Source organism: Brevibacterium aurantiacum (assembly GCF_900169065.1).
Taxonomy (GTDB): Bacteria; Actinomycetota; Actinomycetes; order Actinomycetales; family Brevibacteriaceae; genus Brevibacterium; species Brevibacterium aurantiacum.
The window spans coordinates 55,779-166,174 of record NZ_FXZB01000006.1 but is presented as its reverse complement, the minus strand read 5'-3'; the positions used below and the strand labels follow the sequence as shown (position 1 = coordinate 166,174).

Annotated in this window: 101 protein-coding genes (1 of these 101 only partly in view); 18 read left to right on the top strand and 83 right to left on the bottom strand. The window is 63.4% G+C overall.

The genetic code is table 11. From position 1 onward, the window contains the following. Positions 1–379: 379 nt before the first annotated feature. The 5 genes from BAUR9175_RS05940 to pheS form a co-directional block, all read right to left on the bottom strand. A complete protein-coding gene (locus BAUR9175_RS05940) occupies positions 380–1,207 on the bottom strand; it encodes a hypothetical protein (protein WP_101583212.1) in 828 nt (275 codons plus the stop codon). A gap of 173 nt (positions 1,208–1,380) precedes the next feature. Continuing rightward, on the bottom strand, positions 1,381–1,755 hold the full coding sequence (locus BAUR9175_RS05935; RefSeq protein ID WP_240520318.1) for a glutamine amidotransferase-related protein: 375 nt from the start codon (positions 1,753–1,755) through the stop codon (positions 1,381–1,383). A gap of 1 nt (position 1,756) precedes the next feature. After that, positions 1,757–2,638 (bottom strand): SDR family oxidoreductase, encoded by an 882-nt coding sequence (locus tag BAUR9175_RS05930; protein ID WP_009884148.1) that lies wholly within the window; start codon positions 2,636–2,638, stop codon positions 1,757–1,759. Between the two features lie 178 nt (positions 2,639–2,816). Beyond that, entirely contained in the window at positions 2,817–5,390 is a 2,574-nt protein-coding gene (gene pheT, locus BAUR9175_RS05925; protein ID WP_101583211.1) for a phenylalanine--tRNA ligase subunit beta, read from the bottom strand. Position 5,391: 1 nt separating this feature from the next. Beyond that, positions 5,392–6,435, bottom strand: a complete 1,044-nt coding sequence (gene pheS / locus BAUR9175_RS05920) for a phenylalanine--tRNA ligase subunit alpha (RefSeq protein ID WP_009884150.1) — start codon at positions 6,433–6,435, stop codon at positions 5,392–5,394. A gap of 234 nt (positions 6,436–6,669) precedes the next feature. Here pheS and BAUR9175_RS05915 point away from each other — a divergent pair, with 234 nt between their 5' ends. Next, positions 6,670–8,325, top strand: a complete 1,656-nt coding sequence (locus tag BAUR9175_RS05915; RefSeq protein ID WP_101583210.1) for an acetolactate synthase large subunit — start codon at positions 6,670–6,672, stop codon at positions 8,323–8,325. A 41-nt stretch (positions 8,326–8,366) separates the two neighbouring features. Here BAUR9175_RS05915 and BAUR9175_RS05910 read toward each other — a convergent pair whose 3' ends face one another. From BAUR9175_RS05910 to infC, 7 genes are all read right to left on the bottom strand, one after another. After that, positions 8,367–8,717, bottom strand: coding sequence for an SdpI family protein (locus tag BAUR9175_RS05910; protein ID WP_009885047.1), 351 nt, complete (start codon positions 8,715–8,717; stop codon positions 8,367–8,369). 58 nt (positions 8,718–8,775) lie between these two features. After that, positions 8,776–9,435 (bottom strand): pentapeptide repeat-containing protein, encoded by a 660-nt coding sequence (locus BAUR9175_RS05905; protein ID WP_035279612.1) that lies wholly within the window; start codon positions 9,433–9,435, stop codon positions 8,776–8,778. Between the two features lie 55 nt (positions 9,436–9,490). Further along, entirely contained in the window at positions 9,491–9,748 is a 258-nt protein-coding gene (locus tag BAUR9175_RS05900; RefSeq protein WP_009885049.1) for a hypothetical protein, read from the bottom strand. Positions 9,749–10,263: 515 nt separating this feature from the next. Further along, entirely contained in the window at positions 10,264–11,154 is an 891-nt protein-coding gene (locus BAUR9175_RS05890; protein ID WP_009885051.1) for a TrmH family RNA methyltransferase, read from the bottom strand. A 124-nt stretch (positions 11,155–11,278) separates the two neighbouring features. Continuing rightward, positions 11,279–11,668 carry a 50S ribosomal protein L20 gene (gene rplT / locus BAUR9175_RS05885; RefSeq protein WP_009885052.1) on the bottom strand — a complete coding sequence of 130 codons (390 nt, stop codon included), beginning with the start codon at positions 11,666–11,668 and terminating at the stop codon, positions 11,279–11,281. Between the two features lie 102 nt (positions 11,669–11,770). Further along, positions 11,771–11,977 (bottom strand): 50S ribosomal protein L35, encoded by a 207-nt coding sequence (rpmI, locus tag BAUR9175_RS05880; RefSeq protein WP_009885053.1) that lies wholly within the window; start codon positions 11,975–11,977, stop codon positions 11,771–11,773. 98 nt (positions 11,978–12,075) lie between these two features. Further along, a complete protein-coding gene (gene infC, locus BAUR9175_RS05875) occupies positions 12,076–12,756 on the bottom strand; it encodes a translation initiation factor IF-3 (protein ID WP_081448649.1) in 681 nt (226 codons plus the stop codon). 271 nt (positions 12,757–13,027) lie between these two features. Between infC and BAUR9175_RS05870 the strand changes: the two genes are divergently transcribed. Both BAUR9175_RS05870 and BAUR9175_RS05865 read left to right on the top strand, forming a co-directional pair. Then, complete coding sequence (locus tag BAUR9175_RS05870; protein WP_009885055.1) at positions 13,028–13,399, top strand: DUF1844 domain-containing protein; 372 nt, start codon at positions 13,028–13,030, stop codon at positions 13,397–13,399. Positions 13,400–13,547: 148 nt separating this feature from the next. Next, entirely contained in the window at positions 13,548–16,946 is a 3,399-nt protein-coding gene (locus tag BAUR9175_RS05865) for a DEAD/DEAH box helicase (protein ID WP_180959209.1), read from the top strand. A 49-nt stretch (positions 16,947–16,995) separates the two neighbouring features. On the opposite strand, the gene BAUR9175_RS05860 is transcribed toward BAUR9175_RS05865, so the two are convergent. Continuing rightward, positions 16,996–17,649: a TetR/AcrR family transcriptional regulator gene (locus BAUR9175_RS05860; protein WP_009885057.1), complete on the bottom strand. Its 654-nt coding sequence runs from the start codon at positions 17,647–17,649 to the stop codon at positions 16,996–16,998. 158 nt (positions 17,650–17,807) lie between these two features. On the opposite strand from BAUR9175_RS05860, the gene BAUR9175_RS05855 reads away from it, so the two are divergent. Beyond that, positions 17,808–18,767 (top strand): NmrA family NAD(P)-binding protein, encoded by a 960-nt coding sequence (locus BAUR9175_RS05855; protein ID WP_180959208.1) that lies wholly within the window; start codon positions 17,808–17,810, stop codon positions 18,765–18,767. A gap of 64 nt (positions 18,768–18,831) precedes the next feature. On the opposite strand, the gene BAUR9175_RS05850 is transcribed toward BAUR9175_RS05855, so the two are convergent. From BAUR9175_RS05850 to BAUR9175_RS05810, 9 genes are all read right to left on the bottom strand, one after another. After that, on the bottom strand, positions 18,832–20,469 hold the full coding sequence (locus tag BAUR9175_RS05850; RefSeq protein ID WP_009885059.1) for an AbgT family transporter: 1,638 nt from the start codon (positions 20,467–20,469) through the stop codon (positions 18,832–18,834). 47 nt (positions 20,470–20,516) lie between these two features. Continuing rightward, the gene (locus BAUR9175_RS05845; protein ID WP_101583205.1) at positions 20,517–21,863 is read right to left on the bottom strand and encodes a M20 family metallopeptidase; all 1,347 of its coding nucleotides are present in this window, start codon (positions 21,861–21,863) and stop codon (positions 20,517–20,519) included. 96 nt (positions 21,864–21,959) lie between these two features. Further along, a complete protein-coding gene (locus BAUR9175_RS05840; RefSeq protein WP_009885061.1) occupies positions 21,960–22,724 on the bottom strand; it encodes an SseB family protein in 765 nt (254 codons plus the stop codon). Positions 22,725–22,728: 4 nt separating this feature from the next. After that, positions 22,729–23,466, bottom strand: coding sequence for a bifunctional 1-(5-phosphoribosyl)-5-((5-phosphoribosylamino)methylideneamino)imidazole-4-carboxamide isomerase/phosphoribosylanthranilate isomerase PriA (gene priA, locus BAUR9175_RS05835; RefSeq protein ID WP_009885062.1), 738 nt, complete (start codon positions 23,464–23,466; stop codon positions 22,729–22,731). A gap of 76 nt (positions 23,467–23,542) precedes the next feature. Then, a complete protein-coding gene (gene hisH / locus BAUR9175_RS05830) occupies positions 23,543–24,172 on the bottom strand; it encodes an imidazole glycerol phosphate synthase subunit HisH (RefSeq protein WP_101583203.1) in 630 nt (209 codons plus the stop codon). Next, positions 24,169–24,771, bottom strand: coding sequence for a hypothetical protein (locus tag BAUR9175_RS05825; RefSeq protein WP_096160569.1), 603 nt, complete (start codon positions 24,769–24,771; stop codon positions 24,169–24,171). Before BAUR9175_RS05825 ends, hisH begins: the two co-directional genes overlap by 4 nt. Beyond that, on the bottom strand, positions 24,768–25,364 hold the full coding sequence (gene hisB, locus BAUR9175_RS05820; RefSeq protein WP_009885065.1) for an imidazoleglycerol-phosphate dehydratase HisB: 597 nt from the start codon (positions 25,362–25,364) through the stop codon (positions 24,768–24,770). The genes BAUR9175_RS05825 and hisB overlap by 4 nt, the downstream gene beginning before the upstream one ends. Before the next feature lie 101 nt (positions 25,365–25,465). Beyond that, positions 25,466–26,599: a histidinol-phosphate transaminase gene (locus BAUR9175_RS05815; protein ID WP_069600398.1), complete on the bottom strand. Its 1,134-nt coding sequence runs from the start codon at positions 26,597–26,599 to the stop codon at positions 25,466–25,468. Between the two features lie 9 nt (positions 26,600–26,608). Then, the gene (locus BAUR9175_RS05810) at positions 26,609–26,941 is read right to left on the bottom strand and encodes a LysM peptidoglycan-binding domain-containing protein (protein WP_009885067.1); all 333 of its coding nucleotides are present in this window, start codon (positions 26,939–26,941) and stop codon (positions 26,609–26,611) included. 234 nt (positions 26,942–27,175) lie between these two features. Here BAUR9175_RS05810 and lexA point away from each other — a divergent pair, with 234 nt between their 5' ends. Then, a complete protein-coding gene (gene lexA, locus BAUR9175_RS05805; RefSeq protein ID WP_009885068.1) occupies positions 27,176–27,931 on the top strand; it encodes a transcriptional repressor LexA in 756 nt (251 codons plus the stop codon). Between the two features lie 90 nt (positions 27,932–28,021). Here the strand turns inward: lexA and BAUR9175_RS05800 are convergent, their stop codons facing one another. Both BAUR9175_RS05800 and hflX read right to left on the bottom strand, forming a co-directional pair. Further along, a complete protein-coding gene (locus BAUR9175_RS05800) occupies positions 28,022–29,989 on the bottom strand; it encodes an ATP-dependent DNA helicase (RefSeq protein ID WP_096145819.1) in 1,968 nt (655 codons plus the stop codon). Further along, a complete protein-coding gene (hflX, locus tag BAUR9175_RS05795) occupies positions 29,986–31,461 on the bottom strand; it encodes a GTPase HflX (RefSeq protein ID WP_101583201.1) in 1,476 nt (491 codons plus the stop codon). Before hflX ends, BAUR9175_RS05800 begins: the two co-directional genes overlap by 4 nt. 111 nt (positions 31,462–31,572) lie before the next feature. Between hflX and BAUR9175_RS05790 the strand changes: the two genes are divergently transcribed. Continuing rightward, on the top strand, positions 31,573–32,187 hold the full coding sequence (locus tag BAUR9175_RS05790) for a class I SAM-dependent methyltransferase (RefSeq protein ID WP_101583200.1): 615 nt from the start codon (positions 31,573–31,575) through the stop codon (positions 32,185–32,187). 21 nt (positions 32,188–32,208) lie between these two features. Here BAUR9175_RS05790 and dapF read toward each other — a convergent pair whose 3' ends face one another. The 13 genes from dapF to BAUR9175_RS05725 form a co-directional block, all read right to left on the bottom strand. Beyond that, positions 32,209–33,198 carry a diaminopimelate epimerase gene (gene dapF, locus BAUR9175_RS05785; protein ID WP_096145820.1) on the bottom strand — a complete coding sequence of 330 codons (990 nt, stop codon included), beginning with the start codon at positions 33,196–33,198 and terminating at the stop codon, positions 32,209–32,211. Positions 33,199–33,244: 46 nt separating this feature from the next. Next, positions 33,245–34,171, bottom strand: a complete 927-nt coding sequence (miaA, locus tag BAUR9175_RS05780) for a tRNA (adenosine(37)-N6)-dimethylallyltransferase MiaA (RefSeq protein WP_101583198.1) — start codon at positions 34,169–34,171, stop codon at positions 33,245–33,247. Between the two features lie 12 nt (positions 34,172–34,183). Continuing rightward, positions 34,184–34,873, bottom strand: coding sequence for a hypothetical protein (locus tag BAUR9175_RS05775; RefSeq protein ID WP_029417700.1), 690 nt, complete (start codon positions 34,871–34,873; stop codon positions 34,184–34,186). 1 nt (position 34,874) lies between these two features. After that, positions 34,875–36,371 (bottom strand): tRNA (N6-isopentenyl adenosine(37)-C2)-methylthiotransferase MiaB, encoded by a 1,497-nt coding sequence (miaB, locus tag BAUR9175_RS05770; RefSeq protein ID WP_101583197.1) that lies wholly within the window; start codon positions 36,369–36,371, stop codon positions 34,875–34,877. 42 nt (positions 36,372–36,413) lie between these two features. Next, positions 36,414–37,187 carry a regulatory protein RecX gene (locus BAUR9175_RS05765; RefSeq protein WP_101583195.1) on the bottom strand — a complete coding sequence of 258 codons (774 nt, stop codon included), beginning with the start codon at positions 37,185–37,187 and terminating at the stop codon, positions 36,414–36,416. Next, positions 37,168–38,280 (bottom strand): recombinase RecA, encoded by a 1,113-nt coding sequence (gene recA, locus BAUR9175_RS05760; RefSeq protein WP_101583193.1) that lies wholly within the window; start codon positions 38,278–38,280, stop codon positions 37,168–37,170. The genes BAUR9175_RS05765 and recA overlap by 20 nt, the downstream gene beginning before the upstream one ends. Before the next feature lie 305 nt (positions 38,281–38,585). Further along, positions 38,586–38,813, bottom strand: a complete 228-nt coding sequence (locus BAUR9175_RS05755) for a DUF3046 domain-containing protein (protein ID WP_009885078.1) — start codon at positions 38,811–38,813, stop codon at positions 38,586–38,588. Next, entirely contained in the window at positions 38,813–39,142 is a 330-nt protein-coding gene (locus BAUR9175_RS05750; protein WP_029417702.1) for a helix-turn-helix domain-containing protein, read from the bottom strand. Before BAUR9175_RS05750 ends, BAUR9175_RS05755 begins: the two co-directional genes overlap by 1 nt. 196 nt (positions 39,143–39,338) lie before the next feature. After that, positions 39,339–39,914 (bottom strand): CinA family protein, encoded by a 576-nt coding sequence (locus BAUR9175_RS05745; protein WP_101583192.1) that lies wholly within the window; start codon positions 39,912–39,914, stop codon positions 39,339–39,341. Continuing rightward, a complete protein-coding gene (gene pgsA, locus BAUR9175_RS05740) occupies positions 39,868–40,572 on the bottom strand; it encodes a CDP-diacylglycerol--glycerol-3-phosphate 3-phosphatidyltransferase (protein WP_101583190.1) in 705 nt (234 codons plus the stop codon). The genes BAUR9175_RS05745 and pgsA overlap by 47 nt, the downstream gene beginning before the upstream one ends. A gap of 144 nt (positions 40,573–40,716) precedes the next feature. Continuing rightward, positions 40,717–43,494 carry a DNA translocase FtsK gene (locus BAUR9175_RS05735; protein ID WP_101583188.1) on the bottom strand — a complete coding sequence of 926 codons (2,778 nt, stop codon included), beginning with the start codon at positions 43,492–43,494 and terminating at the stop codon, positions 40,717–40,719. A 261-nt stretch (positions 43,495–43,755) separates the two neighbouring features. After that, entirely contained in the window at positions 43,756–44,511 is a 756-nt protein-coding gene (locus tag BAUR9175_RS05730; RefSeq protein WP_257944281.1) for a class I SAM-dependent methyltransferase, read from the bottom strand. Continuing rightward, a complete protein-coding gene (locus BAUR9175_RS05725; protein ID WP_009882953.1) occupies positions 44,508–45,071 on the bottom strand; it encodes an ArsR/SmtB family transcription factor in 564 nt (187 codons plus the stop codon). The genes BAUR9175_RS05730 and BAUR9175_RS05725 overlap by 4 nt, the downstream gene beginning before the upstream one ends. Positions 45,072–45,204: 133 nt before the next feature. Between BAUR9175_RS05725 and BAUR9175_RS05720 the strand changes: the two genes are divergently transcribed. Beyond that, on the top strand, positions 45,205–46,563 hold the full coding sequence (locus BAUR9175_RS05720) for an MFS transporter (RefSeq protein WP_101583186.1): 1,359 nt from the start codon (positions 45,205–45,207) through the stop codon (positions 46,561–46,563). A gap of 398 nt (positions 46,564–46,961) precedes the next feature. On the opposite strand, the gene BAUR9175_RS05715 is transcribed toward BAUR9175_RS05720, so the two are convergent. Both BAUR9175_RS05715 and BAUR9175_RS05710 read right to left on the bottom strand, forming a co-directional pair. Then, positions 46,962–47,621, bottom strand: a complete 660-nt coding sequence (locus BAUR9175_RS05715; protein ID WP_029416965.1) for a response regulator — start codon at positions 47,619–47,621, stop codon at positions 46,962–46,964. Further along, a complete protein-coding gene (locus tag BAUR9175_RS05710; protein ID WP_257944280.1) occupies positions 47,618–49,345 on the bottom strand; it encodes a sensor histidine kinase in 1,728 nt (575 codons plus the stop codon). Before BAUR9175_RS05710 ends, BAUR9175_RS05715 begins: the two co-directional genes overlap by 4 nt. A gap of 142 nt (positions 49,346–49,487) precedes the next feature. Here BAUR9175_RS05710 and BAUR9175_RS05705 point away from each other — a divergent pair, with 142 nt between their 5' ends. Both BAUR9175_RS05705 and BAUR9175_RS05700 read left to right on the top strand, forming a co-directional pair. Continuing rightward, positions 49,488–50,996: a CitMHS family transporter gene (locus tag BAUR9175_RS05705; protein ID WP_101583183.1), complete on the top strand. Its 1,509-nt coding sequence runs from the start codon at positions 49,488–49,490 to the stop codon at positions 50,994–50,996. Between the two features lie 13 nt (positions 50,997–51,009). Then, on the top strand, positions 51,010–51,471 hold the full coding sequence (locus BAUR9175_RS05700) for a universal stress protein (protein WP_101583181.1): 462 nt from the start codon (positions 51,010–51,012) through the stop codon (positions 51,469–51,471). A 56-nt stretch (positions 51,472–51,527) separates the two neighbouring features. Here BAUR9175_RS05700 and BAUR9175_RS05695 read toward each other — a convergent pair whose 3' ends face one another. From BAUR9175_RS05695 to aceB, 4 genes are all read right to left on the bottom strand, one after another. After that, positions 51,528–53,000 (bottom strand): heterodisulfide reductase-related iron-sulfur binding cluster, encoded by a 1,473-nt coding sequence (locus BAUR9175_RS05695; protein WP_180959207.1) that lies wholly within the window; start codon positions 52,998–53,000, stop codon positions 51,528–51,530. After that, complete coding sequence (locus BAUR9175_RS05690) at positions 53,000–54,151, bottom strand: FAD-binding oxidoreductase (RefSeq protein ID WP_029416970.1); 1,152 nt, start codon at positions 54,149–54,151, stop codon at positions 53,000–53,002. Before BAUR9175_RS05690 ends, BAUR9175_RS05695 begins: the two co-directional genes overlap by 1 nt. Further along, complete coding sequence (locus tag BAUR9175_RS05685) at positions 54,148–55,608, bottom strand: FAD-linked oxidase C-terminal domain-containing protein (RefSeq protein ID WP_180959206.1); 1,461 nt, start codon at positions 55,606–55,608, stop codon at positions 54,148–54,150. Before BAUR9175_RS05685 ends, BAUR9175_RS05690 begins: the two co-directional genes overlap by 4 nt. 136 nt (positions 55,609–55,744) lie before the next feature. Then, positions 55,745–57,349, bottom strand: coding sequence for a malate synthase A (gene aceB, locus BAUR9175_RS05680; protein ID WP_009882965.1), 1,605 nt, complete (start codon positions 57,347–57,349; stop codon positions 55,745–55,747). Positions 57,350–57,547: 198 nt separating this feature from the next. Between aceB and BAUR9175_RS05675 the strand changes: the two genes are divergently transcribed. Continuing rightward, a complete protein-coding gene (locus tag BAUR9175_RS05675) occupies positions 57,548–59,497 on the top strand; it encodes an L-lactate permease (RefSeq protein WP_096162778.1) in 1,950 nt (649 codons plus the stop codon). Between the two features lie 100 nt (positions 59,498–59,597). On the opposite strand, the gene BAUR9175_RS05670 is transcribed toward BAUR9175_RS05675, so the two are convergent. From BAUR9175_RS05670 to BAUR9175_RS05655, 4 genes are all read right to left on the bottom strand, one after another. After that, positions 59,598–61,244 (bottom strand): ribonuclease J, encoded by a 1,647-nt coding sequence (locus BAUR9175_RS05670; RefSeq protein ID WP_009882967.1) that lies wholly within the window; start codon positions 61,242–61,244, stop codon positions 59,598–59,600. 34 nt (positions 61,245–61,278) lie between these two features. Further along, positions 61,279–62,202: a 4-hydroxy-tetrahydrodipicolinate synthase gene (gene dapA, locus BAUR9175_RS05665; protein ID WP_069600418.1), complete on the bottom strand. Its 924-nt coding sequence runs from the start codon at positions 62,200–62,202 to the stop codon at positions 61,279–61,281. A gap of 166 nt (positions 62,203–62,368) precedes the next feature. Then, entirely contained in the window at positions 62,369–63,073 is a 705-nt protein-coding gene (locus BAUR9175_RS05660; protein WP_096157235.1) for a TetR/AcrR family transcriptional regulator, read from the bottom strand. Between the two features lie 22 nt (positions 63,074–63,095). After that, a complete protein-coding gene (locus BAUR9175_RS05655) occupies positions 63,096–65,063 on the bottom strand; it encodes an oxidoreductase (RefSeq protein ID WP_101583218.1) in 1,968 nt (655 codons plus the stop codon). Positions 65,064–65,270: 207 nt separating this feature from the next. Between BAUR9175_RS05655 and BAUR9175_RS05650 the strand changes: the two genes are divergently transcribed. Then, positions 65,271–65,843 carry a hypothetical protein gene (locus tag BAUR9175_RS05650; RefSeq protein ID WP_101583179.1) on the top strand — a complete coding sequence of 191 codons (573 nt, stop codon included), beginning with the start codon at positions 65,271–65,273 and terminating at the stop codon, positions 65,841–65,843. 8 nt (positions 65,844–65,851) lie between these two features. Here the strand turns inward: BAUR9175_RS05650 and BAUR9175_RS05645 are convergent, their stop codons facing one another. Continuing rightward, positions 65,852–66,235 (bottom strand): cupin domain-containing protein, encoded by a 384-nt coding sequence (locus tag BAUR9175_RS05645; RefSeq protein ID WP_141322631.1) that lies wholly within the window; start codon positions 66,233–66,235, stop codon positions 65,852–65,854. 147 nt (positions 66,236–66,382) lie between these two features. Beyond that, a complete protein-coding gene (gene ypfJ, locus BAUR9175_RS05640; RefSeq protein ID WP_101583176.1) occupies positions 66,383–67,261 on the bottom strand; it encodes a KPN_02809 family neutral zinc metallopeptidase in 879 nt (292 codons plus the stop codon). A 48-nt stretch (positions 67,262–67,309) separates the two neighbouring features. On the opposite strand from ypfJ, the gene BAUR9175_RS05635 reads away from it, so the two are divergent. After that, on the top strand, positions 67,310–68,677 hold the full coding sequence (locus BAUR9175_RS05635; RefSeq protein WP_101583175.1) for a heparan-alpha-glucosaminide N-acetyltransferase domain-containing protein: 1,368 nt from the start codon (positions 67,310–67,312) through the stop codon (positions 68,675–68,677). Here the strand turns inward: BAUR9175_RS05635 and BAUR9175_RS05630 are convergent. The 20 genes from BAUR9175_RS05630 to rimP all read right to left on the bottom strand — a co-directional run bounded on the left by BAUR9175_RS05630 (position 68,640) and on the right by rimP (position 89,333). After that, on the bottom strand, positions 68,640–69,098 hold the full coding sequence (locus tag BAUR9175_RS05630) for a tetratricopeptide repeat protein (protein ID WP_069600426.1): 459 nt from the start codon (positions 69,096–69,098) through the stop codon (positions 68,640–68,642). The genes BAUR9175_RS05635 and BAUR9175_RS05630 overlap by 38 nt on opposite strands. Continuing rightward, on the bottom strand, positions 69,098–69,847 hold the full coding sequence (gene dapB, locus BAUR9175_RS05625; protein ID WP_096157237.1) for a 4-hydroxy-tetrahydrodipicolinate reductase: 750 nt from the start codon (positions 69,845–69,847) through the stop codon (positions 69,098–69,100). Before dapB ends, BAUR9175_RS05630 begins: the two co-directional genes overlap by 1 nt. A gap of 81 nt (positions 69,848–69,928) precedes the next feature. After that, positions 69,929–70,474 carry a GNAT family N-acetyltransferase gene (locus tag BAUR9175_RS05620; RefSeq protein WP_096167174.1) on the bottom strand — a complete coding sequence of 182 codons (546 nt, stop codon included), beginning with the start codon at positions 70,472–70,474 and terminating at the stop codon, positions 69,929–69,931. A gap of 124 nt (positions 70,475–70,598) precedes the next feature. Beyond that, on the bottom strand, positions 70,599–71,225 hold the full coding sequence (locus tag BAUR9175_RS05615; protein ID WP_069600429.1) for a superoxide dismutase: 627 nt from the start codon (positions 71,223–71,225) through the stop codon (positions 70,599–70,601). A 157-nt stretch (positions 71,226–71,382) separates the two neighbouring features. Next, complete coding sequence (locus BAUR9175_RS05610) at positions 71,383–73,041, bottom strand: thiamine pyrophosphate-binding protein (RefSeq protein WP_101583174.1); 1,659 nt, start codon at positions 73,039–73,041, stop codon at positions 71,383–71,385. Between the two features lie 70 nt (positions 73,042–73,111). Next, complete coding sequence (locus BAUR9175_RS05605; RefSeq protein WP_101583172.1) at positions 73,112–74,290, bottom strand: glutamate dehydrogenase; 1,179 nt, start codon at positions 74,288–74,290, stop codon at positions 73,112–73,114. 107 nt (positions 74,291–74,397) lie between these two features. After that, the gene (locus BAUR9175_RS05600; RefSeq protein ID WP_096162794.1) at positions 74,398–75,015 is read right to left on the bottom strand and encodes a TetR/AcrR family transcriptional regulator; all 618 of its coding nucleotides are present in this window, start codon (positions 75,013–75,015) and stop codon (positions 74,398–74,400) included. A gap of 119 nt (positions 75,016–75,134) precedes the next feature. Beyond that, positions 75,135–76,406: a M16 family metallopeptidase gene (locus tag BAUR9175_RS05595; RefSeq protein WP_101583170.1), complete on the bottom strand. Its 1,272-nt coding sequence runs from the start codon at positions 76,404–76,406 to the stop codon at positions 75,135–75,137. Between the two features lie 68 nt (positions 76,407–76,474). Further along, complete coding sequence (locus tag BAUR9175_RS05590; RefSeq protein WP_069600434.1) at positions 76,475–78,694, bottom strand: polyribonucleotide nucleotidyltransferase; 2,220 nt, start codon at positions 78,692–78,694, stop codon at positions 76,475–76,477. Positions 78,695–79,112: 418 nt separating this feature from the next. Next, on the bottom strand, positions 79,113–79,382 hold the full coding sequence (rpsO, locus tag BAUR9175_RS05585; RefSeq protein WP_009882989.1) for a 30S ribosomal protein S15: 270 nt from the start codon (positions 79,380–79,382) through the stop codon (positions 79,113–79,115). Positions 79,383–79,475: 93 nt separating this feature from the next. Continuing rightward, a complete protein-coding gene (locus tag BAUR9175_RS05580; RefSeq protein WP_069600435.1) occupies positions 79,476–80,414 on the bottom strand; it encodes a bifunctional riboflavin kinase/FAD synthetase in 939 nt (312 codons plus the stop codon). A 73-nt stretch (positions 80,415–80,487) separates the two neighbouring features. Further along, on the bottom strand, positions 80,488–80,859 hold the full coding sequence (locus tag BAUR9175_RS05575) for a hypothetical protein (RefSeq protein ID WP_069600436.1): 372 nt from the start codon (positions 80,857–80,859) through the stop codon (positions 80,488–80,490). Then, complete coding sequence (locus BAUR9175_RS05570; RefSeq protein ID WP_101583169.1) at positions 80,849–81,499, bottom strand: hypothetical protein; 651 nt, start codon at positions 81,497–81,499, stop codon at positions 80,849–80,851. The genes BAUR9175_RS05575 and BAUR9175_RS05570 overlap by 11 nt, the downstream gene beginning before the upstream one ends. Positions 81,500–81,596: 97 nt before the next feature. Beyond that, positions 81,597–82,514, bottom strand: a complete 918-nt coding sequence (gene truB / locus BAUR9175_RS05565; RefSeq protein ID WP_069600438.1) for a tRNA pseudouridine(55) synthase TruB — start codon at positions 82,512–82,514, stop codon at positions 81,597–81,599. 13 nt (positions 82,515–82,527) lie between these two features. Beyond that, positions 82,528–83,445, bottom strand: coding sequence for a VldE C-terminal domain-containing protein (locus tag BAUR9175_RS05560; protein WP_096160598.1), 918 nt, complete (start codon positions 83,443–83,445; stop codon positions 82,528–82,530). A 151-nt stretch (positions 83,446–83,596) separates the two neighbouring features. Then, on the bottom strand, positions 83,597–84,025 hold the full coding sequence (rbfA, locus tag BAUR9175_RS05555; protein ID WP_069600440.1) for a 30S ribosome-binding factor RbfA: 429 nt from the start codon (positions 84,023–84,025) through the stop codon (positions 83,597–83,599). A 306-nt stretch (positions 84,026–84,331) separates the two neighbouring features. Then, positions 84,332–87,343: a translation initiation factor IF-2 gene (gene infB, locus BAUR9175_RS05550; RefSeq protein ID WP_101583167.1), complete on the bottom strand. Its 3,012-nt coding sequence runs from the start codon at positions 87,341–87,343 to the stop codon at positions 84,332–84,334. A 132-nt stretch (positions 87,344–87,475) separates the two neighbouring features. Continuing rightward, entirely contained in the window at positions 87,476–87,751 is a 276-nt protein-coding gene (locus BAUR9175_RS05545; RefSeq protein ID WP_009882997.1) for a YlxR family protein, read from the bottom strand. Between the two features lie 71 nt (positions 87,752–87,822). Further along, positions 87,823–88,785, bottom strand: a complete 963-nt coding sequence (gene nusA, locus BAUR9175_RS05540; protein ID WP_009882998.1) for a transcription termination factor NusA — start codon at positions 88,783–88,785, stop codon at positions 87,823–87,825. 83 nt (positions 88,786–88,868) lie between these two features. Beyond that, complete coding sequence (rimP, locus tag BAUR9175_RS05535; protein ID WP_009882999.1) at positions 88,869–89,333, bottom strand: ribosome maturation factor RimP; 465 nt, start codon at positions 89,331–89,333, stop codon at positions 88,869–88,871. 131 nt (positions 89,334–89,464) lie between these two features. On the opposite strand from rimP, the gene BAUR9175_RS05530 reads away from it, so the two are divergent. Beyond that, positions 89,465–90,442, top strand: coding sequence for a hypothetical protein (locus BAUR9175_RS05530; RefSeq protein WP_009883000.1), 978 nt, complete (start codon positions 89,465–89,467; stop codon positions 90,440–90,442). Next, on the top strand, positions 90,439–91,458 hold the full coding sequence (locus tag BAUR9175_RS05525) for an aminoglycoside phosphotransferase family protein (protein ID WP_009883001.1): 1,020 nt from the start codon (positions 90,439–90,441) through the stop codon (positions 91,456–91,458). The genes BAUR9175_RS05530 and BAUR9175_RS05525 overlap by 4 nt, the downstream gene beginning before the upstream one ends. 26 nt (positions 91,459–91,484) lie before the next feature. On the opposite strand, the gene BAUR9175_RS05520 is transcribed toward BAUR9175_RS05525, so the two are convergent. Both BAUR9175_RS05520 and BAUR9175_RS05515 read right to left on the bottom strand, forming a co-directional pair. After that, positions 91,485–92,291: a TSUP family transporter gene (locus tag BAUR9175_RS05520; RefSeq protein ID WP_101583165.1), complete on the bottom strand. Its 807-nt coding sequence runs from the start codon at positions 92,289–92,291 to the stop codon at positions 91,485–91,487. Between the two features lie 13 nt (positions 92,292–92,304). Next, positions 92,305–94,152 (bottom strand): proline--tRNA ligase, encoded by a 1,848-nt coding sequence (locus BAUR9175_RS05515; protein WP_009883003.1) that lies wholly within the window; start codon positions 94,150–94,152, stop codon positions 92,305–92,307. A gap of 255 nt (positions 94,153–94,407) precedes the next feature. On the opposite strand from BAUR9175_RS05515, the gene BAUR9175_RS05510 reads away from it, so the two are divergent. Together BAUR9175_RS05510 and BAUR9175_RS05505 are read left to right on the top strand one after the other, a co-directional pair. Continuing rightward, entirely contained in the window at positions 94,408–95,160 is a 753-nt protein-coding gene (locus BAUR9175_RS05510; protein ID WP_009883004.1) for an NUDIX hydrolase, read from the top strand. Positions 95,161–95,178: 18 nt separating this feature from the next. Further along, positions 95,179–95,595 carry an RNA-binding S4 domain-containing protein gene (locus tag BAUR9175_RS05505; RefSeq protein WP_069600448.1) on the top strand — a complete coding sequence of 139 codons (417 nt, stop codon included), beginning with the start codon at positions 95,179–95,181 and terminating at the stop codon, positions 95,593–95,595. A 225-nt stretch (positions 95,596–95,820) separates the two neighbouring features. Here the strand turns inward: BAUR9175_RS05505 and BAUR9175_RS05500 are convergent, their stop codons facing one another. Beyond that, positions 95,821–96,699 carry a GNAT family N-acetyltransferase gene (locus BAUR9175_RS05500; protein WP_101583164.1) on the bottom strand — a complete coding sequence of 293 codons (879 nt, stop codon included), beginning with the start codon at positions 96,697–96,699 and terminating at the stop codon, positions 95,821–95,823. A gap of 60 nt (positions 96,700–96,759) precedes the next feature. Beyond that, positions 96,760–97,908, bottom strand: a complete 1,149-nt coding sequence (gene ispG, locus BAUR9175_RS05495; RefSeq protein WP_009883009.1) for a flavodoxin-dependent (E)-4-hydroxy-3-methylbut-2-enyl-diphosphate synthase — start codon at positions 97,906–97,908, stop codon at positions 96,760–96,762. Positions 97,909–98,096: 188 nt separating this feature from the next. Between ispG and BAUR9175_RS05485 the strand changes: the two genes are divergently transcribed. Beyond that, positions 98,097–99,497, top strand: coding sequence for a serine hydrolase domain-containing protein (locus tag BAUR9175_RS05485; RefSeq protein ID WP_069600450.1), 1,401 nt, complete (start codon positions 98,097–98,099; stop codon positions 99,495–99,497). Between the two features lie 66 nt (positions 99,498–99,563). Here the strand turns inward: BAUR9175_RS05485 and BAUR9175_RS05480 are convergent, their stop codons facing one another. Both BAUR9175_RS05480 and dxr read right to left on the bottom strand, forming a co-directional pair. Then, a complete protein-coding gene (locus BAUR9175_RS05480; RefSeq protein ID WP_069600451.1) occupies positions 99,564–101,030 on the bottom strand; it encodes a M50 family metallopeptidase in 1,467 nt (488 codons plus the stop codon). Position 101,031: 1 nt separating this feature from the next. Continuing rightward, positions 101,032–102,285, bottom strand: a complete 1,254-nt coding sequence (dxr, locus tag BAUR9175_RS05475) for a 1-deoxy-D-xylulose-5-phosphate reductoisomerase (protein ID WP_009883014.1) — start codon at positions 102,283–102,285, stop codon at positions 101,032–101,034. A 99-nt stretch (positions 102,286–102,384) separates the two neighbouring features. Here dxr and BAUR9175_RS05470 point away from each other — a divergent pair, with 99 nt between their 5' ends. After that, complete coding sequence (locus tag BAUR9175_RS05470) at positions 102,385–103,584, top strand: acyl-CoA dehydrogenase family protein (RefSeq protein WP_069600452.1); 1,200 nt, start codon at positions 102,385–102,387, stop codon at positions 103,582–103,584. A 179-nt stretch (positions 103,585–103,763) separates the two neighbouring features. Here the strand turns inward: BAUR9175_RS05470 and BAUR9175_RS05465 are convergent, their stop codons facing one another. From BAUR9175_RS05465 to tsf, 8 genes are all read right to left on the bottom strand, one after another. Further along, positions 103,764–104,567, bottom strand: a complete 804-nt coding sequence (locus BAUR9175_RS05465) for a N5-glutamine methyltransferase family protein (RefSeq protein ID WP_101583161.1) — start codon at positions 104,565–104,567, stop codon at positions 103,764–103,766. Positions 104,568–104,595: 28 nt separating this feature from the next. Continuing rightward, positions 104,596–105,324 (bottom strand): hypothetical protein, encoded by a 729-nt coding sequence (locus tag BAUR9175_RS05460; protein WP_009883020.1) that lies wholly within the window; start codon positions 105,322–105,324, stop codon positions 104,596–104,598. Beyond that, on the bottom strand, positions 105,317–105,877 hold the full coding sequence (locus BAUR9175_RS05455) for a DivIVA domain-containing protein (protein WP_029416982.1): 561 nt from the start codon (positions 105,875–105,877) through the stop codon (positions 105,317–105,319). The genes BAUR9175_RS05460 and BAUR9175_RS05455 overlap by 8 nt, the downstream gene beginning before the upstream one ends. 82 nt (positions 105,878–105,959) lie before the next feature. Continuing rightward, the gene (gene rlmN, locus BAUR9175_RS05450) at positions 105,960–107,267 is read right to left on the bottom strand and encodes a 23S rRNA (adenine(2503)-C(2))-methyltransferase RlmN (protein WP_101583159.1); all 1,308 of its coding nucleotides are present in this window, start codon (positions 107,265–107,267) and stop codon (positions 105,960–105,962) included. Positions 107,268–107,335: 68 nt separating this feature from the next. Continuing rightward, the gene (locus tag BAUR9175_RS05445) at positions 107,336–108,358 is read right to left on the bottom strand and encodes a phosphatidate cytidylyltransferase (RefSeq protein WP_009883024.1); all 1,023 of its coding nucleotides are present in this window, start codon (positions 108,356–108,358) and stop codon (positions 107,336–107,338) included. Next, positions 108,358–108,915 carry a ribosome recycling factor gene (frr, locus tag BAUR9175_RS05440; protein WP_009883025.1) on the bottom strand — a complete coding sequence of 186 codons (558 nt, stop codon included), beginning with the start codon at positions 108,913–108,915 and terminating at the stop codon, positions 108,358–108,360. Before frr ends, BAUR9175_RS05445 begins: the two co-directional genes overlap by 1 nt. A 150-nt stretch (positions 108,916–109,065) precedes the next feature. Further along, entirely contained in the window at positions 109,066–109,818 is a 753-nt protein-coding gene (pyrH, locus tag BAUR9175_RS05435) for a UMP kinase (protein WP_009885084.1), read from the bottom strand. 174 nt (positions 109,819–109,992) lie between these two features. Continuing rightward, positions 109,993–110,396, bottom strand: partial view of a translation elongation factor Ts gene (tsf, locus tag BAUR9175_RS05430; RefSeq protein ID WP_009885085.1) — the 3' end only. Its footprint extends 424 nt past the window's final position; 404 of the gene's 828 nt are visible here — the last part of the coding sequence; its start codon lies off the right edge, out of view — the gene reads right to left on this strand; its stop codon occupies positions 109,993–109,995.

Below are 110,396 nucleotides of genomic sequence, written 5' to 3'. Positions count from 1 at the left end.
ATGGGCAGACCGAGGTCGACCCGGTCGGGGTGGTGATGCCGCTGACCGCGTGATTCGTAGCCCGACCCCGCTGCTTAATACCAAGTTAAAGGAACTACCGAAGAACACCACGAAAAGGGACTTGACCTCCTGATTCGCTTCCGGACGGCCAATGCGCGGGGTTAGGTTTCGGCTGCGTTCTCACACCACAGGACAACATCCAATTCATGGCATTGCTCTTCGGAGTCCCGGCCATCATCGCATGGTTCAGCGTGGGTGCTATTGCGACTACTCTGCTCGGAAGATTCAGCAACTTGAAATGGTGGTGGATCGGACTCCTGTCACTGGGGATCTGCCTACTCGTCGTAGCGGCGACCCTCAAGGCAGTGGAAAGAATGATTTAGGACTGCTGTCGCTGGCGATCATCCTGGCGCTGTTCGCCTTCGCTCTCGGGTGCTGTCTCGCCGGTGCTGTCCGCCTGCGATTCTTCGAGTTTCTTCTGGCGGCGCTTGAGGTTGCTGCGACTGGCGAAATAGGCGAGCAGGACAAGCATCCCAATGCGGAACGTGGTCGTCACCCAGTCTGGGACTCCCAGGGATATGTCCGGGATCCACCCGAACAGCAGATTGAACAGCCACTCGAGGAACTGGCCCACCGGGGCGAAAACTGCTTGCAGCCATTGAGTAAACGGCTCGAACAACGGCAACACGATTTCTGTCATCCACCGCATGATCGGGTCGAACAGCCAAGCGAACAAGGTGCCCAGGCCTAACAGCGGAAGCAACAAGCGGATCAGCATCGTCAGCCCTGAGACCAGGGCGTATCTCTCCGGATGTGCCGCCCGTCGACGCTCCCGCGCTTCTGAACGACTCCCGTCCTCGGGCAGCAACGGCACAACATCGAGGTCTTTCCGCACCTCGACCTCACCGGCACCTCCGGCGACGGCACTGGTCACATAGACCTCTTCTTGAGCCTCCATCGATCCGTCGGCACTGCGCCGACGCACTTTGAGCCGGGCCATCAACCACCCGGAAGCACGGATCTCCACTTCGGGTGCATCCTCACCGTCTGATGTGGTCCGTCGGCCGATCGGATACTCGACATCGTCGATAGAGACCGCCGTGACTGTCGTCTTCCAAGGAGTATGTTTCGCCGTGACCGAATACTCACGTTCGAACGCGCTACCAGAGTAGCTGGTGGTTGCGACAACCCGTGAACTTTCGGTCACAGAACTCCCTTAAAAAGCAAACAAGTCTGTCAGACTTAACCACAGACAGACTTGTCAGTATTCACATGCCGGGAGGAACACTAACTGCTTCCAGCCACTCACGCCAAAGTCGAAGTCGCTCCGCTTTCTCACCGTTTCCGTCGTCAGGCGCCGTTTGAACTAGCGGCGCCTCTTCACCGAGAACCACTCTGTCGTGGGCCGTGCCGAGGTTCCGGCGCATGTGCCACAACTCCCCCGTGCACATGCGCGATCCCTTGGTGACCAAGACATACGCCAAGGACAGGAATCGGCGAGTGCTTGATGACTTCGGCGCAGATTCCGAAATCGGCCGGCCTCTCCGGTGTTCCTGGCCCAGGCGAGATAACGACATTGTCGAACTCCTCGAGCACGCTGATCTCGAACTCGGCCCAGTCATTGGGCACGAGCGTCGGAGCACACCCGTTCACTTCGGCGAGGAGATGAAAGAGATTGAGCGTGAACGAATCGGCATTGTCGATGAGCAGAGTCCGCAGCGGCCGCGTCGCTCCCGACGGCCCGTCCGGAACCATCTCAGCCAAGCACCATCCGACGGTTCGCATCCGACAGTCCGCCATCCGCCTCGGCGAGCAACGACTCTTCTGAATCCGCACCGGCGCGAACATACCGCCCGGTGAACGCATCCAGCGTTCCCGACGCCAGAGCCACGGCGAGATCCGTGACCTTCTCGGGTGAGGTCCAGTCGTCGCCCTGACGGAAATCGTGGACAGGCATCGACTTCGTCATGGTCGTCTCGACGACGCCGGGGGCCATCTCGAAGATTCGCAAACCCTTGTCGTGGCCGAAGTGAACGACCGAATCAGCAATACGGAACAGTGACGCCTTCGACGCCGAGTACACTGCATACGCCGGCGTGCCCTTCGCCCCCGATCCCGAGTTGAGGTCGATGATGCGGCTGGGACGGCCGGTCGCCTGGGCGCCCGCCATCAATACGGGTGCAAAGACGTTAATCATGAGCGCAACCCCGGTGACGTTCGCGTCGACGACGCCCTTGAGGCTCTCCGGATCGGCATCCCACAGTGGCCCCTCGGTCGACTCGATGCGCCCGGCATTATTGATGAGCACCTGCAGACGCTTCCCCGTCGATTTCTCGAGTTTAGCGACAGAGTCACGCAGCTGGTTCACCACCGTGATGTCATCAGTGCGCAGACCGACACCGGTCACCGCTCCCCCGGTCGCCTCAGCGATCTCTTCAGCCGCAGCTTCCGCCTTCTCCGCCGAGGTGGCCGTGACGATCACGTCATACCCGGCTTTCGCGAACGCCTCCGACAGGTGGCGTCCGATTCCGCGGGCGCCGCCGGTGATGAGCGCGATCGTCTCGGACGGGACCGCAGTCGCTTCAGATGCGGTGTCGCCGGTGGGCAGGTTCGTTCCGTAAGGCAGCTTCTCGGACATGTCAGAACTCCTCGGTAGTGATCTGGTGCGGGTAGTCAGGTGTCGTGATGTGAACGACAAGTGCTCACGGCCGCGTGTTCGGTCATTCTTGTGCGCTCTGCCGCGATGCGCTGAGCAGATACGACAGAGCCCGGTCGAACCACTCTAGCGGTCGACCGGGCACTGTTACGCACTGTTCTCAGCTGCGGACTTCGGCGCCGTGACGTTCGGCGGCCAACTTCGTTGCCGCCTCACGCATCGCCGAGGCCTCATCGGCCTTGAGCGTGCGATCTGGGGCGCGGAAGGTCAGGCGGAACGCCAGCGACTTCTTGCCCTCGGGCAGCTGGTCCCCGGTGTAAAGGTCAAAAGTCTCGAGCAGTTCGAGCTCCTCCCCTGCACCTTCGCGCAGCGTCGCGGCCAAAGTCTGCGTCGGCAGTTCCGCATCGACGATGAGCGCCACATCCTGACGCGACACCGGATAGGTTGACAGCGCACCGTCCCAGGCACGCAGATCCTCCTGAGCCAGCAATGCGTCAAGATCGATCTCGAATCCGACCGTCCGTGCCGGCAGGCCAAGGTTCTCGCACACCTTCGGGTGCAGCTCGCCGGCATGACCGAGCACCTGACCGTCGGCGAGGACAAACTTCGCCGCACGGCCCGGATGCCACGGGGCGATCTGATCGGCCTCGACGGTGACCTCGAGGCCATTGACCGCAACGATCCGGCGCACGGTGTCGATGACGTCGGTGGCCTCGGCCTTGCGGCCCTTGCCCCAGACTCCGGGCATCTCGGCGTTTCCGGAGATGATGCCCGCGTAGTGGTAGGGCTGATGAGGCACCGAGGCGTAGATCTTATCGAGTTCCGCCTCGGTGGGGTGATATCCGGGCAGGTGACGCGGCCCGGGACCCTCAGGAAGACCTGCCGAGGTGGACACCAGTCCCGCCTCGAACAGCGCAACGTCCTTCGCTCCGCGGCCCTGGTTACGAACCACGAGGTCGACCAGCGTCGAGAGCAGGTTGGTGCGCATGAGCGGCAGGTCTTCGGACATCGGGTTGGCCAGGCGCACGTGCTTCCGACGCACATCATCGGCCTCGAGCCGCAGCTGATCGTCCCGCTTGTCGTTCGTGAACGGGTACGACAGCACCTCGGTGAACCCGTCGGCGGCCAACAGGTTCGAGATCCGACGCCGCGCTTTCTGCGCCACCGTCAGTCCCTTGCCTGCCCTGGCGGCAGGCTGGATGGATGGGATGCGGTCGTAGCCGCCGGTACGGGCGACTTCCTCGATGAGGTCGACAGCGTCGGTGATGTCCGTGCGCCAACTGGGCACGGTCACGGCCAGACGGTCCTTGCCGATGACATCGATGGTCGCGCCGATGCCTTCGAGCAGTCCGGTCACCTCGGCGGTTGTGTACTGGACTCCGACGAGCGAGGCGACGCGCTCGACCGGGAGTTCGATGACAGTCGGCTCGGGAGCTTGCCCGACCTGCGTGGTCGCCGGGCTGAGCGTGCCGCCGGCGAGTTCGACGAGCAGATCGGCACAGCGGCGTGCGGCCACGGGCCCGAGCTTCGGGTCGACTCCGCGTTCGAAGCGACGGGAAGCCTCGGAGGAGAGTCGGTGCCGACGTGAGCTGCGTGCGATCGAAATCGGGTCGAAGTGTGCGGCCTCGATGACCACATCGGTGGTTCCGGGGTGGACCTCGACATCGGCTCCGCCCATGACTCCGGCCAGACCGATGATCTTCCCGCCGGTGCCACCGCGGTCGGTGATGAGGAGGTCCTCGACATCGAGCGTGCGTTCAACGTCGTCGAGAGTCGTGAACTTCTCCCCCGCCTCGGCGCGGCGCACGAAGATCTCTTCGCCGAGCAGCGAGGTGTCATAGGCGTGCAGAGGCTGGCCGAGTTCGAGCATGACGTAGTTCGTGATGTCGACGGTCAGGCTGATAGGGCGCATGCCGGCGGCAGTGAGCCGGCGCTGCATCCAGAACGGGGTTGTCGCCTGCGGGTCGAGGCCGGTGACCTGCAGCGCGGTGAACTGGCCGCATCCGACAACATCGTTGATGGGGTTGGAGTCCTCGATGACGACAGGGAACCCGTCATCGGTGGGGGCGTTCACCTCGGCGACGGCAGAGCTGCCGATATCGGTGAAGGCCTGGCCCTTCATCTGCGCGTACTCGCGGGCGATGCCGCGCATGGACAGCTGGTAGCCGCGATCGGGGGTGACGTTGACGTCGAGGGTGACCTGGTCGAGGCCCAGGAGTGCGATCGCATCGTCGCCGGGCTCACCGCTCAGGCCCAGGTCGGTCAGGACGATGATGCCGTCGTGGTCCTCGCCGAGGCCGAGCTCCTTGGCCGAGCAGATCATGCCATCGGACTTGTGGCCATAGGTCTTGCGCGCCGCGATCTGGAAGTCGCCGGGCAGGACGGCTCCGGGCAGGCAGGCGACGATGAGGTCACCCACGACGAAGTTGTGGGCTCCGCAGATGATGCCGCGGCTCGGGCGCTCTTCACCGGGCTGCGGATCCTTAGGATCGTCGAGGTCCTCGTTGTGCTCAGGCCCGACATCGACGCGACACCAGTTGATGGTCTTGCCGTTCGAGTGCTCTTCCTTGACGAGTTCAAGGACGCGGCCGACGACGAGAGGACCGGTGATTTCGGGGCCGAAGAAGTCCTCTTCTTCGAGTCCGATCGAAGCGAACTCCGCTGCCAGGGCATGGGGATCCGTATCGGCCGGGAGATCGACATAGTCGGCCAGCCAGTTCAGTGGGACGCGCATATCAAGCCTTCATTCCGAAACGAGCCGAGAAGCGCACGTCGCCCTCGACCATGTCATGCATATCGTTGATTCCTTCGCGCAGCATCAGGGTGCGCTCGATGCCCATGCCGAAGGCGAAGCCCTGGTAGACCTCGGGGTCGATGCCCGCTGCCTTGAGCACATTGGGGTGGACCATGCCGCAGCCGCCCCATTCGATCCAGCCGGGCCCGCCGACCTTGTTGGGGAACCAGAAGTCCATTTCCGCGCTCGGTTCGGTGAACGGGAAGAAGCTGGGGCGCAGGCGGGTCTTCGACTCCGGGCCGAACATCTCACGGGCGAAGCCGTCGAGGGTGCCCTGCAGGTTGGCCATGGTCAGGCCCTTGTCGATGGCGATGCCCTCGATCTGGTGGAAGACCGGGGTATGGGTGGCATCGAGTTCATCGGTGCGGAAGGTCTTGCCCGGGCACACGATGTAGAGCGGGACACCGCGCTGCAGGAGTGAGCGGGACTGAACAGGGGACGTGTGGGTGCGCAGCACGAGGCCGGCCTCAGGAGGGTCGACGAAGAAGGTGTCCTGCATCTGGCGAGCAGGATGGTCGGGTCCGAAGTTGAGGGAATCGAAGTTCAGCCACTCGGATTCGATCTCGGGGCCTTCGGCAACTTCCCAGCCGAGGCCGATGAAGTAGTCGGAAGCCTGTTCCTGGATGAGGCTGAGCGGATGGCGAGCGCCGAGGCGGTTGCGGTCTGTGGGCAGAGTGACGTCGATGGACTCTTCGATGAGAACGGCTGCGTCGCGCTCGGCTTCGAGTTCGGCCTGACGGGCGTCGAGGGCCTTCTTGACCTGACCTCGGGACTTGCCGACGATCTTGCCGGCGGCGGCCTTATCGGCCTTGTCGAGTCCGCCGATGGCTCGGTTGGCCAGCGCCAGCGGGGCCTTGTCGCCCGTGAACTCGATCTTCGCGGCCTTGAGATCGTCGAGCGTGCGTGCGTCCGCGAATGCCCTCAGTGCCGCGTCAACGGCCGCATTCACGGCCGACTCGTCCAATGGGTCGAGCTGGTCAGTCATCAATGTCCTTCATCTGATCTGCGTAATCTGCTTCTTCTGCGTACTTCAATGCCGTTTGTCTGCTGCGCTCAAGTCTATCGCCTGTGATTCTGTGCTCGACCACTCGTCCGGATCGTGTCCCGCCGCTCCTGTGACTCCCACCCTCGCCGAGGCGGCTCCACCGGATCCCGGTCCGTTCCCACATCTGTGAGCTGAGTCATCGAGGCCCCACTCCAAAAGATGTAGTGTCGAAACATGACGACTCAGCGAGCTTCCGATGTCATGGTCAAGGCCCTGGAGAACGAGGGAGTCGAACGCATCTTCGGCATCCCCGGTGAGGAGAACATCGATTTCATCGATTCTCTTCGCCAGTCCTCGATCGAATTCGTCCTCACCCGCCACGAACAGGCTGCCGCCTTCATGGCCGCAACCTATGGGCGACTGACAGGCAAGCCCGGAGTGTGTCTGACCACGCTCGGTCCCGGCGCGCTCAACTTAGCGACCGGTGCGGCCTACGCCCACCTCGGCGGGATGCCGGTGATCATGATCACCGGACAGAAGGGGATCCGCACGGCCGAGCAGGCGCGCTTCCAGATCGTGAATACTGTGGCGACGATGAAGCCGCTGACGAAGGACAGCCGACAGATCACCTCGGCGAACATGGTCCCCACCATGGTCAGAGAGGCCTTCCGCGTCGCCCGGTCCGAACGGCCGGGCCCGGTCCACCTGGAACTTCCCGAGGACATTGCCGCCATGCCTGTCGAGCATGCAGACCTGATCCAACCGCACACGAATGGTCGGGCGACTGCCAGCGATGACGCCGTCGATGCCGCGGCCCAGGTGATCCGGAATGCCAAGCGGCCGCTGCTCATGCTCGGCGCCGATGCCTCACGCTCGGACTGCAGCGAGGCGCTCTCACGTTTCGTCTCCCGGGTGCGCATCCCCTATTTCACCACTCAGATGGGCAAGGGATCCGTGTCCGGTTCGTCCGGCCTGTACATGGGCACCGCGGCCCTGACCAGCCGCGACTACGTCCACGACGCAATCGAGAAGGCCGACGTCATCGTCACCATCGGCCACGATACGACCGAGAAGCCACCGTTTACGATGGATGAGAACGGGCCGACCGTCGTCCACGTCGGCTACCGGGCAGCCGTCGTCGAGCAGGTCTACTTCCCGCAGGTTGAGACCATCGGTGACCTCGGGCCCAGCCTCGACCGTCTCGCCGTGGAACTCGTCGGACACGTGCCCAATGCCGGAGCACTGTTGCCGATGCGGGCAGGAATTCTGGAGAAGATCGAAGAACGGTCGAACGATGACCGGTTCATTCCGCAGCGCATCGTCGCCGAGGTGCGCAAGGTCATGCCCGTTGACGGGGTCGTCGCCCTCGACAACGGCATGTACAAGATCTGGTTCGCCCGAAACTACCGCACCACCCGGGCCAATACACTCCTCCTCGACAATGCACTTGCCACCATGGGGGCCGGTCTGCCGTCTGCCATGGCAGCGAAGCTGACCTACCCGGAACGCCGGGTCATGGCAGTCGTCGGTGACGGCGGGTTCATGATGAACAGCCAGGAGATGGAGACCGCTGTTCGCCTCGGCCTTGACCTCGTGGTGCTCGTCCTCGAAGACAGCTCCTACGGCATGATCCGGTGGAAGCAGGCCGTGGACGGCATGCCCGACTACGGCCTGACGTTCGGCAATCCGGAGTTCGTCGCCTATGCCGAGTCCTACGGGGCCACCGGGCACCGGCTGGAAAATGTCGACGACATGCATGACGTCCTCGAGTCCGCCTTTGCCGCCGGCGGAGTCCACCTCGTGGTCGTACCCGTGGACTATTCGGAGAACGAGCGAGTGCTCATCGACGAACTGGGTCAGCGGGAGGCTGCGGCGCTGGACGCGCAGTAAGGCCGGTAAACGGTGCGGGTCAGCCAACGGCCGGATTGGCCTCACTGGCCGGCTGATCTCGATGCAGCATTTGCCGCTCTGACGGCAAGTACTGCGCAGACGAGGATGAGAACCCACCCGAGCAGGGCCAGTATGTGGCCGGCCGTCGTGGCATTCGAGAGTTCAACGCACAGCAGTGCCACGGCATGGCCGATACTGATGACGGCCATGCCAAAGAGGTAGGGCACGCCTGCTCGTTGGCCTGCCTCCCATGCGGCATCGGAGGCCAGCGTGTGCCGCGTGCGTATTCCTATCGCAGAGTTCCTGCCGATCGCCTTTTTGCGCACAGCGACGATCAGTACGACGCTGACCGCTGCCACGATCAGGTAACCCGCCATGGGCGCGTAGAACATCAGCGCTGCTCCTCTCGTTCCTGACTCGCCTGACCAGCTGCACCAACCTCGGCGGCGGTCATTCGACCGTGATGCCGAGTTCGCTGGCGAAGAGTTCGGCGAAGAGCATCATCTGCATCTCATCGATGGTGGCACCCCGCAGCGAGTGGACACCCGAGATCTTATGCGGCTGCAGACCCCGCAGATCCACATTGCCCAAAGTCGCGCTCTCGCACTGCAGCACTCCGACGCTCGAACCGGGAAATGACACCCTGTTGACTTTGGCCCGGTCGAGGTCGATCTCGTCGATGACGCAGTCGCGGAATTCGACGTCGGTGAGTTTGGCTCCGCGCAGGTTGAGGTAGGAGATCCGACAGTTGCTGAGAACGACCTTCTCCCACACGCTGTCATGAACCACCCCTGCACCGATCCGAGTGCCCGAGATCTCGGTGTGGACGAGACTCCCCCGCGGCATAGTCCAGGTGTCGGCCCGGCAGTCCTCGATTCTGCTGCCGGAGAACCGTGCACCGGTGAGGTTCACGGGAGACTCGGCGTCACCGAAGTTCACCCGGGACAAAGATGAGTCCAGGTACGTGGCCTGGGTGGAATCCACCTCGGCGAGGTCAAGGTCCTTCAACTCCATGCCCTCGAGGAACTCCTCCGGACCAATGTCGCCGAGGTAGCCGGGCGTCAAGTTCGTCAGCGTGATCTTCGGTGCGCGTGGAGCTTCAGTCGTCATGGTGTCCACCGTATCGGCTGGGTAGGACACGTCCCTATTGTCGTCACTGCGTCGACTATTCGACGACGAAGTTACTCAGCCCAGCCGCCTTAAGAATGAACGGGGCGATTGACATCAGCACCAGGATCGATGCAACGATCCAGAGCCACATCATTTTTCGCCGCTCGCGCCTGAGACTGGTCGACAGAGCGAACAGCGGACTCAACAACGGCAGGCCGTAGAACACCGGAGTGAGAACGAACGCGAGTGCAAAAAAGCCAACGAATTTCCACTCAGTCTTCGAGAAGAATCCTTCGTGTTGCTGTGTGGTCATAAACCCTACTTCTCCCCGTTGTCAATAGGTGGAATAACCGCAGGCAGTTAGACGACGCAACTGCTGCAGCGACTTCCACCTGAGAGAGCTTAAGCCGGCGACGCCCCAGCAGGCAACGGCTGTACGAAGTCGAAACGCCTCTTTCCACGGAAGTAACGAATAAGGTCCCCGAAAATCATAGCTGGCATCGTCGCAGTGACGAGCAGGCGCGGGACCGAGGGCGAAGAGCTGGTACCGAAGTTGATGGCCCAGAACAGTGCGGCGATCGCGATGCATACCAGGACAGAGTTCAGCACATCCCGCGCGCACCTCGCTTGCAGTTCCGACAGCGACTGCGGCCAAATTTTCGTGCCAGGCATTGCTTCGCTCCGTCCTGCGCCTCACGCATTAATAGACAGGTACCTTGCTTTCAACGCTAGCAGACGTCGCTCTGATCTGGAACACTTGCTCGGTTCAAGCCGGACGCAGTCGAATCACGTTCGGCAGCAGAATTCGTTGAACGCTAGGCCTGCGACTCACATCCGCTGGTTGCGAGCACTCTCGTAGATGCACACGCTGGCAGCAGTCGCCAGGTTGAGGCTCTCAGCTTTACCGTAGATCGGAACAGCCGCCGAGGAGTCACAGAGTTCGAGGTCTTCTGTCCTCATCCCCCAGGCTTCGTTGCCGAAGACCCAGGTGGTGCGGGCGGTCAGGTCGAGTCCGCTATCCCAGGGATGGTGGATGTCGTGAGACTGGTCGTTGGCATCGGCGGCGAGTATCTGCAGGCCGCGGGCACGAGCCAGTTCGGTCACCTCGGCGAGTCCGACCCCGGTGACCACGGGAACATGGAACAGGGAACCGGCTGTGGAGCGGACGGTCTTGTCGTTGTAGATGTCGACGCTTGACGAGGTGAGGACCACAGCATCGGCCCCTGCGGCATCGGCGAGACGGATGATCGTGCCGGCATTACCGGGGTCGCGGACCTGGGAGAGGACGACGATGAGCTGTGCTTCCTTGTCAATGACCGAAGTCAGGTCGACGTCGATGCGTTCGCAGACGGCGACGACGCCCTGTGAGTTCACGGTTGCGGACAGCTCGGTGAGCACCTCGTCGGTGATGATGTTCCAGCGGATGTCGCAGTCCTTGACGGTCTCGACGAACTCCGGATGCGCCTCGGCGGCCTCTTCGGTGATGAAGAGTTCGATGACCGCGCCGCGCGGATCAGCGTTCGAGCCCACCCAGTCCGGAACGCCGGGCGCCTGGCCGGGAAGGCCCAGCTCTGCATGCCGTTCCAGAGCCTCACGCACGGCCTGGGGTCCCTCGACGAGGAACTGGCCCATCGTCTTGCGGCTGTGGCGCTTGAGCAGCTTGACCGCGTTCTTGACCCGTTTCGAATTCGGTGAGGAGATGGCGTCTGGAAGTTTCATGGAATTCGCTGACCCGCATTCTTGCTGGAGGGACTACTGGCTATCGGAGGAAAGGTTCTGGGACAAAATCAACGGCCCCGAACCAAGTAAGTTCGGGGCCGTTGAGAGTATGAGGACCGGCAGCTCAGGCTGCGGCGGTCTTCGCTGCGTTGACGTCAGCCGGAAGAGCTTCCTTGGCAACCTTGATCAGGTGCGCGAAGGTGGCTGAATCGTTGACGGCGAGCTCGGCGAGCATACGGCGGTCAACCTCGACGCCAGCGGCCTTGAGGCCCTGGATGAAACGGTTGTACGTCATGCCGTTGGCGCGAGCACCGGCGTTGATGCGCTGGATCCACAGGCGACGGAAGTCACCCTTGCGGGCGCGACGGTCACGGTAGCTGTAGACCAGCGAGTGGATGACCTGTTCTTTGGCCTTGCGGTACAGGCGCGAGCGCTGTCCACGGTAGCCGCTTGCCCGGTCAAGGATGACCCGGCGCTTCTTGTGAGCGTTGACCGCTCTCTTAACACGTGCCACGTGTTACTCCTTCAAAATTGGTTCTGCCGGCGGTGCCGGAGTCTGGTTCAAGCTATGGGAACCACGTGCGTGGCTGCCCGGGATTGGAGACCCGAGGGGGTCTCACCTGCCCTTGAGCTTGCCCAGAAGCTTGCGGGCTTTGGCGCGATCTCCGCCGGTGAGGACCTGGTCCTCCGCAACGCGACGCTTACGGGCCGAGGACTTGCCCTCGAACTTGTGCTGGTTGTTCACGCCTTCACGCATGATCTTGCCAGTACCCGTCACACGCATGCGCTTCTTGGCGCTGCTGTTCGTCTTCTGCTTCGGCATCGAGCCGTTCTCCTTTGCATTTCGTTGTCGGTGGCGACCACCGGCAACTACTTCACACGCTGAAACCGTTCAGGCTCCAGCGAATCGGTACTTACTTCTCACGCGTCGGGCGCTGCTTGTTTCTCTGCAGCGACGCGATCGCGTCGGGACTTCACCTCGGCGACGTTGCCCTTGGCATCAGATGATGCCTTGCGGGCCTCGGCCTTGGCGTCGGACTTTGACTTATGTGGGGCAATGACCATCACCATGTTGCGTCCGTCGACCCGTGGTGAGGATTCGACGGTGCCCAGTTCCGACACATCTTCGGCCAGGCGGTTGAGCAGCTTGATGCCCATTTCGGGGCGAGACTGTTCACGACCGCGGAACATGATCATGACTTTGACCTTGTCGCCACCGGACAGGAAGCGGGTCACATGCCCCTTCTTCGTCTCGTAGTCGTGTTCATCGATCTTGAGACGGAAGCGGATCTCTTTCAGCGCAGTGTTCGCCTGGTTCTTGCGGGCTTCTCTGGCCTTCTGAGCAGATTCGTATTTGAATTTCCCGTAGTCCATGAGTTTGGCGACGGGAGGCTTCGCCTGCGGTGCAACCTCGACCAAGTCGAGATCTGCCTCGCGAGCGAGGTCGAGTGCCTTGCGAATGGCAACGATACCGACCTGTTCACCGTTGGGTCCGACCAACCGGACCTCGGGAACCCGAATCCGGTCATTGATGCGCGTCTCGCTGATGTGTTCACTCCTTTTTAGCTCAAATGATGTCGTGGCAATAGAAAAGGCTCCCATTGACCACATGCCAAGGGAGCCTGCACACACATCAGAGCACGGTATTGAAACCGCAGCACTTCAAGTGAATACACCTCGATCTGAAATCTTCTGCCTCAGGCTTGCACCTGGGCTGTCGATCATCAGATCATTGGACCCGATCGCTCTACACGATCAAGGTGGGAGTCAGACTCCGCTTCGCACCACGACTTAGTGTACTACGCTTCATGACTCTTCGCACATCGAGGCCGAACGTGAAATCGACGCGTCGTTCATATGTCAAGCTAGTCCCATGAGTTCTGAAAATTCTGTACCCGCCGAGGCGGTTGCCGATGTCACGCGTGACATCGCCGAAGTACCAGCCATCGAGGTCATCACATCAGCAGCCGTGCACTTGATGTCCGCTGCCGCCGTCAAATGCGGACTGGCCGAAGACTCCCCCGAGGCTCCCGCAGCAGAGCTGCAGGACCTGGACGAGGCACGCAAGCTCATCACTGCGCTGGCCGGCCTGGTCACCGGCGCCGCCACCGTCATCGGCGACCACCATGCTCGCCCTCTGCGCGACGGCCTGCGCAGCCTCCAGCTGGCCTTCCGCGAAGCCTCGGCGATTCAGGATGAGCCAGGACAGGGTCCCGGCGAGAAGTACACAGGCCCTGTTCGCTGAGACACCCCACCGTGCGTGCCGACTCTTTCGTCGTGCGCCATGGCCCCAAGATATCCGCTGCGGCTCCCGACCACTGGTCGGGGGCCGCTTCTGTCATGTCAGTGCCGGGTGAGACCATCGTCCTATGTCTCCCGTAGAATTGCCGTACGTGAGTGCCAAGGAGTTGCAGGACTACTTCGGCACCACGTTCTACGAGCGCGGACGCAGCTACGCCAACAAGGGCATGGTCGGGCAGGCACGTTGGGACCCCGAGGACAATACTCTGCGGGCAGACGTCGCAGGCAGCGCGGCACAGGATTACACCAGCATCGTGCGGCTGAAGCGACACAGTCCCACGGCGAAATCATTCACCGTGCTCTCCTCGCAGTGCACATGCCCCGTGGGCGGAGACTGCAAACATGTGGTGGCTGCGCTCATGGCGGCATCAGTTCGGCAGGTGGCTCCATTCGGTTCGACGGCACTGCACGACCCGGACCAACGCAGTTCCCCCGACCCTCCCAGCTGGCAGACTGCCCGCAGCAGAACAGCTTCCCGCAGTGGGACGTCGTCACCTCGGCGTGCGGAGTCGGATTGGAAGTCGATCCTCTCCGGTTTCTCCTCCGACCGCGTCGATGCATCGGTGTGGGCCTCTGGCCCCGGCGGCACCCTGGCTGGGACTGCACCGACGCGGCTTGCGCTCGGCTTCGAGATCTCCGAACTGCGGCGCACTCGCTTCGGGAACTTCGAAGTGCACCCGATCACGCGCACGAAGCTGACCGGTTACACCGACCTCGTCGTCACTCTGCGTCCTCTGATGGAGGGGGCACGCCGCAACTGGATCAAGGGCAACGTGTCCTGGTCCAACATCGCCAACAACTCCACCACCCGCGCCTATGCGCGCGGTCAGGCGGCATGGTTCGCTCAGCTGTACGGGCTCTCTGCCATCAACTCGAATCGCCTTGTGACCAATGAGGACACTGTGGTCCTTGACTGGTTCGCCTCACCCTTGCTGTGGCATCTCTTCGATCAGGCGAGGACTTTGGGCATCGAACTTGTCGGCACCCGCCGCGAGCTCACGGTCCGCCTGGCTGACGAGGCCACCACGGAATGCGATGTGGTCGCGACGCCACAGGGGCTCGAGGTTCGCTCCCTGATCACCGTTGACGAAGAACCGTTCGACCAAGGGCTCAGCGGGCCGATCGACGATCATGGCTTCTACGGAATCTCGACCGCGGCAGGACTCGCCCTCGTCCTGGCACCTGCAGAGAAGACCACCGACCATGCGGTCGTTGAGATGCTGCGTCGTTGGGAACCGGTCACCATCTCGAAGGACCAGATGGATGACTTCTTCACAGGCTTCTATCCCAAGCTCGCCTATGCCACCACCGTCATCTCCTCTGACGATTCGGTGACCCTGCCCGTGCTCGTCCCTCCCGACCTCGCGCTCACCGTCACCTACGGAGATCATGGTGCACATCTGACGTGGGAGTGGCACTACCATCACCCGACTCATACGTTCCCGATCCGCCGAGGTTCAGCACCAGACCGCGACCGCAGCCTTGAACACGAAGACACCGTGCTCGCGAATCTCAGCTCCACGGTTGCGGCAATCCCAGTCCCACTGACCCTCCCCAGTGCGTTGGGTCATGCAGGCACCGTGGACCTCGACGGTCTGCAGACGGCTGTCTTCGTCGACAAGCTCCTGCCCACCCTGAGCGACATCGACCATCTCGAGGTCCATGAGGTCGGCGATCGCCCGGACTATCGGGAAGTCACCGAAGCACCGTTGGTGTCGATGTCGACCGACGAGGCCGAAGACAGCGACTGGTTCGACATTCGCTTCCACATCATGATTGCCGGACAGAAGGTTCGCTTCGCCGACCTGTTCGTCGCCCTCGCACAGGGGGCAGAGATGATAGTCCTGCCCGATGGCGCGTACTTCTCCCTCGACGGGCCCTTCTTCGACAAGTTTCGTCGCATGCTCGCTGAATCGGATGTCATTGCGGATTGGCAGCCGGACTCACCTCGCCTCTCGCGCTATCACATGGATCTGTGGGCCGAATTCGACGAACTCGTCGACGACTCCACAGCGGCGGCCTCATGGCGACGTTCGGTCGAAGCGCTCAGCCACCTCGGCGAGATTCCGTCTCTCGACGTGCCGGAGGGAATCGAGGCCACACTGCGGCCCTACCAACAGGAAGGGTTCAGCTGGCTGGCCGCACTGTGGTCCAGCGGACTCGGCGGCATCCTGGCCGACGATATGGGTTTGGGTAAAACTCTGCAGGCACTTAGCCTGTTCACTCATATCAAGAACACGACGGCGAATGCCTCCCCCATTCTCGTCGTCGCACCCACATCGGTGATGTCGACGTGGCGTGCGGAGGCCGAGAAGTTCGCACCTGGTCTGCGAGTCACCACTATCTCGGCCACAGAGAAGAAGCGGAAGACCGCCTTGGCCTTGGAGATCGAGGATGCCGACCTCGTCATCACCTCCTATGCGATTCTGCGCCTCGACGCACAGGCCTTCCGATCGATCCAATGGGACACCTTCGTCCTCGACGAGGCGCAGTTCGTCAAGAACCGGACGGCCAAGGTCCACACTGCGGCGAAGGGAATCCAGGCGCGATTCCGCCTGGCCATCACGGGCACACCGATGGAGAACTCGCTGACCGACCTGTGGTCGCTGTACTCGATCACCTCACCGGGACTGCTGCCGGGCATCGAGAAGTTCCGTCGCGAGATCGTCTTACCCATCGAATCGGGCGAAAGTCCGGAGGGCATGGCGCTGCTGCGGCGGCGGATCAGACCGTTCATGAAACGGCGGAACAAGGAACTGGTCGCGGCCGACCTGCCGCCGAAGCAGGAACAGGTCCTCAGCGTCGAACTCAGCTCCAAGCACCGGGATCTCTACAACACGGTCCTGCAGAAGGAGAGGAAGAAGCTCCTCGGCCTCATCAACGACATGGATCGCAACCGCTTCGCCATCTTCCGGTCACTGACACTGCTGCGGATGTTGGCCATCGACCCCTATCTCATCGATGAGAAGTACGAAGCGATCGGATCGAGCAAACTCAGCGCACTCTTCTCCCACCTCGACGACATCATCGCCGAGGGGCACCGCACCATCATCTTCAGCCAATTCACCTCGTTCCTGTCACGGGTCGGCGAACAGCTCGATCATCGCAACATCAACTACTGCTACTTAGACGGCTCCACCCGGAACCGAGGTGCGGTCATCGATGATTTCAGAGCTGGGGAGGCACCGGTCTTCCTGATCAGCCTCAAAGCCGGCGGATTCGGGCTGACGTTGACAGAGGCCGACTTTGTTTTCCTGCTTGATCCCTGGTGGAATCCGGCGGTGGAAGCTCAGGCGGTTGATCGTGCGCACCGCATCGGGCAGACGAAGAACGTCATGGTCTATCGGATGGTGTCTGAGAAGACCATCGAGGAGAAGGTTCTAGCGCTGCAGGAGAGGAAGGCACAGCTCTTCGACTCCCTGGTCAATGAGGGCGAGGGCTTCTCCTCGACAATCACGAGTGAGGACATCCGCGGACTTCTTGACGGGTGAAGGGCTCCTCGTAGCGGCCGCTCACGCCAGCTCGGTGCCGTTTGCTGGCTCAGTGCCCGAGAGACGATACGACTCCGCGCATAAGCTCATCCTCGACGAGTTCGACTCCAGGGCCGAACTGCCCGAAGCGCAGTGCATTGATGAGGCCGACCAGCGCCGCCCAGACGGTCACAGAGCGCACGATCACCTGATCATCAGGCTCCAACCCCAGTTCCCGCAACCCTTCACGCAGTGGGTCCAAGGCGTGAGATGGCGGAAGCTCAGAGGAAGTCTGGACTGCCGAGGACTTTTCCAACAGATTCGTCAGCGTCACCATGATCCTGGTCCCGGGCACTACGGTCTCATCCCTTGGGGCCTGATAGTCCGGGATGGGTGTGCCGTAGATGAGCGCCCACCGATTGGGATGCCGGCGCGACCAGGCAAGCATCGTCACACCGACCGTGAGAACGGACTCGTCGCGTGTCAGTGCCTCATCGACCTCGTCGGCGATCGCAGTGAACGCGTCACGGATGAGTATTGTCAGCAGCTCATCGCGGTTCTTCACGTATCGGTAGATGGCGCTTGAGACGATTCCGAGTTCTCGAGCAATGGCGCGAAGTGAGACTCCCTCGAGCCCATCGTCGTCGAGCATACGGTTCCCGATCCGGGTGATCTGGGCTTCGGTTTCCAGCCGGGCCCGCTGGCGCGGAGTCGAGTTCGTCATGCCTCAACCCTAAAACGAGAGAGCGAAGATAACAATAGTGAGCACTGCTCTTGAATTGCATTGCGGATCGGCCTAATCTGATTTCAGAGAGCAGTGCTCTCACAAGCCGTGCACTCAAAGGTGCGCACGACATCACGACATCACGAAGGATGATCATCATGAAATCTGCACTCGTCATCGGCTACGGACAGATCGGCAACGAAATCGCCTCCCAGCTCACAGCAGCAGGGGCACACGTTGCAGTTGCAACCCGTTCGGCTCCAGCCGCTGTCCCAGTTGTCGCCGCCGGCTCAGGATCGGCAGACTCGCCCTACACCGACCACGCCAGGATCGACCGTATCCGCGCGGACGCAACCGACTCAGAGCAGTTGCGCGAGGCCGCCGCTGGCAGCGAAGTCATCTTCGCCTGCGTTCATGCTCCCTATGACAGCCGAGTGTGGGCACAGGTACTGCCGCAGATGGAGAAGACGATCATGGATGTCGCCGCGGAACTGGGCATGCCGGTCATCTTCCCCGAATCGGTCTACGCCTTCGCTGGCCTCCACAGCGCGGTGACGGAGTCCTCTCCGTTTGCCCCGGTCGAGGAGAAGGGACGGATCAGGCAGCAGGTCATGGAAGCGAGGCTGGAACACCCGGCCACCTCGGCGAGCATCATTGCAGGAGACCTGCTCGGCCGAAGCGCACAGCCGTGGTCCTCAGTGGTGAAGATGTGCATTACCACTCCGATCGCCAAATGGCATCGGGCCATTGTGCCCGCACGCTCCGATGTCGCCCACGGCATCACCGTGATCGAAGACCTCGCTGCCGCGATGATCCGCGCGGCACAGCTGCTCGAAGACGTCCCCGCGGGGACGCATCGCCGGCTCATCGCACCGTCTTCGAATCCGACACTCGGCGAGATCGCGGAGTTCACTCACGAGCATCTGGGAACGAGACCGCGGAGGCCACTGTCCCTCCCCCGCTGGACGACTCGCGTCGCCGGAGTCTTCGAGAGGTCGATGTACGAACTCAACCAGCTCGCCCCGATCTGGTACTCCCCCTGCGTGATCGAGACCGGAGAGTTTGCGAAGGATCTGGGCACCACAGATTGGCGTGAAGGCGTCACACAGATGCTGTGATGCTGCCTCGGCGTGGAAGACGTGGCGTGCGCCGAGCTCGGACGAACAGGCCCTCGCTGCCGTCTTATTTGAGGAAGATGCCGTTGCCGGGGCCCAGCGGCAGGTCGAAGAAGAACCAGATCGCCAGGAGCGCAGCCCACGCCAGCCAAAAGGGTATGACGAACGGGAACATCCTGGAGATGATGGTACCCAGTCCGGCATTGGGCTCATACCGGCGCACGAGACCCAGAAGCACGATCATGTAGGGGTTGAGTGGGGTGATGACCTGGGTCGCCGAGTCGCCGACTCGGAATCCGGCCTGGATGAAGGCCGGTTCGTAGCCGAGCAGCGCGAACAGCGGAACGAACACCGCGGCCATGAGCGTCCACATCGAGGACCCGGAGACGATGAAGAGGTTGAGCACACTGGCCAGGAGCATGAACCCGATGACCGCTGCGAAGCCGGTGAGGCCTATCGCTTCGAGGCCGGAGGCACCGGCCACGGCGATCCAGGAACCGATCCCCGTCCAATTGAACAGCGCGATGAACTGACCGAGGATGAAGGCGAGAATGAGGAAGGACATCATGTCGACGATCGACTGGCTCATCATACGCACGAGATCGTTCATCGACCGCACGGTGCGCACGACGAAACCGTAGACCACGCCCATGAGCATGAAGTAGGCGAAGACGATGAAGACAATTGAGGACAGCAACGGGGACTTCGGCAGGAACCCGCCGTCCTCATTGCGCCAGGGTGAGTCGGGAATGAGCACTGCGAAGAGCAGTACCGCAGTCAGCAGCAGTGCCGAAGCCAGGGACCACACCAGGCCCCGCTTCTCCTCGGGTTCGAGTTCGGCTTTGACCTCCTTCTGCGATTCCTCGACCTCTTCGGCAGACACGGAGTTCTCGCCGTAGGGGTTGTCCTTCGCCTGGTATTCCTTGGCCAGGCCCGAACCCTTGGCATCGGCGTATTCGCGCGGAACGCCTTTGCGAACCATGTTCGGTTCGATGAGCTTGTCGATGATGAATCCGGCGATAACCGCCAGCACGATCGAGGCGACGATGTTGAAGAAGTAGTTCGACACCGGGTTGACGGCCGTATAGTCAGTGTCTGGCAACGTCTCCATCACCGAGGTGGTGATTCCGGCGAAGAGCGCATCGAGGCTGGTCGGCACGATCGAGGTCGAATACCCGGCGCCGGTGGCGGCAAATCCGCCGATGAGGCCGGCCATCGGGTGTCGTCCGGCGGCCTTGAACACGAGCGCAGCCAGCGGCGGGATGATGATGAAGGCGGAATCGGCCATGATCGACCCGACCACGCCGACGAAGCCGACGGCATAGGGCAGCAGCCAGCGCGGGCTCTTGCCGAAGGCGATTCGCACAGCCGCGGCGAGCATGCCCGACTTCTCGGCCACGCCCACGGCCAGGAGGATCGGCAGTACGGTGGCCAAGGGCGGGAATCCGATGTAGTTGTCGCCCATCGTCGTCGTCAGCCACGACAGCCCTTCGCCGGTGAACAGTCCCTTGATCGCCACGGTCTCGTCGCTGCCGGGAATTGAGACCGACACGTCTGCTATAGCCATGCCGGTTGAGATTGCTCCTGTGATGAGGAACAGTCCGAGAAAGAGGGTGAACGGCTCGGGCAGTTTGTTGCCTATCCGTTCAATCCCGTCCAGCAGACGCTGGCCGATACCGATTTTCGCTGATGTCGTCGTTGACATGTGTCTTCCTTCTCTTCGCTGGTCGCGATCCGAGCGGACTCCCCAGACTAGTTGAAGTAGTTCTCCACGTCTACTGCTCCTCCGTCGCGTTCGAATTCTGCAACCACCTCGGAGGCCAGGTCATCGTCGACGAGGAAGTCCAAAGCAGTACACGCCAGCCCGTAGCCGGCATCATGGGCGGCAGCTTCGGCGGCGGGCGTGATCGAGGCTGCCGCGAACTCGCGGGTATGCAGCGCCACATCGGCGTCGGCGGTTTTGATGAGTGGGTGGATGCCCGGTATCCGATAGGAGACATTGCCGAAGTCGGTCGACGCTGCAATCGACTCATCGAGCACCCCACCGGGCAGCGGTGTTCGCCCCTGCGTCTCCTCATGCACGGCCCAGCGCTGTGTGAGAGCGGAGTTCGTACGCACCGGAAGCGAAGGCGGATGCTCGTCCCAGTCGACTTCTACTCCGGTGCCGGTCATAAGGGCCGCGCCCTTGGCCGCGTCCTCGACCCTGTCGGACAGCTCCTTGAGCGTTTCGGGGAACTTCGACCGCACATAGCACTGCACTGTGGCGGCTTCCGTGATGATCGAGGGCCGGGTCCCGCCGTCAGCGATGACGGCGTGCAATCGGGAGATCGGCGGCATCTGCTGGCGAATAAGGCCAAGACCCTGGTAGAAGAGGTTCGCGGCGTCGAGTGCGTTGCGGCCCATGAACGGCTGCGCCGAGGCGTGGGCGGCGATCCCTGAGTAGTTGACGGTCAGCAGACGCCTGCCCAACCACACCTGTTCCGCGCAGTCGTACCCGTAGCCGTGAACCATAATGGCTGCGTCGATCCCCTCGAATGCGCCGCCGCGGGCCATGACCTCTTTGCCCGAGTGGCCCTCTTCCGCAGGCGTACCGAGCAGCACCACGCTGCCGGGAACAGCGCTGGGGTCCCGTTCCCAGAGGGCATGCAGGGCGAGGAATGCTCCGACTCCGGAGGCGGCGATGAGGTTGTGCCCGCAGGCATGACCGATCTCCGGCAGTGCGTCGTATTCGGCGAGGATCGCGATCGTGCGTCCGTCACCATTTCCCGTGGTCGCGCGCAGACTCGTCTCGACACCGAAAAGTCCGGTCTCGACCTCGACGCCTCGTGAGCGCAGCAGCGAGGCGATCGCACTGACAGACTCGTATTCGACGAACGCGGTCTCTGCCAATTTGTGGATGGTATGCAGCAGCCTGTCGAGATCAGATCTTGCTGCTGCGAGAGCTGCGGCGAGGCCTGCCGTGCTTGACTCGGGAGCCCCGCTGAACTCGGAGCTCCACTCGCCTGCTCGCTCGCTGCGTGTTTGAGTCTCGGCGGCGATCTGGTCGAGATAGCTCGCGTTCGGGACGGTCGGTTGGCTCAGGTCGCGAATCTCACTCATGGAGATCAAGCATAGGAGACTTCGGGCAAGTGCACATGCCTTTTCCCTGTATTCGGGACTCGACCCGAAGTATTGGGTGCGCTGCGGTTCGGGAGTCTACGACTCGGCGATCTGCAGAGCCAATGAGTCCACCTTCTCCACGATCGTCTCATCGGCGGCCAGAGCTAGTTGGAATCGCTTCATCTCCTCGGCGGAGACTTGAGAGCGTACTCCAAGTCGGATGCCGACCTCGGGCCCCTCGACATGGACTCGGGCACTGCCGGGACTCAGACTGATCTGCGCCAGCCAAGGAAAATCCTCGGCGATGGCGACCAACGCCTGGCCCACCTCGGCGTCGGCCCAGGACGGAGTCCAGGGCTGTCCCTGGGCAAATGCGAACATTGCGGTACGACGCAGCAGGAACGAGGTCTCGGCCCCGGGGTCGAGGACAACGAGCTGCGAATCGGCTTCAATCGCCCCGAGGACGAGCCGCTCCGATTCGATCGGCACGGGCCGAGCGTCGGGATGCCACGCAGTCAACGGTGGAATCGAGCAGAAACCGGGTGTGCACTCGCGGCCGTCTTCGGCCTGCAGCCGAACCATGGCCATCTCCGAGGAGTTGTCGACCATCAGTCCGTTCTCGCCGACCTCCTGGTCGACTGCCATCGGAACGATCGGTGCGTACAGCCTGGCCCCCGACAGTGCGGAGAGCACCTTGCTGTGCAGCGTCGGGTTCAACGGCTCCTGGCGCACCTGGTTCAGTGCTTCGATCAGACCGGCATCGGCCAGCCCGGAGTCGCCTGAGAACGGGTTCGGCCGCAGATCACGGCCGGACCATGATTGTCCGGCCGAGTCCGAGCGATCGCCCGTATCCGATGCCACTTCTTCAGCCTCCAGCGACTTCGAGGGCTTCTTCCAAGGTGAACTTTCCGGCGTAGAGGGCCTTGCCTACGATCGCCGAGTCCACGCCATAGGGAACCAGCTCGCGCAGGTTGCGCAGATCGTCGAGGCTCGAGACTCCGCCCGATGCCACGATCGGCTTGTCGGTCTTCTCCGCCATCGACTTCAGCAGCTCCACATTGGGTCCCTGCAGCGTGCCGTCCTTGCGGACGTCGGTGACGACATAGCGGGCGCAGCCTGCCTTCTCGAGTGTCGAGAGGACCTCGTAGAGGTCTCCCCCGTCCTTGGTCCAGCCGCGGGCTGCGAGAGTGGTGCCGCGAACGTCGAGGCCGATGGCGACCTGATCGCCGAAGCGAGAGATCATATCAGCGGTCCATTCCGGGTTCTCCAAGGCGGCGGTGCCGATGTTCACCCGCTCAGCTCCCGTGTCGAGTGCTCGTTCGAGGCTCTCGGTGTCGCGGATGCCTCCGGAGAGTTCGACCTTGATGCCGACGGCCTTGACGACCTGGTTGAGCAGATCTGAGTTCGATCCGCGACCGAATGCGGCGTCGAGGTCGACGAGGTGGATCCACTCCGCTCCCCGGTTTTCGAAGTCCTGGGCTGCGTCGATGGGTGAACCGTAGTCGGTCTCCGTGCCGGCTTCGCCCTGGACGAGGCGGACGGCTTTGCCATCGGCGACGTCAACGGCGGGAAGGAGGACGAGCTTGTTGGGGGTTTGAGTCATTGTGACCTTTCTCAAGAGGCTGTCGAGACTGATGTGAACGAGTTGGAGCAGATGAACCTGGAGGGTTCGGACAATCCTAGTGGCGGGCCGCGCCCACTTCTGGGAAGGAGCCGATCCAGTTGCGCAGCAGACGTGCACCTGCGTCGGCTGACTTCTCGGGGTGGAACTGGGCTGCCCAGGTGGTGCCGTCCTCGACTGCTGCGATGAAGCTGCTGCCATGGGTTGCTGTGGTCACCACCGTGTCCGGCGGGGTTTCGGTCGCCGCATAGGAGTGGACGAAGTAGAAACGTTCCTCGGCCACACCGTCGAACATCCGCGACGACGTCGGCGCGCTGACCTGCGACCATCCCATATGGGGAACGACCGGAGCCTCGAGCGCGGTGACGGCGCCGGGCCAGAGTCCGATGCCTTCGGTCTTCACACCGTGCTCTTCTCCGCTGGCGAAGAAGACCTGCAGCCCGACGCAGATGCCGAGCAGAGGTCGCTGGCTCTCGTGCCAGGAGCGGATCAGTTCGCCTCCGCCGATTCGCGTCAATCCGGCCATCACGGCCGAATAGGCACCGACGCCGGGGACGAGCAGACCGTCGGCGGCATCGATGGCGGACCGGTCAGCTGTGAGAACGACCTCGGCGCCGGCTGCTTCCACCGCGCGTACGGCTGAACGGACGTTTCCTGCCCCGTAGTCAAGGACAGCGACCGTGCTCATTGCTTTGCTCCCTTGGTCAGGACGCTGTAGATCCTCCACAGGGAGAAGCCGAGGACGATCGCGCCGAAGACGGCGACGACCCAGGCCATCGTGTTCCCGGTGAGCCCAATGGTGATGCCGAAGGCAGTGATGAGTCCGGCGAGTACTGCCACGACGATCCACAGCAGTGCAGTTCGGGCCACGGCGGCCCGGCCAGGAGACATTGTGGCGGCGCTGGCCTGCAGCTTCGTCATGGAGGAGGTGGGGATGTTGCCCTCCACCTCGTCGGCCGACTTGATTTCGAGCAGGAGCTGCTCGAGGACGTCTGGAAGGTTCTTCAGCGCCAGCCCTGCCGGCACATCCGATTCGCGGGCACCGTGGCGGAAATGACCGGCATCGATCTGCTCTTCGCTGCGGGCAAGGAGGAGAACCTCGTGTTTGCCCGAGAGTTTGGAGATCGCTGCGGCCGCCTCGTTGCCCGCCTGCACATCGGTGTCGGCCAGGACGATTCCGGTGAAGTCTCCGATGGGAACGATGGTTCCCTTGATGTTCGACAGCACGCAGGCAGCGGCCAGCTGCTCGGCTACGCCGAACGGGGTCACGACGACGGTGGTGCTCACAAGACTCCCTTGGTGCTGGGTACCGAGTTGTTGCGCTCATCGGGTTCGACTGCCTCACGCAGAGCACGGGCGAAGGCCTTGAACTCTGCTTCGGCGATGTGGTGCGGATCCCGGCCGCGCAGCAGGTCGAGGTGCACGGTGAGGCCGGCGTGGAAGGCGATCGACTCAAGCGAGTGTGAGGTCATCGACCCGGTGAAGTGACCGCCGATGAGGTGGTACTGCTGGCCTTCGGGCTCACCTTCGTGCACGAAGTAAGGTCGGCCGGCCACATCGACGACGCAGCGAGCCAGAGCCTCATCCAACGGCACGGCGGCCAGACCGTAGCGGCGGATGCCGGACTTGTCGCCCAGAGCTTCGAGCAGTGCCTGGCCCAGGACGATGGAGGTGTCCTCAACCGTGTGGTGGACGTCGATGTGTGTATCGCCGTCGGCCTTGATCTCCATGTCGATGAGTGAGTGCTTCGACAGCGCCGTGAGCATGTGGTCGAAGAAGGGAACACTCGTCGAAATGTCGGACTGACCGGTTCCGTCGAGGTTGATGGAAACGTTGACCGAGGATTCCGAGGTCGTACGGGAGCGTTGTGCCTGCCTCATGGATGGCCTTTCGTAGGAAGGGTAAGTGCCGTCTGAAGACCATTGTCCTCTGACTCAAGCGAAGCGGTATGTCGGGGTGTGCGCATCTCAGCGATGTCGACTCAGTTGGCGGACAGCACGATGGCCGGATCCTCGGCCAATATCTCGTCGACTGCGGTGAGGAACGCGGTGGTTTCCTCATCCGTGCCGGCATTGACCCGTGCGTGATGGTCGATGCCGATGTCGCGGATGAGAATTCCGCGATCGAGCAGCTTCTGCCACAGATCATGAGGTGAGGCGATGCTGCCGAAGAGAACGAAGTTCGAATCGCTGGGGTAGACGGTGAACCCCGCCGCATCCAGGTGTTGCGAGATTCGGTCGCGGGAGTCGATGAGCCTGTCCACGTTCTCCAGGAGGAGGTCGGCGTGCTCCAAAGCGGTGGACGCAAGCACCTGCGTGATTTCCGAGAGGTGGTAGGGCAGTCGCACGAGGCGCAGAACATCGATGAGGTCCGGTGACGCAATGGCGTAACCGAGACGCAGTCCGGCGCAGGCGAAGGCCTTACTCATCGTCCGTGACACGACCAACCGGGGACGGCCGTCCAGCAGCGTCATGGCAGAGGCGCGTGCAGGTCGGGAGAATTCGGCGTAGGCCTCATCGACGATGACAATGCCTGAGCAGTTGTCGTAGGCGGCTTCGATGACGTCGAGGTCGATCGAGGTGCCTGTCGGGTTGTTGGGGGTGCACAGGAAGACGATGTCCGGGTTCAATGCGGCCACCTCGGCGGCGACGGTTTCCGCATCAAGCGTGAAGTCGTCGTTGCGCGCCGAGGCCTGCCAGGTGGCACCGGTGCCAGTGGTGATCAGGGGGTGCATGGAGTAGCTGGGGGTGAATCCGAGGACAGTGCGCCCGGGTCCGCCGAAGGCCTGCACGATATGGGAGAGGACCTCGTTCGACCCGTTTGCCGCCCAGATCATGTCGGAGCTGAGCTCGACGGACTGTCCGGCGCGGTCATTGACGCCCTGCAGATAGGTGACGAGATGCTCGCGCAGGTCCTCGAACTCACGGTCGGGATAGCGGTTGAGTCCGGCGAAGTGTCCGTCGACGGCTGCGCGCATACTCTCGACGACCACATCGGGGATCGGATAGGCGTTCTCGTTGACGTTCAGCTGCACTGGCACATCCAGATGCGGAGCGCCGTAGGGCTTGAGGCCGACTAGGTCCGAACGCACTGGCAATGACTCGTTATTTCCCACCGCATCAGTCTAGCGTTTGGGCACATCCAAGGTCTGCCCCGGGTGCACCACAGGCGAGGACAGGTGGTTGATGTCGACGATGTCAGCGACGACATCGCGGGTGTCGCGGTCGATCCCGAGATCCACGGCCACTGCCCACAGTGACTCCCCTTCACCGACGACGACTGCCTCGGCGTCGATGCCGATGTCCTCAGTCTCTGCTCCGGCGGCTGCCGAGAACGACTGTGTGGCGACGAAGAATGCTCCGCCGACGATGACGAGAGCGCACACCATGGTCCGAAGCAGGCGCATGGCCTGGCGTCCACGAGTGGTGAAACGCAGTTCCTGGTTCAGTGCAGACATCGCTTAACCTCTTTCCTTCGTACGATTCCACCCGTAATAGGTAGAACGTCTGTTCTATTCAACATGCCAATCGAACATATGTCCAGTCCAACTCGAACATTTATGCGACAATGAGAGAGAACCAGCGTTGTTGATTGATCTGAAAGAACCATCTCAGGCGGCACTGACACGAGAATTCTCGACGTGAGGATCAAGCGGTGAGGCTGGCGGGAATAGAACGAAGGGGAACGAGCAATGGTTCAGAACAAACGAGGGAGGGGCCGTCCCCGCAACGAGGACGTCGCCAGCGAAATCGCAGCCGCCCGCAGCGATGACGAGGACGTCTCGATTCCGGAAGGCTCCACCGGCGAGGGCGATTTTCGTCTGACCCCACGACAGCGTCTGGTCCTCGAGACCATCGAACGCGCAGTCGTGACCAACGGCTACCCGCCGAGCATGCGCGAGATCGGCAAGGCTGCCGGGCTGGCCTCGCTCTCCAGCGTGGCTCACCAGCTATCCCAGCTCGAACGCCTCGGCTATGTCCGTCGAGACCCGAAGCGCCCGCGCGCCATCGAAGTGGTCAATCCCTTCGAGGAAGAAGAGGCAGAGCGGGCCAAGTACGAAGAGCTGGCCAACAACACCGTCCAGGTCCCCGTCGTCGGCCGCATCGCCGCCGGTGGGCCCATCTTGGCTGAGCAGGAGGTCGACGATGTCTTCTCCCTGCCGACACAGGTCGTGGGCTCGGGCGACATGTTCCTGCTCAAGGTCGTCGGTGACTCGATGATCGAAGCCGCGATCTGTCACGACGACTGGGTGGTCGTGCGCAAGCAGCACACCGCTGACAACGGTCAGATCGTCGCCGCCCTGCTCGATGGTGAGGCGACTGTGAAGACCCTCAAGCGCAAGGCCGGCCACCAGTGGCTGCTCCCCCAGAACAAGGACTATGAACCGATCGACGGCACCTATGCCCAGATCATGGGTCTCGTCGTGTCAGTGATCCGTCGCCTCTGACTTTTCTCCCCAGGTCTTCGACCACTGAGGTTCCGATGACTGTGCCCCCGACCGATGACGGTCGGGGGCACAGTGCGTCTCGGGCTCAAATCAGTCGTCGGTGGCTGCCAGACGTCCCAGGCTGGACTTCACGAGCGCGGAATCCGTCGTCGGCCACATCGACGGCATCGAATTCACCAGGTATCCGCCGTAGCGAGCCGAGCGCAGGCGCGAGTCGAGCACGGCCACGACTCCCCTGTCCTTGGTTGAGCGGATCAGGCGACCCGCTCCCTGTGCCAGGCGCAGTGCGGCATGGGTGGCGCTGACGGCCATGAAGCCGTTGACTCCGCGGTTGTCGGCGTCTTTCGATCTTGCCTGCATCAGTGGGTCATCGGGCCTGGGGAACGGAAGCCGGTCGATGATGACCAGGCGGTTGGTCCGACCTGGAACGTCGACTCCCTGCCACAGTGACATGGTGCCGAAGAGGCAGGCCTGGTCATCTGCGGTGAATTGGGAGACGAGTGAGGGCAGTCCGTCATCGCCTTGGAGGAGGATCGGAATGTCGAGTTTCGCCCGCAGGTGTTCGGCTGCGGCATTTGCGGCCGCCCGGGAGGAGAACAGTCCCAGTGCCCCGCCCTTGGAGGCGGTGACCAGTTCCTCAAGTTCATCCAGTGCCTGTTCACTCAGACCGCTGCGGCCAGGACGCGGGAGGTGGGCGGCGACGTAGAGGATGCTCTGTTTGCCGTAGTCGAAGGGTGATCCGACGTCGAGGCTGTCCCACTTGGGTGCGTCGGGGCCGAAGAGTCCCAGGGACGCTGCGACGGCGTCGAAGTTTCCACCCAGGGACAGGGTCGCCGAGGTGGCCACCACCGTCGAGTCCTCGAAGATCCCCGAGCGCATGGTGCCGGCCACGCTGAGCGGGGCGACGACGAGGTTCGTGGTCTCACGCTCGCGGAAGGTGCTGCGCGAGAGCCACACGACGTCGTTCTTGCCGGGATCGCAGAACCGTTCGGCCAGTTCGAAGATCTCCTGGCAGCGGGCCTTGGCCATCTGCCGACCGGCGTCGGAGTCTTCGGTCTTGCCGCCGATGTCGTTGATGATCTGTCGTGCGGAGTCACGGATCTGCGCCAGCGCGAGGGACAGTGCCTCGCTCATGTTGAGGATCAGACCTTCGCTGACACCGCTCTGGGCGCGTTCGAGCGCTGCGGCCGCGGAGTCCAGCAGCGCGACGACGCCGTCCTGGACGATGGTGTGCTTGCGCACGGAGCTAGTGGCGGCGGAGAGCATGCTGGTGTTGATCTGCCCCGACAGTGCGTTCGTGACCCGGTCCTTGAGTTCGTGGGCCTCGTCGATGATGATGACATCGTGTTCGGGCAGAACGGTGTTGTCACCGAAGGCGTCGATGGCCAGGAGTGCGTGGTTGGTCACGACGATGTCTGCTTCGGCCGCGTTGTTGCGGGCCAGTTCAGCGAAGCATTCGGTGTACAGGGGGCAGTTCGAGCCGAGGCAGTCGAAGGAGTTGACCGAGACCTCTGACCAGGCGCGGTCGCTGACGCCTGGCAGGAGATCATCGCGGTCGCCGGACTCTGTGGTCTTCTCCCACGTCCGAATTCGCTGGATCTCCTCACCGAGGCCGGACCGGTCGCTGGCCTTACGACCGGCCTCCGCGTCCGCACCGAGGTCGAAGAGCATGCCTTCGCCCTCATCGGGGTATCCGCCGCCGAGCTTGTGCTTGCAGACATAATTGCGCCTGCCCTTGAGCAGAGCAGCCCGTGGCAGCGGATCGAGAGTCTTCTTCACGGCCTTGAACAGGCGCGGCAGATCTCGGTGGATGATCTGCGTCTGCAGAGCCAAGGTCGCCGTGGACACGATGACGCGGTTGCCCGTCCGACTGGAGTACTCGGCCGCCGGAACCAGGTAGGCCAAGGACTTACCGGTACCGGTGCCGGCCTGGACCAGCAGATGGATGCCCTTGTCCACCGACGAGGAGACTGCTTGGGCCATCTCTGTCTGACCTTCTCGGGTCGAGCCGCCGATGGCCCCTACGGCGGACTCGAGCAGTTCTTCGACGGTGCTCACTCGCCGATGACCAGGTCCGGACGTCGGAAGTCTGCGAGTTCCGCGGCCAGTTCTGCCGGAACCTTCGCCTGCATAGAGGTTCCGCCGGCACCGTGTTCTTCGTGTTCGACCATGCCGAGGGCATAGATCTTCGACACAAGGTCTCCTCGCTCATAGGGAATGAGCACGGTGACCTCGATGTTCGGCGAGGGCAGCATCGACTCAATCGTCTCGACGAGCTCTCCGACGCCTTCCTTGGTCACAGCAGAGACGAAACGTGCCTCCGGGTACTCTGCGTGGAGTCCGGTGATCACCGCTTCATCAGCGATGTCGGCCTTGTTGAAGACGAGGAGTTCGGGAATGTCTCCTGTCTCGACGTCTTTGAGTACCTCGCGCACGGCATGGATCTGACCATGCGGATCCGGGTGCGAGGCATCGACGATGTGCAGGAGCAGATCCGAGTCCGAGGCTTCTTCCAATGTCGAGCGGAATGCTTCGACCAATTGGTGGGGAAGGTTCCGGACGAATCCGACGGTGTCCGTGTAGGTGAAGGTGATGCCGTCGGCGGTCCGGGACTGTCTGACAGTCGGATCCAAGGTCGCGAACAGCGCATTCTGCACCATCACCTCGGCGTCGGCGAGCTGGTTGAGCAGTGATGACTTGCCGGCGTTGGTATAGCCGACGATCGCCACCGAGGGGATGTGATTGCGGGCGCGGTTCTTGCGCTTCGTGTCCCTCGACGGTGCCATCGCGGTGATCTGACGGCGCAGCTTCGACATTCTGGCCCTGATTCGACGTCGATCGAGTTCGATCTTCGTCTCACCGGGACCGCGGGAACCGATTCCGGCACCGCCGGCGACTCGGCCACCGGCCTGGCGAGACAGTGACTCGCCCCAACCGCGCAGACGCGGCAGAAGGTATTCGAGCTGGGCCAGTTCGACCTGGGCCTTGCCCTCGCGGGACTTCGCATGCTGAGCGAAGATGTCGAGGATGAGAGCCACTCGGTCGACGACCTTGACCTTGATGACGTCTTCGAGTCCGCGACGTTGGCTGGGTGCGAGTTCGGAGTCGATGATCACGGTGTCAGCACCCACGGAGGCGACGATCTCGGCCAGTTCGGCGGCTTTGCCCTTGCCGAGGTACGTGCCGGGGTCCGGGGTCTCACGTCGTTGGATGATCGCGTCGAGGACCTCCGAGCCGGCGGTCTCTGCCAGAGCAGCGAGCTCCCGGATCGAGTTCTCAGCATCGGCCTGCGTCGTGTTCCACAGTCCTGCGAGGACGACCTTCTCCAGGCGAACCTGGCGGTATTCGACTTCGGTGATGTCTTCGAGTTCTGTGGACAGGCCAGCGACTCGTTTGAGGGCCGCTCTTTCAGCCAGATCGAACTGCGAGGCGTCGTCGACGTGTGATTCGTTGGTGTCCAGAGCTTGGGCACCTCGTGCGAGAACGCGATCGAGCATCGCGTCCCGACGCTCTTTTTCAGTGGACGTCATTCATTCCTTTGTTCGTTTCTACCCTCGGCGCCACATGGTGTCGCGCGGAGAGTCTCCCCTCAGTTGAGAGAGGTGTCCATCAATTCTCCCACAGCCGTCTAGACTGTAACGGTGTCAGAGCACTATTTCACCGAATCGCCCAGCAGCGAGGCCAAAACACGCGAGCTCACCCTCGATCTCGCTGGCCGTGAAGTCACGGTCGAGACCGTCTCGGGGACCTTCTCCCCCACGCGTTTGGATCTGGGGACCGCAGTCCTGCTGCGACATCTGCCGGTGCCCGAACCCGGAGACATCCTCGATCTGGGGTGCGGTTGGGGGCCGATCGCCTTGGACGCGGCCCTGAGCGCCAAGGACGCCGAGGTGGATGTTCGTGTGTGGGCACTCGACGTCAATTCCCGGTCCCTTGAGACGACTGCCAAGAATGCGAAGCGTCACGGCCTCAAGACGATTCGTCCCGTCACCGCTGATGAGATTCCCGACGACCTGCAGTTCAGTGCCATGCGGTCGAATCCGCCGATCAGGGTCGGGAAGGAAGCTCTGCATGAGCTGCTGAGCACCTGGCTGCCTCGCCTGGCCCCGGGCGGGCGCGCGGATCTGGTGGTCTCGAAGAACCTCGGCGCGGATTCGCTGCAGAAGTGGCTCATCGCAATGCTTGGAACCGGCTTCAGCGTCGTACGCACCGGTTCGTCGAAGGGCTATCGCGTTCTCACGATCGACCGCGTCTGACGCATCGTCAGTCTGTGCGTGTCAACTGATCGTTCCGTCGGCGACCAGCACTGCCGGTCCCGACAGGGTGACGCTGCCGCGTGTCCCGTCCTCGTTGGGTGTGATGCCGATACGCAGCTGTCCTCCGGGGACGTCCACTCGCCACTGCAGTGGTGAGTTCGGTCCTGCCCAGTGATGGGCGGCGATGGCTGCGGCACAGGCACCTGTCCCACAGGAGCGGGTCTCACCGACACCGCGTTCGAACACCCGCATGCGCAGGGCGCCCTCTCCCCCGGCCATATCGCTGCGGGCCGGTTCCATGACGATGTATTCGACGTTCGATCCCTGCGGCGGAACCGGGTCGAGAACGGGTGCGTCGCGCAGTTCAGCGCTTTCGAGTTCGGCGGATTCCGCCAGGGCGACCACTGTGTGCGGGTTGCCTGTTTCGACGCGCATGCCGGGGCGGGGCACTTCGATGCCCGAGGTCGAAACGATGACGTCTTCGCTGTCGTCGAGTGACCATTCGCCCATGTCGATCATGTACCAGGAGTCGGCTGCTGATCCGGGCAGCGTCTGCCCTGCCGAGGCTGTCGCGTCGCCGGTCTGCTTGCCCAGTGCCGGGTTGAGGACCGTGCGCACAGTCTTGATGCCATCACGGGTGCCGACGAGGATCTCTCTCGAATCGGCCGCAACACGTCCTGTCGTGGCGAGCACGTGTGCGAAGACTCGCACACCGTTGCCGCACATCTCGGAGAGGCTGCCGTCGTGGTTGTAGTAGTCCATGAACCATTCGGCGCCGTCCTCGGCCTGTTCCTGTGCACCGGGGATCCCGCTGCTCGCTGAACGCACGATGCGGATGACACCGTCGCTGCCCAGTCCCGACCGGCGATCGGCGAGCTGCGCGATCGTTTCGGGATGCATCTCCAGTGCACTGTCATCGTCGGCCAGGAGGACGAAGTCGTTCTGTGTGCCGTGGCCCTTGATGAAGGTCGTGCCTGCGATGTCCGCGAATGGTGACTGGGAGGAGCTCATGGTCTTATTCTATCGGTGACAGGCCAGCTGTCGGCACAGTCTGCATTCAGCTCTTGGTATCGGCCACAGCGTCGAGGGCGCTGGCCGCATTGGCCGCATGGTCGCCTGCTGTGCCGTCGATCCAGACGATGCGCGGGTCTCTGCGGAACCAGGTGTCCTGCCTGCGTGCGAACTGTCGGGTTCTGATGGTCGTCTGTTCCTGGGCGTCGTCTCTGTCGAGCTCGCCTGCCAGGTATTGCTGGATCTGGGCGTATCCGATCGCTCGTGAGGCGGTTCTGCCTTCGGCCAGGCCACGTTCGAGGAGCCTGCGGACCTCGTCGACCCAACCGTGTTCCCACATCGTCTCCACGCGGGACGCGATCCGCTCATGAAGGATCTTTCGCTCGACGCTCAAGCCCAGGTGGATGGTCGGTGCGATGGCCTGGTAGTCGGGCAGCTGAGCGCTGAAGGGACGTCCGGTGAGTTCGATGACTTCGAGGGCACGCACGATGCGCCGCGAGTCGTTGGGAGTGATCTTCGCAGCGGCGGCCGGATCGATTTCCTGCAGATGCCGGTGCCTGCCCCAACGATCGGCCTCGACCTCGGATTCGATGCGTGCCCGCACGTCTGGATCGGTGCCGGGGAATTCCATCCGGTCAGTCGCGGCCCGCACGTATAGTCCCGAGCCGCCGACGAGAATCGGTCGCTTCCCTCGCGTACGAATGTCGGCGATGGCCTCACGTGCCTGCCGTTGAAACGTCTGCACGTTGGCTTCTTCTCGGACATCGAGGATGTCGATGAGGTGGTGGGTGATCCCTCGCCGTTCGTCGATGGGAAGTTTGGCGGTGCCGATGTCCATGCCGCGGTAGAACTGCATGGAGTCCGTGTTGATGATCTCCCCGCCGAGGTGCTCGGCCAGGTTGAGGGCGAGATCTGATTTTCCGGTGGCTGTGGCCCCGGCAATGGTGATGGTCGGCTGTGTCGTCGTGCTCAACGGTGACTCATCTCAATACGTCCCCGTCCCGCACAGTGATCGAACCTCGTGGAGGTTCTCGTCGAAGACAGTGGTGAAGGAGTAGTCGGATGACCTGTGGGCCAGCATGTGAGCTGCGGCGGCATCGAGGAGCTCGAGGTCAGCGTGCACGTCGGCGGCTGCCGCGACGGCGGTGACGACGGATTGGGGCTCACCGGCATTGAGCGCGGCAATGATTCGTTCGTCGGCCTGTGCTGCCCCTGGCACAGGTGCCAAAGGGGCTTCCTCAGATGCAGCGGCAGAGAGGTCGATGGGTACCAACAGGTTCTCATTGCTCGCCGGTGCCCCGCTGCTGGACGGTGATTCGCTGCCAGCCAGTGCGCCAATTCGCACTCCGACCGAATGGGCATGGAGGAGGGCCACGGCAATAGCAGGATGCGCGGACTCACAGACTGCCCGATCGGCAGCGCTGAGTTCCGACACTGCCTGAACCCACTCCTCACCTTCGAGCAGCTCGTTCGTTCGCGTGTCGATTCCACGATCGATACCCAATCCACCAAGACCTGCTAAGGGAGGCAATTGGCGAACCGGAAGCGTCCACTCCGATCTGGTCAGCAGGCAGGACTCGATTGCGGCTCGCATCTGCGCAGCGTGGGAGGTCTCTGCCAGGTCAACGCCTGCCACCAGGATCGGGGCGGCCGGGATCACTGCAAATACGGCCATCTCAGCGGCGGGTGCGGATGGTCGGCATGCCCAGGTTGGTGGAAGCACCACTCGTCTGGCCCGATGTGGGAGTCCCGCAGCTGTCCGCCTGGGCACGGTCGTAGGCGTCTCCGGCACGTGAGGGTCGCACCGAGTAACCGGAGTCGGCCAAGAGGAAGAACGGTTTGGCGTCCGTCACGGTTGCGGTGACGAAGTCGCCTGGACGCGGCATCTGCTCGCCGTCGGGGATGCCGACGTGAACGAGTCGATTGTCCGCCGAACGGCCGGTGAGCCGTGGGGAGTCATCATGGGGTCGGGTCGTGACGAGGACTTCGACCTCGCGACCGATCTGTGCGGTGTTCTCTTCCCAGGAGATCTCGTCCTGGAGAGCAGTCAGACGTTCGAAGCGCTCCTGCACAATGTGCTTGGGCACCTGATCGTCCATCGTTGCGGCGGGGGTCCCGGGGCGGATTGAGTACTGGAAAGTGAAGGCCTGCGAGAAACGCGCACGCCGGACGATGTCCATGGTCCCCAGGAAGTCCTCCTCGGTCTCGCCTGGGAAGCCGACGATGATGTCGGTGGTGATCGCTGCGTTCGGGATCTTCTCGCGCACAGAATCGAGGATGCGCATGAATCGGCTGGTGCGGTAGGAGCGGCGCATGGATTTGAGGATCGAGTCCGAGCCTGACTGCAGCGGCATGTGCAGCTGCGGCATGACGGCAGGGGTCTCGGCCATGGCGTCGATGACGTCATCGGAGAACGAGGCAGGGTGCGGGCTGGTGAAGCGCACACGTTCGATGGCTTCGACCTTTCCGACTGCGCGAAGCAGTTTCGCGAAGGCGCCTTTGTCCCTAAATTCCGAGCCGTAGGAGTTCACGTTCTGACCCAGGAGCGTGACTTCGACGACGCCGTCAGCCACGAGTGCTTCGACTTCGGCCAGGATGTCACCGGGCCTGCGGTCCTTCTCTTTGCCGCGCAGGCTGGGAACGATGCAGAAAGTGCAGGAGTTGTTGCATCCGACCGAGATGGACACCCACCCGGAATGCTGCGACTCACGGCGACTGGGCAGTGTCGAGGGGAAGACGTCGAGGCTTTCGAGGATCTCGACTTGAGCTTCCTGGTTGTGTCGCGCTCGTTCGAGCAGTGCGGGCAGTGAGCCCATGTTGTGGGTGCCGAAGACCACGTCGACCCATGGGGCCTTCTTGACGATCGTGTCGCGATCCTTCTGCGCCATGCAGCCGCCGACGGCGATCTGGAAGTCCGGGTTGCGTTCCTTGACGTGGGCCAGCTGACCGAGGTTTCCGTAGAGACGGTTGTCCGCGTTTTCCCTCACCGCACAGGTGTTGAAGACGATGACATCGGCTTGGTCATCGGCGTCTGCGGGAACATAGCCGGCGTCATCGAGAAGTCCGGAGAGCCGTTCGGAGTCGTGGACATTCATCTGGCAGCCGTAGGTCTTCACCTCGTAGCTGCGCGGTGAGCTCTCGGTGGAGGTGGGTGCATCAATCAGTTCAGTCATGGCGCAACTATTCTAGCTGTTGTCTCTCGCCGCCGACGATGTTCAGTCCTCGGCAAGGACTTCGCGTGTCACCTTGAGACAGACCGAGGACGCGAAGCCTCGTCGGGCGAGCATCCCCAGGATGCGACGTTCACGAACGTCATGGTCGAGTCCGCGAGTCGAGGCGGCCTTCTTCTCCGCGACTTGGCGGGCGAGGTCGTCTTCCCCGTCGACGTCTTCAACGGCGTCGGAGACAATTTCGGCGGGCAGTCCCTTTTTGTTGAGTTCACGTTTGAGAGCCGAGCGGGAGAGCTTTCGCCGCTCCCGGTGAGCGCGTACGTATCGGTGCGCGAACTCTTCATCATTAAGGAGACGTGACTTCTGGAGCTTGGCGATGAGTTCATCGACGGCGGCCGGCAGGAAGTCACGTTTGAGGAGTTTGTCGCGCAGCTCTCCGCTGGCGTGATCGCGCATGGCCAGCATGTTCATGGCCGTCTTCTTCGCCTTTGCGTAGGCGGCGTCAAAGTCCTCGGGACCGTCATCATCGTCATCATCGTCGAATGACAGTGCGTTCGCGAAGGAGGGGATCTCCTCAGACTCTGATGTCTGCACGGATCCAGAGGCCGCGTCGGTCCCCGGAGCCAGTGCCTCCGACGTGTCATCGGCGAAGAATCCGCTTTCGCCTTCTGCATGGCGTTGGTCGATCTCGGAGATGGCCTCGCGAAGTGTCTCCAGCTTCGACGAGGCCGCCCCTGATCTCACCGAGTCGGTCCCGTGTGGGTTCGACTCGGCGAGATCACTGCCGCGACCGTGTGGGTCAGGAGACTTCGACGTCATCCGATTTCGAGCTCTCTGCTGCGGCGCCGTCTGCCTGATCGGCTTCTGCGTCTGCTTCGGGTTCGTCGACCTTGATCAGACCCATCTTGTGTTTGATCTTGAGCTCGATCTCTTCGGCCAGGCCTGGGTTGTCGCGCAGGAAGTTACGCACGTTCTCCTTGCCCTGGCCCAGCTGGTCGCCGTCATAGGTGAACCATGATCCGGACTTGCGGATGATGCCGTTGTCGACGCCCATATCGATGAGGCTTCCCTCGCGGGAGATGCCCTGGCCGTAGATGATGTCGAACTCGGCCTGCTTGAACGGCGGGGCGATCTTGTTCTTGACGATCTTGGCGCGGGTGCGGTTGCCGACCGCGTCCTGGCCTTCCTTCAGGGTCTCGATGCGACGCACGTCGATGCGCACCGAGGCGTAGAACTTCAGAGCCTTACCGCCGGAGGTGGTCTCCGGGGAGCCGAAGAAGACGCCGACCTTCTCACGCAGCTGGTTGATGAAGATGGCGGTGGTCTTCGACTGGGACAGTGCGCCCGCGATCTTACGCAGTGCCTGCGACATCAGTCGTGCCTGGAGCCCGACGTGGCTGTCACCCATCTCACCTTCGATTTCGGCCTTCGGCACGAGAGCTGCGACGGAGTCGATGACGATGACGTCGAGCGCTCCGGAGCGAATGAGCATGTCGGCGATTTCGAGTGCCTGCTCACCGGTGTCCGGCTGAGATACGAGGAGCTGGTCGGTGTCTACGCCGAGCTTCTTCGCGTATTCGGGATCAAGTGCGTGCTCGGCATCGATGAATGCTGCGATGCCGCCTGTCTTCTGTGCGTTGGCAACAGCGTGGAGCGCCACGGTGGTCTTACCCGAGGATTCCGGGCCGTAGATCTCAACGACGCGTCCGCGGGGCAGTCCGCCGATGCCCAGAGCGATGTCGAGTGCGATGGAACCGGTGGGGATGCAGGCGATCGGTTCCCGGACTCCTTCGCCCAGGCGCATGATCGCACCCTTGCCGTAGTTGCGGTCGATCTGACCCAGCGCGGCGTCGAGTGCCTTCGACTTGTCGCCGCCGGTCGGGATCTGCAGGTTCTTCGGTGTACGAGCCATGGTCTCTCCTAAAGTGTCGTTTTCCGTTGAGACCAAGGCTAGAAGGTGGCACTGACATAACAACAGAGGAACGAAGTCCCCCGTGGATAATCAGCCACTCATGGTCACAGGTCCCGTGATTCATTACCAGCATAACCGACATGGGAACAAGTGTTCTATATGTCGGCGCGTGTCGCACTATTTTGCGCGATGTCCTTGTGCGGCCAGTGCGTGAGAACCAGATGCTGTGCTCGACGGAGGCGATGCGCGTTGAGGAGCGAAGCACTATCGAGCAGATACAGCCACGACGGAGAAATCAGCACCGCTCAGAAAGGACGGGAGCGTGGCTTCTCTTTGCCTAGACGCCGTGATTCCGGCACACCGTAAGCGTCGCAGACGGCGATCCAGATGTCGCGGGGTTCAATTCCGGCTTTGAATGCTTCTTCAGCGGTTCGGGAACCCAAGCTGCTCAGCGCGAGATCCGTGTGCAGTGATGCGGCTCGCGCCTCGCCGAACTCCTCATTCATGAGGACCCAGTAGAGGGTGTGACGCATTAGGGCTTGGCTGCCAGTCGTGGCACGGTGTAACCACCGGGACGACCGAGGATCTTATCGGAAAGCTCCTGTGGGATGGTGTCGGGAATCTCAACACCTTCTTCGAGTGCGAAGCGATCCGAGACCGAAGACAGCAGAGCCGACAACGGCAGGTCGAGGGCCTCACAGATTGCGGAGAGGAGCTCCGAGGAGGCTTCCTTCTGACCGCGCTCGATCTCGCTGAGATAGCCCAGCGAGACGCTGGCTCCCATGGAGACATCGCGCAGGGTCCTCCCCTGGCGGCGGCGAACGGAACGCAACGCGTCACCGATTTCTACTCTCAGTAACATAACGCGTCCCTCCCTTTGTCTCCGCGAACTGCCCTAACGGTGTACTCAACTTTACAGCCCGGTCGATGCCGAGCGCCAACCTGGGTGCGTGACCTGATGGTTTTGCCAGTCCATTCGAAGGTACCGGTGCATGTTCTTTCAATTGCCATTACTTGGTTAACTTCAACGAGGTGAAACTTATTCCAAGCATGCGTACTCAGGCCTCGACGGTGTCGTCTGCTTCGGGTCCGAACGCCAAGCGGGTGACGAAGTCGTCGAGGTCGGCCATCATGGCGGCCACGGTCTGGCTGCGGATCTCCTCTCGGTCTCCCTCGAAATGGTGCTCGCTGACCTGTGCCTTTCCGGCGAAGGCGATGGCGGTGTAGACGAGACCGACCGGTTTCTCGTCCTGCGGGTCTGGTCCTGCCACTCCCGTGCAGGAGACGCCGATGTCGGCGACGCACTCGCGTGCCGCGCCGGCCGCCATCTGGGCCGCGACGACTTCGTCGATGGGCCCGGTCTCTTCGAGCTGGTCTGCGTCGACTCCGGCCAGCCGAGATTTGAGGTCGGTGGCATAAGTGATGAGCCCGCCGCGGACGACGGCGGAGGCTCCGGGGACGTCGACGAGTGTCGCTACGAAGCGACCACCGGTCAGCGATTCTGCGGCCGCGACCGAGAGTCCCACCTGCGCGCAGGTGGTGATGAGGTGCTGGCTGCGGGAGAAGAGCTCGGTCTCGTTCACGATCTTACTTGGGACCTGTGCCGGTGTGCCCGTCCCCGGCAGGAGGCCCATCGGCAGGGCGTCCGCCGGCGGATCCGTTAGCTGCGTGCGAGTCTTTGGCCAGTTTCGCAGCCTGGACGCAGTAGTCAACCCCGGTCACAATAGTGACGACGATGGCAGCAGTCATTACCAACCAGGCGAATACGATGAGAGCGAAATTCACGCCATCAGAAACGAACTCAGCCAGCGGCGTAAGGAGCAGGAAAAGTCCGATGGCCACAGTCTGCAGCACCGTCTTGATCTTGCCGCCTCTGGACGCGGGCATGACGGCGATGCGAATCATGAAGAAGCGCAGCACGGTGATGCCCAGCTCCCGGATGAGGATGATGACGGGAACCCACCAGGGGATCTCCGTGATCATCGCCAGGCCGATGAGGGCCGCTGCCATCAGGGATTTGTCGGCGATCGGGTCCGCGATCTTGCCGAAGTTCGTGATGAGGTTGTATTTGCGTGCCAGATCACCGTCGATCTTGTCCGTTGCCATCGCCAGCAGAAAGACAGCCAGTGCCCACCACCGCATAGTCATGTCCTGGCCGCCGTCGGCCAGCAGGAGGACGAGGAAGACGGGGACGAGCAGGATCCGGAGGACGGTCAGTGCGTTGGGAACATTCCACGGGCTGGGCTCTGCCGGTGTCTGTTCCGGGGCGCTGTTCTCTGGTCGATCATTCACGTGACAACCCTATCTGAGGGACATGTGAAACGCGTGGAGCCGACCGCTCGTTTCAGCGGTCGGCTCCACGCCGTGTTCTGTTCTATTCGCACCTCGCCGGTTGGGCATGGGGCCCTATTCAGAGGACACGAGGTGCAGCTGCGGTCAGCGACCCGTCAGTGACCAGGCGTCTTCGCCGCTGGTTTCGACGACTTCGAGTCCCGTCTCGGGATCGACATCGCCGACGTGCAGGTCTGCGGCATGTCCCACGCCCGTCGCATAACGGTCATTGGCGCCGGAACCTGATGACCTCGCCGAGGTGCTCGCACCCGAGTCGCCGTAATCGTCGAACTCCTCATCGAAGTCCCCGGCCGCCGACTGTGTGCCGCCCTGTGACCGGCTGTTCCCGCCGTAGCCGGAACCGTCGTCGTAGCCACCATCATCGCTTGCCGCGGAGCTCGGTTCCTCATCCGGAGGTGTCTCACCCTTGATGATCGCCAGGGTGCCGGGCAGATCTTCGGGACGCACCAGCACGTCGCGGGCTTTCGAACCTTCGGAGGGTCCGACGATGCCGCGAGATTCCATGAGGTCCATGAGGCGACCGGCCTTGGCGAAGCCGACGCGCAGTTTGCGCTGCAGCATCGACGTCGAACCGAACTGGGTGGTCACGACCTGCTCGGCGGCTTGGAGCAGAAGCTCGAGGTCGTCGCCGATCTCCTCGTCGATGACCTTCTTCGGTGCCTCGACCGCGACATCTTCACGGTAGTTCGGCTTGAGCTGGCCCTTGACGTGGTCGACGACCTTTTCGATCTCCGACTCGTTGACCCACGCACCCTGGACACGCATCGGCTTCGCAGCACCCATGGGCAGGAACAGTGCGTCGCCCTGTCCGATGAGCTTCTCCGCACCCGGCTGGTCGAGCACAACTCGGGAGTCGGCCAGGGATGAGGTGGCGAATGCCAGACGTGAAGGCACGTTGGCCTTGATCAGGCCGGTGACGACGTCCACGCTGGGTCGCTGGGTGGCCAGGACCAGGTGGATGCCGGCCGCACGTGCCAGCTGCGTGATGCGCTGGATCGAGGCTTCGACGTCGCGCGGGGCGACCATCATCAGGTCGGCGAGCTCATCGACGACGACCAGCAGGTAAGGGTAGGGCTGGAGCACCCGTTCCGATCCTGCGGGAACTTCGACGCGGCCCTCTCGGACGGCCTTGTTGAATTCGTTGATGTGTTTGAACCCGAAGTTCGCGAGGTCGTCGTAGCGAGCGTCCATTTCGCGCACGACCCATTCGAGCGCCTCGGCGGCCTTCTTGGGGTTCGTGATGATCGGGGTGATGAGGTGTGGGATGCCCTCGTAGATCGTGAGCTCCACGCGCTTGGGGTCGACGAGGATCATGCGCACCTCGTCGGGGGTCGCACGCATCATGATCGAGGTGATCATGGAGTTCACGAAGCTCGACTTACCGGCACCGGTGGCACCGGCGACAAGCAGGTGAGGCATCTTCGACAGGTCGGCGACGACGAAGCCGCCTTCGACGTCCTTGCCCACGCCCATGACCAGTGAGTTCTCGGTCTTGCGGGCGGCCTTCGAGCGCAGCACATCGCCGAGGGCGACGTTCTCACGGTCGGAGTTGGGGATCTCGATGCCGATCGCCTTCTTGCCGGGAATCGGCGAGAGGATACGGACATCGGCGCTGGCCACCGCGTAGGCGATGTTCTTCGACAGCGCCGTGACCTTCTCGACCTTGGTGCCCGCGCCGAGTTCGACCTCGTAGCGGGTGACCGTGGGGCCGCGGGAGAATCCGGTGACCGCCGCGTCGATCTTGAACTGCTCGAGAACGTCGCGCAGTGCTTCGACGACGCGGTCGTTGGCCTCGGACCGCTCCTTCGCAGGAGGTCCGGGCAGGAGGTTGTCCGATGCCGGCAGGGTGTAGGTGACGTCGCCGGCCAGGGTGAGCTGCTCGACGCGTTCGGGCAGCTGTTCCGTGGGTGGGGGTGCCGGGTTGTTCGTCAACGGCACCGGCGCCGAGGCGGCTCCCGAGTTGGTCTTCTTCGCCACGGTGGCAGCGTCGTCGTCCATGCCGATGGTCTTCTTCAGCGCGGCTGTTTCACGCTCGGCCTTCGTGGGCCGACGTTCGCCGGGCTTGAACTGCGGACGTTCGATGACGGTGGTGTCAGCTTCTTCATCGCTGACATCGTTTTCGTGGATGTAGGCCTTGTCGTAGGCCTTGGTCGCCGTGTCATCATCGGGATGCTCGCCCTCGGGGAGGTCGGTCTTCTTCTTCCGCGAGCGACGCTTGGCGCCCATGACGGGCTTGAGGGTCGAGGTTCGGGCATTGTCGGCGACGAGGTCGGTCGAGTCCTGTCCGTCCTGCTTCCCGGAATCGGGCCGAGCCCCTCCGGTGAGACGCAGGTAGAGATCCATCAGGCGCTTGGGGATCGAGCGCACAGGTGTCGCCGTGATGACCAGCAGTGAGAAGAGCCCGAGCAGGATGAGCAGCGGAACAGCCACATATCCGGTGGTGGCGACGACAAGGGGCGAGGAGATGACGAAGCCGAGTGCCCCTCCCCCATTGGCCATGGCCTCACGAGAGTTGACGAAGCTGGGGTTGCCCGCGGCGATGTGGGCCAGCCCTGCTGCTGCGAACAGACCCAAGATGATGCCGATGAGGATCCGGTTGTTGCCTCGGTTGTCGTCTCCGCGCAGGAACAGCCGGATCGCATATGCGGTGAAGATCACCGGCAGGGCGAGGGCTACGCGGCCGAAGGTGCCTTCGACGACGTTGCGGACAACATCGCTGATCGCACCGGGGATGTTCCACCATTCGAAGGCTGCGATGATGATCGAGAGACCGATGAGGAAGAAGGCAGTGCCGTCTCTCTTCGTCGGTGACTGATCGGTCGGTTCGTCACTGAGGATCTTTCGCGCACGGTTTCCGGCCATGTGGGCCACTCCCCTCCACGCACCGGAGACAACGTTTGTCCCGGGGTCTTCCTTGGTCCCCGCTTGCCCGGTCCGACCAGCAGTTTTACGCGCTGTGCCTTTTCCTTTACCAGAAGCGGGGGAAGTCGTTCTGGTCGCCATGCTTCTTATCTTAGGGCGATTATGCGCTCCTGCCCAGTAAATCCGCAGGGTTCGGCGCGCCGAGGCGGGGCTGAGACACTGCCTCGGTGGCAGTTGTGCGCCCCGTTCTGATCCGCCGTTTCAGACTTTTCGAGCCACGAAGACGAACTCTCGACCTGGACGGTCCGGAGCATCCCGGATCTCGTCCACGCAGAAGCCTGCTGACTCAAGTGATTGCCTCAGCGACTCTCTGCTCCGAAACCTCAATGTCGACGTCGCATCGATACGCTCTCCATCACGCTGGAAGATCGTGGGGCTGTCGAAGACGACCGTATCTCCGCCCACAGAGCGCAGCTGCACCCACGATTCGACCTGCCCCTCGACTGCCACCTCGACGACTTGGCGCGTCTTCTCCTTGGTCCACGACTCCCAGGCGCGCTTCGCAGGGTCTCGAGATTCGAAGACAAAGCGCCCGCCGGGCCGCAGCGCCGCGTGGATCGCGCTCACAGTCTCGGCCCAGTCACGGTCGGCAGAGATCTCTTGAGCCGCGTTGGCCGTCATCAACGTCATGTCCACCTGAATCGGAAGGACATCTGGGGCTGTGCCGTGCACCCAGTTCACACCTTCGGCGTCTGATTTCTTCTGCGCCACGTCCAGTGCCGCCGAGGATGGGTCCGCGGCGGTCACCGTGCAGCCTTGGCGGGCCAACATCAGTGCAAGTGTTCCGGTCCCGCATCCCACATCCAGGACTGAGTCCGCGTCGAACTCTTCGACAATCGCCGCATAGACCTTCAGATCGCTGCGCTGAAGACCCTCCAGCGCATCGTAGACGGCGACACACCTGGGGTCGCTGTACGCTTCAACTGTTCGTCTGGAACTGCCCTGCATATCGCTCATTCGACGCCAGGCTCGTCTGCCTCGTGCCGGCTGCTGGGGTGCATAGCGATGAAGAGACCCCATTGCCGGGTGGCTGATCGGCTCCGCCGGGATTTGAACTCTTCGAAGAGCTCGGCGATGCGGCTTCGGAACTCCTCGACCTCATCCTCGGTGAGCATTGCCGCCATCCGTCCCATCGTGCGCTCCTCGTAGGGAGCCGCCGTGAACTCGGCGGTGAAGGCCTCGATCATCGGGTTCGTCACGTCGCCGACATCGATGTACCAGCTCTTACCGGTCGCGAGGTAGGGAATCTCTCGCGCACCTCTGCGGCCTCGCCTGGCTTCCTGTGCCTCGAGGAAACCCGTGTCGGCAAGCATCCGCACATGGTGCAGCGATGTCGCGGGGTTAAGGTCGGTCGCCTCGGCGATCTCGCGATTGCTCAGCGCCTCGTCCAGGCACAGCCGCAGGATGCGAATGCGCAGACTCGATGCCAAGGCCTTCGCCTCGGCATCGGTGGCGTCACGGCGTTCAACGGCTCGCGCGACGGTCCGCGCTGTGTTCTCGGCGCGCTCAGCATTCATATCTCAACGCTAACGAGTGATCGGGAGAAGTCAATTGGTCGCCCCACAGTGATTGACTTAACTCAATCACTCCTGCCAGACTTGCGATTGAGAGATCTCAATCACTCGACGCCCAGGACTCGGAGTGGAGCCTATGACCGCGCACGACCCGCCCGAAAAGACCAGCCCGACTGAAGTGACCAGTTCAGCGTCGCTGTGGCGCCATCATGACTTCCGGCAGCTGTGGATGGGTGACACGGTCTCCGTCTTCGGGGTCCAGTTCGTCAGCTTTGCTATGCCGCTCATCGCCGTGCAGCTTCTCCACGCGGACGCTTTCGAGATGGGAGTGCTCTCCACTCTTGAGTCTCTTGCCTTCCTCCTCATCGCCCTTCCTGCCGGCGCCTGGGTCGATCGGATGCGCAAGAAGCACGTGCTCATCTCCGGTGACGTCCTCCGCGCCCTGGTGCTGCTGAGCATTCCTGCGGCCTGGCTGCTCGGCGCGCTGTCGTTTGTCCACCTGTGCATCGTGGCTGCACTTGTCGGCATCATCACCGTCTTCTTCGATGTGGCCAATCAGTCGTACCTACCAGAGATCGTCACCGGCGATCGGATCGCCGAGGGCAATGGGAAGCTCCAGGCCAGTCAGCAGACCGCCAATGTCATCGGCCCCTCGGCGGCGGCAGGCCTGGTAGCTCTCATCGGATCACCACTGACGGTCGGCATCACCAGTGTCTGCATGGGTCTTTCGAGTCTGTTCGTCAGTCGGATCAGACATCGAGAGCAGGCCCCCAGTCCAACAAGCAGACAGCCCCTACTGAAAGAGATTCGGGCTGGACTGGCCTTCGCCTTCAGTCATTCTCTTCTGGTAAGAATCGTCGCCTGCACCGGTACCAGCAACTTCAGCTCCTCAGCCATCTTCGCGCTGTCGACCCTATACATTCTGCGCACTCTCGATCAGCCTCAAGCCGTCCTTGGCCTGGTGCTCTCAATCAGTGCCGCCGGAGGGTTTCTCGGGGCCCTGGCCGCTCCCGCCCTGCAGCGCATCGTCGGTGAAGGTCGCACCATCTCCCTGTCCGCACTGGCAGGAGGCCTCACTTTCCTCAATCTGCCGTTGGCATCGGTCCTGCCACCGGTGCCGACTCTGACGGTCGGAGGATTTCTGCTCTCTGCGTCGGTCGTCGTCTACAACATCACTCAGGTGAGTTTTCGTCAGCGGCTGTGTCCCAAACCTCTGCTCGGGCGAATGAACGCATCGATCCGATTCCTCGTCTGGGGTCCGATGCCCATCGGGGCCTTCCTTGGCGGAGTGTTCGGGCATTCAATCGGCATCGTGGAGACCCTGTGGGTCTTCGCCGCACTGGCTATTGTGGCGTCTTTGCCGGTGCTTCTCTCACCACTGACCGTGATGAGAACTTTGCCGGGCGCGCTCAATCTGCTCGAAGACGGCACGCGAGACGGCGACGAGCCTGACGGCAGGGACAGGTCCGGAGATTGCGATCCGCGGCAAGATTAAGGGCATGCACGAGCGGGAGCACGCAGGCACAGCTATGAATGTTCAACCGGTGTGAATGGATCGTGATTCCAGAATCCGTTGCAAAACGTGATGGCACCTGACCTAAATTCGGGGGTGTTGCGTGCTGGAAAATCTGTCATAGAGACTCCCAACAACTTTCCTCTCCCGAGATACCGGACACCGACACCGATCCGGACCGTCGAATCCTGGTCAATCTCAATTTCTGTGGGCTGTGACCAGACCAGCGGGTACTCTGCACGACCGACAATGGCAACGGGTTTCGACAACAGTTTCAGAAACCAGCCATTGACCCAATGCGCCCTAATCCTGATTCTGTATTTCATCCTCGAACTTTCCTCGGCGGAACGATCAGGCATGCGTTCGAGACCGATGATCCTTCAGCCCATCCCGTAGAGGTGTTCTGGACGTCCGGTGCTTCCGTATTGGAGTGAGACGGTCACGGCACGGGATTCGGCGAGCTTGGCCAGGTGGCGTTGGGCGGTGGCACGCGAGGTGCCGACCACCTCGGAGACCTCCATCGCCGTCAGCGGCTGATCGGCACTCTCGAGTGCCTCAAGGATCCGGCCGCTCGTCGACGAACCCGAGCCCTTGGCCGGAGCACTGCCCGGGGACGCGACGTCGTGCAGGCTGCGCAGCTGCCGTTCGAGGTCCGGCTGGCTCACCTTCTCCCGGTCCCAATACCGGCGGAAACGGGCATAGCGACGGAGGAAGTCCTGCAGCTCTTCGGCGGCGAAAGGTTTGAAGATATAGGTCATCGCTCCGGCCCGAAGCGCCGACCGCACCACATCGGGATCGGTCACGGCCGAGAGCACGATCGCATCGACGTCTGTCTCGCGGATGAGTTCGACGCCGTTGCCTTCGGGCAGGACATAGTCGGCCAACAGCAGGTCCACCTGCTCCTCGGCGATGATCGTGCGAGCGGTGCGCAGGTCTCTCACCGGCTCCAGAGCCTGAAATCCTGCAACCTCGTTGACGTAGCGACAGTGGATCTGCCCCACATAGAAGTCGTCGTCGAGGACCAGAACGTTGATCATCATCTCTCCTTGTCATCCGTGTCGTCGCTGAGCGCATCGGGCAGGTGGACGGCGAAGCCGGCTCCGCCCAGCACCGGGTCATGGCCTGCCAGCAGCCAGACTCGGCCACCGTGTCGGCGTGCAGTTCTCCGACACAGGGCCAACCCGATGCCGTGTCCGTGATCAGGGTCGAGGTCATCGGCACTGCTGACTCCCTCGTCGAAGATGGACTCCACGTCCGCGTCCTCGACTCCCCCACCGGTATCGGTGACGACGGCATGCAGCTCCGAACCGGACCCCAGCAGCGTCACTTCGACCCGACCGAACACCTCGTCGGTCCGATCAGCGTCGTCGCCCACACCGCCCATGGCATCCATCACCACAGCACGCACAGCGTTGTCGATTAGGTTGCCGAGGATGAGAGTGACGTCCTCGGGCTCATTCACCCTGCCCAGCACCAGCGAATCCGGGGTGACAGAGAGCCTCACTCCCACCTCGGCGGCGGTGGTGCCCTTCGCTTCGAGGAGGGCACGCAGGTAGGGCTCGGAGATCACCTCGATGCCTTCGACGGGAGTCGCTATCGGACCGGTGCGCAGGATCGTGGCGAGGTAGTTCCGAGCTTCGTCGGTCGCACCCGTGTCGACGAGGCCAAAGACAGTGTGGAGACGGTTGGCGAATTCGTGGCGCTGGGTCCGCAGGGCTCGCGCCATCGACGTCACCGATTCGAGCTGACGAGCCATGGTCAATACTTGGGTCTCATCGCGCAGGGTCACGACCCCGCCGACCGAGACTCCATCACGGCTGACTCTGACGGCGGTGGCCAGCAGGATCCGGTCGCCGACGTTGACTCGGCGCCGCAGGGCACCGTGATCGGGTGCCTCGACCATCATTCGTCGAATCACCTCCGGCACCTCCGCACGGGAGGGCGCATCGGAATCTCGATCGGCATCCGTACCCGCCTCGACATGGGCGATGCCGAGCAGCTGTTCGGCAGTGGAGTTGCTCAGGGTCGGGACCCCAGCCGAGCTGAATGCCAACACCCCATCATCGAGACCACGCAGGACCGCACCCTGGTCACGTGCCATCTCTGCCAGCTCCTCGGGACCCACGCCCAGGGTTTCGCGACGCAGCCTGCGACCCAGAGCCAGTGAGGCGATGACCCCGATGACCAGGGCCAGGACGGCGACGGAGCCGAGGACTAAGAATTCGCGCCGCAGGTCGGCATCGAGGACCGAGACATGAATGCCCACGGAGACCTCTCCGACGACTGTCTCGTCATCGGAGGTGGAATAGATCGGCACCTTGGCACGCACGGTCTCACCGAGAGTGCCCCTCTCATGCGTCACGGATTCCCTGCCGGCCAATGCTTCATCTGGGGAGGTGGACACACGTTTGCCGATGTTGTCCTGGTCCGGGTGAGACAGTCGGATGCCCCGGTCGTCGGTGATGACAGCGAAGACGATGCCCGAGGAGTCCCGCAGATCATCGGTGATTTCGAGCAGCGGAGTGGTGATCGCATCATCGGCTTCCCCCGCAGGCTGCGCTGAGGCCGCGGTGGAGGCCTTCCTCACCACTGGATCGATCGCCAGCGTCCGTGCCGTGGCCAGGGCCTTGGTCTCGGTGACTTCGGTGACCGAGCGTGCACCCATCCAGGCGAAGACTCCTGTCACCAACGCCAGCGTCACCACGATGACCGCGAGCTGACTGAACAGAACACGGCGAGAGAACGATCGGCTGGGACGTGGCACCAACCCACATTAACCACGCATGAGCGAAATGCGCAAAAGGTGCCAAACAGGCAGAACGTGTTCAGTGCACACAAACGCGCGGTGCCGCGGTGACCGCCCTAGGGTGTATCGGGCATCACATCCGCCTTCATAGGAGAAGTTCGTGCTCGTAATTCTTGGTTTCGCGATGATCATCGTCTTCATGACGCTGATCATGACGAAGCGACTCTCACCGATCCTGGCGCTGATCATCGTCCCAACCGTGTTCGGACTGTTCACCGGCGCCGGTCTGGGAATCGGCGAAATGGTCATGGACGCCATCGCAGACATGTCCTCGACAGCAGCGCTGCTGCTCTTCGCCATCATCTACTTCGGCATCATGATCGACGTGGGACTCTTCGACAAACTCGTCGGATTCATCCTCAAGGTTGCCGGCCACGATCCCGTCAAGGTCGTCATGGGCACCGCCCTGCTGACCGGCGCGGTCTCCCTCGACGGTGACGGGTCGACGACGTTCATCGTCGTCACCGCCGCGATGCTGCCGATCTACCAGCGCCTGGAGATGTCACCGGTGGTGCTGACCTGTGTCGCCGGCCTGATCAACGGCACGCTCAATATCGTCCCCTGGGGCGGTCCGACGGCACGCGCCTCCTCTGCCCTGCAGATCGATGCCAACGACATCTTCGCTCCCATGGTCCCGGCCCTGGCAGCGGGTCTGCTGGTGTGCTTCGTCTTCGCCTACTTCCTCGGCATCTCCGAACGTCGACGCCTGGCCAAGAACGGTGTGGCCTGGGTCGATGAGTCCCGCTCCGGGACTTCGGGGTCGAAGCGCTCCGACCTCGTCGGTGCCGTCGCTCACTCGAACTCAGGGTTAAACTCAGGGTCAAACTCGGGCTCAGGCTCGGGATCGGGTGCCGCCAACGGTGGCACCACCTCGGCGACGTCGACGCTGGCCGACGGTGACAGTGACGGTTCCGATGCTGGTTCCGGCAGCGATGCCGGTTCCGGTTCTGCGCTGACCGACACCGCGCTCGACCCCAACCGGGCGACGCTGCGTCCCAAGCTCTTCTGGTTCAACCTGATCCTGACCGTGGCCGTGATGGTCATGCTCATCGCCGACCTGCTGCCCCTGCCCTACCTGTTCATGATCGCCATGGTCATCGCACTCATGGTCAACTTCCCCAACATCAAGGCACAGCAGGAAGAACTGGCCTCACACGCCTCGGCGATCATCGCCGTGGTCGCCATGGTCATGGCCGCCGGCGTGCTCACCGGCATCATGAGCGGGACCGGAATGGTCGACGCCATGGCCGAGTGGCTCGTCGCCGTCATCCCCTCGTCCATGGGCCCCTACATGGCCGTGATCACCGGGCTGCTCTCAATCCCGATGACGTTCTTCATGAGCAACGACGCCTTCTACTTCGGCATCCTGCCCGTGCTCGCCGAGACCGCCAGCCACTTCGGCATCTCCGCCGCCGATATGGCTCGCGCCTCGATCACCGGTCAGCCGGTGCACATGCAGTCACCGCTGGTGCCGGCGATCCTGCTCCTCGTCTCGCTTTCGGGAGTCGAGCTCGGAGACCATCACAAGAAGGTCCTGTGGAGAGCCCTCATCGTCTCCCTGGTGATGCTGACCGTCGGCGTCCTCATCGGCGTCATCGCAATCGGATAGGAACACAACCGATATGACTGATTTCTACTCAGCTCCCCAACACAGGTTCCCGGTGCCCTCGCTGCGGGTGGCGGCCTCGGACGGCATCGACGATGCGCAGAATACGATCATTCTGGCCTACCGTTCGGAATCGTCGACGGCGCTCCTTGAGCAGGCGATCGCCGGCGCCCGACGAGAGAACGCGGCTGTGCGCGTCGTCCACTTCGAATCGGATACGACGACCGCGCCCTCGGCCGGTGCCCTGTCTCAGACGAAGGAGCTGGCCGATCGGCTCGCCGAGGCGGACCTCCAGTTCGAGATCCAACGCGCCGATTCCGATGTGGCCTCCCAGATCATCGACCTCGCTGAGGAGTGGCAGGCGAAGCTCATCGTGATGCCCTCCAAGCGCCGCTCCCCCGTGGTCAAGCTGCTGCTGGGTTCGAGCACCCAGAGGGTCATCCTCGAGGCCGAGTGCCCGGTGCTCATCGTCAAGTAGCGTGCTGCCAGCTGAGTTCGCACCCGTGCGGATGCGAACTCAGCGGCCCGAGGGCCTCAGCGTGCCAGCAGTTCCCCGGCACCTGCCCCGGTGAGTGAGGCGTCGAGGAGTTCGATCGTGTGCGCTGTCGGCAGCGTCGCCTCGCCCTGCCTGCGCAGAGCGTCCGTGACCTGCAGCAGACACCCCGGATTGCCGGTGACAACCAGTGCGGCATTGGTGGCGGCGATGTTCGTGGCCTTCTTATCCCCGAGTTCGCGGGCCGTCTCCGGGCGCACGAGGTTGTAGATGCCAGCCGATCCGCAGCAGGTGTCGGCATCCTTGATCGCAGCCAGTTCGATCCCGGGGATCTGGCCCAGGAGTTCACGTGGTGGATTGCGCACTCCTTGGGCATGGGAGAGGTGGCAGGCATCGTGGTAGGCCACCCGCAGTCCGCCCTCGGCCACCGGATGCCGTGGTGCGCTGGGTCCGAGTTCGACGAGGATCTCGGTGACGTCTCTGACCTTGTCCGCCAGCTCCTTCGCGCGCTGGGCATAGGCGGGGTCATCGGCGAGGATGTCGGCGTATTCCTTCATCGTCGATCCGCAGCCTGCGGAGTTGACGACGAGATAGCCCACCTCCGCCGAGGTGAATGTGTCCACGATCCTGCGCGCGAAGTCCTCACCTTCCTCGCTGCGCCCGGCATGGACCGACAGTGCCCCGCAGCAGCCCTGTGACTGCGGCACGACGACCTCACAGCCCTCCATGTTGAGCACGCGCACAGTGGCGGCATTCACCTGCGGGTAGAAGGTCCGCTGCACACAGCCGAGCAGCATCCCCACCCGGGCTCTGACCGGCAGCGCCTCTCCTTCGGCAGAGCGTGGCGGGTTCGTGGCGGGAATGGTGACCTTCTTCGTCACCGGCGGTGCGATGGCCTCCATCGTGGCCAGGGTCGGTGAGAGCTTCTCGAGGACCTTGGACTTGCGGATGACATTCGACAGTCCCGTCCGCTGGTAGAGCTTGAGCGGTGCCAGCAGGGTCTTGAGACGGTCCGGGTACGGGAACAGCTGGAAGATGGCCTCCCGCAGGGCCACCTCGGCGCGGCTGCGGTGCTCTTTTCCGTTGCGTTCGACCTGACCGCGGGTGGCTTCGATGAGTTTGTCGTACTGGACTCCGGACGGGCAGGCGCTGACGCAGGCCATGCAGCCCAGGCAGGCGTCGAAGTGCTCGACCATCGAGGCGGTCATCGGACCCTCTTCCAGGCCCTTCTCCATCAGGTAGATGCGCCCGCGCGGTGAGTCTTCCTCATTGCCCCACAGCTGGTAGGTCGGGCAGGCGGGAAGGCAGAAGCCGCAGTGGACGCAGTCGGCGATCAGCCCCGGGTCCGGTGGGTTGAAGACGTCGAAGGCCGAATGGTCCATGGTCGGCGGGGCCATCTCCATCGTGGCCTGGCCCGCGGTCGCCATCGTGGCTTCCAGCGGTGTCGGTCCGCTCGTCTCCTTGGGCGCTCCGCCGCCCTGGCAGCCTCCTGCGCCACCGCAATCGCATGACATCACAGTCCTCCTATTCCACGTCCGGGTGAGAGCAGACCGTCCGGATCGAACTGGTCCTTGATGGTGCGCATGAGCCCGACTCCGGGGATCTCGCCCCACGCATCGACGTCGCCCCACACCGAGGCGGGGGCACAGAGCACGGTCGCGCTCAGCTGCTTCTGACCCCAGGAGCGCAGGTGTTCGAGAACCACTCGGGTCGCGATCGTGGGGTCCGAGTCGAGGTCGCCGATGCCCAGATCGAAGACACCCATGGCGGACCCGCGCAGCTGAATCGGGTAGCCGATGGTGTCCTCGAGGCGGGCGATCTCCCCGACCAGCTGGGGAACCAGTGCAGGAGACACCGAAGCCCGGATGGTCACCGGAGCCTGGGCCCGCCGTGCCCACCAGCTCGGCTCGACGCACCGCTGAGCGCCCGGGTAGGCGCTGACGATGCTCTCGGTGCGCGAAGCGACGGATTCTTCGAGTCCTTCGACCATGACCACGGTCGACGCTTGTCCGCCCGGGGACCGGTCGATCTCCACAGCGGCCGGAGCCACCTGGGAGCCGATGACTTCGAGTGCCGCCTCGGCGCCGGGGATCTCGACGTATCCCTGGGTCTGGGGCTTCGGGTAGAGCCGGAGCGCGGCACTGGCGATGATGCCCAGGGTGCCCCAGGAACCAGTCATGAGTTTGGCGAGGTCGTAGCCGGCGACGTTCTTGACGACCTTGCCACCGGCCTTCGCGATGGTTCCGTCGGCGAGGACGACAGTGACGCCGAGGACGACTTCACGCAGCGGCAGCCGTCCGATGCGGCGCGGTCCCACGGCCCGGGTGGCGATGGCACCGCCCAACGTCGAGCCTGAATCGGTGCGATCGGCGGGAAAGTCCGGCAGGAGCTCTTGGTCCCCGGTCTCGGCGACGGCATTGAGTTCGGCGATCGTGGCTCCGGCCCCGGCGACGAGGATGAGGTCCCCGGGTGAGTGTTCGATGACCTGGTTGAGGCCTCCCATGTCGATGAGGAGACCCGGGGTGTGACCCGGAGGGTGGTCATCGAGCGCGGTCCCGCCGCCGTAGACGGCGATGGTGCGAGATTCGCGATGGGCGCGGGCCACGAGCTCGGACAGTTCCTCAACGCTCTCGGGCCGGGCCATCCGGGGAAGTTCTTCGGTCAAAACAGCTCCGCCTTTCCTGCTGCCTGCAGTGGGTGCTCCCCCGATGTTCGCCGAGGTGGTTCCCCGCACAGCCGTGGAGTCGGGAAGACCTTGCCCGGGTTGGACAGATGGTTCGGGTCGAAGGCACAGCGCAGGATCTGCATGGTATCGAGGTCGTCGTTGGTGAACATGCGCGGCATGAATTTGGCCTTGTCGGAACCGACCCCGTGTTCACCGGTGATCGACCCGCCTTCACTCAGGCACAGGTCGAGGATGCGCCCCGAGGCGGTCTCGGCCAGTTCGGTCTGGCCTTCCACGCTACCGTCGAAGAGCACGAGCGGATGCAGGTTGCCGTCGCCGGCATGGAAGACGTTGGCCACGCGGACCCCGCATTCCTCCGCGATCGTGGAGATCGAGGCGAGCACAGGCCCGAGCCGGGACCGTGGGATGACCCCGTCTTGGACGATGTAGTCGGGGCTGATCCGGCCAACGGCTGCGAAGGCGGACTTGCGGCCCTTCCAGATCAGGCCGCGTTCGACATTGTCCACGGCGACCCTGATCTCTCCGGCCCCATGGTCCTTCGCCCGGGCGATGACCGTCTCACGCTCGAGGTCGACGTCGATGGCGGGACCGTCGAGTTCGACGACGAGGACGGCACCGGCACCCTCGGGATAATTGCAGGCCACGGCCTTCTCGGCGGCCTCGATGGCCAGGGCATCCATCATCTCGATGGCCGCGGGCATGATTCCCGCGGAGATGATGTCGCTGACTGCCTCACCGGCGGCATCGGTGGACTCGAATCCGATGAGCAACGTCTCCACTGCCTCGGGCAGGCGGGTCAGTCGCACGGTCACCTCAGTGACGATGCCCAGTGTCCCCTCGGATCCGCAGAGCACGCCGAGGAGGTCGTAGCCGGGGTATTCGGGGGCGTCTCCCCCGATCTCGACGATGTCGCCGCGGGCGGTGACGAGGGTGACGCCGGTGACGTGGTTGGTGGTGAACCCGTATTTGAGGCAGTGGGCGCCGCCGGAGTTCTCGGCGACATTGCCGCCGATCGAGCACACGCTCTGGCTTGAGGGGTCCGGGGCGAAGTAGTAGCCGCCCGGGTTGGCCTCATTGGAGAGATTGAGGTTGATGACTCCGGGCTGCACGATGGCACGCTGGGCGAGAGGATCGATGTCGAGGATGTCTCGCATCGTCGACATGACGATGAGCACGCCCTCCGCATGGGGTTGGGCTCCACCGGAGAGACCGGTGCCCGAACCGCGGGCGACGAAGGGGACATCGAACTCATGGCAGGCACCCACGGTCAGGGCCACCTCGGCGGTGGAGGTGACGCGGATGACCAGGGCTGGGACGGTCCTGTGCACCGCCAGGCCATCGCATTCGTAGGTCTTGCGTTCGTTCTCGTCGGTGACGATCGCCCCTGGTGGCAAATGCGGTTCGATCCGTGTGAGGACCGATTCGATGCTGCTCATGTCCACTCCCGCCTCCTTGCGTCGATGATGTCGAGCTTAGCGAAGAACGCCGCCGAAAATGTGCTGCGGGGCACATTTTCGACGGCGTTCTTACCTGGTGAGACTCCTGAACCGTGGAGACTCAGGGGACCGAAACTCAGGGCATACGGGCGTATGCCGGCAGGGTCAGGAAGTCGACGTATTCGTCGGCGACGGCCACTGACAGGAACGTGTCGGTGGCGTCCTTCCAGTCCGCTTCCTCACCGGGCAGCTTCGCGACCTCTTCGGACACGATCTGGCGGACGAGGTCGCCGGTGACGGTGACTCCGGTGTCGAGTTCGACTCCGGCGTCCATCCACTGCCATACCTGGGAGCGGGAGATCTCGGCGGTGGCCGCGTCCTCCATGAGTCCGTGGATGGCGACCGCACCGTTGCCTTCGAGCCAGGCGCGCAGGTACTGGATGCCGACGTTGACGTTGGTGCGCAGGCCGGCCTCGGTGATGGAGCCGGGTGTCGACTTCACGTCGAGGAGATCGGCGGCGGCGACGGAGACGTCTTCGCGCTTGTTCTCGATCTGGTTGGGGTTCTCACCCAGTGTCTCGGTGAAGACCTCCTTGCAGAGGGCGACCATGCCGGGGTGGGCGACCCAGGAGCCGTCGAAGCCCTTGCTGGCCTCACGGGACTTGTCCTCGCGGACCTTGTTGAAGGCGGCCTCGTTCTCGTCCTTGTCCTTGGAGGGAACGAAGGCGGACATGCCGCCGATCGCGTGGGCACCGCGCTTGTGGCAGGTGCGCACGAGGAGTTCGGTGTAGGCGCGCATGAACGGCACCGTCATCGTGACATCCGAACGGTCGGGCAGCAGGTAGTCAGAGCCGCGGGACCGGAAGTTCTTGATCACGGAGAAGATGTAGTCCCAGCGGCCGGCGTTGAGACCTGAGGAGTGCTCACGCAGTTCGTAGAGAATCTCCTCCATCTCGAAGGCGGCCGGGTAGGTTTCGATGAGCACGGTGGCGCGGATGGTCCCGCGTGCCAGGCCGAAGGCGTCCTCGGCATGGTCGAAGACCTGGTTCCACAGTCGCGCTTCGAGGTGGGATTCCATCTTCGGCAGGTAGAAGTAGGGACCCTTGCCCTTCTCGATCTGGATCTGCCCGGCGGTGGAGAAGTAGAGGGCGAAGTCCACGAGGGAGCCCGAGGCCTCTTCACCGTCGACGAGGATGTGCTTCTCCGGCATGTGCCAGCCGCGAGGACGCACGACGATGGTCGGCAGTTCCTCGTCGGGAGCCAGCGTGTAGGACTTGCCCTCTGGTGAGGTGAAGTCGATCTCGCGGGTCAGGGAGTCGAGCAGGTTGACCTGGCCGCCGATGACCGAATCCCACTGCGGGGTGTTTGCGTCTTCCTGATCGGCCAGCCACACCTTGGCGCCGGAGTTCAGGGCGTTGATCGTCATCTTCTTGTAGGTGGGGCCGGTGACCTCGACGCGACGGTCTTCGAGACCCGGGGCCGGCGGTGCGACCTGCCAGCTGGGATCATTGCGGATCTCAGCGGTCTCCGGGAGGAAGTCCAGATCAGCGCCGGCGGCAATCTGCGCCTGGCGCTCCTTGCGAGCCTCCAGTCGTTCGAGGCGGACCCCATTGAACTTCCGGTTCAGCTCGACGATGAGTTCGAGGGCCTTCGGGGTGAGCACCTTCTCTGCCCCGTCCGGCAGTTCGCCGGTGATCTCCATGCCTTCTGGAATATCCAGATTCTCGATTTGAGCAGTCATCGGTGGTTCTCCTTATTCGGCACTTTCACTAGTGCATCGCTGATCGCTGGCAACGGGGTTTAGCCTGCGAAACTTTCACATCGTGAAATTTATTGTTCACACAACGAAAAGAATAGGAGGTGATGCACATCTCGTCAAACGCTTCCCTCGAGGTGAGACGCAGGATTCCCTTGACGGTACAACAATCCACCAGGCACGATGAAGCCAGGTACTTCGTTTGCGGAGTCGGCACCACATCGTCTGCTGATCAACCGATCAGAGATGGGCGGACTCCTCGACCAAGCGGCAACGATGCCGCGGATCGGATTCACGATGGACAACCTCGCTGTCGCGGCGCTTCTTGCGCTCGCCCCCATCCTCCTGGCAGGAATCCTGCTCATCGGGTTTCGCTGGCCCGCGAAATATGCCATGCCGATCGGCCTGGTCGCTGCCGCACTCGTCGCGAACTTCGCGTGGCAGATCGACTGGGTGACGATCAGCGCTTCGGTGGTCCAAGGCCTGCTCACCGCGATCGGGCTGCTGTGGATCGTCTTCGGCGCCCTCCTGCTCCTGGCCACCGTCACACGATCGGGAGCAATCCAGACGATTCGCGCCGGCTTCGTCTCGATCTCTCCGGATCGACGTGTCCAGGTCATCATCATCGCCTGGCTCTTCGGTTCCTTCATCGAAGGCGCAGCCGGCTTCGGCACACCCGCCGCAGTGGTTGCACCGCTGCTGCTCGCCCTCGGCTTCCCCGCCATCGCAGCGGTCCTCGCCGGTCTCATCATCCAGTCCACACCGGTGAGCTTCGGTGCTGTGGGAACACCCATGATCGTCGGAATCGGCACCGGGCTGTCGAAGGAAGACGGCAGCATGTCTGCCGATGTCGCGGCAAGAGCGTCCGAACTCGGTCTCAGCCAATCCGAATTCATCGCCCACACTGCCGCCCAGGTCGCCCTCATGCACGGCATCTGCGGAATCCTCATCCCGCTTCTGCTGTCCTGCCTGATGACCGGATTCTTCGGCCGCAACAGGCGCTTCGCCGACGGTCTGGCGATCGCGCCGTTCGCTATCTTCTCGGCCCTGGCCATGATCGTGCCCTACCTCCTCGTGGCCAACCTGCTCGGGCCTGAATTCCCCTCGCTCATCGGCGGCCTCGTCGGTTTGGCGATCGTGGTCTCGGCCAGCAAAGCCGGATTCCTCATGCCGAAGAAGACCTGGGACTTCGCCCCGCGTGAGATGTGGCCCAAACACTGGATGGGCACCGTGGACCCGGCCGATGAGGCAGCGGAGCTGACGAAGAAGATGTCGATGATCCGCGCGTGGTCGCCCTACCTCATCGTCGTCGCGCTCCTGCTCTTCACTCGCAACGTGCCCCCGGTCAAGGAATTCCTCACCGGGCCTGCCGTCATCAAGGTCAAGGAGATCTTCGGCACCGCGATCAGTTCGGATATGGACCTCCTGTGGTCCCCGGGCTTCATCTTCGTCATCGCCTGCCTCTGCACCTATCTCATCCACCGGATGACCGGCTCTCAGATCGCCGGCTCGTGGAAGATCGCAGGTTCGCAGATCGCCGGCGCCGCCGTGGCGCTGCTGTGTTCACTGCCCTTGGTGCGCGTGTTCATCAACTCCGGCAGCGACTACAACGCCTCCGGTTTGGACTCGATGCCGGTGACCCTCGCCGAGGCGGCCGCGAGTACCGTCGGCAGCGGCTGGCCGCTGTTGGCTCCGTTCGTCGGTGCCCTGGGCGCCTTCGTCGCCGGTTCGAACACGGTCTCGAACATCATGTTCTCGCAGTTCCAGTTCTCCACCGGATCGGCGATCGGGGCTGCCAGTCCCGAAACGGTCGTCGCCGCGCAGGCCGTGGGCGGAGCGGCCGGAAACATGGTCGCCGTCCACAATGTCGTCGCCGCCTCGGCGACGGTCGGTCTGGTCGGGCGTGAAGGAGAGCTCATCAGGCGCACCTCCATTCCGATGCTCGTCTACTCCCTGACCGCCGGTGCTCTGGCCTTCATCGGCATCAACGGACTCGGGTTCAATTCGGGAACGATCGTCTTCGGTGCAGTCCTTGTGGGACTCATCGTTGCCGTCGTCCTCGCCCGGAAGTCACCTGGCAAGGAACTCGTGGCCGAGACGCCACGACCCAAGGAGAAGGCAGTCGAGGACTGAGGCGACGACCTCCGGCCGGGCCCTGAGATGCACTTCGCCCGCGGTGGACCCTCCTGTGAGGGTTACCGCGGGCGAACTGTATGTGCGTGGTCGAACGAACTCAGACGATGACGACCATGGGGACGATCATCGGCTTGCGACGCAGCTTCGAGGACGCCCAGCGTCCCACCGTGCGGCGTACGACCTGCTGCAGCTGGTACTGGTCCGTCGTTCCGTCCTTGAGGGCGTCTTCGACGGCCTTGGTGACCTTCGGCATGATCGAGTCGAAGACCGAATCGGATTCGGCCACACCGCGGGCATGGATCTCGGGCCCGGCGATGAGGGACTTGGTCTGGCTGTTGATGGCCATGAAGATCGTGACGAAGCCTTCGCCGGAGAGCACGAGACGGTCCTTGAGGTCCGCCTCGGTGATCTCACCGACCGAGGAGCCGTCGACGAAGACGAAGTTGCAGTCCACTGCACCCACAACCTCGGCGTGGCCGTCCTTGAGGTCGACGACCCAACCGTCATCGGCCAGGACGATGTTGTCCGGGTTCACTCCGGTCGCCTCGGCGTGCCTGGCGTTGGCCAGCATGTGTCGCCATTCACCGTGGACGGGCATGACGCCGCGCGGCTTGACGATGTTGTAGCAGTAGAGCAGCTCGCCGCCGGAAGCGTGTCCGGAGACGTGGATCTTGGCGTCTGCCTTCGAGATGACGTTGGCGCCCAGCTTCATCAGCCCATTGATGACCTTGAACACTGAGTTCTCGTTGCCGGGGATGAGCGAGGAGGCGAGGATGACGGTGTCGCCGTCGCCCACCTCGACGCGGTGGCTGCGGTTGGCCATGCGTGAGAGCGCGGCCATCGGCTCACCCTGCGAACCGGTGCACATGAGCACGACCTGGTCATCGGGGAGTTTGTCGACCTCTTTGATGTCGATGAGGGCACCGCGCGGAACCTCGAGGTAGCCGAGGTCTTCGGCGATCTTCATGTTGCGCACCATCGAGCGACCGACGAGGGCAACCTTGCGGCCGTGCGCGTCTGCGGCGTTGAGCACCTGCTGGACGCGGTGGATGTGCGAGGAGAACGAGGCGACGATGATGCGACGCTCGGCGTGACCGAAGAGGTTCTCGAGAACCGGTCCGATGTCCTTCTCCAGGGCGGTGAACCCGGGGACCTCGGCGTTCGTCGAGTCCGTCATGAACAGGTCCACGCCTTCTTCGCCGAGGCGGGCGAAGGCGCGCAGGTCAGTGATCCGGCCGTCGAGAGGGAGCTGGTCCATCTTGAAGTCGCCGGTGTGGAGGATATTTCCGGCGCCGGTGCGGATGAAGACCGCGAGGGCGTCGGGGATCGAGTGGTTGACGGCGACGAACTCGAGGTCGAAGGGACCGAGCTGATCGACGTCGTCTTCCTTGACCACACGGGTGATCGGCTTGATCCGGTGTTCCTTGAGCTTGGCCTCGATGAGCGCGATCGTCAGCTTCGAGCCGAGGATCGGGATGTCGGCCCGCCGGCGCAGCAGGTAGGGAACGGCACCGATGTGGTCTTCGTGGCCGTGGGTCAGCACGAGGCCGACGATGTCGTCGAGGCGATCATCGAGGTAGGCGAAGTCGGGGAGAATGAGGTCGACGCCGGGCTGGTCCTCTTCGGGGAAGAGGACGCCGCAGTCAACGATGAGCAGCTTGCCGTGGTACTCGAACACGGTCATGTTGCGTCCGACTTCGCCGAGGCCGCCGAGCGCGACGATGCGGACGGCTTCTGCGTCCATCTTCGGCGGAAGCTTCAATTCTTGGGTCAATGCATTATTCACTGAGGTAACCACTCCTGGTCAATTGGGCGGTCACGAGCGCCATCTGCTCTTCGTCTGCTGGGAGCAGCGGCATTCGCGTTCCGCGGTTGTCGAGTATTCCTTGGGCCTGCAATGCGGCCTTGGCCGAGATGACTCCCGGCATGTGATTCATGAGCGCGTCGACCATGTCTGCTGTTTCATGGGCAATCGCGCGAGCGGTGGTGAGGTCGTTGTTCGCCACGGCGGCGACCATCTCGGCGAACCTCGGTGTGCAGACGTGGCCGGCAACGGAGACCACGCCGAGTGCACCGAGAGCCAGCAGCGGAAGGTTGAGTGCGTCCTCGCCCGAGTAGTAGACGAGGGAGCTGCGGTTCATCACCTGCGCCGAGGCGAAGAGGTCGCCCTTGGCGTCCTTGACCGCGAGGATGTTGGGGTGATCGGCCAGCCCGAGGAGGGTCTCCGTTCTGATGGGCACACCGGAGCGGCCCGGGATGTCATAGAGCATGACGGGAAGATCGGTCGAGTCGGCGGCCGCGCGCATGTGAGCGGCGATCGCCGGCTGCGTCGGCTTCGAGTAGTAGGGGGTGACGATGAGGATGCCGTCGGCACCGGCCGCAGCCGAACGCTTGGACAGATCGATGGTGTGTGCGGTGACGTTGTTGCCGGTGCCCGCAATGATCTTCGCGCGGTCTCCGATGACTCCGCGGACGACCTTGAGCAGCTCGATCTTCTCATCGTCGGTCGTCGTCGGTGATTCGCCGGTGGTTCCGGACACGACGAGCATGTCGTTGCCGAGGTCGACGAGGTGGTTCGCCACCTTCTCCACGGCAGGATAATCGATGGTTCCGTCGTCCTTGAACGGCGTCACCATCGCCGTACCGACAGTACCGAACGCATCAATCGCAGCGGCTGCTGCGCTGTCACCGAGAATCGCCATACGAAAAGGATACCGCGCACAGTCCACGACTGCGGCAGTGGCTGTGCGCGCGCCACGAGTGCATTGTCTCTTCACCGGCGCCAGCGCGCGCCCGCAAGCCGCTCATCGGCGGCGTGGAAGGCGTTCGCCCGGGGCGTTGCCGGGCGTTGCGGCAACTAGAGACAGATCACACCACTCGGGTTCGGCGCTTTGCGACGCTGTCGCCGTTGGGGCTGTCGCTGCTGCCGCTACTGTCACTGCCGTCGCTGCTGCCGTCACCGCCGTCGATGCCCAACAGCGCCCTGGCGATGAGTTCGAGGGAGGCGGCGATCCGAACAGGTGTGGCAGCGCTGCGTCCGGCGGCCACGGCAAGATCGAAGCCGTCGATGGCTGCGACGAGGGTGTCGACGATGAGATCGACGTCCGCCTGCGGCCGGAAACTTCCGTCGTCGATGCCGGCGGTGATGAGTTCCCGGAAGTGGGCGCCCCATTCTGTGAAGACGGCATCGACCGGGGCTCGGAGATAGTCGTTGCGGCCGGAGCCTGCGACGAGTTCAATCCACACCTGGGATCGCCGACGCAGATCGGCGATTCGCGGCACGGCGTGCAGACTCGCCTGCAGCTTCTCCCCCGCAGTTCCCGGCACGTGGGACAGAGCCGCGATGGCGGAGACGACGGAGCTGCTGTGGGCCGAGAATGCTTGGACGAGCAGCTCGTCACGGGAACCGAAGTAGTACTGCACTGTGCCCACGGAGACTCCGGCCACCTCGGCGATGTCCTTCATCCGCACTGCCTCCACACCGCGGTGCCCGATCTGGTCGATGGCGGATTCGAGGATGGCGCTGCGTCGGATCGCAACCTCGGCGGCGCCGTATTGGGGACGCGGGGTCATGGGACTTCCACCTGCTCGCAGCTCACGAGACCATGGCCAGGCTGTTCGCAGCCTCGAGTCCTTCGAACACTGCTTCTTCCACTGTCCGCGGGGCCAGGGCATCGCCTATGGTGTGAACGCTCGCGGACCCGAAGTCGAGATCGGGGATCACGGACTGCGGGGCGCCGGAGACGATCGTGGCGGCCACGCCGTCGACCTCGTGGACGATCTCGCACAGCGTGGACTGCAGGTACCCGGTCTCAGCGTCGACGCCGACGAGGCGTGCGTCGTTGACGAAGTCGACTCCGGCCCGCAGCGCCTGAGACATGAGCAGTGTGCGTGTGTACTGCTGGATCGCGGCCCCTGCGAAGTTTGCCGCGGTCGCCAGGGTCACCGGCACGCGAGCTTCAGCCAGACGCAGGGCGATGCCCAGGCCGATCCAGTCGCCCTTCCAATCGGTGACGAGCACGCGGCCGGTGGGCAGAATCGGCTGGGTGCTCAGATAGTCCCTGGCCCCGATGACGAATGCCCCGTCGTCGATTTCAATGTGCGGCATGCGCTGTTTGGCACCGGTCGCGACGATCACGTGCTCGGGCGCCACCTCGTCGAGGATCTGCTGGGTCACCGTGGTCGACGTGCGGATGTCGACGCCGGCCCGTCTCGCCTCGGCGCTCAGGTTCGTCGCCGCTCCCCCGAATTCGGACCGATAGGGCATTTCCTGGGCCAACAGCACGGCCCCGCCGAGGTGGGGCTCGCGTTCGCAGAGCACGACGTCATCTCCGGCTTCGGCTGCCACCGCTGCCGCCTTGAGTCCGGCTGGTCCGCCGCCGATGACGAGGACCCGGCGTCGGGTTCTCGCTCTGGGTCTGGGCAGGAATGTCAGCTCCCTGCCGGATTCGGGGTATTGGATGCAGGAGATGGGCACGCCCATCTGGAAGTGTCCGATGCAGGCCTGGTTGCAGCCGATGCAGGCCCGGATATCGTCCACGGCATCACGGCCAGACTTGTTCGCGATCTCCGGGTCGCAGATCATCGCCCGGGTCATGATCGCCATGTCGGTGCGGCCCTCGGCGATAGCTTTCTCTGCCTCGTGGGGCTGGTTGATCCGCCCGGCGACCATGACCGGTTTGTCGGTGATCTTCTTGACCTGTTCGGACAGGCTTGCTGCGTAGGCCGGGTCGATCTGCATCGAGGGCACGATGTGCACCGCACCCTGCAGGGTCGAGGAGTCTCCGGCGGTAATCGAGAAGTAGTCGAGGCATTCAAGGGAGTCGAGGTGTTCGATGAGGTCGAGGATCTCGGTGGCGACGAGACCGTCCTCGGTCTTCTCCTCCCCCGAGATCCGCAGGCCCACCACCACATCGGGCCCGACCGCTGCGCGCACCCCGGCGACCACCTCGGCGAGGAACCGACGACGGCTGGCCGGACTGCCCCCGTATTCGTCGGTGCGGGTATTGACTCGCGGGTTGAAGAACTGAATGGGCAGGTAGCCGTGGCTGGCCACGATCTCGACGCCGTCGATTCCGGCGTCGGTGATGCGCTTGGCGGCGCTGGCGTATCCGGCAATGATCTCCTTGATCACCTCGGTGCTCAGGGCCTCGGGGACGACCTTGAACCTCTCCTGTGGTGTGTCACTGGGAGCCACAGCCCGCGGGGCCATTCCACGCTCGCCGTCCATAACCTCGCGACCGGGGTGGAAGAGCTGGGCGAAGATCGTGGCACCGTGACGGTGGACCGCCTCGGCGACGGCCCGGTATCCGGGGATCGAGGAATCGTCAGTGGCCATGAGCACATGGTTCGTATACCGGGCGGTCTCGTGGACACCGGAGACTTGGAGGACGATGAGCCCGCACCCGCCTTGGGCTCGCGCCTCGTGGTAGGCGACGAGATCATCGCCGATCGCCCCGTGGTCGTCGAGGACAGTGTCGTGGCCTGAGGACACGATGCGATTGCGGATGGTTCGGGTGCCCAGGGTGATGGGTTCGAAGAGGTGCGGGAACAGTGAAGACATGATCATCCTTGATGCATGCGGGTACAGCTGACCCTTTATTCATATCACGGTACGACTAACTTCGGAATAGTGCTTCGAGCATCCGACGGCACACGCTCTCGGCCGCACGGTGGTTGTTCCGCAGACGGTCGTCCGCATAGGATCTGTCCCAGGACGCCCTAGGATTTCGGCGACGAGCACAGGCCTGCACACAGATGTGGAGACGCGATGGACACCATCGGAGAAGAACAGCTGGGACCGGTGAAAGTTGATCTCGGACGCCTCCGCCAATCCGACTGGCCCGGCGCCCTCATCGCCCTCCTCGTCGTCGGCCTCGTCTGCGGCCTCGTCCTCATCATCTTCGGCATCGCCTACGTCGGCATATGGTTCCTCAGGGACTCCGCTGGAGGCACGCGCGGTTTCGGTGAAGCCGCGCTCTATTGGGGCATTGGCGGATTGTGCGTAGGCTGCGGTGTCTTAGCGCTCCTTGCAGTGACCCTGCGATTCCTGATGACACGGCGGTTGAGTGCCACGATCCATGAAGGAGGGCTGGTTCTCGGCCAGTCGTGGTTCAAACGCGTGAGCATCGCCTGGTCACAGGTCGCGGTGATCTCTCCACCCGAACCCGGCTGGAACGACCGCCGCTGCTATATCGTTCTGCACTCAGGCCGCAAGATCCTCGTCGAACGGCTGTCGCTGCCCTCGCTCCGGGACCACTTCGGACAGCTCCTTCCCCATCCCGACACCCGCATTGCGATCGACCACTTCCTCGAGTGGCAGCAGCTACGACGAAACACCTGACCTGCACCTTAGACGGCCGCCAGGTACTCGGTGCTCCATGGACCGGTAGCGGTACCAATGAGCACGGTATCCTCATCGGCACCGTCGAAGTGCACATCACCCGCAGGCACATAGAGGAACGACCCTGCCGGGTACGAATCGGCATCATTGAGATCGAACGATGGCCCATAGCCAAGTCGAAGCTCGCCCGATGCTACGTGCAGGTGCGCGGCAGCTATGTGTGAGTGAGGCGCGTCGTAGACACCGGCGGGAATGAAGAACGCGTAGGAAAACATCTCCCCCGCGCTTCGCGTACCGACAAGGGTTGCAGACTTCGTACCGTCATCGTGAGTAATTTCCCAAGGAATTCTGTTCGGGTCGAATGCCAGTGCGCCGGGAGCTGAAGTGGTCATAATTCGATGGTAGTTATCGGTCTGTTCCGATAGTGGCGGGATTCGGCCATCGTATTTCCTTGTTCAATGGCCGGCATGACTTCCGAGCCGCACTCTCGTCGACTGAACTGCGATCGAACAGGGTCGTGGTCCGAGGTCACGGTATGACTAACCGGAGTAGGCCTCACCGAAGGTGTCGCAGCTGCCGAGACCGTTCTCGTATCCACTGGTGAACCATTTCTGGCGCTGCTCGCTTGAGCCGTGGGTGAAGGACTCGGGGTTGACGGAGCCCGAGGACTGTTTCTGGATGTGGTCATCGCCGACGACGAAGGCGGCGTTGAGAGCGTCGTCGATCTGTTCCTGGGTCGGTGTCTGCAGGTACGGCGTTCCATTGTCGTCGGTCAGGGAGGTGACATCGCCGAGCCATGCCCCGGCGTAGCAGTCGGCCTGTAGTTCGATGCGCACGCCGTTGCTCTCGGCTCCGGTGCCGTTGTTCGGGTGATCGCTCATCGTGCCCGTGATGTTCTGGATGTGATGACCCCACTCGTGACCGACGATGTAGAGCTGGGCGAGCTCGTCGGCAGAGGCACCGAACTGCTGACGCATGATCTCGAAGAAGGACGGGTCGATGTAGACGCCCTGCTCGGGCGGGCAGTAGAAGGGACCCACCGCATTCGACGCGGTGCCGCACTGAGTTGAGGTCTGACCGTCGACGATGGTCAGCAGCGGAGGCTCGTAGCCGTCGACGTGCTGGGACCAGTAATCGTCGAGGACGACCTGCGCCCCGGCCATCCGGCAGTCGATGGACTTGTTCGCATCTTCGCCCGTGTCACATTGGGCCATCTCTTCGGCGCCCGAGGACTGTGACGACTGCTCACTGTCGATCACACCGCCCATCAACCCGGTGACGTCGACGCCGAGCAGCGGCCCGATGAGGAAGACAAGGAGTCCGATGACTCCGACGCCGCCACCGCCGACGATGGCGGTGTTGCGTCCTCGTCGGCTGGTCTTATTGCCCGAGATGTCAGCATTCGGATTGAAGGTCATAGCCATAAAGATACAACGGCTTGTCACCTCTCATGTGAGAATCGATGCATGAGCTCTCACCGCTCCCCCACCTCGGCGACTGCCGGGATTGAAACGGTCCGTGATCGCCTGAGCCCCGCCGGCCGACTTATCGGTCTCGATGCCGCACGCGGAATCGCCTTGTTCGCGATGATGGTCACGCACATCTTTGCCCTGTCCGATCCCGAGGGCTTCCCAACCTGGGCCGCTGTGTTCGCGGGCCGGGCCTCGGCGCTGTTCGCGGTCCTGGCCGGTTGTTCGCTGGTTCTCTCGACCCGATCACGAATGGCAGCGTCCGGACGTCTGCGCGATGCCGTGCCCAGTGTGCTCATCCGTGCGGGAGCGATCATCGTCATCGGCCTGTGTCTGGGGTCGGTGTCGTCGATGTTGGCTGTCATCCTCGTCAACTACGGGGTCATGTTTGCAATCGCGATGCTGTTCCTGCGCCTGCGCGCGAGGACGTTGTTCATCATCGCCCTAGGCTGGATGGTGCTCAGCCCCGTGCTCTCGATGCTCATCCGCAGTCAGTTCGGGCTGGAGCCGCAGTATTCGTCGATGTCATGGTTCGACTTCGCGACCCCGCTGACGATGCTCCAAGACCTGGTACTCACCGGCTACTACCCGATTCTGCAGTGGCTGTCCTACATCCTGTTGGGGATGGCTGTTGCCAAGATCGACATCCGCAGACACCTCATGTCCCTCTTCGCTACCGGCTTCGGGCTGTTCCTCGTCGGCAAGGGAGTCTCCTGGCTGCTCCTCAACATCGCCGGCGGTGGTGACGAGTTGGTGCGAGTTTCGGAGCTGTACGGAACCGATCTCAATGCGGCGCTGTTCACCGGAAGCTATGGGGTGACGCCGACGACCTCGTGGTGGTGGTTGGCGATCGCGGGCCCGCATTCGGGCACACCCTTCGACTTGCTCGCCACGGCCGGGACCGCACTGCTGACCATCGTCACCTGTCAGTCCTTGGCGCTGCTGCTGGGACGCAGAACTTGGGTGTTGGCGCCGCTGACGGCACCCGGGTCGATGCCCTTGAGCGTGTACTCCGCTCACGTCGTCCTGCTCGAGATCACTCGCCCGTGGGTCGAAGCCAACCCGATGCTCGGCGGTGAGGCGATGACACCGCAAGCTGTCGAGTTCGGCCTGCATGCTCTCGTGTTCATCGGGTTCGCCCTGATGTGGAAGCTGGCGATCGGGTCACATGGCCCTCTGGAGGCGGGAGTCGCAGCGGTTATCCGGTCTGCGTCGCCGGTTCAGGGGCCCGGAGCATCAGCGGATTCGGGAGCTGCCTCAGGGACGGGGCCAGCTTCTGGCCCTGGGGCCGGGCCGACGTCAGGGACGGGGCCGGATGAGGGCCCCGCTAAGAATTCTGCTTCACGCCCGCCCGATACATATTGACCGCTTTGCGCATCGTTGATCGGGCGCGCTTGCGGTCTCCGCACGCATCGTAGGCGCAGGAGAGACGGAACCATGAGCGCCAGTCGTCGGGCGCGGCTTCGGCTTCGGCCTGGTACTGACCGAAGGCTTCGTCGGCGGACTCGCGGATGATCTTCCCGCCCGGTGTGCGCGGCAGGTCATCGACGGGCAGTCCGCCCTCGGACTTCAGAATGCGTGCCAGCTTCTCCGTCCGTGCACCGAACATGAGCTCGACGACCAGGGTCCAGGCCCCGATGAGTGGCAGAACGAAGAGGGCGATGCCCATCAGACGTGGCACGAGGTCGGGTTCGCGGACCAGTATCCATGCTCGATGTCCCATGAGGACGAAGTAGAAGACGAGCACCACTGAGACGACGATCGCCCCGATTTTGCCTTTCGACATCAGAGGTCGAGCATATTCTCGAGGCCGTGCACCAGACCGGTGTACTCGGAGATCGAGCGCACAGCGGTGAGGATTCCCGGCATGAACGCCGAGGTGGAATGGGAGTCCGTGCGGATCGTCAGGGCTTCGCCGTCGGAGCCGAAGTGGATCTCCTCATGCGCATTCATGCCCTGCTGGCGGATAGCGTGTACGTGGATGCCGTCGATGACGGCGCCTCGGGCCCCGTGAGGATCGCTCTCGGTCGAGTCGGGGACCTGCGGCAGGCCGGCCGCATTGCGGGCGGCGGCGATGCGCTGGGCCGTGTGGTTAGCGGTGCCTGAGGGAGCGTCAAGCTTACGAGTATGGTGGATCTCTACCACCTCGGCGGAGTCGAAGTACGGTGCGGCCAGTTCCGCGAACCGCATCGCCAGGACAGCGCCGATCGAGAAGTTCGGGGCAATGAGGACGGCGGTGTCTGCGTGCTCGCTGAGCAGGGTCTCGAGGCGGGCGAGACGCTCGTTGTCCCAGCCGGTGGTACCGACGACGGTGTCGATGTCATGCTCGACGAGGAAGCGCACATTGTCTTCGGTCGACTTCGGGACAGTGAGCTCGACCGCGACGTCGACGTTCTTTTCAAGGAGAGTCTCCAGGGAGTCGCTGCTGCCCAGAGCCGCGACGAGTTCGAGTCCCTCGGCTTCGGTGATGGCGTCGACAGCTTGGGCGCCCATGCGGCCCTGTGCTCCGATGACGGCTACTCGAATCGCATTCATAAGTTCTGACTCCTTGCTCGACGATCTCCGCAGGCCAGTCTAACGACTCTCACTGCTGCCACCGTCATCAGGTGATGTGATTCAGAACGTCACCAAAGGCAATCGGTGGCCCTGAGGTCGTGGATCCCCGGCCAGTCGAGCAGATTCCTCTGTGTCATAGCGGGCCCCGTCGTAGAGCAGCCGTTCGCGCTGTCGGCCTTCGACGATGAATCCGGCGCTCTCGGCCACCGCAGCCGATGCCGGATTGTTCACGCGGTAGCCCAACTCGAGGCGATAGATGCCCAGCTCATCATGCAGATGATCGACGAGGCTGCGCAGGCCGGCTGCGGCGAGGCCCTGACCGCGAGCGTCCGGGGCCAGCCAATAGGAGATCCAGGCGGTCGAATGTTTCCCATCGATGGCTGTCGCCATGACATTGCCGACCGGCGTGTGGTCACCGGCCACAATGGCGAGGGCAACCGTGGACCCGCCTGCTTCTGCTGTGCGGGTTCCTTCAAGCCATTCCTGGGCGCCAGTCAGCGACGGATCATCGGGAATGTTGCTAAGAAGATCCGCATCGGCCCGGGCGTAGATCTCTGCGAGGGCAGCAGCATCATCACGGCGCCAACGTCTGAGGAATTCGTCCATGCGCCCAGCGTAGCGAGGCCCGAGCCAACTGAGCTCTCAGCTGGCTCAACTGAGCCACCCGGACATGACAACGGCGGCCCCGCCGCAATGGGTCGGAGCCGCCGTTGTGGGGTCTGTACGGCTATCAGCCGAGCAGGAGGCCCTTGGTCTGAGACACGGCGCGGTCGAAGCGTGCACCTGCATCTGCCCAGTTCACGATGTTCCACCAAGCCTTGACGTAGTCAGGCTTGACGTTCTGGTAGTCGAGGTAGAAGGCGTGCTCCCACATATCGAGCTGGAGAACCGGGGTTCCGCCGAGCTGGATGTCCGACTGCTGGTCCTTGAGCTGTTCGATGAAGAGGTTTCCACCGAGCTGATCGTAGACGAGCACGGCCCAGCCGGAGCCCTGGATCGTGGTGGCTGCCGTGGTGAAGTGCTCACGGAACTTGTCGAAGGAGCCGAACTGGTCGTCGATCGCTGCTGCGAGTTCGCCGACGGGCTTGTCGCCACCGTCTGGAGACATGTTGTTCCAGAAGATCGAGTGGTTGACGTGTCCGCCGAGGTTGAACGCGAGGTCGCGGGTCAGCTTCGGCACGTTGGCGAGGTTTCCGCTTTCGCGGGCTTCTGCCAGCTGTTCAACAGCGGTGTTGGCACCCTTGACGTAGGTTGCGTGGTGCTTGTCGTGGTGCAGCTCCATGATGCGAGCCGAGATGTGCGGCTCAAGTGCGGAGTAGTCGTAGGGCAGTTCCGGAAGGACGTACTGCTCAGCCATGAAATTCCTCCTGAAGAGAATTGATGTCCGCCAAGTCGGCGGCTTCATTTCGACCCTATAGCAGGGTCTCATCTCGAACAACACGGCCAATGCGGGGTCTATTCCAGATGACGCCATGTGACCTCGGAAAATATCGCTTCACCACGGAAATGAGTCCTCACCGCATGATCTCGGAGGCACCGAGCATGTCCGTGGCCGCGCGGGAATCTTCGGTGATGTGGATGAGCGTGGGTCCCGCGAAGTCTTCGGCCTGTTTCAGGGCCGTCACGAGCTGCTCCTGGGTCTCGATGTGGAGACCGCGAGCCCCCATCGATTGAGCCAGGGCCGGAAAGTCAGGGCCCAGGAGTGCCACACCTGCGGGAGTGTCGCCGCGGTCGGCCATCTCGTTGCGGATCTCCCCGTACCCGCCGTTGTCGACGATGATCAGTGACAGTGATACTCGCGCCTGCACTGCCGCTGCGAGTTCGGCGATCGTGAACATCGCCCCTCCATCGCCTTCGATCGCCACAACCCTGGCTGAGGGCAGGGCGAGTTTCGCACCGATCCCGGCGGGCAGGCCGTACCCGAGGGTTCCCGCGCCTGCCGGGTAGAGGAAGCGGTCACCTCGGCGTGCCATCCATCCGGTCTGGACTCCGTAGTAGCAGCACATCGTGGAATCTGCGGCGACGATGACGGGTGATGTCGCCGAGGCGGTGTAGTCGTTGAGTCCACCGCACAGCTGTGCCCATGGTGCGCCTTCATCCTTGGCTGCGGCCGTGATCGTGTCCTGCCAGCCGCGCAGCCATTCGACTGCTGCCCGTGAGTGGCCGCTCGACCTGGTCTGGTGCAGCTGGTGTGTCAACGCGATCGTCGCGTCGGTGGCATCGGCTGGAATCGGGTGGGTGACGCGTGCGTTGCGCAGCATCTGCACCTCGTCGAGGTCGATGCGTACGACGGTGTGCGGCAGTGGCAGCGGTTCGGGCCAGAAATCGCTGGGAGCCAGTTCGGTGCCGATGGCCACCACCGCGTCGGCGGCGCTGAGCACCTCCGGCAGCGCTTCGAGGACTCCGATGGCGCCGAGGTTGTTCTCGAACTCATCGTCGATCGTGCCCTTCGCGTTCGAGGACAGGATGACCCCGGCCCCGAGCACCCGGGAGAGCTCTTCGATCTCGGCTCCGGCACTGCGGGCCCCGGCCCCGACGATGAGGAGGGGACGCTGGGCACCGGCCAGCACCTCGGCGGCGGACCTGATCGCGGAGGGTTCGGGGCTGGGATGGGGGCGGGTCACCGCCGGGTGGGTCCACCCGGGTCCAGTGGCCTCGATGAGGTCGAGTGGGATTTCGATGGACGCGGGGCGAGTGCGTCCGGTGCGCATGCGCGACAGGGCCTGTCCGACCGCCAGCGACACCTCCCCGGGGCTGGTCACCCGGTGGCTGTCGCCGAGGACGGCTTCGATGGCTTGGCTCTGGTTGCGCACCTCGTGGAGGAGCCCGTTGCCGCGTCCCGGGTGGGTCAGCGGCATGCCGGGGCTGATGAGCAGGACTGGAACCGAGTCGGTGAAGGACTGCAGCAGGGCGGTCAGCGCGTTGAAGACCGCCGGTCCCGTCGTCGTCACGACGACCTGCACCGCTCCGGTGACGCGGGCAGCACCGTCTGCCATATATCCGGCACCCTGCTCATGCCGCGGCGAGACGATGGCGATTCCCTCGGCCGCCAGCTGCGCGAAGATCTCAAGGTTGTGGGTCCCGGGGATCCCGAAGACACGCGTGATGCCCTCGGCCCTCAGCGCACGAGCCAAGTGCGCCCCGCCGGTGATCTCTTCCTGTTCCTCTGTCATCGTGACTCCTTCACGCCATCGCCATCATTGTCACTGCCATCGTGGTTACTGCCATCTTTGTCGGTACCGCTCAATGGTTCCAGCGTTCTGACCTGGGGTCGGCCTGGAGCACGTCAAGATTGGCGTCCACGAGGGACTGTGCCGCCTGACGGGGCGTGACGCCCTGACGCCCGGCATCACTGAGCACCTGAGTCGTGAGTTCGCTCAGGGTCTGGGTGACCATGGTCCGGCTGTCTTCCCAGCTGCCATCGACGTCTCCGAAGGTCACCCACCACCACCAGGCATTGGTTGCGGAATTTGCGAGGAAGTCGGGAACGACGGTGACCCCGCGGGCCCGCAGCTGCTCTTCGGCCTCAGGGAGCACGGGCATGTTTGCAGCCTCAACGATGAGCGAAGCAGCAATGGCCGCACAGTTCTCACCCGTGATGGCGTAGCTGACCGCGGCGGGCACCAGCACATCACAATCGGCGCCCAGCCAGTCTCCGCGATCTCCGTCGCGGTCCTCGGGACGCAGTGCGGCTCGGTCGATACCGCCGAAGGGGTCACGCGTGGCCAGGAGGGCTTCGACGTCGAGGCCTGCCGGGTTGGACACGAATCCGTCGGCATCGGCGATGCCCACGATCGTCACACCCGCCTCGGCGAGGAATCGGGCGCTGGCTCCGCCCATGGATCCGAATCCCTGGATCACAGCGCTCGCAGCTGCTGGGTCCCGTCCTTCGGCCTCGAGTGCGGCGATCACCGAGGTGGCCACCCCGAGTCCGCCGACGAGTTCGTCCTGCCCCACACCGCCGACGATCGTGGAGAAGGCCGTGGCTGCCCGGGCTTCGGCCTCCTTCGGATCGTCCAGCAGCTTCTCCACAGCGCTCAGCCCGCTTCCGAGCTCACGGGAGGCGAGGATGTCATCGATATCGTTCTGGCGGACCCCCAGGTCCTCACCGAGGGCCCAGTAGGCACGCATGATCGGGTTCATGTCAACGAGGAACCGTTCGAGGACGTCCTTGGCTCCGGGAGCACGCGGATCGAAGTCGATGCCGCCCTTGGCACCGCCGACTGGAACGTAGTTCCGTCCCTCGCGCAGGTGGATGGCTTCCTTGCGCGTCATTCCCTGGGCCAGGCCACGGACCTCTTCGAGGGTGCACCCCTGTCGCATCCGCAGGCCGCCCGAGGCGGTTCCCCTCACAAGGGTGTCGATGACGACGAATCCGTGTGTTCCGGTGATCGGATCCTGCCAGGTGATGTCCATGAACATGTCGCTCCCAAGGATTTAACTGAATCGCTGTTCAGTAAGGTTCAGGACACCAGTCTGACCGCCCCGGCACAGCGCCGTCAAGAAAGGTGCGATGACGAGTTCTGGGCTCAGTCCAGTTCGCGCGAGACGAATGCGTCGACCCAGTCCGACAAGGTCGCAGGAGACACCGTTTCGGGGTTGATGATGAGTTGGACCGCGAGCCCGTCGAGATAGGCCAGGATCCGTGTGGCGCTGCCCTCGGCCACGTGAGCCGAAGACCCGTCGGCGAGGTCTGCTGCGTGGGCGCACCGGAACTCCCCTGCTGCGAGGCCGGCGACGATGAGCTCTGACAGGATCGTCTTCCATTCGCGGTCGAGTGCGGCGAACGTCGATCTCACCTCGTCGTCGAAGAGTCCGGCGGACCACCCGTCGATCCAGATCTTCCAGCTCCGCGTAGAGCCGGACGGCATGTACCACCGGACCACGTCACTGAGCCTGTCCCGGGCCGGCTTCCGCCCGGCGGCGAGTCGGTGGGCGCGGTAGAGGTCGTTCTCCCCCGCATGTGCGAAGGCCGCGGCGACGAGCGCTTCCTTCGTCACGAAATGGTAGATGACCAGGCTCGGACTCAGGCCCAGCCGCGCGGCCACGTCGGCGACTCGGAGGGTGCGCAGACCGGTGCTCTCGATCTCCTCCACGGTCGCCGCCAGGATCTCCTCCCGACGGACCGATGCGCTCTTCCGCGACATGGACCTCACCTTCACACAGACAGAAATGGCTGTACAACAAGTCTCTCGCTGTACAGCCATTCTAGTTCCAGGCGCCGGTGTTCCCTGGGCCCTGCTTCAGTGGTCGCCGGTGGTCAGACTCAGCGCAGGACGACGTCCGTCTGAGGTCCCACAAGCGACAGCGACTTCGGTCGGCTCAGCAGGTCACCGGCCATCGTCGTCACCTGTTCGGCCGTGACCGAGCGGACTCGTTCGATGAGGTCGAGCGGAGCCTCGAGTGCGATTCCAAAGATCTCGGATCTGGCCAGGCGGTTCATCCGCGCGGCCGAGGATTCGAGCCCGAGGACCATTGATCCCGAGAGCTGGGAGACGATCGCGTCGAGCTCCGAGCGGCTCGGTGTCTCCTGTGCCAGTCGATCCCATTCGGCCAGGGCCAGATCGATCACGGCCTGTCCGTTCTCCGGTGTGCAGCCGGCGTAGATGCCGAACGTGCCGAAATCGGTGAACTGGCTGGCCACACAGTTGACGGCATAGGCGAGGCCGCGTTCTTCACGCACACTCTGGAAGAGGCGTGAGGACATGCCCCCGCCGAGCATCGTCAGCAGCACCGAATAGACGAAGCGATCCGGGTGTCCTTCCTCCAGACCTTCACAGCCGAGCAGGATTCCCAGCTGCTCGGTATCTTTGGCCGTGTGTGAGCGTCCCGAGTGGAACGTCGGCACCTCACGTGCCCCGCGACCGGTCGCGCCCGACGCGTTCACCGCCGACGACCCGGAGGGTGCGACGCTGTCCCATGTGTGCGCGCCGGCCGCTGAGCCGACACCGGCCTCGGCCAAGGCATCCTCGACCATCCGCAGAACCTCGTCGTGGGTGGCACCGCCTGCTGCGGCGATGACCAGCCGTGGAGGAACATAGGTCGTCGAATGGTGCTCGAGGAGCGTGTGATGACCGAGCACCCGGATCTGGTCCTTGGTCGCACCCACAGGTCGTGCCAGCGGGTGATCACCGAAGATGAGTTCGTCGAAGTCATCGAAGAGGACGTCACCGGGGTCGTCGGCAGACATCGCCAGCTCTTCGATGATGACGCCGCGTTCACGCTCGAACTCCTCGGCGTCCAGGTTCGAGTTCGACACCATGTCGACGAGCAGAGAGGTGATGTCGGCTAAGTCTGTGACGAGGCACCGGGAGTAGTAGCAGGTGAGCTCCTTGGCTGTGATCGCGTTGGAGTCTCCCCCGGTCCGGTCGAAGGCCGCTGCGATGGTCTTCGCGTCCTTCGTCGCCGTTCCCTTGAAGAGCATGTGCTCGAGGAAATGGGTCGATCCGGCGGTCTCGGTCGATTCATCGCGTGAACCGGCCGCGACCCAGATGCCGATCGTCTCCGACGCCAGCCCGGGCATGTGTTCAGTTGTCACCGTTAAACCACCGGGGAGGACAGACCGATCGATTCGGCTGCCCTCCCCGGTGTGAGAATCCTTGAGTATCAGTTGTCTGATTCCTCTTCTGTCTCTTCGTCATCGTCGCTCACAGGCGAGAGTGACAGCTTGCCGCGGTCGTCGATCTTGGTGATCTCGACCTGGACCTTCTGGCCGACTCCGACGACGTCTTCGACGTCCTCGACGCGCTTGCCATCGTTGAGCTTGCGCAGCTCGGAGATGTGCAGCAGTCCGTCCTTGCCCGGTGTCAGGGAGACGAATGCGCCGAAGCTCATCGTCTTCACGACGGTGCCGAGGTAGCGTTCGCCGACCTCAGGCACCTGCGGGTTGGCGATGGCGTTGATCATCGAACGGGCAGCCTCGGCGGACTCACCGTCGGTGGCGCCGATGAGCACGGTTCCGTCGTCTTCGATGCTGATGTCAGCGCCGGTGTCTTCCTGCATCTGGTTGATCATCTTGCCCTTGGGTCCGATGACCTCGCCGATCTTGTCGACGGGGATGTTCACCGAGATGATGCGCGGAGCAGTCGGAGCCATCTCTGCCGGAGCGTCGATGGCCTCGGCGATGACGTCGAGGATGACCATGCGTGCTTCGTAGGCCTGCTTGAGTGCGGCACCGAGCACCGAGGCCGGCAGGCCGTCGAGCTTGGTGTCGAGCTGGATCGCGGTGATGAAGTCACGCGTACCGGCAACCTTGAAGTCCATGTCGCCGAAGGCATCTTCGGCGCCGAGGATGTCCGTCAGGGCCGCGTATGCGGTCTGGTCACCGGAGTCGGTGGAGATGACGTCGGAGACGAGTCCCATGGCGATGCCTGCGACGGGAGCCTGCAGCGGCACACCGGCCGAGAGCATGGCCAGTGTCGAAGCGCAGACCGAGCCCATCGAGGTCGAACCGTTGGATCCGAGAGCCTCTGAAACCTCACGGATGGCGTAGGGGAAGTCCTCGCGCTTGGGCAGAACCGGCACGAGTGCACGTTCAGCCAGTGCACCGTGTCCGATCTCGCGGCGCTTCGGGCTGCCCACGCGACCGGTCTCTCCGACCGAGTAGGGCGGGAAGTTGTAGTGGTGCATGTAGCGCTTCGTGGTCACTGGCGACAGCGAATCGATGTGCTGTTCGAGCTTGAGCATGTTCAGCGTGGTGACACCCAGGATCTGGGTCTCTCCGCGCTCGAAGATGGCCGAGCCGTGGGCACGTGGGATCACGTTGGTCTCTGCGGTCAGCGGACGGATGTCCTTGAGTCCACGACCGTCGATGCGGATCTGCTCGGTGAGGATGCGCTTGCGCACAACCTGCTTGGTCAGGGCGTTGAGGGCCCCACCGATCTCCTTCTCGCGGCCGGCGAAGCGTTCGCCCAGCTTCTCGAAGAGCTCAGTCAGCAGAACTTCGCCTGCTGCTTCGCGCTCCTGCTTGTCAGCGATCTGGAAGTTCTCGGTCTGCTTGGCTTCGGCGAGTTCACGCACTGCCTCGTAGACGTCGTCCTGGTAGTCCTTGAAGACAGGGAATTCGACGGTCGGCTTGGCGGCGCTGTCGGCCAGCTCCTGCTGGGCACGGCAGAGTTCGCTGATGAAGGGCTTCGCTGCTTCGAGTCCCTCGGCCACGACCTCTTCGGTCGGTGCGGGGGCGCCGGTCTTGATGCGATCCATGGCGTTGTCCGTGGCTTCTGCCTCGACCATCATGATCGCAACGTCGTCACCGACGACACGGCCGGCGACGACCATGTTGAAGACGGCGTCGTCGAGCTGCGAATGGTTCGGGAAGGCAACCCACTGGCCGTCGATGAGTGCGATGCGCACGCCGCCGATGGGGCCGGAGAAGGGCAGTCCGGAGAGCTGAGTCGACATCGAGGCCGCGTTGATGGCCAGCGCGTCGTAGATGTGGTCGGGGTGGATCGACATCACTGTGACGACGACCTGGACCTCGTTGCGCAGTCCCTTCACGAAGGAGGGACGCAGAGGACGGTCGATGAGGCGGCAGGTCAGCACTGCGTCGGTCGAGGGGCGTCCCTCGCGGCGGAAGAACGAACCGGGGATGCGGCCCGCGGCGTACATGCGCTCTTCGACGTCGACGGTCAGGGGGAAGAAGTCGAAGCCCTCACGGGGGTGCTTGCCGGCCGAGGTGGCCGAGAAGAGCATGGTTTCGTCATCGAGGTAGGCGACGGCGGAACCGGCGGCCTGCTGTGCGAGGCGGCCTGTTTCGAAGCGGATGGTGTGTGAACCGTAGCTGCCATTGTCAATGTGCGCTACGGCGGATTCAGGGTTGAGTCCCACGTATTCTCCTTGTAAGTAACCGGTACGCGGACACCTTCGAAGTCCGAAGGCGGAAAGCCCGCGCCAATCCGGTGGATATTGACTTGGACATCCCATGGATCCAAGCCGGTCATCGATCGGGGCCCACGGAACCGGCGTATGTCTGCCCGTTCTTCCGGAGGCCACTACCGAGGACCGAAACGTCCATGGCATGATTGTCCGCTTCGAAGTCTACCGCAGTTGCCTCATTGAGCCATCGAGACGCATGCCACCCGGGCCTGCCGCTTAGAATCGACCTATTCGAAGAGACGGAGAATCGGCCTGTCTCAGAAGACGAAGAAGCGCCCTGCATGATGCAGGACGCTTCGTTTCGTCTGAGGTGGCTTCGTCGAACCGGTGTCAGTTCGTCTGAGCCGCACTCAATGTCAGGGCGCTGGTCTCAGCGACGCAGACCCAGGCGCTTGATGAGCGAGCGGTAACGCTCGATCTCGACGCGCTGCAAGTACTTGAGCATACGACGACGCTGACCGACGAGGAGCAGCAGGCCACGACGCGAGTGGTGGTCGTGCTTGTGATCCTTGAAGTGCTCGGTGAGCTCGGTGATCCGGCGGGTCAGCAGCGCAACCTGGACCTCGGGAGAACCGGTGTCGCCCTCGTGAGTTGCATATTCCTTGATGACTTCTTGCTTTTCAGCAGTACTGAGAGCCATGGACTTCTCCTTTAAGATCGTTGCGCGGCGCCGAGACCTGTCAGTCTCAGCACTATCGAACCGCGGCCGGTGAAAACGGCAACGTTCAGTTTATCAGGTGTGGAGCACCTCGCGCACATCGGCAATATCCTCGTGCATCTTCACAACGAGTTCGTCCATGCCGGTGAACGTGACCTGCCCACGGATGCGCGAGACGAATTCGAGAGTCATGTGCCTGCCGTAGACGTCGAAATCGCCGAACTCCTTGTCGAGCACGTGTGCTTCGACCCGACGAACGCTGCCTTCGAAGGTGGGGTTGGTTCCAATGGAGATGGCTGCGGGGTACGGCTGCGCATCGTCTGAGAAGGTCGCCCATCCGGCGTAGACGCCATCGGCGGGAATGAGGCCTTCGGCGTCCTCGGACAGGTTCGCCGTGGGGAATCCGAGGTCGCGGCCTCGAGCGTCGCCGTGGACGACGGTTCCCTCAACCCGGTGGTATCGACCCAGCTGATCAGCAGCCTCGGCGACATCACCGGCGACGATCTGCTCACGGATACGCGAGGAGGAATATCGTCCCCCGCGTCCGACCTCTTCGATCGTCTCCGTCCGAAATCCGAATTTCTCGCCGAGGTGGCGCAGGGTTTCGATGGTGCCCTCGTTGTCCTTGCCGAAGCGCACATCATCGCCGACGACGACGATCTCGCAGGCCAGTGCCTCAACGAAGTAGGTGCGCACGAACTCCTCGGCGCTCTGGGAGGCGAAGTCGAGATCGTAGTGCTGGACGAACAGGGCGTCGATGCCGGTGTCGGCGATGAAGTCGGCCTTCTGTTCGGTGCTCGTGATCATGAGCGTGGGCTCGCCCGTGCCGTGGACCGTGCGCGGATGCGGGTCGAAGGTCATCGCCACGGAGCGCAGTGAACGATCGGCCGCCAGCGCCGCCACCGCTTGGAGAACGGTTTGGTGGCCGCGGTGGACCCCGTCGAAGTTGCCCAGGGTCACGACGGTGCCGACATCGCCGGCCCCGACCTCATTCAGTCCGTGATAAAGCTCCACTCGACGTTTGCTCCTTCCGTGCACCGGATCAGGTTATCTCAGAGATGTTCTCACTTGCTAACCCACGTACGCCTCAGGAGATGACGGCCCAGCCGATCACGCCGATGAGGGAGGCGATTGCGATGGAGACGAAGGTTCCGATGATGAATCGCTCACCCGCAGCGGACGAGGATTTGATCTCGGCGAAGCGGCCGAGTCCCTTGACCGCGACGACGACGGCCATCAGCTCGGGTCTGCCCAGGACGATGGCCCCGGCGATGAGGGCACGTTCGACGATGCCGATCCACATGCCCCCGCGCAGGACCTCGATGTCTTCACTGCCGGTGCGACTCGGCTTCGAGCCGGGCCCGTCGTGCGTCATCCGCAGAGCCAGCGGCACGAGCGGATAGCCGCCGCCTGCCGCAACGATTGCCGCGAGGACCGCGATGAGTACGTCAAACCACATGGTCACCTGCCTGGGAGTCGTCCTTCGCGCCGTCGCCTAGACCATGGCTGCCCAGGCCCGCCTCCACCTGGTTGAGGTGGAAGGTCGACAGGGCGCAGGCGCCTTCGATGAGCTCGACCCCGCCTGGGGAGAGCACTCGCGAGACCGCCTGCTGGGAGACGTCGAAGTGTGCGGCGATGTCGTTCTGGGTGGCGTCGGGATGGTCGAGTCGACGGTCGATGTAGCGACGGGATTGGGGTCGAATGTTCTCAAACGTCCAGATCAGCAGTCGCAGGGCGCTTTCGGCCAGACTCGCATGGTTTGCGCTCGGGTCGACGACCAGATTGGCAGGAGCGTTCTTCGCTGCTTCGACTGCACGCCTGGCAGCGTAGAAGGCCTCTCCCCTGCCCTCGGCAGTTGATGTGGGAAGCGGATTCTCGACCGAGCCGATTCCGATGCCGATGTGCCACTCGGCCTGTGCGGCCAGCAGGCGTACGGCGAGTGTCACCTGCTCGGGTGAGTCGAGAACGCCTTGGACCTCATCGCCGATCGTGCGCTCGAAGCCCAGTCGGGTCTCAACCCGGCTCAGGAGTTCGAGCACCTCGGGCACACCATCGGTGCGCTCACGAGATCCTCGCTGATCGATGGTCATGACGTACATAACTCAAGTACACCAAACCCCGGGGAAGAAAACAAGTGTTTCGCTTGTAATCACTGAATACAAGTGTATTAGTTGTATCTATGCGTAATAGGCGAATCTAGGCGAGGTCGATGGCGAAAGCCGTCTGGGACTTCAGCACTCCCCCGGCCCTCACCTCGGCGATCGAGACGAGCTCTTCGTCGCAGATCACGACGACTTCACCGCTCTCCTGCGGGCTTCGGTCGGTGGTCACGGTCTTGCCCTGCATGAGTGCCTTTGCCTCACCGGCGTCGACGTGCACGGACGGAAGCAGGGTCCGGGCCACCTCGGCGAGCGATGTCAGTGCGGGCGCTGCGGTGTCGAGATCCTCGGGGATCGTGACGGCATCGTCGATGCCGAAAGCGCCCACACGGGTGCGCCGCAGGGCGGTGAGATGACCATAGACGCCGAGGTTGCCGCCGAGATCGCGCGCCAGGGCACGAACATAGGTTCCCGACGAACAATCGACTTCGACGTCGACATCGATGTGGCCCTCCGAGACGGAGTAGCGGGTGTCGAGGATGGAGAACCGTGAGATCTCGACCCTGCGTGCCTTGAGCTCGACTTCTTCACCTGCGCGGACTCGGGCGTAGGAGCGCTGCCCGTTGACCTTGATCGCAGAGACGGCGCTGGGAACCTGGTCGATGGGACCGGTCAGCGCAGAGACGCCCTGGGCGATTCGGGTATCGGTGACGGCAGACAGCGCCGAGGCTTCGGCGAAGAGATCCGGCTCCGAGTCCGCGTCATCGGTCGGCGTCGCCGAGCCGAGGCGGATCGTGGCCAGGTAGGTCTTGGACACACCCGTGATGTAGCCCAGAAGTTTGGTCCCGCGACCGAGGCCGAGAACGAGGACGCCGGTAGCCATCGGATCGAGGGTTCCGGCATGCCCGACCTTGCGGGTGCCGTACCAGCGCCGAATCCGTGAGACGACGCCGTGGGAGGTCAGGCCTTGGGGCTTGTCACAGACAAGGACGCCCTGTGGGGAAGTATCGCTCACGCGTCAGTGGTGATCAGTTGAACGACACGTGCACGTGGTCGAAGTGGTTGTCCGTGGGTGATCCACGGTCTTCCATGCTCGACCAGCCGCTGCCCGGGTTCCAGATGCGCTGTTCCCAGATCACGTACTTGACGTTGAGTGCTCCGGAGTTCTTGATCAGGTAGTCTGCGATGCGGTCGCCGGTGGCGCCGGTGATCATGATGTCGACGGCTCCGCCGGTGTAGTGGTCCGAGGTGCCTGAGCCTGGGCGAACGCCGCCGTAGGTCTTGACCTCGGGGAACTTCGCGCACACGGCACGGTAGCCGTTGACCGCGTTGGGCTGCAGTCCGGACTCGATCGAGGAAGAGACCGAGCAGGGCTCGTTCGAGACGCCCTCTGGTGTGTCTCCGCCGCCGGATGACTTCTCATCCGAGTCCGACGACTTATCATCGGACTTCTCATCAGACTTATCGTCGGATGTCGAAGCAGCACCGGAGCTCGTCTCAGCCTTCTCCGTCGTCGGAGAGGGCTTGGGCTTGGGGCTCTTGACGTCGAGAGTCGTCTTCGAGGTCTTGTTCTTGTACTTGGGATCGTCCTTGACGTCCTTGAGGTACTCTTCGCCGGCCTTCTCGCGCTGAGCGTCGATCTCGTCTTGGCTGACGGCAGAGGGGCTCGACTGCGGCTCCTGCGCGGAGGTGTCAGCGGCCTCGGTCGTGACATTGCCGGCCTCTGGCGGGCTCATGACGACGGTGGAGCCGACGACGGCTGCGGTGGCTGCGGCCGGAACCGCGATCGCGGCAACGACGGGACGCTGGCGAACGGTGGCCAACACCGAGGTGGCAGTTGACGGCGCGTCCGAGGAGTGCCGACCGGCTGAGCGCTTGCTGGCGGGAGTCAGATCCCGGACCAGCTGCTTGGCAAAGCCAGGCTTTGGCGAAGAGTGCTTACCCAATGCGAAATTCCCTTAACAGAGTCGTAATCGTTTCGTTACCAGAAAAAGTCTAAACCAGAACTGAAAGATAACAAAACTGTTACGTGAAGTTTTTTCTCCGAAGTGACTGAGATCGCGATTGGGCCTGCGCCCGCGGCGGAGTGTTGCCGACTCAGGCCTCGTCGTCGGTCTTCTTGTAGGGATCCTCATCGCCGGCAGGCTTCGCGCCCTTGGCCAGGTCTGCAATCCTTGCATCATCGGCTGCGGCCTTGGCCAGCAGTCCATCGAGATGAGCAGCAGCCTCGGGCACCGCGTCGGCGATGAATTCGAGGCTGGGGGTCAGACGAATCGTCAGGCCCTTGCCGACCTCTGAACGGATGAAGCCCTTCGCAGACTCCAACGCCTTGCCTGTGGCTTCGAGGTCCTGTCCGTCACCGAAGACCGTGTAGAAGATCGAGGCGTGCTGCAGGTCTCCGGTCACGCGCACATCGGTGACCGTAACGAAACCGAGACGTGGGTCCTTGAGTCTGCGTTCGATCGTGCTGGCGACGATGACCTTGATCTGGTCGGCGATCTTTCGCGCCCGAGTTGCATCTGCCATGGTGTCTTCCTTCTTCATCTGAACTGTGTCTGGGGGTGGTGCTGTATCTGAGCTTATGAGTGGTGCTGTGTCACTGGGTGTGGCTGTCTATCGGCGCCGACGAACGAACTCCCCCGGCACATTCTCTCATTGCCGGGAACTGTGATGCTGTCGACTGCGATGACGTCGACTGTGGTGGTGCGGGTCTGCGAACCGCCCCGACAATCGCAGACCGGGTCCTGCCCGGGCGGTGTGCGGGCGAGTGGACTCTTGCCACCCGCTCGCACACAACCCGTTCAGAACCCGGTGTGGACTGCGATGTGCTGATCAGTCGCGCGGCTTCTCACGCATCTCGACGGTCTCGATGATGTCACCGACACGCAGATCGTTGAAGCTGCCCAGGCCGATACCGCACTCGTATCCTTCGCGGACCTCGGTGGCATCGTCCTTGAAGCGGCGCAGGGACTCGATCTTGACCTTGTCCCCGATGACCACTCCATCACGGGTGACGCGAGCGGTCGCGTTCCTGGTGATGTGACCATCGCGAACGATGGAGCCGGCAATGTTGCCGAACTTGGAGGAGCGGAAGACTTCGCGGATCTCCGCGGTGCCTGTCTGGACCTCTTCGTATTCCGGCTTGAGCATGCCCTTGAGCGAGCTCTCGATGTCGTCGATCGCCTGGTAGATGACCGAGTAGTAACGGACATCGACACCTTCGCGCTCGGCCAGGTCGCGTGCCTTCGCTTCCGGACGGACGTTGAAGCCCAGGACGATCGCGTTGTCGACCGTGGCCAGGTTGATGTCGTTCTCCGTGATCGCACCCACACCGCGGTGGATGATGCGCAGGTCGACGTCGTCGCCCACATCGATCTTGAGCAGCGAATCCTCCAGCGCTTCGACAGCACCCGAGACGTCGCCCTTGAGGATGAGGTTGAGCATGTCGACCTTGCCCTCGGCGAGTGCCTTGGTGAAGTCCTCGAGGCTGATGCGCTTGCGACCGCGAGCCTGAGCCGCGTTGCGCTCGATGGCGTCACGCTTCTCAGCGATCTGACGTGCTGTGCGGTCATCCTCTGTGGAGATGAACGTATCACCGGCACGCGGCACGGACGACAGACCCAGCACCTGCACGGGACGGGATGGACCCGCCTCCTCGACGAGGTTGCCGTTCTCATCGAACATCGCACGGACACGGCCGTAGGCAGTGCCACACACGATGGCATCGCCCTGACGCAGGGTGCCGGAGTCGACGAGCACGGTTGCAACCGCGCCGCGCCCCTTGTCGAGCTTGGCTTCGATCGCGATGCCGCGAGCCGACTTGTCCGGGTTGGCCCTCAGGTCCAGTGCGGCGTCGGTGGTCAGCAGCACGGATTCGAGCAGCTGGTCGATGCCTTCGCGCTTGAGCGCAGAGATCGGCACGAACATGGTCTCGCCGCCGTACTCCTCGGCCACCAGGTTGTACTCGGTCAGCTGCTGCATGACCTTCGAAGGGTTGGCACCCTCCTTATCGATCTTGTTGACCGCGACCACGATCGGAATGTTCGCTGCCTGAGCGTGGTTGAGCGCTTCCACGGTCTGCGGCATCACACCGTCGTCGGCTGCGACCACGAGGATCGCGAGGTCCGTCGACTTCGCACCACGGGCACGCATGGCGGTGAACGCCTCGTGACCCGGAGTATCGAGGAAGGTGATCTTGCGATCGGCGCCTTCGTGCTCGACCTCGGCCTGGTAGGCACCGATGTGCTGGGTGATTCCGCCGGCTTCGCGGGCAGCAACGTTCGCTGAGCGAATGGCGTCGAGAAGCTTGGTCTTACCGTGGTCGACGTGACCCATGACGGTGACGACCGGTGGACGTGCTGCGAGATCCTCGTCGTCCTCGTCCGCGGCTTCCGCGTCAAGGTCGATGTCGAAGGTCTCGAGCAGCTCACGGTCTTCGTCCTCGGGTGAGACGATCTCGATCTTGTAGCCGAGCTCCTCGCCGAGAACCTCGAAGGTGCCCTCGTCGAGAGACTGGGTGATGGTCGCCATCTCGCCGAGGTGGAAGAGCACCGTGACGAGGTTTGTCGGATCGGTGTTGATCTTCTCAGCGAAGTCGGCCAACGAGGATCCGCGGCGCAGGCGCAGCGGAGTCGTGCCGTCGCCGCGTGGAACAGAGACGCCACCGACGGACGGTGTCTGCATCTGTTCGAACTCGGCGCGCTTGGCCCGCTTCGACTTGCGCCCCTTCTGACGGGGACCGCCGCCACGGCCGAATGCACCCTGTGTGCTGCCGCGACCGCGACCTGAACCACGACCACCTGGACCGCCGCCGGGTCCGCGACGACCTGCAGGTGCGCCGCCTGGGGCTGCACCTGGTGCACCGGGTGCGCCACCGCCGGCGGGCGCGTTGCCGCGTCCTCCGCCGCGTCCGCGACCTGGGGCCGGCTTGTTGAGAGCCGAGTTCTTCATCATCGATGGGTTGGGGCGAGGTGCGCCCGGGCGTGGTGCCGGACGTGGGCCTGCTGCGCCTTCCTCACCGGATGCGCGAGGTGGCTTCTGACCTGGCTTCGGCATTCCCTGCGAGTTGGCGAACGGGTTGTTGCCCGGACGTGCTCCTGGACCGCCTTGACCGCCCTGGCCACCTTGGCCGCCGGGGCGATTGCCGGACTTCGGTCCGCCGCGGCCTGCCGGTTTGGGCATGCCCTGGGCTGGAGCGAAGGGGTTGTTGCCGGGACGAGCCGGCGAACGGCCGCCTGGCTTCGGGGCAGAGCCCGGCTTGGGAGCCGAGCCTGGTTTGGGAACGGCACCCGGCTTCGGAGCAGCGCCTGGCTTCGGTGCGTTCGCACGCGGTGCAGGCTTGGCCTGCTCGGACGCTTCGGCTGCTGCCGGAGCAGCTGCCGCGGTGTCATCAGCCTTGGTCTCTGCAGCCGGCTTCGACTCAGCAGCAGGTGCTGCCGCAGGCTTCGCTCCCGGCTTCGCGCCGGTCGACTTGGCTGCGGGCTTTGCCGCTGCAGGTGAGGTTTCGGCTGCGTCGCTTGATGTCGAGGCTGCCTTGGCGCCGGGCTTAGCACCTGGCTTGGCAGCAGTCTTCGCACCGGGCTTGGGAGCACCGGGCTTCGCTGCGGGCTTTGCGCCCGGCTTGGCTGCCGGCTTCGTCTCGGCGGAGGCACTGGAGGCCTTGTCTCCGCTGGACTTGGCCGGAGCGGAATCGGCGAATGCTTCCTTCACCTTTCGCACGACGGGTGCTTCGAGGGTCGAGGAAGCGGAGCGAACGAATTCGCCCAGGTCCTGGAGTTTCTCGAGGACGTTCTTACTTGTAGTGCCGAGCTCTTTCGCGAGCTCATGGACACGGGGCTTTGCCACAGTTCTCCTGTCCGGGTTCTTTCCCGGTCAGGAAAGAACCTCATCAATGAAGAGCAGTTCTCATTTCACTGCTCTCTCGAATTCCGATAGCGGTGTCATCGCACGACACTCACAACTTGTCATCCATTCGGGCTACCCGCTCTTCTTGGGTTCGGTATCCATCCTCGGCAGGTCCGAGGCGGTGACCTTCGTTCGAAAGGCTCGAGCGAAGGATGCGGCCGTCAATGCCTTCTTCAGGCATGTGGCGTCCGGGTGCACCCAGGCTCCTCGTCCCGGCAGTGTCGCTGACACGTCATGGACGATGGCCGGATGCTGATCAGGTCGAATCACGAATCGTGTGAGTTCGCCCCGGTCGGCCTTTTGCCTGCAGGCGATGCACGTCCTTCGAGGTGCCGCGCCTACAATCACAGTACGTAATTCTACAGCACTTCCGTCCCCACCCGTGCCACACCCCGAGTGGTTCAGATCACGCCCGATGTCTATTCGCCAGGGACGATGTCGATCTTCCAGCCGGTGAGTTTGGCAGCCAGACGGGCATTCTGCCCCTCTTTGCCGATGGCCAGCGAGAGCTGGTCCCGGGGCACGATGGCACGAGACTCCTGCAGGTCGGGATCAAGGATGTCGACCTTGCTCGCCTTGGCTGGTGAAAGCGCGTGGCCGATGAACTTGGCCGGGTCGTCGCTGTAGTCGACGATGTCGATCTTCTCCTGACCCAGTTCGTTCATCACGGCCCGCACTCGGGATCCGAGTTCGCCGATGCATGAGCCCTTCGCGTTGACTCCGGGCTTCGTGGCGCGCACGGCCAGTTTGGTTCTATGCCCGGCCTCACGTGCCAGGGAGACGATCTCGACGGTGCCGTCGGCGATCTCGGGCGCTTCGTGTGCGAACAGCCGACGTACGAGGTTCGGGTGAGTGCGCGAGACGGTGACCGATGTTCCCTTCGGTCCCTTGTGCACGTCGGCGATGTAGACACGCAGGCGAGTTCCGTGCCGGTAGGACTCACCGGGAACCTGCTCATGCGGTGGCAGGACTGCCTCGACATCACCGAGGTCGACCTGAACCATCTGCGGATCCCTGCCCTGCTGAATGGTGCCGGAGACGATCTCGCCCTCGCGGCCCTTGAAGTTTCCGAGCACCGATTCGTCTTCGACGTCGCGCAGGCGCTGGTGGATGACCTGGCGTGCCGTCTGCGCAGCGATGCGCCCGAAGCCGGTGGGAGTATCGTCGAACTCGCCGATCGGATTGTCATCGTTGTCGAACTCGACGGCGAGGATGCGAACCTCGCCCGTGCTCTTATCCAGTTCGGCGCGGGAATCTGGCCACGCGCCCTCGGTCTTCTGATAGGCAAGGAAGAGCGCTTGTTCGATGAGTTCGATCAGAGTATCGAGCGGAATCTCCCGCTCTCGCTCGATAATGCGCAGAACACTGAGGTCGATATCCATGGCCTATATCCTCTCCGGCTCCCTCGAGCATTGAATTGTCGGTCTTCATTTATGCAGGCGTGACATTCTATCTCAGATTGCGCTCACCGAAATTTGAGTTCGACCTGCGCCTTGACGATGTCGCCGAGCTTGACCGTGCGCTTCTCACGACTGGCGGGATCGATGCCCGAGATTGAGTGATCGCCCACATCGTCGAGATCGAGCTTGAAGGTGTCCTTCTTCGTGCTGATTTCGAGTCGACGGCCGAGCACGCGCTTGAAGTGTCGAGGCGCCTCCAGCTTCCGCGTCGCACCCGGGCTGGTGACCTCAAGCTGATAGGGCTTGTCACGGAAGACCTCGACCTCGTCGAGGGTGTCACCGACGAGACGGCTCGATTCGGCGATCTTGTCCATCGACATCGGTTCCGTGCTGGACTCGTCGAGGTCGACGACGACCGTCAGTGCCCGTCGCTGGCCCGCTGCCACTGCCTTCACCGATTCCAGGTAGAACCCGGAGGCCTGCAGCGGTTCCCGCAGAAGCTCCTCGATCTGCGCCACGTCCTCGTCCATGTATCCTCCAGTCCCTGTTCCGTCAGCGGAGCGAACCCCGTGCGGAACTGTTGTCTCTGCCCTGCTGATTGCCTTAGCCCCACCCTAAGCGACTCCCCCGGGTTGGGTTAAGCATCCGCTAGGATTGGCCTATGCGTTTTCCCGTCAGCCGCCGTGCTCTTCTCCTCTACGGTGCGAGCGGGGCGAGTCTGAGCCTGCTGTCGGGATGCGGTGTGAGACTCGATGCTCCCCCGGACGTGCCGACCCTCGATGAGACGAACCAGCTGCGCAACCGCATCGCCAGAATCCTCGCCGCCACAACTCCGGGAGACAAGGACCCGGAGACCGCCGGTGAGGCCTTGCAGAAATTCCGGGACGCCATCGGCCCCGTCTGGTCCCCTCCCTCGGAGATGGCCACCGAGCCCCCACCGACCGAGGAGCCGCGCACCTACATCGCCGCCGCCGAGGTGGTCACCACTGCCGTATTCACCGACCTGCCGACCTTGGGCTCAGGCCTCATTCCCGTCCTGGTCGACGTGGCGACCGGCCTTGCCCTGACCGCCGGGACGAAGGACGCCGAAATCATCCGCAGCTCAGATGCCCTGGTCCGAGAATCACGCAGTTCCAGTCCCGCAGATTCCTCGGCAGAGCCGGGAACGGCAGAGGCCACCGAATCCCCCGACGAGCAGGGACCGACGGCTGATGATTCCACTGCTCCCCCGATGTGGAATGCGATCCTCAGCCAAGCCAGAGCTGCCTCCTACGGGTATGAGCGACTGGCCGTGAACTTCGATTCCAAGTCGACCGAACGTAAACGTGCCGTGGCCCGCCTGGAGTCGCTGGGTTCCTTGGCCGGTGAAATGCTTGAGCGCCTCGGTGAGAACAACGCGGATCCGGGCGCTCCGTCATGGAAGCTCGACCCCACCCCCACAGACCCGGAGACTGCCAAAGAGCTGGCGCTGGCGCTTGAGGACGGAATCGCTGCAGCCCTCCTGCCGTGGCTGCAGACCGACACGCGAGCGGCTCTGCGCCTCTGGGAATCCGCCCGCACGCGCACGGTGTTCGCCAGTCCACAGGTGCTTCGGTACACCTATTCCGGGGACTCCGGAGAGGCGGAGGCACAGAAGTGAAGGTCCCACCAGTCCTGTTCAACGCCACTCGAGACATCATCGGCGAGTTCCGCACCACCTCCTGGGTCGCGGCCCTGGACTTCATGGCCAGTGAGCTCGCCGACCGGTGGCAGCTGACCTTCGACGATGTCCCGGGCTCGCCCTGGGCCGGCTGCGAGAGTCTCGTGATCCCAGTCCTCACCCAGGAGCACTACCAGGGTGTGCTGCGGTTCGCGGCCCCCACCTCGGCGCATACGGCCGCACATGCACAGGCCCTGCGGGCGCTGAAGATGTGGAACGGGCACGGTGCCGTCCGGGTGATCCGGGACGATCACAGCTTCCGGGTGACGTTGCAGGAGCGGCTGCGCACGAAGGACAATCTCTCCGTGCTGCCTTTGGCTGATGTGCCTCCGGTATGGGGTGCTCTGCAGCGATCGCTGGAGATTCCAGCGGATTCGGATTTCCTGCGGGTCCAGGATGTGGCTGCGGGATGGCTGAACACCTTCGACGCCGACGCCGGGCTGCTCAGTGGCTGGTCCGAGGCTGGTCCCGGTGATTCTTTGCTGCTCTCGTTCGCCCGCAATTGGATGCACACCCTGGCTGCGTCTGAGGAGAACTGGCTCATCCACGCCGATCTGCACTACTACAACATCCTCGCCGGCAATCCCGATGCCGCCGGGATCTCCACGTGGAAGGCCATCGACCCGCAGCCGCTGTCGGGACCGACCGCCTACACCTTGGCACCGGTGCTGTGGAACCGTCTCGTTGAGATCCCGTCCCAGCACCCCCAGGCCCAGGCCGCATGGCTGCGCGGATTCGCCACCGACCTCGCCCTGTGCGCGGGCATGGACCCGCAGTACGGGATGGGTGCCGCAGTCGCCCGGGAGATCACCAACATGTTCTGGTACTTGAAGTCAGCCCGCAGCGGTTCGAACGCGGCTCTGGCCGATGCCGCCCGCTCGCTGTGGGTCGCCCGCGCCCTCTCAGGTGCCGATGTCGCCGGCGTCAACGCCCACGCGCTCAAACCCATCGGCTGATCCCTACCCCAACTAGCTGACGGCGGCTAGTGGACGAGGCCGGAGATCACGTCGTAGCCGAGTTTGATGATCATCGCCGAGACCACGACGACGAAGACGACTCGAACGAAACCGGAGCCCTTCTTCAAGGCCGTGCGGGCACCGAAGATTCCACCGGCGACATTGCCCACGGCGACGACGAGACCGAGCGCCCACACGACCTGCCCATCGGGGATGAAGAAGACGAGGGCTCCGAAGTTCGTCGCCCAGTTGATGATCTTCGCCGTGGCCGAGGCCTGGAGGAACGAGAATCCGATGACCGTGACGAACGCGATGACGAGGAAGGAACCGGTGCCGGGTCCGAGCACTCCGTCATAGATGCCGATGACTAGACCGATCAGCCATGACAGACCATGGTGACGTTTCGAGGATTCCCCGAATCGCAGGCTCGCATCGGCGCCGAGGCTGGGGTTGAGGACCGTGAAGAGTCCGACCCCGATGAGCGCGACCAGAATGATCGGAGTGAAGAGTTCACCGGGGACCAGAGTCGCGAGTTTGGCGCCGAAGACGGCACCGAGGAATGCCGTGGCCGCAGCAGGGATCGTCGCCGAACGGTCGGGCGTGATCTTGCGCAGATAGGTCACCGCCGAGGCGGTCGTGCCTGCAATCGAGCCCACCTTGTTCGTGGCCACAGCCTGGACCGGTGTCATGCCCGGAACCAGGAGCAGAGCCGGGAGCTGGATCAGACCGCCGCCGCCGACGACGGCATCGATCCACCCGGCCAGCACGCCTGCGGCCAACAGCCACAGAAGCATGCCGAGGGTGACATCGATGCCCGCGGTGAGAGCCTCCATCACCTACGTCGGTTCACCGAGCAGATGTTTCGGCAATCGCTGCGTCCGCCGCAGCATCGGCAGTGGCATAAGCGGCACGGATCGTGGCCACGGTGCCAGCGACCACCTCGGCGACGGGCACTTCCTGCTTCTCATCGGCGAGACGATTGCGGACTTCGACGACTCCATCGGCCAGGCCGCGACCGACGACGATCACGGTCGGGATGCCGATGAGTTCGGCATCGGCGAACTTGAAGCCGGGTGAGACCTTGAGACGATCGTCGAGGAGGACGCTGACGCCTTCGGACTCGAGCTCGGCTGTCAGCTTCTCCGCCGCCTCGGCGATCTCCTCGCCCTTGCCGGCGGCGATGATGTGCACGTCGGCCGGGGCCAGGTGCTGGGGCCAGAGGAGGCCGCCCTCGCTGTGGTATTCCTCCGCGATGCAGGCCATGACGCGGGTGACGCCGAGGCCGTAGGAGCCCATGGTCACGGTCGTGGCCTTGCCGTTCTGGTCAAGGACCTTGAGATCGAGGGCCTCGGCGTACTTGCGGCCGAGTTTGAAGATCTGACCGATCTCGACACCGCGGGCCAGCTCCAGCGGACCGGAACCGTCGGGTGCGGGGTCGCCGAGGACCACCTCGGCGGCTTCGATGGTGCCGTCAGCGGTGAAGTCACGACCGGCGACGAGGTCGAAGACGTGGCGGCCGGGCTCGTTGGCGCCGGTGATCCAGCGGGTGCCGTCGACGACGCGAGGGTCGAGGAGGTAGCGGATCTTCGAGGTGCCTTCGAGGCCGAGGATCTGATTGTCGAGGTCGTTGCCCGGTCCGATGTAGCCCTTGACGAGCTCCGGGTGGGCGGCGAGGTCCTCGCTGGTGGCGGCCTCGAGATCGACCTCGCCGTTGCCGAGCATTCCGGTGCCGGCGGCGCGGTCGAGGTCGACCTCACGGTCGCCGGGCAGGCCGATGACGATGATCTCGCGGGTGCCGTCGGGGTGGGTGACGGCGCAGACGACGTTCTTGAGCGTGTCCGCTGCGGTCCAAGCGCGGTCTTCGCGGGGGTGGTTCGCGTTGGCGGCGTCGACGAGGGTCTCGATCGTGGGCGTGTCGGGGGTGTCCTCGACGTGGGCCGCTGGTGAGTTCTCGAATGGGATGGTCTCGGGCACGATCGAGGTCACTGCCTCGACGTTGGCGGCGTATCCGCCGGGTGAGCGCACGAAAGTGTCCTCGCCGACCTCGGAGGGGTAGATGAACTCCTCGGTGCCGGAGCCGCCCATGGCGCCCGGGGTGGCCTTGACCGGCAGGCAGGGCACGCCAAGGCGGGCGAAGGCGCGCAGGTAGGCCACGCGCATCGCTTCGTAGGAGGCGTCGAGTCCGGCGTCGTCGATGTCGAAGGAGTAGGCGTCCTTCATGATGAATTCGCGTCCGCGCAGCAGGCCGGCGCGGGGGCGAGCCTCGTCACGGTACTTGGTCTGGACCTGGTAGATGGACAGCGGCAGGTCCTTGTAGGAGGAGTAGAGGTCCTTGACCAGGAGGGTGAAGACCTCTTCGTGGGTCGGGGCCAGGATGTAGTCGTTGTCCTTGCGGTCCTTGAGGTGGAAGAGGTCGGGGCCGAAGGCTTCCCAGCGCCCGGACTTCCGATACGGGTCGGCGGGCAGCAGGCCCGGGAAGTGGACTTCCTGTGACCCGGCTCGGGCCATCTCCTCACGCACGATGGCTTCGATCTTGCCCAGGACCTGAAGTCCCAGAGGCAGCCATGTGTAGATCCCCGGTGCCGATCGGCGGATGTATCCCGCACGGTGCAGAAGTTTGTGGCTGGCAACCTCGGCACCGACCGGGTCTTCCTTCTGGGTTCGCACAAACAGGGACGACATGCGCAGGGCCATGGGTGATACTCCTCAACTTGTCAAGACTCAGATCGAACACTATCGCACGCGAGTATCCGCACGGCAATTGTGAGACCAAACCGTTCTGCGGCTCACACGGACACGGCCAGTGAGGGGTGGTGGAGGTTCTGTCTGTGAGCGCGGATTCGTCAGGTGGTGGAAGCGAATTAGACTGGTGGGCACAGACGTCCACCAGGGCCTGAGCGAATCGGGCCTAATCGCTGACCGACCGAATTTCTGACCGATACGAAGAGCATGCCTGATTCCACTCAACTGACGCAGTTCCCGCGGCCCTCGGTCGCGGTCGACACCGCGGTCCTCTGCCCCGTTCCCCGACGTGGCCTGCACGTGCTCCTCACCCATTCCGGCGACGGCGCCTGGCAGCTGCCGGGATCGATTCTGCGACCCCAGGAACGCCTCGCCGAGGCGGTCGCGCGGTGCCTGCGCGAGAAGGCGAGGCTTGTCGATCGTGCCCCGGTTCAGCTCCATGTCTTCGACCAGCCCGATCGTGATGATCGTGGCTGGGTGATCTCGGTGGCCCACCTCGATGTGCTCTCGACGAGGGATGTGGGCTTCGGCGATGCCAGCACACCCGAGACCGAACCGGATCCGCAGGATGCCCGGCGGCGAAAACTGGCGCCCGTGCATTCGGTGCGTGAGCTCAGCGCCGAGCATCAGGAGATCGTGCGGGTTGCGGTGCACCGCCTGCGTGCCCTGCATGAGCGCACCCCCGATCCGTTCGGCCTGCTGCCGGAGGAGTTCTCGCTGCGGCAGCTGCGTGAGCTGCATGAGATGGTCTCGGGAGAGAACCTGCAGGCGGATACCTTTCGCCGCACCATGCTGCCCCTTCTCGCGCCCACCGGGCATGCGGTGTCCCAAGGTCGCGGCCGCCCTGCCCAGACATTCACCCGCCGCAGCGAGATCGCTCTGCGCAGCGATGTCGACACCGTGGCCCCGGCTGCAGGCGGCGCGGCGCCGAGTGCAGGCTCGGACGAGGCTTCACGCTGACGATCATGGAGGCTGACTATGGAGATTGACCGCTCCCCCGGCAAACACGTGCGCGTGGATGTCTGGCTGTGGACGACCCGGATGTTCAAGACCCGGAACCTGGCGACCCAGGCCTGTCGGGGCGGACACGTCCAGGTCGAGGGCCAGCGGGTCAAGGCGGCGCAGAAGGTCTCCATCGGCCAGGAGGTGCGCGTGCGCAAGGCAGGCACCGAGTTCATCTGGAAGATCACCGGGTTCATTCCCACTCGTCCCCAGGCTTCGATCGCCGTGCAGTGCTACGAGGATCTCACCCCGCCGCCGGATCCCGCTCTGCGCGGATTCGTCCCCCGCAGAGACAAGGGTATGGGCCGGCCGACGAAGAAGGACCGGCGGGAGATGGAGAAGTTCCTGGGCGACATGGCCAAGCCCCAGAATCGCGATCGCCGTGACCACTGACTAAGCCAGTCGAGTGTTCGAGCTCTTGCGGTCGACTTGCGGCTGACTGCTGGCCGTCGAAAGCACAGCCAACGCTCGAAAGCAGACTCCCTGAGTTCTCCTCCCGGCGCTGACCTCGGCTCTCGACGATGAGCTCGGTTCTCGACGAGAAGGTTGGAGCGCGAGCGTGACACGAGTCGAGCGGGTCGCTGCCAGATTGCTCCCGACAACGATGCCGCTTCGCGGTCAGTACATAACGGTGGCGAAGGTGCCGACCTGTTCGAAGCCGACTCGCGTGTACATGCGCAGAGCCACCTCGTTGTAGTCGTTGGCGTAGAGGCTGACCGTGGTGTGCCCGGCCGCCCGAGTCTGTGCCACAACGGCAGCCATTCCGGCAGCCCCCAGACCTTGTTGGCGCACATCAGGATGGACCCAGACGCCCTGCACCTGAACGATGCGCGGTGCCCGAATTCCGATGTCGGCCTTGAACAGCACCTGCTCGGACTGCTCTGTCGCCGGCCAACGGCCCACCAGCCCGCCTTGCGGCAGAGTGTCAGAGATCCGGGCGAAGCAGTTCTTGCCCCGGATGATGTTGCGGACACGGGCCAGGTAGCTCGACTGGCCGCCTTCGATCGGTGAGAAACCCACCTCGTTGGTGAACATGTCGACGCTGGCGGCGAACACCGCAGGCAGCTGCTCCACCGTGACCAGGTGCACCGCCTCGTCGGGGTCGACCAAGGGGTCGGAACTGATCGCCAGCAGCGGCTGCCGGTCACGGACACCGCGGGCACGGCCCCAGTTCAGGCGGTTGTGCAGATCGAGGATGATCTCCCGGGAACCGATGAGGGAGCAGGAGTAGCGCCCATCGGCGTTGAGCTTCTCGGCAAGAGCTTGGTTCGTTTCCGGGGTCGCAGCGACGGGAATGATGTTGCCTCCCACCCAGTAGGCGGAAACCGGGCGGTCACCGTCGAAGACACCCAACACGGTACCGGCCGGTGAGTTCATCTGCGCTGTGCCGGTGATTTCGATCAGCGCGATGAGGTAGACGTTCTCGCACGGGTTGAGTGCCAGCAGGCTCGTCAGCCACCCGGTGTGCTGATGTCCCAGACGAGCGACTCTCAGCACCAGAGAGCCTCCTTGTTCAGATCCTCACACACCGGGGAGCTTTTCGAGATGGGTCGGGTTTCAGCCGACGACGACGTCAGGTGATCCGGACGGGGCGTCGGACTCCGCTGCGATGCGGTTGGCCTCTTCGATGAGAGTCTCGACGATCATGGCCTCGGGCACGGTCTTGATGACCTCGCCCTTGACGAAGATCTGGCCCTTGCCATTGCCGCTGGCCACACCGAGGTCGGCCTCACGGGCTTCACCGGGACCATTGACGACGCAGCCCATGACGGCGACGCGCAGAGGAACCTCCATGCCTTCGAGACCGGCCGTGACCTTGTCCGCAAGGGTGTAGACGTCGACCTGGGCGCGTCCGCAGGACGGGCAGGAGACGATCTCGAGCTTGCGTGGCTTGAGGTTGAGGCTCTCAAGAATCTGGTTGCCGACCTTGATCTCCTCGACCGGTGGTGCGGAGAGGGAGACGCGGATCGTGTCGCCGATGCCCTGCGACAGCAGCGAACCGAAGGCGGTGGCGGACTTGATCGTGCCCTGGAAGGCAGGCCCAGCCTCGGTGACACCCAGGTGCAGAGGCCAGTCACCGCGTTCGGCGAGCAGCTCGTAGGCGCGGACCATGACCACGGGGTCGTTGTGCTTGACGGAGATCTTGAAGTCGTGGAAATCGTGTTCTTCGAACAGTGAAGCCTCCCACACAGCGGACTCGACGAGCGCTTCTGGGGTGGCCTTGCCGTACTTCTCCATGATGCGCTTGTCCAGGGATCCGGCGTTGACACCGATCCTGATCGAGGTCCCGGCGTCATTTGCCGCCTTCGCGATCTGCTTGACCTGATCGTCGAATTTGCGAATGTTGCCGGGGTTGACGCGAACCGCGCCGCAGCCGGCGTCGATCGCGGCGTAGACGTACTTCGGCTGGAAGTGGATGTCGGCGATGACCGGGATCTGCGACTTCTGTGCGATCACCGGCAGTGCTGCAGCATCATCGGGCGAAGGGCAGGCCACTCGCACGATGTCACAGCCTGCGGCGGTGAGTTCGGCGATCTGCTGCAGAGTCCCGTTGATGTCAGTGGTCTGTGTCGTCGTCATCGATTGGACGCTGACAGGGAAATCGGAACCGACGCCGACCTTTCCGACCTGGATCTGTCGCGTTTTGCGTCGCGGCGAGAGCACAGGAGGTGGTGGGGCAGGCATTCCGAGGTTGACCGATGTCACGAAGACATTCCCTTCATTGACGACTGGGGACCAGACTGATCGTTCGAGTCATTCATATTGTAGGACTTCAAACCGTATCCGGGCTCTCCGATCACGGTGTGATCGCTCACGACAGCATCATTTCGCAGGTATCGTGAAGGAAACTTGCCGTCCGATCCCAGAAGATAGCCGTGAGCTGAGGAGATTTCGTGCCATTCACCCACCCCGATACGCAGGCCATCATCAGCCGACTCGAATCTGCGGCGTCGTCTCTGGCCGAGCAGGGCGGAACCCTGGCCTGGGGCGTCTTTCCCCAAGGTGAGGCCGGAACCGTGGCCAACGGCGATGTTCCCTACCGGATCGCCTCGATGACGAAGTCGTTCACGGCCGCAGCGATCGGTCGGCTCAGGGCCCAGGGGCTGGATATCGACATGCCCTTGGGTCAGCTCCTCCCAGAACTCAGCGGCACATCGATCGCCGACCGCACCTGCCGGCAGGCGCTGACGATGGGCACCGGGTTCACGAAGGACGACCCCTGGGCCGACCGTGTGGAGGCGATGACGGGTGCCGAACTCATCGACTACCTCAAGCGCGGAGCCATCCCCATCGCACCGGCAGACACCGGATACGAGTACTCCAACCTCGGGTATGCCCTGCTCGGTCTCGTCGCCGAGGCGGTGGCCGGGAAATCGTTCATCGACGTCGTCACCGCCGAGGTGCTCGCACCCCTGGGACTGACCCGCACCGGCTTCGACATCGCCGACTTCCCGGACCTGATGCCAGGCATCCGCATCGACCGTAACGGTCACAACCACCCGGCCGAACTCACCGGCCCCGGGGTCTTCTCCCCCATCGGCGGAGTCATCTCCACGGTCAACGACATCGGAACCTGGATGAGCGCCCACCTGGACGCCTTGGAAGACATCGATTCCTACGAACCGGGGGCACTGCCGCGGATTCTCACGGACAACCAGCAGTCCCACCGTCTCATCGAGATCCAGCACAGCGAGCATCACACCGAATCCGTCAACTACGGCTTCGGTCTGCAGCCGCGCCTGGATTCTCGGTTCGGTCGGGTCGCCTGCCATTCCGGAGGCTACCCCGGGTACGGCTCACACATGCGGTGGTTCCCGGACCTGGGGCTGAGCATCGTCGTCTTCGGCAATACGACCTACTTCCCGGCCGAACGCACCGTGAGAGACGCCATCGATGCCGGTTGGGCCGCCGCCGCAGGCACGCCCGACCTGCAGCTGACACGCACGACCACCGCGGTGCCGGCCCCTCACCATCCGGTCGCAGCCAAACAGTCAGAGACGGTGCTGGCCGCAGCGAACCTGGTCATCGACTTCGACGACACGATCGCCGATGAGCTCTTCACCATCAACATGGACCTCGATGAGCCCCGTGCCGAACGCCGCGAACGCTTCAGCGCGTGGAAGGAGGACCACCAGCTCAGCCGGGCCTTCACCACTGAGGCACTCACCATGCTGACTCCTTTGAAGGGCACGGTGACTGTCTCTGCTGCGGCAGAGCCAGCAGCCCAGGCACCGTCGATCACGGTGAGCCTGGACCACCTCGGCGAGGTGCAGACGATCACGCTCAACAGCTGAGCACGGGGGCGACCAAGCACCACGGCAGCCAGCCAACTTGGGCCACCCGAGCAGCGCAGGGCGTGCCTACCCGGAGTTGAAGATCGCGTCGAGCGTGACCGGTTTGACGAGGTCGACGTAGACGAGCAGCGCCGTCATGCACAGCATCAGCCCGATGACGACGTAGGTCAGCGGCAGCAGCCGGGCCGTGTCGAAGGGGCCGATCTTGCCGCGTCCGCGGAACTTGTTGATCTGGCGGCGTGCGCCTTCGTAGAGACCGACCGCGATGTGTCCGCCGTCCAGCGGCAGCAGCGGGATCATGTTGAAGGCGAACAGGAAGATGTTGAGCGAGCCCAGCATGCCCAGCCCCAGCTGTGCCTTCTCGACGATCTGGAACTGATCGGTCGACACGATCTCACCGGCGATGCGCCCGACTCCGACCATCCCGACCAGGCCTTCGGCGTCGCGTTCCTTCGAGCCGGTGGCCACCTCGGCGATGTCGATGAGCTTGACCGGCAGGGTCACGATCGCGTGGAATACGCCGCTGATCTGCTCCCAGACCGCGCCGGGGAACTCGTTGAGCGGCAGCGGCTGACGTTCCTGGACGGGACCGACACCGAAGAAGCCCTCGGTCACCGTCTGCGGTGTACCGTCGGCGTTCATCTGCGCCTCACCGCGGTCATCGACGACGGCTCTCTCATGGGCGATGATCGGCACTGTCACCGTCTGCTTCTGGCCATCGCGGTTGAACTCAACGTCGACGCGTTCGCCGGCATGATCCTTGATCACGTTGGAGAGTTCGTCCCAGCTGTCGGTGGAGACACCGGCCACCGAGGTGATGTCATCACCAGGTTTGATGCCGGCTTCCCAGGCCGGCGTCAGCGGATCATCGTCCTGGCAGGTCTCCTTCTCAGACGCAGGGCGCTGCGCCGCCTCCGAGGCGGGCACCGCGCATTCGACGACGGTCTGGACCGAGGTCGTCGGGGTCATGACGCCGATGCCGATGAGCGAGATCGCCATGATGATGATCCCGAGCACGAGGTTGACCAGGGGGCCCGCGAACATCACGACGAGCCGTTTGGGCACGTTCAGGGCGTAGAAGGTCCGGTGCTCCTCCCCCGGTTCGATCTCCTGGTTCGAGAAGTCCCGGGCATCGGCCATCGTGTTCTCAAACAGCCGCCCCCGCCGCTGCTTGCGCGGCCGGCGGGGAGCCTCCGTCGCGAGGTCGGAAGGTCCTTGCTCGTCCCCGATCGTGCCGACATCGTTGCGCTCGGTCTCGGCTGCAGTCCTGCCGGCCCGACGAGTCGTGGCTTCCAGCGGCGGGTACATTCCCGGCATGGCGATGAAACCACCCAGAGGCAGAGCCTTGATCCCGTATTCGGTCTCCCCACGGCGGAAGGAGAACACCGTCGGACCGAAGCCGACCATGTAGTGGGTGACCTTGACCCCGAACTTCTTCGCCGGTACCAAGTGGCCGAGTTCGTGGAGTCCGATCGAGATCGAGATCCCGATGAGGAACAGGACGATCCCGACGATGTAGAGGACGACTGTCATATCAGGAGCCGCCGGCGGTCGTACCGGGTGCAGATGATGGTGTCGCCTCGGTCTGTGCCTTCAGGTCCTGGCGGGCGAACTCCCGGGCCCACGCATCGGCGGCGAGCACGGTTTCGACGGTGTGCTCGGCTGCAGGCTCGTGAGCTCGCAGCGCCCGTTCGATGCCCTTGTCGATACCGGTGAAGGGGATCTGCCCGCCCACGAAAGCTTCGACGAGGACCTCGTTGGCGGCGTTGAACACCGCGGGGAAGCTCTTCCTCTTCCGTCCTGCTTCAACGGCCAAACCGAGTGCCGGGAACGCGAGGTGGTTGACGGGTTCGAAGGACCAGTGCATGGGCTGACCCCAGTTGTTGGCCACCGCGCCGGAGGACAGGCGCTGGGTCTGGCCATCGGTCTGTGTGCCGAGTGCATAGGCGATGGGCAGCCGCATGTCCGGTGGGGAGATCTGCGCGATCGTCGAAGCGTCGCTGAATTCGACCATCGAGTGGATCTGCGACTGCGGGTGGACGACGACCTCGATGTGGTCGAAGTCGATGTCGAAGAGCAGATGCGCTTCGATGACTTCGAGCCCCTTGTTGACCAGGGTCGCCGAGTTGATGGTGATCATCGAGCCCATCGACCAGGTGGGATGCTTCAGCGCTTGGGCTGGGGTGACACTACGCAGGGCATCGCGGGTCATCCCGCGGAAGGGCCCCCCGGAGGCGGTGATGACGAGCTTGCTCACCTCACCGTGGGTGCCCGAGCGCAGGGCCTGGGCGATGGCGGAGTGCTCACTGTCGACGGGGATGAGAGCCGCGTTGTTGCGGGCGGCGGCATCGAGGACGATCGAGCCGCCGATGATGAGGGACTCCTTGTTGGCCAGCGCCACATCTGTGCCGCGTTCCAGGGCCGCCAGGGTCGCACCGAGCCCGGCAGCACCGGTAACAGCGTTGAGGACCATGTCGGCGGCGGCACCGGCGACCACCTCGGCGGCGTCGGGGCCCACGTGGATCTCACGGACAGGATCGCTTACTCCCCGTTGGCCGGCGGCCTGCTCCAGTCGCTGGCGGATCTCGTCCGGGCCACCCTCTGGTGGGCTGGTGAGGCCGATGACGGGGACAGAGAATTCGAGGGCCTGGGCGACCAGCGCATCGAGCTGGGTTCCGGCGGCGAGGCCGATGACCTCGAAACCTTCTGCGTTCTCCGCCAGGACGTCGAGGGCCTGGGTGCCGACCGAACCGGTCGAGCCGACTACAATGATTCTACGTTTGCTCACGCCTACCGATAATGCCAAAGTTCTCTGAGAAATGACTCGACATCGGCGTCATCGGCGACGTGAGATATGCAATGCGAATCAATGGCGAAAGAGGATTTAATGAGTGCAGCGATGAGCCCCGACGACATTCTCGGCTTGGATTCGGTCTTCGAGGAAGATGACCTCGAGTTCGCGTCGATCGTGAAGAAATGGCTGGATGAGAACGTCCGCGAGAAGATCGGCGACTACTTCCTCGACGCCACGATCCCCGCTCGGGAACTCGCCGAGGGCCTAGGCGAACTCGGGCTCCTGGGCATGCACCTCGACGGCTACGGCTGCGGCGGATCCACCGCCACCCAGTATGGTCTGGCCTGCCGTGAGCTCGAAGCCGTGGACTCTGGTCTGCGCTCGCTCGTCTCGGTCCAGGGATCCCTGGCCATGTTCGCCATCCACCACTTCGGCTCGGAAGCGCAGAAGGAAGAATGGCTGCCGAAGATGGCCGCCGGCAAGGCCATCGGCTGCTTCGGTCTGACCGAACCCGATGTCGGCTCCGACCCCTCGGGAATGAAGACGACCGCGAAGAAGGACGGATCCGACTGGATCCTCAACGGCGCGAAGATGTGGATCACGAACTCCCCGGTCTCCGATGTCATGGTCGTGTGGGCCAAGACCGAAGAGACCGATGCCAAGGGCAAGCCGGTCGTCCGCGGATTCGTCGTCCCCAGTGACACCGAGGGCGTCCAGACTCCGGAGATCCACCGCAAGATCTCACTGCGGGCCTCGATCACCGGCGAAATCGTTCTCGACAACGTGCGCCTTCCCGAAGATGCCATGCTGCCCAAGGCCAAGGGCCTCAAGGGCCCCCTGTCGTGCCTGTCCGAGGCCCGTTACGGAATCGTCTTCGGCGTCACCGGCGCCGCACGCGACGCTCTCCTATCGGCACTCGAGTACACCAATACGCGCATTCAGTTCGACCGTCCGCTTTCTTCGTTCCAGATCAGCCAGCAGAAGCTTGCGAAGGCCTTCGGCCAGTATTCGCAGATCACACTGCTCGCCGCTCACCTGGGCAAGCTCAAGGACTCGGAGAAGGGCGTGCGCCCGGAACAGATCAGCCTGGGCAAGATGGTCAACGTCGATACCGCGATGAACGTGTGCCGTGACCTGCGCGCACTCTTCGGCGGTTCCGGCATCACCAGCGAATACCCACCGCTGCGCCACGCGGTGAACCTCGAGACCGTGCTCACCTACGAAGGCACCCACGAGGTCCACCAGCTCACCTTGGGCCGCAGCCTCACCGGAATCAACGCCTTCGCGAACTGATTCGCAGGGCCTGAGCACCGCCCAGCCAACGAGCGCCTGAGCAACGCCCAGCAACCGCTGGCAAGAAGTGTGTACGCAGTGCACACATGCAGCACCGCTGCACGTCTTGCCAGCGGTTGCTGTCATTCACCTCACGGCTCCGACGCCATCCACCGGCCGGCACAGAGAACCGAGCGTTCTCAGTCGCGCAGCCGCAGTTCGAGCACCACGGTCTGCTCGTCCTCGCCGAGTGTGCGCGTTCCGATGAACCCCAGGGCCTCAGCGAAGTCGGTGGCCGCTTGCTGCTGCTGGCTGCCGAGTTCGATGAGCAGCACTCCACCCGGTGCCAGCCAATCGCGTGATTCGGTGATGAGGCGCCGGACCAGGTCCAGCCCGTCGGCCCCGCCGAAGAGCGCCGTCGCCGGCTCGTACTCGGCCGCTTCATGGGGTAGGTACTGTGCCGCGGAATCCGGCACGTAGGGCGGAACCGCGGAGATCACATCGAAGCTGCCGGTCAGAGCCTGCGGCAGCCCCACCAGGCAGTCGAGCAGATGCGGCGTTGCCTGAGCGCCGACGTTCGCCCTGGCAGCGCCGAGGGCAGTCTCATCATGGTCGCCGAGGTGGATCTGAGTTCCGTGGAAGGCGCGGGAGACTGTGGTGGCCACAGCCCCCACACCACAGAAGGCTTCAAGGAAGCGCGCCGATTCTCCTGCGGTCTGCACGGCCAGTATCGACTGCTGCGCCAGAAGCGTCGTTCTCTGCCGCGGCACGAACACGCCGGGCGCGACCGCGATGCGCTGACCTGCGAAGTCGACCCATCCCACGATCTGTTCCAGCGGCTCACCGGCAACGCGGCGAGCCCGGAGCCTGCCGAGAACGGAGTGGCGGTCGCCGAAGTCTGACGAGGCAGCCTCTTGGGCGGCTTCCAGCAGGATTCGGGCTTCGTCTTCAGCGAAGACGCACCCTGCTTCGCGCAGATGGGCGGTGATCGTGGTGCGGCTCATCTGCTCTGTCGTGTTCGGATCGGAGGCGTCAGGCCTCAGGAAGGAGCTCCTGCGACAGCCAGTCCAGGCTCGATCGTGCGTCGAGCGATGTCTCGTCGGTGACGATGAGTTCCCGGTCCGGTAAGAGTGCGACGACCGCGGCGGGTTCGACGCGTGAGTCCCTCATTGCCTGATCGATGTTGGCGGTCTCCCCCGCCACGGTGATGCCCACGCCTTCGAACTGGGAGCGGATGGCCTTGACCGATGCCCGTCCCGACTCGATAGGGACCGCGTCGATGGTGTGGACGAACACGGTGGTGAGCTCGTCATCTCCAGACTGAGCAGAGGAGGCCTCGACCGACGAGGACGTCGAGGACGATGCGGTATCAGCGGCCGCCGAGCGGACGTCGACGGCGACTCCGATGCGCAGGGCACCGAGGATGCTGAGCGCCCGAGAGACCGGTGGAACATCCTCGGCGATGATGACTCGTTCGTTCTCTGTGCCGTTGATGCCCATGGCACGGAGGACTCCGGCGAGTTTCGCACTCCGGTCGAGCACCTCGGCGCGATCGAGTTCCACGGGCTTCGACAGTGCCTTGACCAGACGTGGGTCGGTGACCACCCTGCCATCGACCATCGGTTGGTCCGGGACTGGCCCGGTCAGGACGATGTCATCGGCCCCGCCCATGGCGATCGGGAAGTCGAGCAGCTCGAAGACCGGGTTGAGAGTTCCAGCCGAGGTGTCCGTGGGTGCTTCGAAGTAATGGAAATCAGTCAACGGAGGCCATCACTTCGACGACACGGTCGATGAAGGCATCCACCTGGTCCTCGTCGTAGGCCTTATCGCCCTTGGCCGTCTTGAACAGGACGCGACGCACCTGGTCGACGCTCATGGCCACACCCTGGGTGAAGTAGGCGTTGACCTTCTCGCACATGTCATCGACCTGATCAATGTCGTAGCCGATGACTCCGGGTGCCGGGTTGTCGAAGTGTTCGCCGGGTTCGCGCACCAGACGTCCCCGCAGGGACGCGGCCACACGTGTCAGCTCGGACACCCATGCGTCTTGACCCGACTGTGCGATGAGGCGATCACGTGCCTGTTTGGCGAAGGCGTCTTCGAGGCGGTCGAGTGCGGCATCGACGACGGCGACGTGGTATCCCTTGCGCACCAGGTCGAAGCCGACAGTGCGCACCGCACGGGAGTCGAGGTCACCGGGCTGCGGGGTGGGACGTTCGAAGGATTCACGCGCACGTTTGAAGAAGCTGTCGACCTGTTTCGGGTCGTAGCCGTTCTTCCATCCGGACATTCGGGGGAAAGTCGTGTCCGCCATGTTGCCTCCAGAAGCGAATCGCCGTATTGGTCATTTCCACCATGATAAATGGCGGACGCGGAAAATGCGTGTTCGCGACTTCTCAGTCGGCGGCAGCGAGCTGTCCGCAGGCTCCGTCGATGTCCGATCCGCGGGTATCGCGGATGGTCGTCGGGATTCCCTGGTCGATGAGTCTGCGCACGAATTCGTCGGCCACCTCCGGCTCGGACGCGGTCCACACCGAGCCCGGAGTCGGGTTGAGCGGAATCGGATTGACGTGCACCCAACCGCGGCCGCGAGCGTTGAGCTTCTTCGCCAGCAGCTCTGCACGCCAGGGGTGATCGTTCATGTCCTTGATGAGCGCGTATTCGATGCTCACCCGACGTCCCGTCACCTGGTAGTAGTTGTATGCGGCGTCGATGGCCTCATCGGCCTTCCACCGGGTGTTGACGGGGATCATCTCGTCGCGCAGCTCATCATCGGGTGCGTGGAGGCTGAGCGCGAAGGTGACGGGGATGTCCTCGGCCGCGAGCTTGTTGATGCCGGGGACCAGACCGACCGTGGAGATGGTGATTCGGCGCGCCGACATGCCCAGTCCCTGGGGAGCAGGTTCGACGAACCGGCGCACCGCGTTCATCACCCGCTTGTAGTTGGCCAGGGGCTCGCCCATTCCCATGAACACGATGTTGGAGACGCGTTCGGGTCCCGTCGCCGAGGTGCTCGTGCCCGATTCGTCGACCGTGGCCTCAGAGGTCTCCCCCTGCTCGTCATCGGCTTCGGCACCGAGTGCCGTCTCACCTTCGGCTGGCATGTCTGATGTGGGTGCGGGTGCGAGTTCACCGGCAGCGATGACCTGATTGGCTCGGATGACCTGTTCGACGATCTCTGCCGCGGACATGTTGCGTGTCAGGCCCTGCTGGCCGGTGGCGCAGAAGGGACAGTTCATGCCGCAGCCGCACTGGCTGGACACGCACAGGGTGACACGGTTGCGGTAGCGCATGAGGACTGACTCGACGAGCGCACCGTCGTAGAGGCGCCACAGGAATTTGATGGTGTCGCCGTTGGCTGTGCGCAGGCGGCGGACCTCGGTCAGGAGGTGGGGGAAGAATCGTTCCTGCAGGTCGGCACGCAGATCCTTGGGCAGGTCCGTCATGGACTCCACGTCGGTCTGATAGTGCGAGAAGTAGTGTGTCGAGATCTGCTTGGCGCGGAAGGCCGGCAGTCCCATCTCTTTGACCGCGTCGATGCGTTCGTCCATCGTCATATCGGCCAGATGCTGCTTCGGCTGGCTGGCTCGCGGGGACTTGAAATTGAGCAGCGGACGACCGTCGCGCGTCGGCGTCTTCGATGTCGTGCCGTCTGCGTGTTCGACGACGGGCCGTGTCTGCCTGTTACCTGCTTGAGAACTCACACGTCCATTGTCTCATGAGAGCATTTTTATTGGAGTGTGTGAGCCGCCACGGCCCGGCAGGCGTCGGATCAGAGGTATCCGGGCAGAACGGAGAACATCACCAGAGCCACCGGAGCCGTCGGCAGGATCGAATCGAGTCGGTCCATGACTCCCCCGTGGCCAGGCAGAAGAGTGCCCATGTCCTTGAGCTCGAGATCTCGTTTGATCATCGATTCGCTGAAGTCGCCGAGGGTGGCGAAGGCTGGAATGACGACGCCGAAGACCAGTCCGGTCCAGAAGGGCGCGTCGAAGAGTGTGAGAGCGAGGATGGTCGCGACCGCAGCGGCGAAGACCACCGAGCCGAAGTAGCCTTCCCAGGATTTCTTCGGCGAGATCCTCGGGGCGATCGGGTGTTTGCCCCACAGCACCCCGAAGACGTAGCCCCCGGTGTCCGAGGCGACCACGCTGGCAAGGAACAGGATGACGTAGAGATTGCCGTCGGGCTGCGTGAGCAAGTAGACGACGAAGCAGGCCATGAGACCGACATAGGTGAGCGCGAACAGGGACAGCGAGACGTCTTTGACCGCGTTCTTGCGGCGTTCGACCATTGTGAAGAGCATGACTGCGCCGGCGCTGGCAGCGAAGGTCACCCACAGTGCTTCGCGTCCGCCGACGAAAGTCGCCAGCACCATGCAGGCTGCGGAGACCATGGTCGGAATACGCGAGACCAGCGATCCCGAACGAGACAGCGCGTTGGCCAGTTCCCACATCGCAGCGACGATGGCGACGAGGATGATGAAGAGGAAGGAAATCGGGAAGAAGACGAGCGAGGCCAAGACGACGCCGCCGATGAGCAGCCCGATGCCGATCGCCGCCGGCAGATTTCGTCCGGCCTTGCCGTAGTCCTTCTCCGCCACCTGAGGAACGTCTTGCCCGGTCTTCGCTGCCGGATTCGTCGCCGGATCGTCCGGCGAATAGTCCTTATCCGAGTTGCGCAGGTCTCGGCGCCTGGGGAAAGGGGTCTCAGAGCCTGATGCATGCGGAACCGGATCCGGCCCCCCGAAGGAAGCCGGATCGGATGCAGGACTGTCTGACCCGGTCAAGGAAACCATCAGACCTCGAGGAGCTCAGCTTCCTTCTGATTCAGCAGCTTGTCGACGTTGTCGACCTTGCTCTTCGTCAGGTCGTCGAGTTCGGAGATTCCGCGTGCGACTTCGTCTTCGCCGGCGTCGCCGTCCTTCTTGATGCGTTCCAGGGTCTCCTTGGCATGGCGACGGATGTTGCGGATCGAGACCTTGCCGTCTTCGGCCTTGCCCTTGACGATCTTCACGTATTCCTTGCGGCGTTCCTCGGTGAGTTCCGGGAGCACAACGCGGATGACGTTGCCGTCGTTGGCGGGGTTGGCCCCGATGTCCGAATTGCGCAGTGCCGTCTCGATGTCACCGAGTGCCCCACGGTCGTAGGGAGTCACGAGAATCGTGCGGGCCTCTGGGGTCTGGAATGAGGCCAGCTGCTGCAGAGGGGTCGGTGCACCGTAGTAATCGATCTCAATGGAAGCGAACAGGGCGGGATTGGCGCGGCCGGTGCGGATGGACGAGAAGTCCTCCTGCGTGAATTCCACGGCCTTGTCCATCTTCTCTCTGGCCTCAGCCAGTGTCTCTTCAATCACGACTCACTCTTTTCGTCGGTAGGGTGCTTTGGGTTCATTCTATGGGTCATAGCTCACGAATGCCCCACTCTATTGGTCCAGGAACGGTCCTGGACTTCATATGAGGGGGTGTTTCGAGGTGTTGATGTTCCTGGGCGGTGCGCGGTGAAACTAGTTGACCACGGTGCCGATCTTGTCTCCGACGATCGCCTTGCGCAGGTTGCCTTCGCCTTCCATGCCGAAGACGTGCATCGGAAGCTTGTTGTCCATGCACAGGGAGAAGGCGGTGGCGTCGACGACCTTGAGGCCCTTCTGCAGCGCCTCCTGGTAGGTGATCTCACGGATCTTCTCTGCTGTGGGATCGATGTTCGGGTCCGCGGTGTAGACGCCGTCGACTCCGTTTTTGGCGATGAGGACTTCATCGGCGTGGATCTCCAGCGCACGCTGTGCGGCGACGGTGTCGGTGGAGAAGTAGGGCAGTCCGGCTCCTGCGCCGAAGATGACGACCCGGTTCTTCTCCATGTGACGCATGGCCCGGCGTGGGATGTAGGACTCGGCGACCTGGGACATGGGGATCGCGGTCTGCACTCGAGTGTCGACTCCGGTCTGCTCGAGGAAGTCCTGCAGAGCCAGGCAGTTCATCACTGTTCCCAGCATGCCCATGTAATCGGCGCGGGTACGGTCCATGCCCCGCTGGGACAGTTCTGCTCCACGGAAGAAGTTACCGCCGCCGACGACGATGCTGACTTCCACCTCGTCGACGGTGGGTGCCACTTCCCTGGCGACTGCGGCGACGACGTCGGGATCGACTCCGATCTTGCCTCCGCCGAACACCTCGCCGGAGAGTTTGAGGAGAACGCGGCGGCGGTGGGTGCGGACTGGTCTGCTGGCGTAGCTGGATTCGTGAACCGGGGTGGATGTCATTTAGTCCTTCTTCCGTCTGGGCAGGTTGGAGCCCGGATGAGTCGTCGGTGTCAGTTTAGCGAAAACGGGGCCGGACCGATTGGTCCGACCCCGTCCGCCGCTTATGAGTTCACTCTCAAGCGAGACGACTGCTGTGCGGGTCGGAAACCGACTCGCTCAACGGTCAATGATGTTTCAGGCTCCGACGCGGAAGCGCAGGAATCCGGTGGCCTTGACGCCGGCAGCCTCAAGAACCTTGCTCACGGACTGCTTGGGATCCTTGGCGAATCCCTGGTCCAGCAGGCAGTTCTCCTTGAAGAAGCCGTTGACGCGGCCTTCGATGATCTTGGGCAGAGCCTTCTCCGGCTTGCCTTCGTTCTTCGCGGTGTCTTCAGCGATGCGACGTTCGTTCTCCACGAGGTCCGCAGGGACATCTTCGCGGGAGAAGTACTTCGGGCTCATCGCAGCGATGTGCACGGCGACATCGTGGGCAACCGAGGAGTCGTCACCTTCGTAGGCCAGCAGGACGCCCACCTGAGGAGGCAGATCCTTGTTGGTCCGGTGCAGGTAGGACTCGACGCTTGCGCCTTCGAGACGTC

Excerpts from the sequence above, each read along its gene's own strand:
- BAUR9175_RS05935 (WP_240520318.1), bottom strand. The coding sequence starts at position 1,755 with ATGGTTCCGGACGGGCCGTCGGGAGCGACGCGGCCGCTGCGGACTCTG.
- BAUR9175_RS05930 (WP_009884148.1), bottom strand. The coding sequence starts at position 2,638 with ATGTCCGAGAAGCTGCCTTACGGAACGAACCTGCCCACCGGCGACACC.
- pheT (WP_101583211.1), bottom strand. The coding sequence starts at position 5,390 with ATGCGCGTCCCACTGAACTGGCTGGCCGACTATGTCGATCTCCCGGCC.
- pheS (WP_009884150.1), bottom strand. The coding sequence starts at position 6,435 with ATGACTGACCAGCTCGACCCATTGGACGAGTCGGCCGTGAATGCGGCC.
- BAUR9175_RS05915 (WP_101583210.1), top strand. The coding sequence starts at position 6,670 with ATGACGACTCAGCGAGCTTCCGATGTCATGGTCAAGGCCCTGGAGAAC.
- BAUR9175_RS05910 (WP_009885047.1), bottom strand. The coding sequence starts at position 8,717 with ATGTTCTACGCGCCCATGGCGGGTTACCTGATCGTGGCAGCGGTCAGC.
- BAUR9175_RS05905 (WP_035279612.1), bottom strand. The coding sequence starts at position 9,435 with ATGACGACTGAAGCTCCACGCGCACCGAAGATCACGCTGACGAACTTG.
- BAUR9175_RS05900 (WP_009885049.1), bottom strand. The coding sequence starts at position 9,748 with ATGACCACACAGCAACACGAAGGATTCTTCTCGAAGACTGAGTGGAAA.
- BAUR9175_RS05890 (WP_009885051.1), bottom strand. The coding sequence starts at position 11,154 with ATGAAACTTCCAGACGCCATCTCCTCACCGAATTCGAAACGGGTCAAG.
- rpmI (WP_009885053.1), bottom strand. The coding sequence starts at position 11,977 with ATGCCGAAGCAGAAGACGAACAGCAGCGCCAAGAAGCGCATGCGTGTG.
- infC (WP_081448649.1), bottom strand. The coding sequence starts at position 12,756 with ATGGGAGCCTTTTCTATTGCCACGACATCATTTGAGCTAAAAAGGAGT.
- BAUR9175_RS05870 (WP_009885055.1), top strand. The coding sequence starts at position 13,028 with ATGAGTTCTGAAAATTCTGTACCCGCCGAGGCGGTTGCCGATGTCACG.
- BAUR9175_RS05860 (WP_009885057.1), bottom strand. The coding sequence starts at position 17,649 with ATGACGAACTCGACTCCGCGCCAGCGGGCCCGGCTGGAAACCGAAGCC.
- BAUR9175_RS05855 (WP_180959208.1), top strand. The coding sequence starts at position 17,808 with ATGAAATCTGCACTCGTCATCGGCTACGGACAGATCGGCAACGAAATC.
- BAUR9175_RS05850 (WP_009885059.1), bottom strand. The coding sequence starts at position 20,469 with ATGTCAACGACGACATCAGCGAAAATCGGTATCGGCCAGCGTCTGCTG.
- BAUR9175_RS05845 (WP_101583205.1), bottom strand. The coding sequence starts at position 21,863 with ATGAGTGAGATTCGCGACCTGAGCCAACCGACCGTCCCGAACGCGAGC.
- priA (WP_009885062.1), bottom strand. The coding sequence starts at position 23,466 with ATGACTCAAACCCCCAACAAGCTCGTCCTCCTTCCCGCCGTTGACGTC.
- hisH (WP_101583203.1), bottom strand. The coding sequence starts at position 24,172 with ATGAGCACGGTCGCTGTCCTTGACTACGGGGCAGGAAACGTCCGTTCA.
- hisB (WP_009885065.1), bottom strand. The coding sequence starts at position 25,364 with ATGAGGCAGGCACAACGCTCCCGTACGACCTCGGAATCCTCGGTCAAC.
- BAUR9175_RS05810 (WP_009885067.1), bottom strand. The coding sequence starts at position 26,941 with ATGTCTGCACTGAACCAGGAACTGCGTTTCACCACTCGTGGACGCCAG.
- lexA (WP_009885068.1), top strand. The coding sequence starts at position 27,176 with ATGGTTCAGAACAAACGAGGGAGGGGCCGTCCCCGCAACGAGGACGTC.
- hflX (WP_101583201.1), bottom strand. The coding sequence starts at position 31,461 with ATGACGTCCACTGAAAAAGAGCGTCGGGACGCGATGCTCGATCGCGTT.
- dapF (WP_096145820.1), bottom strand. The coding sequence starts at position 33,198 with ATGAGCTCCTCCCAGTCACCATTCGCGGACATCGCAGGCACGACCTTC.
- BAUR9175_RS05775 (WP_029417700.1), bottom strand. The coding sequence starts at position 34,873 with ATGGCCGTATTTGCAGTGATCCCGGCCGCCCCGATCCTGGTGGCAGGC.
- miaB (WP_101583197.1), bottom strand. The coding sequence starts at position 36,371 with ATGACTGAACTGATTGATGCACCCACCTCCACCGAGAGCTCACCGCGC.
- BAUR9175_RS05765 (WP_101583195.1), bottom strand. The coding sequence starts at position 37,187 with ATGACGTCGAAGTCTCCTGACCCACACGGTCGCGGCAGTGATCTCGCC.
- recA (WP_101583193.1), bottom strand. The coding sequence starts at position 38,280 with ATGGCTCGTACACCGAAGAACCTGCAGATCCCGACCGGCGGCGACAAG.
- BAUR9175_RS05755 (WP_009885078.1), bottom strand. The coding sequence starts at position 38,813 with ATGCGTCACACCCTCTACTGGGTCCTCATGAATGAGGAGTTCGGCGAG.
- BAUR9175_RS05750 (WP_029417702.1), bottom strand. The coding sequence starts at position 39,142 with ATGTTACTGAGAGTAGAAATCGGTGACGCGTTGCGTTCCGTTCGCCGC.
- BAUR9175_RS05745 (WP_101583192.1), bottom strand. The coding sequence starts at position 39,914 with ATGGGCCTCCTGCCGGGGACGGGCACACCGGCACAGGTCCCAAGTAAG.
- BAUR9175_RS05735 (WP_101583188.1), bottom strand. The coding sequence starts at position 43,494 with ATGGCCGGAAACCGTGCGCGAAAGATCCTCAGTGACGAACCGACCGAT.
- BAUR9175_RS05730 (WP_257944281.1), bottom strand. The coding sequence starts at position 44,511 with ATGAGCGATATGCAGGGCAGTTCCAGACGAACAGTTGAAGCGTACAGC.
- BAUR9175_RS05725 (WP_009882953.1), bottom strand. The coding sequence starts at position 45,071 with ATGAATGCTGAGCGCGCCGAGAACACAGCGCGGACCGTCGCGCGAGCC.
- BAUR9175_RS05720 (WP_101583186.1), top strand. The coding sequence starts at position 45,205 with ATGACCGCGCACGACCCGCCCGAAAAGACCAGCCCGACTGAAGTGACC.
- BAUR9175_RS05715 (WP_029416965.1), bottom strand. The coding sequence starts at position 47,621 with ATGATGATCAACGTTCTGGTCCTCGACGACGACTTCTATGTGGGGCAG.
- BAUR9175_RS05700 (WP_101583181.1), top strand. The coding sequence starts at position 51,010 with ATGACTGATTTCTACTCAGCTCCCCAACACAGGTTCCCGGTGCCCTCG.
- BAUR9175_RS05695 (WP_180959207.1), bottom strand. The coding sequence starts at position 53,000 with ATGTCATGCGATTGCGGTGGCGCAGGAGGCTGCCAGGGCGGCGGAGCG.
- BAUR9175_RS05685 (WP_180959206.1), bottom strand. The coding sequence starts at position 55,608 with ATGAGCAGCATCGAATCGGTCCTCACACGGATCGAACCGCATTTGCCA.
- aceB (WP_009882965.1), bottom strand. The coding sequence starts at position 57,349 with ATGACTGCTCAAATCGAGAATCTGGATATTCCAGAAGGCATGGAGATC.
- BAUR9175_RS05675 (WP_096162778.1), top strand. The coding sequence starts at position 57,548 with ATGAAGCCAGGTACTTCGTTTGCGGAGTCGGCACCACATCGTCTGCTG.
- BAUR9175_RS05670 (WP_009882967.1), bottom strand. The coding sequence starts at position 61,244 with ATGGACGCAGAAGCCGTCCGCATCGTCGCGCTCGGCGGCCTCGGCGAA.
- dapA (WP_069600418.1), bottom strand. The coding sequence starts at position 62,202 with ATGGCGATTCTCGGTGACAGCGCAGCAGCCGCTGCGATTGATGCGTTC.
- BAUR9175_RS05660 (WP_096157235.1), bottom strand. The coding sequence starts at position 63,073 with ATGACCCCGCGTCCCCAATACGGCGCCGCCGAGGTTGCGATCCGACGC.
- BAUR9175_RS05655 (WP_101583218.1), bottom strand. The coding sequence starts at position 65,063 with ATGTCTTCACTGTTCCCGCACCTCTTCGAACCCATCACCCTGGGCACC.
- BAUR9175_RS05650 (WP_101583179.1), top strand. The coding sequence starts at position 65,271 with ATGGACACCATCGGAGAAGAACAGCTGGGACCGGTGAAAGTTGATCTC.
- BAUR9175_RS05645 (WP_141322631.1), bottom strand. The coding sequence starts at position 66,235 with ATGACCACTTCAGCTCCCGGCGCACTGGCATTCGACCCGAACAGAATT.
- ypfJ (WP_101583176.1), bottom strand. The coding sequence starts at position 67,261 with ATGACCTTCAATCCGAATGCTGACATCTCGGGCAATAAGACCAGCCGA.
- BAUR9175_RS05635 (WP_101583175.1), top strand. The coding sequence starts at position 67,310 with ATGAGCTCTCACCGCTCCCCCACCTCGGCGACTGCCGGGATTGAAACG.
- BAUR9175_RS05630 (WP_069600426.1), bottom strand. The coding sequence starts at position 69,098 with ATGTCGAAAGGCAAAATCGGGGCGATCGTCGTCTCAGTGGTGCTCGTC.
- dapB (WP_096157237.1), bottom strand. The coding sequence starts at position 69,847 with ATGAATGCGATTCGAGTAGCCGTCATCGGAGCACAGGGCCGCATGGGC.
- BAUR9175_RS05620 (WP_096167174.1), bottom strand. The coding sequence starts at position 70,474 with ATGGACGAATTCCTCAGACGTTGGCGCCGTGATGATGCTGCTGCCCTC.
- BAUR9175_RS05615 (WP_069600429.1), bottom strand. The coding sequence starts at position 71,225 with ATGGCTGAGCAGTACGTCCTTCCGGAACTGCCCTACGACTACTCCGCA.
- BAUR9175_RS05610 (WP_101583174.1), bottom strand. The coding sequence starts at position 73,041 with ATGACAGAGGAACAGGAAGAGATCACCGGCGGGGCGCACTTGGCTCGT.
- BAUR9175_RS05605 (WP_101583172.1), bottom strand. The coding sequence starts at position 74,290 with ATGTTCATGGACATCACCTGGCAGGATCCGATCACCGGAACACACGGA.
- BAUR9175_RS05600 (WP_096162794.1), bottom strand. The coding sequence starts at position 75,015 with ATGTCGCGGAAGAGCGCATCGGTCCGTCGGGAGGAGATCCTGGCGGCG.
- rpsO (WP_009882989.1), bottom strand. The coding sequence starts at position 79,382 with ATGGCTCTCAGTACTGCTGAAAAGCAAGAAGTCATCAAGGAATATGCA.
- BAUR9175_RS05575 (WP_069600436.1), bottom strand. The coding sequence starts at position 80,859 with ATGTGGTTTGACGTACTCATCGCGGTCCTCGCGGCAATCGTTGCGGCA.
- BAUR9175_RS05570 (WP_101583169.1), bottom strand. The coding sequence starts at position 81,499 with ATGTACGTCATGACCATCGATCAGCGAGGATCTCGTGAGCGCACCGAT.
- rbfA (WP_069600440.1), bottom strand. The coding sequence starts at position 84,025 with ATGGCAGATGCAACTCGGGCGCGAAAGATCGCCGACCAGATCAAGGTC.
- nusA (WP_009882998.1), bottom strand. The coding sequence starts at position 88,785 with ATGGATATCGACCTCAGTGTTCTGCGCATTATCGAGCGAGAGCGGGAG.
- rimP (WP_009882999.1), bottom strand. The coding sequence starts at position 89,333 with ATGGACGAGGACGTGGCGCAGATCGAGGAGCTTCTGCGGGAACCGCTG.
- BAUR9175_RS05530 (WP_009883000.1), top strand. The coding sequence starts at position 89,465 with ATGCGTTTTCCCGTCAGCCGCCGTGCTCTTCTCCTCTACGGTGCGAGC.
- BAUR9175_RS05520 (WP_101583165.1), bottom strand. The coding sequence starts at position 92,291 with ATGGAGGCTCTCACCGCGGGCATCGATGTCACCCTCGGCATGCTTCTG.
- BAUR9175_RS05515 (WP_009883003.1), bottom strand. The coding sequence starts at position 94,152 with ATGGCCCTGCGCATGTCGTCCCTGTTTGTGCGAACCCAGAAGGAAGAC.
- BAUR9175_RS05510 (WP_009883004.1), top strand. The coding sequence starts at position 94,408 with ATGCCTGATTCCACTCAACTGACGCAGTTCCCGCGGCCCTCGGTCGCG.
- BAUR9175_RS05505 (WP_069600448.1), top strand. The coding sequence starts at position 95,179 with ATGGAGATTGACCGCTCCCCCGGCAAACACGTGCGCGTGGATGTCTGG.
- BAUR9175_RS05480 (WP_069600451.1), bottom strand. The coding sequence starts at position 101,030 with ATGACAGTCGTCCTCTACATCGTCGGGATCGTCCTGTTCCTCATCGGG.
- BAUR9175_RS05470 (WP_069600452.1), top strand. The coding sequence starts at position 102,385 with ATGAGTGCAGCGATGAGCCCCGACGACATTCTCGGCTTGGATTCGGTC.
- BAUR9175_RS05465 (WP_101583161.1), bottom strand. The coding sequence starts at position 104,567 with ATGAGCCGCACCACGATCACCGCCCATCTGCGCGAAGCAGGGTGCGTC.
- BAUR9175_RS05455 (WP_029416982.1), bottom strand. The coding sequence starts at position 105,877 with ATGGCGGACACGACTTTCCCCCGAATGTCCGGATGGAAGAACGGCTAC.
- BAUR9175_RS05445 (WP_009883024.1), bottom strand. The coding sequence starts at position 108,358 with ATGGTTTCCTTGACCGGGTCAGACAGTCCTGCATCCGATCCGGCTTCC.
- pyrH (WP_009885084.1), bottom strand. The coding sequence starts at position 109,818 with ATGACATCCACCCCGGTTCACGAATCCAGCTACGCCAGCAGACCAGTC.